This is a genomic window from Caballeronia concitans (assembly GCF_001544615.1).
Taxonomy (GTDB): Bacteria; Pseudomonadota; Gammaproteobacteria; order Burkholderiales; family Burkholderiaceae; genus Caballeronia; species Caballeronia concitans.
On record NZ_FCNV02000009.1, the window covers coordinates 57672 to 169301 of the forward strand.

Sequence of the window (111630 nt, forward strand, 5' to 3'; positions counted from 1 at the left end):
CGCCCTGCCCGATATTCGACGCGATATTCGTGTTGATGATGAGGCTCAGCTGACCCACCGACACCGCGAACGTCGCGGGCACCATCTTCGCGAGCACGCGCTTCACGCCGGGATGCGCGAGCGCGCGGCGGAAGTTGAAGCCCACGTGCGGCATCATGTCGATCTTCTTGAGGCCGGGCAGTTGCACGAGCAATTGCAGCACGCCGCCCGCGATCACCGCGTAAGCGAGCGCGTAGACCGGAATCTTCAGATGCGGCGCGACGAACACCGCCGCGAAGATGAACGCCACGTTCAGCAGCACGGGCGCGAACGCGGGCAGCGAAAACTGTTTGTACGTGTTGAGCACGCCGGACGCGAGCGTGGTCATCGAAATAAAGACGATGTACGGGAACATGATCCGCGTCATCTCGACGGCGAGTGGATACGCCCCGCCGTCGTGCTTCAGCCCCGACGCGACCGCGAACACGACCCAGCTCGCGCCCGCCATGCCGACGAGCGACAGCACGACGAGGCCCCAGGTGAGCACGGTGGACATCGCGTCCACGAGCGCCTTGGTCGGATCGTGGCCCTTGCTATTCTTGAACTCGGCGAGGATCGGCACGAACGCCTGCGCGAACGCGCCTTCCGCGGACAGACGCCGCAGCAGGTTCGGAATACGGAACGCGACATAGAACGCGTCGGTGTAGAGACTGGCGCCGAAGGCTCGGGCGATCAGCGTTTCGCGGATCAGGCCGGTCACGCGCGACAGCAGCGTGAAGCCGCTGACCGTCAGGAGGGCTCGGAATAGATTCATGGGGCGCTTATTATACGGGCGGCGTATGACCCGGCTCCGTTACCCTGGCGTGTGAATCCGCGAGAATGACGGATTGCACCAAATCCGTCGCGACACGGCGACGCCGCCCCGGCGAAACCGCGCGCTTGTCACATCGTGTAGTCGCTTGCTATAATCGCGGGTTTCGACGCTCCGTTTCGGCGAAGTCGCGCCGAACGCACGTACTGGATGGATTGCGCAGCCTGCGCTGCGGGTCGTACAGGTATCGTGGCAGTACCGCTTAAACGTTCCGGGGCAATCGTTCCCCGGATTTCAGATCAAGGCAGCGCGCACCGTTCAACGCTTCCGGCCCCGCCGGGCACCGCGTGAAGGCCGCTCCGACAAGTAACAGCAGAAACAGGACAAGGAACCGTCATGGCAAATACCGCACAAGCTCGCAAGCGCGCCCGTCAGGCCGCCAAAGCCAACTCGCACAACTCGGCGCTGCGCTCGAAGTTCCGCACGGCCATCAAGGCAGTTCGCAAGGCAATCGATGCCGGCGATCAGGCCAAGGCTGCCGAAGTGTTCAAGTCGTCGGTCAAGACGATGGACATCATCGCGGACAAGAAGATCGTCCACAAGAACAAGGCCGCTCGTCACAAGAGCCGCCTGGCTGCAGCCATCAAGGGTCTGCAGGCTCCCGCAGCCCAGTAATTCCGGCTCGCGTCCGGCGCCAAGTCTCGTTCGCGAGGCGTTCGCCGGAACGGCTTCCTGTTTCCGCTGCGCAGTAACGAAAAAGCCCGCTTCTCGCGGGCTTTTTTGCGTCCTGCTCCGATTGCGGATCAGTCTTTCGGCTGGGTTTGCGGCTCGGTTTGGGCTTGGGGTTGGGCTTGCGGCTGTGATTGTGCCTGCGTCTGCGTGCCGTGATGCGGCGGCAGCTCGCACGCCTCGGTCACCAGGAGATCGTTGTCCTTCGCGAAATTCAGCACGAAATCGAACGCCATCGGCTCGATGTCGCGCAGGCGGGCATCAAGGATCACGACCTTGATGTCGTCGATCATCGTGGGGCGCACGTAGATGGAATATTGCAGACGCGCATTCGGCCCCTTCGCCTTCGGACCGTACGCCGACATGACACCGCACAGGCGCTCCGACCAGTCGCTCGGACGAAACTTTCTCCCGCTTTTGGTAATGCCTTGTATGAAGTACTGGGTCGGGGATGATTCAGCCATGTAGCGATACCTTTTGTCGGCCGGTGGCGGCACCGGCGAATGCACACGCTCGACGCGGAATTCACGCCGGCCGGCACGCAACGGCGCCGGGCGATGCTTTGTGAAACGGTCCGGAGAAGACCGCACATGCCCGCGACATAATGGCGGACTCGGCAGCACGGCGGATTCGCATGCGCAAAAGAACGCCGAGCGGACTCTTGCGAGCTTCGCCGACCTAGCGCGTGAAACGGTGCTGAGCGTTACTGAGTGTTGCAGAGTTGTTGAGACAAGCGGCAGCGATTATACCGCAGCCCCCTCTTTTCCGCAGCGCACACGAGCGGACGCCCGCCCGCGCGAGCGTCGGACAGGGCCGCGCGCCGGGCCTCCCGCATGGGCATCGGCCTTTCGGCCAGCCTCGTCAAAGTTCGCAAAATCCTTTATGCTCGAACGCGATACCCACTCCGACGGCGGCGGCGCCCGGTCTGGCGAGGCTCCTCGCGAGTCGCGCAGCCGGTTCGAAGCCGCCGCTTGCGTTTTCATGACCGCCAAGAAAATTCGCCACTATCTTCAGTTCAAGGATTTTTCGCTCGACGATTACGAGTACGTGCTCGAACGCGCCCGAATCCTGAAGCGCAAGTTCAAGAATTACGAGACGTACCATCCGCTGCACGACCGCACGCTCGCGATGATCTTCGAGAAGAACTCGACGCGCACGCGCCTTTCGTTCGAAGCGGGCATCTTCCAGCTCGGCGGCCACGCGGTGTTCATGAGCACGCGCGACACCCAGCTCGGGCGCGGCGAGCCGATCGAGGATGCGGCGCAGGTCATTTCGCGGATGGTGGACATCATCATGATCCGCACCTTCGGGCAGGACATCATCCGGCGTTTTGCCGAGAATTCGCGCGTGCCCGTCATCAACGGACTGACGAACGAATATCACCCGTGCCAGGTGCTCGCGGACATCTTCACCTACTACGAGCATCGCGGGCCGATTCACGGCAAGACCGTCGCGTGGGTCGGCGACGCGAACAACATGCTCTACACGTGGATCGAAGCGGCGCAGATTCTCGGGTTCAAGCTGCGCCTGTCGACGCCGGAAGGCTACAAGCTGGATCGCGCGCTGGTGTCGGCGGATAGCGCGCCGTTCTACGAGGAATTCGACGATCCGAACGAAGCCTGCGCGGGCGCGGATCTCGTGACGACGGACGTGTGGACCAGCATGGGCTTCGAGGCGGAAAACGAGGCGCGGCTGAAGGCTTTCGCGGACTATTGCGTCGACGCCGAAATGATGGCGCGCGCCCATCGGGACGCGCTTTTCATGCACTGCCTGCCGGCGCATCGCGGCGAGGAAGTGAGCGCGGAAGTCATCGACGGGCCGCAGAGCGTGGTCTGGGACGAAGCCGAAAACCGGCTCCACGTGCAGAAGGCGCTCATGGAATATCTGCTGCTCGGCAAGCTGAATCACTGACGCAGCGTCGCGCCCGCGCCGGTCAGAGGCAGACCGGCTCCATTTCCAGCTCCACGCCGAAGCGCGCGCGCACATCGCGCTGGATGGCTTCGGCGAGTTCGAGCACTTGCGCGCCGGTCGCGTCGCCGCGATTCACGAGCACGAGCGCCTGCCGCTCGTGCACCGCTGCCCCGCCGATGCCGCGCCCTTTCCACCCGCAACGGTCGATCAGCCAGCCTGCCGCGAGCTTGACCTGGCCGTCCGCTTGCCGATACGACACGACGCCCGGCTCGCGCGCTTTGAGCGCTTCGAACGCATCGGCGCTGACGACGGGATTCTTGAAGAAGCTGCCCGCGTTGCCCAGCACGGTCCAGTCCGGCAACTTCGCGCGTCGCACCGCGATGACGGCGTCGAAGATCGCTTGCGCGTTATACGCCGATGCGCCTTCCAGCGCGCGGGCCACATCGGCGTAGTCGGCGCGCGGCGTCCACGCTTTCGGCAGCCGGAACACGACCGACGTGATCATGAATCGCCCGCGCCCTGCCCGCTTGAAGAAGCTGTCGCGGTAGCCGAACGCGCACGCGTCGCGGTCGAATTCGGCGCGCGCGCCGGTTGCGAGTTCCACCGCGTGCAGCCGCTCGAAGCGCTCGCCCATCTCGAGGCCGTACGCGCCGATGTTCTGGATCGGCGCCGCGCCGACCGTGCCCGGGATGAGCGCGAGATTTTCGAGGCCCGGCATGCCCTGTGCGAGCGTCCACGCGACGAACGCGTGCCAGTTTTCACCGGCGCCGGCTTCGACGAGCCACGCGTCCTCATCCTCGCCGATCACGCGTTTGCCCATGATGCCGACGATGAGCGCGACGCCGTCGAAATCGCGTGTCAGCACGACATTGCTGCCGCCGCCGAGCACGAGTGTCGGCATGCCGGCGATGCGCGCATTGTCCACGAGCGCGGCGGCGGCTTCGACGCTATCGATGTGCATTGCATGACGCGCGCGCACGTCGAAGCCGAACGTGTTGTGCGGCCGCAGGGAATAGTCCGCGAGTAAGGAGGCGTGGGACATGAAAAACCGCGTGGAAAAGCAGGAGAACGGGCGCGGTCTTGGGGAAAACCAAGGCGCGTCGGTAGAATGACGTCAGGTCCGTGATTATAGCGATTGCGCGAGCCGCTCCCGGGCGCTCGCCTCAAGGAAGGGGAAGACACATGCCATCGTTTGACGTCGTCAGCGAAGCAAACATGATCGAAGTGAAGAACGCCATCGAGCAGTCCAACAAGGAAATCTCGACGCGCTTCGACTTCAAGGGTTCCGATTCACGCGTCGAGCAAAAAGAGCGCGAACTGACGCTCTATGCCGACGACGATTTCAAGCTCGGCCAGGTCAAGGACGTGCTGTTGTCGAAGCTCGCCAAGCGCGGCGTCGACGTGCGGTTCCTCGACTACGGCAAGCAGGAGAAGATCGGCGGCGACAAGCTGAAGCAGGTCGTCACCGTGAAGAAAGGCGTCTCGGGCGATCTCGCGAAGAAGATCGTCAAGATGGTGAAGGACAGCAAGATCAAGGTGCAGGCGAGCATTCAGGGCGACGCCGTGCGCGTGACCGGCGCCAAGCGCGACGATCTGCAGAGCGCCATCGCGATGCTGAAGAAGGACGTGACGGACACGCCGCTCGACTTCAACAACTTCCGCGACTGAGCGTCGCCGCGCGCTGCAAGGAAAAAGCCGTTCCGCATGACTGCGGAACGGCTTTTTTTATTCGACGGCCGCCGGCTTTTTCTTGTCGCCGATCCTGCTTTCCTTGCCGGCGAGCAGCTTGGAAATATTGGCGCGATGCCGCCAGACGAGCAGCGCGCTCATCGCCAGCACGGCAAGCGAAATGCGGCTCGGCCCGAACAGGAACACTTGAAAGAACGGCGCGAACACCGCCGCGACGAGCGCCGCGAGCGACGAATAGCGGAAGAAGAACGCGATGATCAGCCACGTCAGCAACGTCGCGAGCCCGAGCGCCGGATGAATGGCGAGCAGCACGCCTGCCGCCGTCGCCACGCCTTTGCCGCCCTGAAACCGGAAGAATATTGGGTACAGATGCCCCAAAAACACGGCGATGGCCGACAGCGCGATGACCGTCGCCAGCCCGGTTGCGTCCAGCCCGAACCGCGCGCCGAAATGGCCGACGAGCCACACGGGCAGCCAGCCCTTGAACGCATCGCCGACGAGCGTGAGGATCGCCGCGAGCTTGTTGCCGGTGCGCAGCACGTTGGTCGCGCCGGGATTGCCGGAGCCGTAGGAACGCGGATCCGCGAGGCCCATGGCTGAGCTTACGACCACGGCAAACGAAATCGAGCCGATCAGATAGGACGCGACGGCGACGATCAGATAAATCATGGGTTCTCTTTTGTCTTAAAAAACGCGGTGAGCATTCTAATCGACGCTCGCGCACTGCACGGGTTTTGCGTAAAGCAGTTCGGTGAGCACTGCCGGATCAAGGCTCACGAGATATCCGCGCCGCCCGCCGTTCAGGTAGATGGTGCCGAGTTCGAGGATGCTCGATTCAACATACACGGGCATGGCCTTTTTCGTGCCGAAAGGCGACGTGCCGCCGACCAGATAACCCGAATGCCGGTTCGCCACTTCGGGCTTGCACGGCTCGATGCGCTTCGCACCGGTCTGTCGCGCGAGATTCTTCGTGGACACGGTGCGGTCGCCGTGCATCAGGACGATCAGCGGCTTCGCGTGCTCGTCTTCCATGACGAGCGTCTTGACGACGCAATGCTCGTCCACGCCTAGCTGCCGCGCGGATTCTTCAGTGCCGCCGTGTTCGACGTAATCGTAAGGATGCTCGCCGAACGTCACCTGGTGGCGGCGAAGGAACTGCGTCGCGGGCGTTTCGGATACGTGTTTCGATTTGGACATGAACGCATTGTAGCGGCGCGCCATGCGGCTCACCATTGGCCGTTCGGCCTAGTGTACGAATGGGGCGCGCGCGGCGTACGATCGTTCGCCTGGAGGGAATTGCCATGAACGAACGTCCGTACGCGCCCCATAGTGCCATTTCATTCTGCGATCCTGAATGGCCTAACCGTATGAACGTTCAGTGCTGCACATCATCTCTCTCAAGGCAATACTTTCCGCAGGCTTTCGTCGCGCATGCATCGAATCGGCGCAAACGTGCGGTAACCCACCTTCGCCCCGAATTAGATCAGCGAACATGCGCGAGGCCGTTCGGGCCGCGCGCCATGCGCCCCTGCTGACGAGAAGCGCCCTGTCGACTCAACGTCTGGAGATTGTCATGGTCAACGAACCAGTCTTGCGCCGCGGTGTTCGCTGGATGCTGCTCGTCGTGGTGTACTACGTCGTCGCGGCGGCATCCTATAACGGCTATTTCACGAAATGGCAGTTCCGCGATGAGACGCCGCGATGGGCGTTGCCCGGCATGCTCGAAGGCACCATCGAGCGTCCGTTCGTTTATAGGCAGTTGCTTCCGGCCATCGCGAACAGCGTCGAACACGCAATGCCTGCGAAGCTCAAAGAGCGCGTGAACAGGGTGCTGCTCGACGACAACCGCACGCATCATCCGATCACCTGGTTTTATCCGAGCGCCGTGGACGCGCGCAATCCGCAGTACACGCTGCGCTATTACATGGTCTTCGGCATGTCGTTCGCGTCCCTGTTTCTCGCGATGTTCGCGATGCGCGCCGTCTGCATGACCTTCCAGGTGAATCGCACCGCAAGCACGCTCGCTCCCATGGCGCTCGCCGCCATTTTTCCGTTGATTCTCACCGACGGCGCCTACTTCTACGACTTTCCCGAGCTGTTATTCATGAATCTCGCGGTGTGGCTCGCGGCAAGAGGCCGCGTGCTGTGGCTCATTGCGCTCACGGCCGTCGCCACGTTTAACAAGGAATCGTTTCTCTTTTTCACGCTAACGCTCTTTCCGTTTCTCTACCTGCGTTATTCGCTCGGCAAGGCGCTGGCCTTGCAGGCGGTCACGCTCGCCATTGCCGGCGGGATCAACCTCATCGTCAAGATGAAATACGCGGGCAATAGCGGCGGAATCGTCGCGTTCAACCTGTATGAGAACCTCAATTTCCTGATTCATCCGCTGAGCTATCTGCGCTTCGAATACAACTACGGCGTGATCATGGCGAAGGGATTCAACATCATCACGATCGCGATCGCCGCCATTCTTTTGCGCTCGGGCTGGAGCAAGCTGCCCGTTGCGCTGCGGCGTCATGTGCTGATTGCGCTCGCCATCAACGTGCCGCTTTTCATGGCCTTCGGCTTTCACGACGAATTGCGCAACCTGAGCATGCTGATCGTCGGCGTCCTGATGATCTTCTGCGTGAACATTGCGCTCGTGCTCGAGCAGGCAAGCGTGCGTGCAGTCGCGGATACACCGAGCGGCAGCGCCATCGACGATAGAACGCCATCGTCGCGCCTGAGCGATCACGGCGCGATCGCGCGTTCCGCGCATCATCGCGCGCGCTTGGCCGATTCCCCGCATCGCAGTTGCAGACAGCGAGGCGCGGGAATATCGTCGGGCTGGAAGTAATTTCGCTACATCCGCGCGTGCGTCACCGAAGTGCTCTAGCGCACAGAGCGGGCAAATGACGGCTCGCTATTCTGTACGCAAACGATTCACGAGCCGCACCCCAATCGACAGACGAATGACAACGACGAGGAAGCTATGTCCGAAGCAAGCGTTCCGCTCTGTGTCGATCTCGATGGCACGCTGACCGCCACCGATCTGCTCGTCGAATCGCTTCTTGTGCTCGTCAAGAAGAATCCGCTTTATGCGCTGCTGTGCATCGTCTGGCTGATGCGCGGCAAGGCGCATCTCAAGGCGCAAATCGCGCGGCGCGTGGCTATCGACGTTTCCGTGCTGCCGTACAACGCGCGCTTCGTCGCGTATCTGCACGAGCAGCGTTCGTGCGGACGCGATCTGTACCTGTGCACCGCGTCGAATCAACAGTTCGCCGAACAAATCGCGAAGCACTTCGGCATCTTCAAGGGCGTGCTCGCGAGCGATGAAGCGCACAACCTCAAGGGCCGTCACAAGGCCGGCGCGCTGACGAAAGAGTTCGGCGCGCATGGCTTCGATTACTGCGGCAACGCGCTCGCCGATGTCCCCGTGTGGGAGCAGGCCCGGCAGGCTATCGTCGTGGGCGACCGGCATATCGCGACGGCGGCGGAACGGGTCAACAAGACCATCGTCTTCTTCGAAGAGAAGCGTTCGCTCGTCCTGCTGACGCTGAAAGAGATGCGCGTCTATCAGTGGGTGAAGAACCTGCTGATCTTCGTGCCGCTGCTCGCGTCGCACCGCTTCACCGATCCGTCGATGCTGCTCGCCGAAACCATCGCGTTCTTCTCATTCTGCTTCTGCGCGTCGGCGGTGTATCTGCTCAACGACATGCTCGATCTCGATTCCGACCGCCGTCACGAGAAGAAGCGCAACCGGCCGTTCGCGTCGGGGCAACTGCCGCTCACGTTCGGGATGGCGCTGACGGTAACGCTGCTCGTCGCATCGGCGACGCTCGCGGCGCGGCTCGAACCGAACTTCCAGCTCGTGCTCGGCGGCTATTTCATCGCGACGCTCGCGTATTCGTTCAAGCTCAAGCGCATGATGCTCATCGACGTCTTCACGCTCGCCGCGCTCTATACGTCGCGCATCATCGCGGGCGGCGTGGCGGCGGACATCGTGCTGACCGACTGGCTCATCATGTTCTCGGTGCTCATCTTCCTGAGCCTGGCGATGGTCAAGCGTTACACCGAACTCGACGCCCTCCTTCGCGACGGCAAGGTGTCCGCCGCCGGACGCGGCTACGTCACGCAGGACCTGGGCATTCTTCGTTCGTTCGGCACGGCGTCGGGCTATGCGGCCGTCGTCGTGCTCGCGCTCTATGTGAACTCGGCGGACGTGCGCCTTTTGTATCGGCATCCGCAAGCGCTGTGGGTGCTCTTCGGGCTTCTGTTGTACTGGGTCAGCCGCGTGTGGATGCTCGCGTTTCGCGGCGAAATGCACGACGACCCGGTCGTCTATGCCATCAAGAACCGCCTGAGCCTCTTCGTCATCTGCCTGTGTGTGGCGACGGTGGTCGTCGCGATCTGACCTTCATTCTCGATGCCCTATATCACGCTTCTTTTGAGCGGCACGTGCAGCGCGCTCGCGAGTATCCTGCTGCGTCTCGCGGGCACGCTTCCGGCCGGGAGCGGCGCCTTGCTGTTCGGCATGGAGGCGCGTCCGCTGATCTACCGGCTCGGCGCGATCGGCGCGTACGGCGCGGGCTTCGTGCTGTATGCGCTCGCGTTGAAGCGCGTGGAATTGAGCGTCGCGTATCCGCTGATGGTCGCGGTGACGATTCTCGAAATCATGCTGGTCGGCGTCGTGCTCGGCGAAGCGATGTCGCTGCGCACGCTCGCCGGCGCGACGCTCCTGATCGCAAGCGTGCTGCTGCTCTACGCGCCCGCTGCGACCACCGCGTGAGCCGGCCGCATCGCCAATTCATCCGCGCGGATGATGCTCGCGATGCAGCTTTTGCAGCCGCTCGCGCGCGACGTGCGTGTAGATCTGCGTCGTCGAGATGTCGGAGTGGCCGAGCAGCAATTGCACGACGCGCAAGTCCGCGCCGTGATTGAGCAAATGCGTCGCGAACGCGTGACGGAGCGTATGCGGCGACAGCGGCGCATGCACGCCGCCGTTCAGCGCATGACGCTTGATGATGTTCCAGAACTGCTGGCGCGTCATGCCTTCGCCGCGCGCGGTGACGAAAAGCGCATCGGCGGCGCGCGGGCCGAGCAGCGCGGGCCGTGATTCGCGCAGATATCGCGCGATCCATCCGTGCGCCTCTTCGCCAAACGGCACGAGGCGCTCTTTCGAGCCCTTGCCCATCACGCGAACGATGCCTTCGTTCAAACCCAGCTCGACGGTCTTCAGCGTGACAAGCTCCGTCACGCGCAAGCCGCTTGCGTACATCAGTTCGAGCATCGTGCGATCACGCAGGCCGAGCGGCGTCTCGATGTCTGGCGCGCCAAGCAGCGCTTCGACTTGCGCTTCGTTGAGCGTCGACGGAAAACGCGGCGGCTGCTTGGCCGAACGCAGCTTCAAAGTGGGATCGGCGGATGCGCGATGCTCGCGCAGCGCCCACGCGTAATAGCGGCGAAACACCGAGAGCCGCCGATTCGCGGAGGTCGCCTTGTCGCCGCGGCGCGCGGCCATGTAGCCGTTCATGTCGGCTTCGCTGGCGGTGTCGATGGACGCGCCGCGCGTCTTCGCGAGCCATTCGGCGAAGAGCCGCAAGTCGCGCCGATACGCATCGAGCGAGTTCCTGGCGAGCCCGTGTTCGAGCCACAACGCGTCGCAGAAGAGATCGATCGCGTCGCTGCTCGCGACGAGTTCGGGCGTCTGCGGTTCTTCAGTGATTGCGCTCGTCATCCGATGGATACACCTTCATGCGCCAGCAGCCAGCGCTTCACGTCACGAAAAAAGCCGTCGCCGGGATGATGCGCGAATCCGCCGATCCCGCTCGACGCCACGACCCGGTGGCACGGTATCACGATCGGCAGCGGATTGGAGCCGCACGCCTGCCCGACCGCGCGCGGCACGCTGCCGATCTCGCGCGCAAGCTGACCGTAGGTCCACACCTGCCCCGCCGCGATGCCGCCGATGCCGCGCCACACGCGCTGCTGAAACGCGGTGCCGCCGATGCCGAGCGGCAGATCGAAGCGCATCGACGGCGCGTCGAAATAGCGGCGGATTTGCGCGGCGGCTTCCTGCGCGAGCGGCCTCAGCGGATCGACGGTCGCCGTGTCGTGCGGAAGATAGACGATCTCGCGCACGAAGCGGTCGTCGGCGCGGATGCCGACCCGGCCGAACGGCGCGTCGATGACCGCATCGAATGAGACATCATTCATGCTCGCTTCCTTGCGAAAGTGCCCAGCGCACATGCTCGCGCACGAGTTCCGAAGCATCGTCCGCGCGCGCTCGCAGCGCATGAGCGATCGCCTCGCGTTCGCGCGCATCGAGCGAGACGTCGCGCAACGCGTTGCCCATCGCCACGGCGATATTGCGCAGCCATCGCTCATGGCCGATGCGCCGGATCGCGCTGCCCTGCATGCGCGTGTCGAATTCCTCGGCGGTCCACGCAAAAAGTTCGACAAGCGTCGCGCGATCCAGCCCGTGACGCACATCGAAATCCGCGACCGGCGCGGCCTGCGCGAACTTGTTCCACGGACACACGAGCTGGCAGTCGTCGCATCCGTACACGCGATTGCCGATGAGCGGCCGCATTTCTTCCGGAATGCTGCCGTGCAGTTCGATGGTCAGATACGAGATGCAGCGCCGCGCGTCCACGCGATACGGCCGGACGATCGCGCCCGTCGGACATGCGCCGATGCAACGCGTGCACTGGCCGCAATGCGCTCCGTCGTGCTCGGGCGCGGGATCGACGGGCAGCGGAAGATCGACGTAAATCTCGCCGAGAAAGAAGAGCGAACCGGCGTCGCGATCCAGCAGCAGCGTGTGCTTGCCGCGCCAGCCGTTGCCCGCCTTCTGGGCGAGCGCCACTTCGAGGACCGGCGCGGAATCCGTGAACGCGCGATGCCCGAACGGCCCGATTTCCTTCTCGATACGTTCGGCCAGTTGTTGCAGCCGGTTGCGCATGACCTTGTGATAATCGCGGCCGCGCGCGTAAATCGAGACTTGCGCTTGCGCCGGCTGCCCGAGCCGCTTCCATTCGACCGCGCGCCAGTCGTTCTTCTGACCGTCCGCTGTCGCGACGCTTTCATCGCCCGAATGCGCGAGCGTCGCGGCGGGGAGATAGGCCATGCGCGCCGTGATGACCCGTCGCGTTCCGGCCACAAGCTCGGCCGGCCTCGCGCGTTTCATCCCATGTTTGGCCATATAATCCATTTCGCCGTGATAGCCTGCTTCAAGCCAACTGTTGAGGCCTTCCTCGGCATCCGTCAGGTCGATATCGCTGATTCCGACCGCACCGAATCCCAGCTCGCGCCCCCACGCCTTGATGCGCTGCGCGAGTTCCGCCAGCGCGGCCTCGTCGTTTTCCAAATGATGCAAGGCGCGCAACTCGACGGCGGCGTCGCTCGACGCGGTCGTGACTTCATCGGAGTGTTCCGGCAATCGGTTCATCACGACATTTTACGAGCAATGCCCGAAAGCCCCGCACCATCGACATTCGATTCACCCGCCGCGCTTCTCGAACGCCGCTTCGAATTGCGCGACGAAGCCGCGACGCTCGCGTTCGGTGAGCGCTTCGCGCGCGCCATCGGCGAGACGCGGGCGCAGGCATCGGCTGAACCATTCCACGGCTTGCAAGTCCAGTTGATCGGCGACCTGGGCGCGGGCAAGACCACCCTCGTGCGCGCGACGCTGCGTGCGCTCGGTCATGCGGGCCGCGTCAAAAGCCCGACTTACACGCTCGTCGAGCCGTACTCGCTTCATACTGAAAGCGGCCCGCTCGACGTATATCACTTCGATCTCTATCGCTTCGCCGATCCGGCCGAATGGGCCGATGCCGGTTTTCGCGAGTATTTCGACCGGGGCGCGTTGTGTCTCGTCGAATGGCCGCAGCAAGCGGGCGGCTTGCTCGGCGTGCCGGACCTCGTTTTCGCGCTGACGCTGCCGGATGACGGCATCGCGGGAAACGAAACAACGCAAACGAACGAAGAAGAAGGCCGCGTGCTGACCGCGCGGGCGTTTAGCGAAACAGGAAAGACATGTCTCGAAAGATGCTGATCAAGCCGTTCCATTCGATCGAATCGAGCGCGAGCGCGCCGCACAACTGGCGCAGGCGCCAGGTGTTGCGCGCGGGCGCATCGACGCTCGTGCTCGCGCTCGTCGCGCCGAAGCTCGCGCACGCGAGTTCCGTGCTCGGCGTGCGCGTGTGGCCCGCGCGCGATTACACGCGCGTGACCATCGAATCGGACCAGCCGCTCACCAACAGCAACCAGTTGCTTCAGGGGCCGGACAGGCTCGTCGTCGATCTCAACGGCATCGATCTCGATCAGGCGTTGCGCGAGCTCGTCTCGAAGATCACGCCGAACGATCCGCAGATTCAGGCCGTGCGCGTCGGGCAATATCAGCCGCATGTCGTGCGGATGGTGTTCGACCTCAAGGGTTCGGTGAAGCCGCAGGTGTTCACGCTCGGGCCGATCGGCAGCTACAAGTACCGGCTCGTGTTCGACCTGTATCCGGCCGTCGCGCCCGATCCGCTGATGGAGCTGCTCGCGCAGACCGAGCGCAAGCAGGAGGCGTTCGACCGCGCGAATCCGAATCCGTCCGCGCCGCCGCCCGCGACGCTTTCCGGGCCGGCCACCACGCAGAAGCCGCTCGCGCAGGATTCCACGGACGACTTTTTCCAGAAGTACGCGCAGGGCGATCTCTCGAACGACACGCCTGCGCCTTCCGTTCCGAAGCCGGCGATACCGGTGCCGACGCCCGCGCCGAAGCCGCGCGTCGTGCCGCCCGTTATCGCCAAAAAGAACGACGACGACAATGACCAGTTCGCGTTCTCCACGCCGAAGCAAGATCGTTCGGGCACGACGCGCCTCCTGACCGTCGCGATCGATCCGGGTCACGGCGGCGAAGACCCTGGCGCGATCGGCGGCAGCGGCACGTATGAAAAGCACGTCGCGCTCGATATCGCGAAGAAGCTGCGCGCGAAGATCGACGCCCAGCCGAACATGCGCGCGATGATGACCCGCGACGCCGACTTCTTCGTGCCGCTCAACGTGCGCGTGCAGAAGGCGCAGCGCGTCTCGGCGGACCTTTTCGTGTCGATTCACGCGGATGCGTTCACCTCGCCCGACGCGCGCGGTTCCTCCGTCTTCGCGTTGTCGGAGCACGGCGCGTCGAGCGCGGCGGCGCGCTGGATGGCGGCCAAGGAGAATTCGTCGGATCAGGTCGGCGGCATCAACGTGAAGTCGCAGGACGCGAGCGTGAACCGCGCGCTCTTCGACATGTCGACGACCGCGCAGATTCGCGACTCGATGCGTTACGGCAGCTTCGTGCTGAACGAGATCGGCGGGATCAACAAGCTGCACAAGGGATCGGTCGAGCAGGCGGGCTTCGCCGTGCTGAAAGCGCCGGATATTCCGTCGATCCTCGTGGAAACCGCGTTCATCAGCAATCCGGACGAGGAAGCGCGACTCAACGACGACGCGTATCGCGACAAGATGGCCAACGCGATCATGAAGGGCATCAAGCGGTATTTCGCGGCCAATCCGCCACTCGCGAAGAGCCGCATGACCTGATGCGCTTTCAGCGGAGGCGTGAGCGCGCCTCCGCGAACCTCACCGCGCCGCCGACACGAACCGCTGCGCGATCCGCCCGCCGAACACGTTCACCGCGAGCCCCGCCATGACGAGCGCCGCGCCCGCGACTTCCATCGCGCTCATGCCTTCATCCAGAAACAGCGCCGCCGACGCCAGCCCGATCACCGGCACGAGCAGCGAAAACGGCGCGACATGCCCCGCCGGATAGCGCGCGAGCAGCTTGCCCCACAAGCTATAGCCGACGAGCGTGGCAACGAACGCGAGATAGCACACCGCGAGCACCGACACGAGCGGAATGGCCGCGAGGCTCGACGCGATGCGCGCCGGGCCTTCGAAAATCAGCGAAAGCGCGAGGAACGGCAGCGGCGGAATCAGGCTCGCCCACACGACAAGCGACAGCAGATCCACCTTGCCCATGCGCTTGGTCGCGATATTGCCGAGCGCCCACATCGACGCCGCCCCGAGCGTGAAGAGAAAGCCGGTGAGCGTCATGGCCTGGCCGCCGTGCATGCCGATCAGCGCGAGGCCCGCCGCCGCGATCACGAGACCGAGCACGTTCGCCGCGCGAATGCGCTCGCCCAGGAACATCGCCGCGAAGATGAGCGTGAAGAACGCCTGCGCCTGCAGGACGAGCGACGCAAGGCCCGCCGGCATGCCGACCGCCATGCCGTAGAAGAGCAGCGCGAACTGCCCGAGCGAAATGGTGAGGCCGTAGGCGAAGAGCCATCGCAGCGGAATTTGCGGGCGCTTGACGAAGAAAGCGGGCAAGGCCGCGAGCGCGAAACGCAGCGCGCCGAGCAGCATCGGCGGGACGCCATGCAGTCCCAGCTTGATGACGACGAAGTTCACGCCCCACGCAAAAATGACCACCGTTGCAATCAGCAAATCCTTCGGCGACATCGCCACTCTCCTTTTTCGCGCGCAAGAGGCGCAATCGGACGAGTGTAGCGAAGCGGCATTGCGAAGGATTGTGAAAAACTGCGCTCGACGTGGGATTGGCGGGATCGACTAAAAAGCGAAAAGCGCCCGCACCGCCGAACGGCACGGGCGCTTCACGCGCTCCCGAAGGCGCCGCGCTTACTTGCTCTGGCCGGATTCCGTGCCCGCGTCGTTGCCGGTTTCGGCGGCCGGCGTCTTCTTGGTCGCCGCCGACGACTGCGTGCCGTGCTTGTGCATCTTGTGATGCTTCTTCGTCGTCGTGCCGGACGTGCCCATCGACGCGTCGCCGCCTTGCGTGGTGGCCGCGCCCGTATCGCCGCCCATGGCAGCCGACGAATTCCCCGACGAGGTCTGCGCAAACGCGCCCGTGGCGGCCGTTGCAGTGAAAAGGCCCGCGGTGATGGCGATCAACAGCTTGTTCTTGCTCATTGTTTCCCTCTCCTATCAAGATTGCGCGACCTGCACGCATGCTTCAAAAAGCGCGGCCGGTCACGACCGCACGGAACGTTGGAAGGGTCGGCGCACGCGGAACCGCCGGGCAATGCGCCGCTTCGCGGCCACCGGTAGAATCAACGGTTCAGGTGCGCCATTCCGGCGCCCGCCTTCATCCGGTGAACCGCCATGTCCTCGACGATTCGCGCGCAGTTGAAACCTCACGAACACGATGTCGGCGGCCTCATGGTGAGACGCGTCCTTCCCGCGCTCGCCGCACGCACCGTCGGACCCTTCATCTTCTTCGACCACATCGGACCCGCAACCGTCGTGCCCGGCAAGGGCCTCGACGTGCGGCCGCATCCGCATATCGGCCTCGCCACGGTCACGTATCTCTTCGACGGCGCGATCATGCATCGCGACAGCGTGGGCTCCGTGCAGAAGATCGTTCCCGGCGATGTCAACTGGATGACCGCCGGGCGCGGCATCGTCCATTCGGAGCGCACGCCGGACGAAGAGCGCGCGAGCGGCCAGTCGATGCACGGCATCCAGACGTGGGTCGCGCTGCCGGTCGCGAGCGAGGACGTGGAGCCGTCGTTCGAACATCACGCGGCGGCGACGTTGCCGCAAATCGAGCGCGACGGCGTCACGCTGCGCGTGATCGCGGGCAGCGCGTTCGGCGCGACCGCCCCGACGCGCACTTTTTCGCCGACGCTCTACGTCGCCGCGCACTTCGCGGCCGACAGCGAACTCACGCTCGATGCGGAGCACGAGGAACGCGGCGTGTATCTCGTCGACGGCGACCTGTCGATCGACGGCGAACCCGCCGCGCCGCAGCAAATGTCGCTGCTGAATTCGGGCGCGTCGGTGCGGCTCGCAAGCGCGGGCGGCGCGGTCGTGATGCTGCTCGGCGGCGCGCCGCTCGACGGCACGCGCTTCATCGAATGGAACTTCGTCTCCAGTTCGCGGGACAAGATCGAAGCGGCGAAACAGGCGTGGAGCGAACAGCGCATGGGCCATGTTCCCGGCGAAACCGAGTTCATCCCGCTGCCGCCGCCGCGCCGCGAATCGCGCGCGCCCGAGGCATGAGGCGTGCGAAGCCCATTGACAGGCCCGGGCGTCGTCCCCATCTAAGAATTTCGAGATAGTTCGCCAGCAGAGGAGAGAACGCATGGATACCACCCTTGCCACATTCGAGAACGACGTGATCAACGCGTCGATGCTCGCGCCCGTCCTCGTGGATTTCTGGGCGCCCTGGTGCGGCCCTTGCAAGACGCTCGGCCCGATGCTGGAAAGGCTCGAAGCCGAAGCCGGCGGCAAATGGAAGCTCGTGAAGGTGAACGTCGACGAGAACCCGGAACTCTCGCAGCACTTTCAGGTGCGCAGCATTCCGCACGTGATCGCGTTCGCGGACGGGCATCCGATCGATCAGTTCATTGGCGTGCTGCCCGAAGGCGAGTTGCGCGCGTTTCTCGACAAGCTCGTGCCGGACGGCGCCGATTCCGAGCGCCGCGCCGCGCACAACGCGTGGGCGACGGGAAAGCGCAAGGAGGCGATCGATCGCATCAAGGCCGCGCTCGCGCTCGATCCCGGCTACGACGACGCCCGCCTCGACCTGATCGAATGGCTGCTCGCGGAGCGGCGCATCGACGAGGCGAAGGAAGAGGACAAGCTGCTTTCGCCGAAGACGACGCAGGGCATCGACGCGCGCTACAACGCGCTGAAGACCGAGCTCGACGCCGCCGAAGCCGCAGCCGACCTCCCGCCCGCCGACGCGCTGATCGACGCCGTCAACGCGAATCCCGACGATCTCGAAGCGCGCTTCGCACTCGCGAACCGGCTGATCGCAGGCCGCGACTATGCGGGCGCGCTGGAGCATCTGCTCGCCATTGTCGAACGCGACCGCGCTTTCATGGACGATGTCGGCCGCAAGACGATGCTGTCGGTGTTCGAACTCGCGTCGAATCAGCCCGATCTCGTGTCGCACTGGCGGCGCAGGCTGAGCATGGCGATCAACTGACCGCGTTTTATTACCCGCTGAAACGAGAACGGCCAGCTACGTAAGCTGGCCGTTTGTCCATCCGCATCAAACGACGGTCACGCCGCCCGCTTCGCCAGTTCCCGCAGCACGAACGCCGCCGCCGCGAAGCCGAAGCTCGCGGTCACGCACACGCTCGACCCGAAGCCCGCGCAATTCAACCCGACCGGACCCGCGTAATTCGCGCCCGTTTCCAGATGCTCCGCGCCCTGGCTGATGTCGCACGCGGGCGCGTCGGGATAAATCAGCGGCTCGTCCGAATACACCGCGCTCACCTTGAAACGCGACTTCGGCCCGCGCGGAAAGCCGTGCTGCTTGCGCAACTGGCCGCGCACCTTTGAAAGCAGCGGGTCCTGAATGGTGAGCGCGAGATCGTCGATGCGGATGCGCGTCGGATCGAGCTGCCCGCCCGCGCCGCCCACGGTAATGAGCGCCTGCTTGCGCGCGACGCACCACGCGATCAGCGCGGTCTTGGTGCGCACGCTGTCGATCGCATCGACGATGAAATCGAAGCCGCCGCCGAGCGTCGCATCGAAATTGCCGGGTTCGACGAAGTCCTCTATCTGCCGCACGTCGCACGCCGGATCGATCAGCGCGATGCGTTCGGCCATCGCGGTCACTTTCGCCTTGCCGTAGTTGCCGTCGAGCGCGTGAATCTGCCGGTTCGTGTTGCTTTCGGCGACGTTATCGAGATCGATCAGCGTCAGCTTGCCGACCGCGCTGCGCGCGAGCGCTTCCGCCACCCACGATCCCACGCCGCCGATGCCGATCACCGCGACATGCGCGCGTTCGAACGTGTCGAGCGCGCTCGCGCCGTACAAGCGTGCGATGCCGCCGAAGCGCCGCTCGCGGTCGGCCAGGTCTTCAGCGGATAGCGTGTCAGTGGCGGTGGCGTCGGATGAAGTCATGTAGGTACACGTGAGTGAAGGACGGAAAGTACGCCCAGCAAGGCTTACAGGCGGCTGTCGCGCACAAAAAGTTCGCAGTCCGTTCATGCAAAATGCGGCCGAATTGCGTATTCTGCCTTATCGATACCGAAGACGTGATAGCCGCACCCGATGTCATTGGAGAAATATGTCTCAGATATCCGAAGCTTTGACGATGATCATTGCAAGCTTGGCGTAATCGGGGCAAGAACGTTTCACCTTGGCTATACTGACGCGACTGTAGCGTTTGCATAAAAATGACGACCCTAGCAGACCTCCGTAAAGACTATTCTCGCGGCGCGCTCGACGCCGCTCACGTCGATTCCAATCCGGTGAGCCAGTTCCAGACCTGGTTCGCCCAGGCCCTCGACGCCAAACTGCCCGAACCCAACGCCATGACGCTCGCCACGGTCGATGCACGAGGCCGCCCGTCCGCGCGCATCGTGCTGATCAAGGGCGTCGACGATCGCGGCTTCGTTTTTTTCACCAATTACGATAGCCGCAAGGGCCGCGAAATCGCCGAGAACCCTGCTGCCAGTCTGCTGTTTCATTGGATCGAACTCGAGCGTCAGGTGCGCATCGAGGGCACGGTCGTGAAAACGAGCGACGCGGAGAGCGATGCCTACTACGCGTCGCGTCCGCTCGGCTCGCGCATCGGCGCATGGGCGTCGGATCAGAGCCAGCCGATCGACAGCCGCGAAACGCTCGAAGCGCGCGAACGCGAAATGATCGCGCTTTATGGCGACGCGCCGCCGCGCCCGCCGCACTGGGGCGGCTACCGCCTCGTGCCCGACACCATCGAATTCTGGCAGGGACGGCCGTCGCGGCTGCACGATCGCATCGTCTATACGCGCGACAGCGCGAACGGCCCGTGGCGCATCACGCGGCTCGCACCGTGACGCAGGCGCACCGGCAGGCGGACTGAAGAAGACCGCCCGGCACACGGCAGGACGCGGCACGGCAACGAACATGAAGGCGCGAGCCTTCACCTTGGATTTTCTTAGCGCGGAGAAACAAGCATGTTCTGGGAGAAGAAGCTGACGCAATGGGTGGAGGAAGTGCGGGAGAGGGCCAACCTGCCCGCGCGCCTCGTGCTGTGGGACGGACAGCAGCACGATTTCGGCCGCTTCGCCGCGCCTCAGGTGACGCTGCACGTGAAGAGCGCAACCGCGCTGCCGTATTTGCTCGAACCGAGTCTCGACAATCTCGGCGAAGCGTATGTGAAGGGCAAGATCGATATCGAGGGCAAGCTCTCGGACATCATCGACATCGGCTATTCGCTTGCCAAGAGCACCGTCACGAACGCCGGCAAGCTCGCCCGCGTGCGACGCTACTTCACGCACTCGAAGACGTCGGACAGGAAAGCCATTCAGTACCACTACGATGTGTCGAACGAGTTCTATCAGCTCTGGCTCGACAAGAACATGGTGTACTCCTGCGCGTATTTCGAGAACGGCGACGAAGACCTCGCCACCGCGCAGATCAAGAAGATCGATCACATTCTCACCAAGATTCAGGTGCAGCCGGGGCACCGTCTGCTCGATATCGGCTGCGGCTGGGGCGCGCTCGTCATTCGCGCGGCGCAGAAGTTCGGCGCGCAATGCGTGGGCGTCACGCTCTCGGAAAACCAGTTCAAGCTCGCGACGCAGCGCGTGAAAGACGCCGGTCTCGAAGGCCAGATCGAGATCCGGCTGCAGGATTATCGCGACGTGCCGGGCCAGTTCGACCGCATCACGAGCGTCGGCATGTTCGAGCACGTCGGGCGCAAGAATCTGCCCGGTTATTTCGCGAAGATGCACGATCTGCTCGTCGATGACGGCGTCGCGATGAATCACGGCATCACGTCGTCGGATGCCGACAGCGGCGAGACGTCGCTCGGCGGCGGCGAGTTCATCGACAAGTACGTGTTCCCGGACGGCGAGCTGCCGCATATCAGCCTCGCGCTCGAAAGCATGCAGCGCGGCGGACTGGAGGCCGTGGACGTCGAAAGCCTGCGCCGCCATTACGCGCACACGCTCGACCTCTGGGCGGACAACTTCGAGGCGCACGCGGAAGAAGCGAAGAAGCTCGTCGATGACGAAAAATTCCGCATCTGGCGCGTGTATCTGGCGGGCTGCGCGTATGCGTTCGAAAACGACGACGTGTCGATCTATCAGGTCGTCTGCCGCAAGGCAGGACGCAGCGCGAAGACGCTGCCGTGGTCGCGGCGTTATATCTACGAGAAGCCGCTCTGAACCAGCCGCAAACGCTGATCGACACCGGCGCGGACGACGACGAACAGTTCGACCTGTTCGGGTCCGCCGCGCCGGATTCCGTGGCGCAACCGGCCAAGCCGGGCAAGTCGGGTAAGTCGGCCAAGTCGATCAAGCCGCGCGCCGTCCTGCCCGCGCCGATGCAGCCGGAATTGGAAGCGATCGCGCATCGCCTGCCGGCGCGCGTTCATCTCGGCACATCGACATGGTCGTTTCCGGGCTGGCGCGGCGTCGTCTACGGCGACGATTATTCGAACACCAAACTTTCCCGCGACGGCCTCGCCGCCTACGCCGCGCATCCGCTATTGAAGAGCGTGTCGATCGACCGCTCGTTCTACGCGCCGCTGTCGCTCGCGGAGTATGCGCGATACGCATCGCAGGTGCCGGCGCATTTTCGCTTCATCGTGAAAGCGCCCGCTTCCGTCACCGATGCCTTCATTCGCGGCGAACGCGGCGCGCCCGCTTCCGAGAACCCCGCGTTCCTGAACGCGCAAATTGCCATCGACGAATTCGTGACGCCGTGCATCGGCGGACTGGGCGAGAAGGCGGGCGCGCCCGTATTCCAGATTCCGCCGCTGCCGGACGCGATGATCGTCGAACCGTCGCGCTTCATCGACCGTCTCGCGGCATTTCTAGGCGCGTTGCCGCCGCTCGAAGGCGACGCGTGCTACGCCGTCGAACTGCGCGACGCGGTGATGCTGACGCCGCGTTTCATCCGAACGCTCCGCGACGCGAACGTGCGGTACTGCGTCGGCGTGCACGCGCGCATGCCGGACGTGCGTCGGCAGGCAAAGGCGCTGGCGCTGCTGGACGAAGACAGGTTGGGACCGCTCGTCGTGCGCTGGAGTTTGCACAGCGGCTTTCGCTACGAGCAGGCGAAGGCGAAGTACGAGCCGTTCGACAGAATCGTCGATGAAGATCTCGATACGCGCAAAGCGTTGGCCGAACTGGCCGCGCAATACGCGATCGCGGGCCAGCCGGTGGTGATCGCGGCGAACAACAAGGCGGAAGGCTCCGCGCCGCTGACGTGCTTCGAGCTGGCGCGCGGCATCGCAACGGAGTGCGAGCGCGCGCAGTCGAACTCGGAGAATTAACGCAGCATCACGCCTTCAGCCGATGCGCGAACTTCTTGCGGAACTTCGCCACCTTCGGCCCGACGATCGCCGCGCAATAACCCTGGTTCGGATGCTGCGCGAAGAAGTTCTGGTGATACGCCTCGGCGGGATAGTAGTCGTCGGCGAGCGGCGTGACCTCCGTCACGATCTTGCCGCCGTAAATGTCCTCGCGTTGAAGTTCGTCGATCACTTCGAGCGCAACCTGGCGCTGCTCGTCCGAATGCGTGAACACCGCCGAGCGATACTGCGTGCCGACATCGTTGCCCTGCCGATTGATCTGCGTCGGATCGTGCGTCGCGAAGAAAATCTCGAGAATCTCGCGATAGCCGATGACAGCCGGATCGAATACGACCTTCACCACTTCCGCGTGGCCGGTGTCGCCCTCGCAAACCTGCTCGTACGACGGATTCACCACCTGGCCGCCCGCATAGCCCGATTCCACCGACTCCACGCCTTCCACCGCCAGAAACACGGCTTCGGTGCACCAGAAACAACCACCGCCGAGCGTCGCGGTTTCGAGTCTCTTCTGTGCGTTTTGCTGGGTCATGCCTGCTCCTCGTCACGTTCGTGCGGCCACGCCGCGGACCCTCCATGTGGTTGCGCGACGCCGCTTCTTCAATCAGACGAGCTTACCGGCTTTTACAAAGCGGCGTTGGCCACACTGCCGGTACTGGCTTATGGCGGCTTCCGATGGCCGATTCCGCTAGAATCGACACAAATCTACAGCTTTTTATGTTTTCAGAAAAAATCGTTCCGACTCAGGCGCGACGCGCGGCCGGCTCGGCGGCACACGACACACTCGACCGTTCACTCGCCCGCACAGTTGCCAAATGACACGCGCCAAAACTCCGAATTTCGACCCGACCGCTTTCCGCGCCGCGCTCGGCCAGTTTGCGACCGGCGTGACCGTCATCACCACGCGCACCGATTCCGGCCAGTTGATCGGCATCACCGCGAGTTCGTTCAATTCCGTTTCGCTCGATCCGCCGCTCGTGCTGTGGAGTCTTTCCACGCGCTCGGCGTCGATGCCCGTTTTCCGCTCGAATAGCCATTACGTCGTGAACGTGCTGGCGGCTTCTCAGATCGATCTGTGCCGGCGCTTCGCCACGGTCAAGGGCGACCGCTTCGCGGGCGTGTCGCACGCGGCGGGCGATACCGGCATGCCCGTGCTCGACGGCGCGCTCGCCTGGTTCGAATGCCACAATCGCAGCCGCTACGACGAAGGCGATCACGTGATCTTCGTCGGCGAAGTGGAACGCTGCGGCGTGCGCGAGAACGCGTCCGAAGTCGCGCCGCTCGTGTTTCAGGCGGGCGGATTCCACACGATCGGACCGCTCGAATAAGGCCTCGTCCGGCCGCAGCCTCAGGCGTGCGGCGCGCCGCGCGACGGCTGATCGATCAACGCGACGGGCACGCCCGCGTCGTCCTTCATGGTCTGCAACACGATGTTCGAGCGAATGTCGATCACGCCCGGCGCCTTGTAGAGCTTCGTCAGGATGAAATCGGAGTAGTGCTTGAGGTTGTGCGCGAGCACGCGCAGCACGTAGTGCGTGTCGCCGGTCACGACGAACGCGCCGACCACTTCCGGCCATTCGCGCACCGCCGCCGCGAACTTCTCGTGCCAGTTTTCCTGATCGTTGCGCATGGAGACGTGGACGAACGCCTCCAGTTCGATGCCCAGCCGCTCCCGATCCAGGCACGCGCGATAACTCGCGATCACGCCTTCTTCTTCGAGCAGGCGCATTCGGCGCAGGCACGCCGACGGCGAAAGCGAAATGCGCTCCGCCAGGTCCAGGTTGCTGATCCGTCCATCTTCCTGCAATACCGCCAGAATTCGGCAATCCGTTGCATCGAGCGTGAATCCGGTCACTTTTTAGCCTCCTAGCCCGTTTCATCGAATTATGTTCTAGTCAGAACGTTTTTGGGTGGTTATTTCGCAAGCACCTTTCGGAATTGGACGGCTATGATTTGACGCATATCCACACTCTCTGCTAGGCCGCGCCATGACGCTTCTCGACATTTCCGCGCCCGTCGCCGCAGGCACGCCGGTCTGGCCGGGCGACACGCCTGTGAACATCGAGCGCGTCTGGCGGATCGAAACGGGTTCGCCCGTGAACGTCGCGCGCGTCACGCTTTCGCCGCACACCGGCACGCACGCCGATGCCCCGCTTCACTACGACGCCGACGGCGCCGCCATCGGCGCGGTCGATCTGGACACGTACATCGGCGCGTGCCGGGTCGTGCACTGCATCGGCGCGAAGCCGCTCGTCACGCCGGACATGCTCGCCGCGCATCTGCACGACGCCCCGCCCCGCATTCTCCTGCGCACCTATGGCCGCGCGCCGCTCGACGCGTGGGACAGCGCATTCTGCGCGGTTGCGCCCGAAACCATCGATTTGCTCGCGGACAAAGGCGTGAGGCTCGTCGGCATCGACACGCCTTCGCTCGATCCGCAGGAATCGAAAACGATGGACGCGCATCGCCGCATCCGCGCGCATCGCATGGCGATTCTCGAAGGCCTCGTGCTCGATGCCGTCGCGCCCGGCGACTACGAGCTGATCGCGCTGCCGCTCAAATTCGCGACGCTCGATGCAAGCCCCGTGCGCGCCGCCCTTCGCCCGCTCTGCTAACTATCCGCCACAACATGGACTTTTCGATGAAACATCGTGACGATGCCGCCGCGCTCGACCGCGACGATCCGCTCGGCGCATTGCGCGCCCAGTTCGCGCTCTCCGACGGCGTGATCTATCTCGACGGCAATTCGCTCGGCGTGCCGCCCAAGGCCGCGGCCGCGCGCGCGGCCGGCGTGATCGGCGGCGAATGGGGCGAAGGGCTGATCCGAAGCTGGAACACGGCGGGCTGGTTCGCCATGCCGAAGCGCCTCGGCAACAAGCTCGCGCCGCTGATCGGCGCGGGCGAGGACGAAGTCGTCGTCACGGACACGATCTCCGCGAACCTGTTCAAGGTCCTCTCGGCGGCGCTGAAGCTCGCGAACGAACGCGACTCGAAGCGCCGCGTGATCGTCTCCGAACGTTCGAATTTCCCGAGCGATCTCTACATCGCGCAGGGTTTGATCGAGCAACTGGATCGCGGTTATGAACTGCGTCTCGTCGATGACGCCGCCGAGCTGCCCGCCGCCATCGACGAACACACCGCCATCGCGATGATCACGCACGTGAACTATCGCACCGGTTACATGCACGACATGGCCGCGCTCACCGAAATGGTTCATCGCGCGGGCGCGCTCGCCGTCTGGGACCTCGCGCATTCGGCGGGCGCGGTGCCGGTCGATCTGAACGGCGTCGGCGCGGACTACGCGGTCGGCTGCACGTACAAGTATCTGAACGGCGGCCCCGGTTCGCCCGGCTTCGTGTGGGTGCCGAAGCGCCATCAGAACGCGTTCTCGCAGCCGCTTTCCGGATGGTGGGGCCACAAAAAACCGTTCGAGATGGACCCGGTTTATCGGCCGGACGCGGGCATCGCGCGCTTTCTGTGCGGCACGCAGCCGATCGTTTCGATGGCGCTCGTCGAATGCGGACTCGAAGTCTTCCTGCAAACGGACATGCAGGCGTTGCGGCGCAAGTCGCTCGCGCTCGCCGATCTGTTCATCGCGCTCGTGGAAGCCCGGTGCGCCGATTTTCCGCTCACGCTCGCGACGCCTCGCGATCACGCGCAACGCGGCTCGCAAGTGAGCTTCCTTCATCCGTACGGCTATGAAGTGATGCAGGCGCTGATCGCGCGCGGCGTGATCGGCGATTATCGCGAGCCGCGCATTCTGCGCTTCGGCTTCACGCCGCTCTACACGCGTTTCGTCGATGTGTGGGACGCCGTCGAAATCCTGCGCGACGTGCTCGCGACCGAAAGCTGGCGCGCGCCGGAATTCGCCGAACGCGCATCGGTGACCTGAGGACTGCGATCATGAGCGAAACGCAAGGTTGTCCGTTCGGCCATGGCGCGGCATCGGAAAAAGAAGGCTGGCACGACGCCAAGCTCGACTTCTCCGATTCGATGAGCTACGGCGATTATCTCGGCCTCGATTCGATCCTGAACGCGCAGCATCCGCTGTCGCCGGATCACAACGAGATGTTGTTCATCGTGCAGCATCAGACGAGCGAGCTGTGGATGAAGCTCGCGCTCTACGAACTGCGCGCGGCGCTGGATTCCGTTCATCGCGATGAACTGCCGCCCGCGTTCAAGATGCTCGCGCGCGTCTCGCGGATCTTCGAGCAACTCGTGCAAGCGTGGAACGTGCTCGCGACCATGACGCCGTCCGAATACACCGCGATGCGGCCGTATCTGGGCGCGTCGTCGGGGTTTCAGTCGCATCAGTATCGGCAGATCGAGTTTTTGCTCGGCAACAAGAACGTGCAGATGTTGAAGCCGCACGCGCACAGGCCGGAGATTCTCGGGCAGGTGCGCGAGACGCTCGAGGCGCCTTCGTTCTACGACGAAGTCATTCGCCTGCTCGCGCGGCGCGGTTTCGAAATTGCGCCCGAGCGGCTGAATCGCGACTGGACGCAGCCGACCGCGCACGATGCATCGGTCGAAGCGGCGTGGCTCGCGGTGTATCGCAATCCGTCGGAGCACTGGGAGCTGTACGAGATGGCCGAAGAACTCGTCGATCTCGAAGACGCGTTCCGGCAATGGCGCTTTCGCCACGTCACGACGGTCGAGCGGATCATCGGCTTCAAGCAGGGCACGGGCGGCACGGCGGGCGCGCCGTATTTGCGCAAGATGCTCGATGTCGTGCTGTTTCCGGAGCTATGGCACGTCCGGACCGTGCTTTGACCGCTTATCCGGCGCGGTTCAGCCGAGCCGCGCGGCGAGCGCCTTCAGCTTCGGGCCGATGACTTCGCGAAAATAAGCCTCGTCCATCGACGATGCCGGTCCGCTGCTGCTCAACACGAGCCATCGGCCATTGCGCACGTCGCGAAACGGCGCGGCGATCGCGTTGACGTCGTCGTGCCACTCGCGGAACGAATAGCAGCAGCCGTCACGCGCGTAGTCGCCGATGGCGCGCTTCGCCGCTTCGACACGATGCGCGCCATCCTCGCCCGCCGCTTCCCCCAACTCGTCCAGCAACGCCGCGCGCGCCGCCGGTTCCTGCACCGCAAGGTACGCGCGGCCCATCGAACTGGTGAGCATCGACAGGCGCGATCCAGGCGCGAGGCCGAGCGTCAGCGCCGTTTCACTGCGGATGGTGTCCAGATAGATCATGTCGAGCCCGTCGCGGCATCCGAGCGATACCGCCGCCCCGATTTCCCGCGCCAGCGCGCGCATGTGCGGACGTGCCAGTTCGAGCGAATCCGCGCCCGCGAGCAGCGCAAAGCCGAGCGACAGCACGCCGGTGTCGAGCGCGTACTTGCCGGCGGCGTCGTCGAAGCGCAAATAGCCGAGCGTCGCGAGCGTGTAAGCCAGGCGGTTGACCGTCGCTTTCGGCAAGCCGGTGCGTTCGACGAAATCGCGGTTGCCGAGCAAGGTTTCGCCGGGCCGAAATGCGCGCAATATGTCCAGACCGCGCGCCAGTGCGACGACGAATCTGCGCTCGTCGATGTCATCGGCTGCGACACGGCGCGTCGATTTAGAAGCGGACTTGCGATTGTTGGCGGAATCCATCGAATGCTAAACTCGGAGTTCGTTTTGCAGAACATTGTTTCGCATAGCGGAACTCGCGTCAAGCGCCGCGTCTTGGCGCGTCAACACTACACACCGGAGAACGCACATGGCCGACGCCGCCCGTTTCAACTGGGAAGACCCGCTGCTCTTGGATCAACAACTGAACGAAGACGAACGCATGGTGCGGGACGCCGCACGCGCCTACGCGCAGGACAAGCTGCAGCCGCGCGTCATGCAGGCGTTTCGCGAGGAAAGGACCGATCCGGCGATCTTTCGCGAAATGGGCGAACTCGGGCTGCTCGGCCCGACGATTCCCGAGCAATACGGCGGGCCGGGGCTCAATTACGTCAGCTATGGGCTGATCGCGCGGGAAGTGGAGCGCGTGGATTCGGGTTATCGCTCGATGATGTCGGTGCAATCGTCGCTCGTCATGGTGCCGATTTACACGTTCGGCAGCGACGCGCAAAAGGAAAAGTATCTGCCGAAGCTGGCGCGCGGCGAGTGGATCGGCTGCTTCGGGCTGACCGAGCCGAACGCGGGCTCCGACCCGGCCAGCATGACGACGCGCGCGAAGAAAGTGCAGAACGGCTTCTCGCTTTCCGGCACGAAGATGTGGATTTCGAACTCGCCGATCGCGGATGTCTTCGTCGTCTGGGCGAAGCTCGAAGAAGACGGTCGTGACGAGATTCGCGGCTTCATCCTGGAAAAAGGCTGGAAGGGACTGTCCGCGCCCGCGATTCACGGCAAGGTCGGGCTGCGCGCGTCGATCACCGGCGAGGTCGTGATGGACGAGGTCTTCGTCCCCGAAGAAAACATCCTGCCGAACGTGCGCGGACTGAAAGGTCCGTTCACGTGCCTCAATTCGGCGCGCTACGGCATCTCGTGGGGCGCGCTCGGCGCCGCCGAAGCGTGCTGGCACACGGCGCGTCAATACACGCTCGATCGCAAGCAGTTCGGTCGTCCGCTTGCCGCGAATCAATTGATTCAAAAAAAACTCGCCGACATGCAGACGGAAATCACGCTCGGACTGCAAGGCGTGCTGCGCCTCGGCCGGATGAAGGACGAAGGCACGGCGGCCGTCGAAATCACGTCGATCATGAAGCGCAATTCATGCGGCAAGGCGCTGGAGATTGCACGGCTCGCGCGCGACATGCTCGGCGGCAACGGAATCTCGGATGAATTCGGCGTCGCGCGCCATCTCGTGAATCTCGAAGTCGTGAACACCTACGAAGGCACGCACGATATCCACGCGCTCATTCTCGGCCGCGCGCAGACGGGCATTCAGGCGTTCTTCTGAGAACGGTGGCAATCGCTTTGTAACTTTCGATTCGCCGCTGAAACTTTTACGGGACAGATCGCCTCCATTCAGCACGGTGTCGAACTATCGACGAAGGCGGCGCGAAAGCGCCATCGCGCCGCCATAAACGGGGCTGGAACGAAACCTGCGTGACTCGCGCCGCAGTCGAGCCTCCTCGTCAGCGATGGCATCTTTGGTTACGATTCCCCGTAGCCTCACCGATTGGAGCCTTTAATGTCAGAAATCAATAAGGAGCAGTTCATGTCAGACATCAAAAGCGTTCTCGCTGACGCCGAAGACCTTCTGAGACAAGCCGCCGCGGCGACGGGCGAGCGGGCTTCGGAACTGCGCGAAACCGCGATGACGCGCCTCAAGCAAGCCAAGGAAAAGGCCGCCGATGCGCAGGTCGTCGTGATCGAGCGCGGCAAGAAAGCTGCGCGCGCCACCGACGATTACGTGCACGAGCATCCGTGGGCGTCGATCGGTATCGCGGCGGGCATCGGCATGGTCATCGGTCTCCTCATCAATCGCCGGTAAGCGTCTCGCGCGGGCCGCGTTCGATTCGAAGCGCGCTTTTCGAACAATGGCCCGCCGTTTGCTGATGCGGTAACCGAAACGATCCGGACCTTCCGAACGGATCGGCTCAACGAACCGCGAGCGCCCTGCCCGGGCACGCGGCTCGACATTCGCGCCGGCCGGCTGCCTCGTGCACCGGCCGGGACCACCAAGGCCGCACCCAACGCGCTCCCGCACCCAAACCATGACGACAGAACGGCTACCGCGCGAAACGTCCCAAGGACCCTTGCGCCGCATTGTGAGTTCCGCTTTCGCCATCTTCGAGACGCGGCTTGAACTCATCGGCATCGAGCTACAGGAAGAGAAGGAGCGGCTGATCGGCGTGCTGTTCCTCGGCCTCGCGGCGATGATGCTCGCCATGATGGCGCTGATCTCTCTCACGGTGCTGATCGCCATTTTCTTTTGGGACAACTACCGCTGGGAGGCGCTCGGCGGCATTACGTTGCTGTACGCCGTGATCGCGATCATCTGTGGCCTTTCCGCACGCAACAAGCTGCGCAACGCGCCGCATCTGTTCGACGACACGCTCGACCAGTTCCGCAAGGACCGCGACATTTTCGATTGAGATGCGCGGCGCGCTACTCTCCCCGTTCACGCTGAACCACCACTTGCCCGTTCGACCATGAGCCATAACGACGACACCTACAAGGCAGGCAAACGCGAAGTGCAGCAACAGCTTCGCACGCCGCACATGCGCACGCTGCGCAAGGAACTGCTGCTTGCTCGCGCGGATGTCGAGCGCATGGAGTTGCGGCAAGCGACGAACGATCTGCGCGATTCCGTCGCGCATCTGCCGCTCATCGGCATGCTCGTGCCGGGCGTCCGTACCGGGCGGCGCTCGGCACGGCGCGGCGCGGCGGGCGGCGGTATCGGCAATCTGCTCGGCTCGCTGCTTGGCGGCAGCAGCGGCGGTCCGGCTGGCGGCAAGTTCGCTTTCCTCTTCAAGCAATATCCGGTCGTCGGATCGCTCGCTTCGCTCTTGCTCACGCGGCCGGTGCGCAACACGGTGCTGCGCGGCGCGAAGCCGCTGCTCAAATGGGGCGGGCTCGGGCTTGCGGCTTGGGAAGCGTGGCGCATCTACCAGCAGATGAAGGTCACGACCACGGAAACGTCGACCAACGCGGTGGACCCGACGGTTTTCTGAACGCATCATCCCTTTCCTGTCCAGCACGCGGACGACTTCGCCGCATCGAGCAGGGCTGCGCCATCCGCTAGGCGGTTCGAGCGCAGCCCGGTTGCATCGATGACGAACACGCCGCATGCGTCATTCTGCATGACGCCGGTTGCGATTGGCGCCGCTTCGATCGTGTAGCCGCCGTTCGTCGCGGATTCCTGCAACAGCGCCAATCGATAAACCGGCGTGCCGCTCGACGGCGCCTGATCCAGCCCGGCGCCGAGCGCGACGGCATCGGTTCCCGTCTGCGCAAGCCGCGCCGTTTCGACGAATTGCACCGCGCGCATGAGCGCCGCCGTTGCCTCCAGCCGATGCGTCTTCGCCACATGCGCCCGATACGCCGGCAGCGCGAATGTCGCGATGATCGCGGCGACGCCAAGCGCGATCATCAGTTCGAGCAGGCTGAACCCCGCGCGCTTTAGATGCCGATTCATTACTTTCCTCAAAATGGTTTCGCCACCACGCGCCGCCAGTGCTGCGCGATGCCACTGTTTGTCGAGTCGATCCGCACCTGTAGCCAGGCCTCGGTCTGCGGCTGCGCGCCGAAGCCGCGCGCGGTGACCAGATACGAAGCCGCCGACGATTGATCCGCTCGCGCCCACGCTTCGATGAGACATTGCGGCGCGCGCATCGCGTACGGCCACGCGGCAAACGGTGCCATCGCCACCGCCGACGCGCCCTCGAACGACGCCTTCGACCGCCAGCGCGCCGGTTCCTGATTCGCCGATCCCGTCGCGGGCAACGCCGCCGACAGCATTCGGCTGCAGCGGATGAGCGCGCTGTCCGCCGCATGGAACGCCTGGATGCGCTCGCGGGCCGCGACCGTCGTCCGTGCGGCGACGAGCGATGTCTGCAGCCACGCGCTCGCGGTGACGAGTATCATCGCGGCGAGCAGCAACACGATGGGCAACACGGTGCCGCGAGATGTCGAGCGTCGCCTCATGCCGCACCTCCACCGCTTGTCGCCGCCGCATTGCGTATCTCGACGCGACGCCAGAACGCCTGCCGCAGCCGGCCATCGGCGACGACGACGGACGCGCCGTTGCAATCGACGTAACTCGCCCTTGCCTTCGCCAGCACCACGAAGCCGCGCACGAGCACGCACAGGTCGGCGGCGTGAACGTCGGGCCATCGGTCGCGCGGGATCGCGGAGGCATCGACCGCGCTCGACGCGCCCGTCAGCCAATACAGGACGCGAATGCGCTCGATGCCTTCCACCAGCGGCTGCGCCTGCTTGCCGCTGCCTTCGCAGTACAGTTCGGGCTCGGCCGCCGACGTGCCGGCTTTCGCATAGAAGCGATTGATGACGAACGCGGTGGCGACGGCCTGGCCGAGGCAGTCGGTCGGCGCGCCCGTGGACGTGGGCCACGTCGAGACGACATCCGCCGCGTACCGGACCTGCACGCCATCCGACCGGCTCGAGAGCGATTCGCACGTCGCCGACGTCTCCGCGCCGATCACACGGCCTTGCGCGCAGCCGAAGAGCGGCGCGTCGGCGCGCGCGGCTCCGAAGCCCGCCATCTGAACATGTTGCGCGAGCAGTTCGAGCGCGGTGACCGCGCCATCGTGCATACGGGCAACGTCGGCGGCGCGCTCGAAAGCGGCACGTTGCGCGCGATACAGCGAGAGCGCCGCGACCACGATCAACATGCCGAGCGCAAGCGCAATCGTGAGTTCGAGCAGCGTCTGGCCGCGCGCGATGACAGAACGCTTGCTCATCGCGCGAACGCCACCGCGATACACGAAGCGCGCGGCTTCGCCTGCGGCTCCGGACAGGGATCGGCGCGATCGTCCGCGCGCCAGCTCACGGTCGCGACGTGCGTGCCATCGGCGCGATCCTGCACGGCGACATCGGCATCGGGCAGCAGGGTCGCCGCCCTCGCCTGCCATTGCGACACGACCGCGCCGCGATCCGCATCGCTTCGCATACCTTCGACGACGGAATCGGCGATCAGCGCGGCGCGTTCCCGCATCAGCGCTAGACGCTCGCCACGCGCAAGCGCGCTCTGCACGGCGACGAAGCCGAGCGTGGTGATGGCGGTAATCGAAAGCGCGATCATCACTTCGAGTAACGAATCGCCGCATTGGAACGTTCTCATGCCGATGCTCCGCAGCTTCCCGCCGTCATGCGCGGACGCCCGCCCGCCGCGAGCCGGATGCAGCGCCGCGCCGATGCATTCGCGGCGGATTCGGCGCCGCGCGGGGCGAGATCGAAGCTGCGAAAGCCGCCGATTACTTGCCCCGCAGGCGGCGTGAACGAGAGATCCGTGGCGGCGCCCGCAATGGCAATCGACGTTATCGCCGGTTCCACGCGCAAAAGCGCGGGGACGCCGTCGCGATCGACGAATAAGGCCCAGCCGCAAGACCAGTCCGTGATGCCGCTCTCGCAGCTTTTTCCCGATGCAAGGCAATGCCGCGCGGCATCGATGCGGCATAGCGTCACACGCGCGCCGCGTCGCAATGCTTCGGCGCGGGCAAGTGAGAGCGTGGAAAAAAGCGAGCGCGCGCGGGCATCGACCTGATCGCGCGTCTGCCATGCGAAGAACGAGGGCGTCGCGAAGGTCGCGATGATCGCCATGACGGCGAGCACCACGCAAAGTTCGACGAGCGTAAAGCCCGTGAAGGACGTGCGATTCATCTGCATTCCTTATCGATTCGAATTGAACGAACGCCGAATCTATCGGGAAACAACGCGCGCCGCCATTAGCCGAACGGCCTAGTGTTCGAGCGGCGTCGCCCTCGGCACACTACGCGAGGGAAACGGAAAAGGCCTGGCGGAGGAAGGATGAAACGAGAATCAGCGCTTACGGGAAGCGGATTTCTTGGGCGCGGCGCGGCGGAATTCGTCGAGCACGTCTTCGAATTCGGAGACGTCTTCGAAGCGCTTGTAGACGGACGCAAACCGCACGTAGGCGATGGTATCGAGCTGGCGCAATTCGTTCATCACGAGTTCGCCGAGCCGTTCGCTTTGTACTTCGCGCTCGCCGCTGCCAAGCAATTGATATTCGATGCGCGCGACAGCGGCATCGATGGCGTCGGCCGCGACGGGCCGCTTGCGCAACGCCAGCTTCATGCTCGCGACGATCTTGCGGCGGTCGAACTCGGTGCGGCTGCCGTCTTTCTTGACGACCGAAGGCAGCGCCAGTTCGACGCGCTCATACGTGGTGAAACGCTTGTCGCACGCCGGACAGCGACGCCGCCGCCGAATGGCCGCGCCATCCTCCGACACGCGAGAATCCACGACCTGAGTGTCTTCGTGTCGGCAGAATGGGCAGCGCATTGGCGTGTGTCTCGCGAATCAGCGGTAGACCGGGAAGCGCTTGGTCAGCTCGGCCACTTGCCCGCGCACGCGTTCGAGGTTCGCCTGATCTTCCGGATTGTCGAGCACATCCGCGATGAGATTGCCGACGATCTCCGCTTCCTTCACGCCGAAACCGCGCGTGGTCATCGCGGGCGAGCCGAGACGCACGCCGCTCGTGACGAACGGCTTTTCCGGATCGTTAGGAATCGCGTTCTTGTTGACCGTGATGTGCGCGGCGCCGAGCGCGGCTTCCGCAGCCTTGCCGGTGATGTTCTTCGCGCGCAGATCGACGAGCATCACGTGGCTTTCCGTGCGACCCGACACGATGCGCAGGCCGCGCTTCACCAGCGTTTCGGCGAGCACGCGCGCGTTGTCGATCACGCCTTGCTGATACGTCTTGAATTCCGGCGCGAGCGCTTCCTTGAACGCGACGGCCTTCGCGGCGATCACGTGCATGAGCGGGCCGCCCTGAATGCCGGGGAAGATCGCGGAGTTGATCTGCTTCTCGAACTCCGCCTTCATCAGGATGACGCCGCCGCGCGGGCCGCGCAGGCTCTTGTGCGTGGTCGTCGTGACGAAATCCGCGTGCGGCACCGGGTTCGGATAGAGGCCGGCGGCGACGAGACCCGCGTAGTGCGCCATGTCGACCATGAAGTAAGCGCCGACGGCCTTCGCGATCTTCGACAGACGTTCGAAGTCGATACGCAGCGCGAACGCCGACGCGCCCGCCACGATCAGCTTCGGCTTGTGTTCCTTGGCGAGCGCTTCGGTCTTTTCATAGTCGATGTCTTCGGCTTCGTTGAGGCCATAGCTCACCACGTTGAACCACTTGCCCGACATGTTGACGGGCGAGCCGTGCGTCAAGTGACCGCCTTCGGCGAGGCTCATGCCCATGATGGTGTCGCCCGGCTTCAGCACGGCGAAGAACACACCCTGGTTAGCCTGCGAGCCGGAGTTCGGCTGCACGTTCGCGGCTTCCGCGCCGAAAAGGTGCTTCACGCGGTCGATGGCGAGCTGCTCGACGATATCCACGTATTCGCAGCCGCCGTAATAGCGCTTACCGGGATAGCCTTCGGCGTATTTGTTCGTGAGTTGGGAACCCTGCGCGGCCATGACGGCGGGCGAGGTGTAGTTTTCCGAGGCGATCAGTTCGATGTGATCTTCCTGACGGCGGTTTTCCTGCTCGATCGCCTTGAGCAATTCGGGATCGACTTTGGCAAGGGTACTTTCGGCTCTGTCGAACATACGTTTTCCGTGAAATCAGAACAGGTTGACCGGGACGCGCGGGCGCATGAAGGGCTGGACACCGATGAAGTCCAGACGCGACGGATGAGGGAAGACTCCGGTTTCGCGGAACGGACAGCCACCGGCAACGCAGCGACGGCGCGCGGATCTCAGCTGCCCAGGCGAACGGCAAAACGACGCTCCGCGCTTCCTAGTGGGTCGTTCCACCTTGAATCCGAAGATCCTATCGCCAGTCACGCGGGGTTTGAGCGTTGTAGTTTAATGGGCGGCAGGGCTTTAGGCAACCGGCCCCAGGGCCAATGGGCATGCGGCTCGGGCGGGCCGCGGTCGCGCTCAAAAGCACGACCGTTCGCACGCACGGTTACTTGCCGCGCCGCATCAACCGAAGTACTCTTTGCGCCGTTGCCGGACACGCGCCCGCGCGCGGTCCGGTTCCGTCTATCGCTCCTATCGAACCGGAGTTCGACCATGATCGTCTTCGTCACCGGCGCATCCGCCGGCTTCGGCGCTGCCATCGCGCGCACTTTCGTCAAGGGCGGCCATCGCGTGATCGCGGCGGCGCGTCGCAAAGAGCGGCTCGTCGAGCTGTCTAAAGAACTCGGCGACGCGCTGCTGCCCATCGAGCTCGATGTACGCGACGGCAACGCCATCAAGAATGCAGTCGCCTCGCTGCCCGAAGCGTTCGCGCACATCGACGTGCTGGTGAACAACGCGGGCCTCGCCCTGGGCCTCGAACCCGCACAACGCGCGAACCTCGACGATTGGCAGAACATGATCGACACGAACTGCGCGGGCCTCGTCGCGGTCACGCACGCAATCCTGCCGGGTATGGTCGAGCGCAATCGCGGTCACGTCTTCAATCTGGGCTCGGTGGCGGCGACGTATCCGTATCCCGGCGGCAACGTGTACGGCGCGACGAAGGCGTTCGTGCGCCAGTTCAGCCTGAATCTGCGCGCCGACCTCGCGGGCACGGCGCTGCGCGTCACGGACATCGAGCCGGGACTTTGCGGCGGCACCGAGTTTTCGAATGTGCGCTTCAAGGGCGACGACGATAAAGCAGCGTCGGTCTATAAAGACGTGCAGCCGCTCACGGCCGAAGACATCGCCGACGCCATTTACTGGATCGCCACGCGCCCCGCTCACGTCAATATCAACGCAATCGAACTGATGCCGATCGCGCAGACGTTCGGACCGTTGCAAATTCACCGCGGCTAAAGCACCAAGTCTCAGAGGATTTGGCGAGCGCGCAGCGTGTTCCGGTAAAATGCCGCCGATGAATATTTGTCAAAAAGCAAGCCATAGCGGGCCGGTCGGCCCGGGCGCGAGCGGGACGGCGCAAAGGTGAGCGATCCATTGGTTTTCGAATGGCCGATTCGCGTGTATTACGAGGACACCGACGCCGGTGGCATCGTTTTTTACGCGAATTACCTGAAGTTCTTCGAGCGGGCGCGCACCGAATGGCTGCGCGCATGCGGCATCGACCAGCAGCGTCTCGCGGAATCGGACGGCATCGTGTTCGTCGTGAAAAGGACGTCGGTCGATTATTCGGCGCCCGCGCGTCTCGACGACGTCATCCGTATCGCGAGCCGTATCGAGCGGCTCGGTCGCGCATCGGTGGACTTTCATCAGGAAGCGTGGCGTGACGGCGTGCTGCTCGCGACCGGCGATATTCGTGTCGCTTCGGTGAATCGCGCGTCGATGCGGCCTGCCGGCATTCCCGAACCCGTGCTCGACGGATTAAAGCGCGGTCCTCATATGGCGAGCATCGCGATTGCTGAACAGCCCTCCTTGCCCGAATGCGGATCCAGCCGTGGTTAGCGAAGTAATGACAATCGAAAAAGAGCCGGCCGTCGCGCGGCTTTCGTTTTATTCACATCTGACTCACGAAAGCGTAACGCGCTCCTGACCGAATGCCTTTTCCGGGACGCAACAGCAGACCTTTATGAACAATACACAAGACTTGTCGATCGTTTCTCTCGTCGTACACGCGAGCGTCCTCGCTCAAGCCGTGATGGCGTTGTTGCTGCTTTTATCGCTTCTTTCGTGGACTTTCATTTTCCGCAAGTGGTTTGCCATTCGCCGCGCGCGTGCGCAGACGGAGCGTTTCGAACGCGATTTCTGGTCCGGCGGCGACCTGCAGGCGCTGTATCAGAGCGCGGCGAACAATCGCCACACCATCGGCGCGCTGGAGCGTATCTTTGAATCCGGCATGCGCGAATTCCTGAAGGGCAAGGAACGCCGCATCACCGATCCGAGCGCGATTCTCGACGGCTCCCGCCGCGCCATGCGCGCCGCCTTTCAGCGCGAAATGGACGTGCTCGAAGCCAATCTGGCGTTTCTCGCTTCGGTCGGCTCAGTGAGTCCGTATATCGGTCTCTTCGGCACGGTGTGGGGCATCATGAACTCGTTCCGCGGTCTGGCCAACGTGCAGCAGGCGACGCTTGCGAACGTCGCGCCGGGCATCGCCGAGGCGCTCGTCGCCACCGCGATCGGCCTGTTCGCCGCGATTCCCGCCGTCGTCGCGTACAACCGTTACGCCCACGACATCGATCGCCTGGCGATCCGCTTCGAGACCTTCATCGAAGAGTTCTCGAACATCTTGCAGCGTCAGGCGCACTAAGAGGAGCTCGCGATGGCAGGCCCGATTCGTTCCAGCATGCGCGGCAGCTCGCGTCGCGCGATGGCCGACATCAACGTCGTGCCGTACATCGACGTGATGCTCGTGCTGCTCGTCATTTTCATGGTGACGGCGCCGCTCGTTTCACCGTCGATCATTAATCTGCCGACCGTCGGCAACGCGCAGCCGCAGGAACAGCAGCCGCCGCTCGTCATCAACATCAAGGCCGACGGCAGCATGAACGTGCGCTACAAGGAAGAAGGCGGCGCGACGCAAGAACAGAAGATGACGATGGCCGACCTCAATAGCTTCGTGCTCAACCGGCAGGAGTTGCATCCGGATCAGCCCGTTGTGATCGCGGCGGACAAGACGGTGAAATACGAAGCCGTCATGAACGTGATGTCCGATATGAAGGCGCGCGGCGTGAAGCGCGTCGGATTGCTCGTCAAATCGCAATGATCGATCGTCGCACCAGTCCGCCCCAGCAGGCACGTCCACGCTCCGCGCGGCCCGCTCGCCCGCCGCGCGAACGCGGCACGGGCAAGGCGTTCGCGCTCGCGGCGGTCATGCATCTGCTGCTCGGCTGGCTGCTTTATCACGGCATCAACTGGCAGAACAACACGCCGGCAGGCGCGGAAGCCGAAATCTGGACCGACATTCCGGACATGTCCACGCCGACGCCGCGCCCCGCTCCTCCGCCGCCCGCGCCGGTGAAGGTGCAGCCCGCGCCGCCGCCCGCGAAGGACGAAGAGGCGGACATCGCCTTGCAGGAAAAGAAGCGCAAGCAACAGGAAGCCGCCGCGCGCGAAGCGCAGCTCGCCGAGCAGCGCCGCCAGCAGGAAGCGCGCGACGAAGCCGAAGCGAAGCGTCAGCAGCAACTGGCCGCGCAAGCCGCCGCCGCTGCCGCCGCGCAAAAGGCAATGCAGGACAAACAGAAGCAGATCGAAAAGCAGCGTCAGGCCGATTTGCAGAAGCAACAGCAGCAGCAGAAGGCGCAGCAAGAGAAGGAACGCCAGGAACAGCAGGCCGAAGCCCAGAAGGCCGAGCAGCTCAAGGAACAGAAGGAAGCCAAGGAAGCGAAGGCCAAGGCCGACGCTCAAGCCAAGGCGAAGGCCGATGCCGACGCGAAAGCCAAGGCAGCGGCCAAAGCGAAGGCCGACGCCGAAGCCAAGGCGAAGGTCGATCAGGAACGCAAGGCTCGGCTCGCGCAGTTGCAAGGACAGTTGGGCGGCGGCACCGCGTCGAGCGGCGAAGGGTTGGCGAAGAGCGGCACCGGACGCGGCGCGGGCGGCAACGCCACGTCACCGGGTTATGCGGAGAAGGTGCAGCGGCGCGTGCGGCCGAATATCGTGTGGGCCGGCGAAACCGCGGGGCTGGAAACGGTCGTTTCGGTGCGCTGCTCGCCCTCGGGCACGCTGCTGTCGGCGAGCATCAGCCGGTCGAGCGGCAATGAACAATGGGATCAGGCGGCGCTGCGCGCAGTGCAGCGTTCGGACCCGATGCCGGTCGACACCGACGGCAAGGCGCCCGATCACTTCACCATCACGCTGCGCCCGGCGGGAGGCTGATCGCCCGGCTGCGCAAGGCGTGGCCGGTGGGAACGAATCGTGCAATCGGGGGTCTTTCTGCATTCCCCGGACACTTGAAAACGCTTTTTTCGGAACCTAAACAGCATGAGTTTGATGACGAAGCTTGGCCTGAAAACGCTGGTCGCATCCTGCCTGATCGCAGCCGGCACCGCCGCACACGCCCAGTTGAACGTGCTCGTCACCGGCGTCGGTTCGACGCAGTTTCCGATCGCGACGGCCAATTTCGCCAACGAGGCGAGTTCGCCGCAGCAAGTCAGCGCGATCATTCGTCAGGATTTGCAGAGAAGCGGCAAGTTCACGAACATCGACGCGGGCGGCACGCCGGTGTCCGAAACGGACTCGGTCGATCTCGGCGCATGGAAAGCCAAGGGCGCGGACGCATTCGTGTCCGGCAGCGTCACGCGGCTGTCGAACGGACAGTACGAAGTGCGCTTCCGTCTCTATGACACGGTGAAGCAGCAGAGCCTGGGCGGACTGTCGCTCGTCAGCGCGGAAAGTGGCTTGCGCATGAGCGCGCACAAGATCGCGGACTACATCTACGCCAAGCTGCTCGGCGGCCGAGGCGTGTTCGCCACGCGTCTGTCGTACGTCATCCAGACGGGCGGGCGTTATCAATTGCAGATCTCGGATTCGGACGGCCAGGACGCGAAGATCGCCCTCTCCAGCCCGGAACCGATCATCTCGCCCGCGTGGTCGCCGGACGGCACGAAGGTCGCGTACGTGTCGTTTGAACGCAAGAAGCCGGTCGTCTATATCCATGACCTGCCGACGGGACGCCGCGTGATCGTATCGAATCAGAAGGGCAACAACAGTGCGCCGGCGTGGTCGCCTGACGGGCGCAAGCTCGCGGTCGCCCTGTCGCGCACCGGCAATACGCAGATTTTCGAAGTCAACGCGGACGGCTCCGGCCTGCGCCGTCTGACACAAGGCAGTTCCATCGATACCGAGCCGTCCTACTCGCCCGATGGCAACTCCATCTATTTCACGAGCGATCGCGGCGGCCAACCGCAGATCTACAAGATGCCGGCGGCGGGGGAAAGCGCCGGCGCGGCCCAGCGGGTCACGTTTGCGGGGAGCTACAACACGAGCCCGCGCGTGAGTCCGGACGGCAAGCAACTCGCGTACATTTCGCGCACTGGCGGCGGCTTCAAGCTGTATCTGCAGGACCTCGCGTCCGGCACGGCAACGGGGCTGACCGACACGACGCATGACGAATCGCCGAGCTTCGCGGCGAATGGTCAGTACATCCTCTACGCCACCCAAGTGAACGGACGTGGCGTGTTGGCAGCCGTGTCGACCGATGGTCGCACGCGGCAAGTCTTGTCAGTTCAGGGCGGTGCGGTGCGCGAGCCGTCCTGGGGTCCGTTCATGCAATAAATCCAGCAACAACGTTTCACATACAACGTTCAGCTACAACACAAGGAGAGGTACCATGATGTCGAAACTTCGTATCGGCCTGGCAGTTGCGATGGTCGGCGCATTGGCAGCGTGTCACTCGGGCGTGAAGCTCGACGAAGGCGCGAACAAGGGTGCGGGCACGGCGCAGCCGAACCCGCGTGACGTTCAAACGGTCAATGTCGACCCGCTGAACGATCCGAACAGCCCGCTCGCCAAGCGCAGCATCTATTTCGACTTCGACAGCTATGCCGTGAAGGACGACTATCAGCCGCTGCTGCAGCAACACTCGTCGTATCTGAAGAGCCATCCGGAGCGTCACGTCCTGATTCAAGGCAACACCGACGAACGCGGCACGAGCGAGTACAACCTCGCGCTGGGCCAGAAGCGTGCGGAAGCCGTGCGTCGCGCCATGTCGCTGATGGGCGTTGCGGATTCGCAGATGGAAGCCGTGAGCCTTGGCAAGGAAAAGCCGACGGCGACGGGTCACGACGAGTCGTCGTACGCGCAGAACCGTCGCGCGGATCTCGTGTACCAGCAGTAAGTCGTAACACTCTCAGTCACGTAACCAGTCACGGGTGAGTCGCCCTATGTTGTATCGCTTTCCCTTGCTGCGGGTGGCCGCAGCCGCGTGTTTCGCCGTTTCGGCGATGTCGGGCGCGCCCGCGCACGCCGGTGTCTTCGACGACAACGAAGCGCGCAAGGCCGTGCTCGATCTGCGCACGAAAACGGATGGCCTCGCCAGCCAGTTGTCGGCAGCGCAGCGCACGATCCTCGATCAGTCGAACCGTATCGACCAGTTGAATCAGCAGGTCGCCACGCTTCGCGGTCAGAACGAGGATCTGGCGAATCAGGTCACGACGCTGCAGAAGCAGCAGAAGGACTATTACGCCGATCTCGATGCGCGCCTGAAGAAGTTCGAGCCGCAGCAGCAGACCGTCGACGGCGTGACCGGTTCGGTCGAGCCCGGCGAGACGGAAGCGTTCAACGCAGCATCGACTCAATTCCGTAACGGTGACTACAAGAACGCCGCGGCGTCGTTCAAGGCGTTCGTATCGAAGTATCCGCAGAGCCCGTATCAGCCGACCGCGCAGTATTGGCTCGGCAATGCGTTGTATGCGCAGCGCGACTACAAGGGATCGACCGCGATCTGGCAGAACCTGGTGAAGACGTATCCGACGCATCCGCGAGCACCCGAAGCGTTGCTGGCAATCGCGAACAACCAGATCGAGCAAGGTCAGAAAGCGGCTGCGAAGCAGACGCTCCAACAGATCATCTCGCAGTATTCGGGCACCGAAGTCGCGCAATCCGCGCAGAGCAAGATGTCGCAAGTGAAGTAAGCGGAGCTTCGGCTTTCGCGCCTCTCGATGAGGACGCCCGCGGGCGTGCATGCCGCGGGCGTTTCTCTTATCGATAACAGGCCAGATCGGTTGACAGCATCAGAAAACGCCGATTATAATTTTGCCTCTTTCGGGTCGTTAGCTCAGCTGGTAGAGCAGCGGACTTTTAATCCGTTGGTCGCAGGTTCGAATCCCGCACGGCCTACCAAAGAATCAAGCAGATAGCCCAGTCATTGCGACTGGGCTTTTTGTTTTTGCGGCGTCATTTGCGCTTGCATCTCACGCGCAGCATAGTCCTCCGCACCATCCCCGCCCACTCGCATCAAGACACAATCTGTCCCGATCGTTCCTATAATCGAGTCATTGCTTTCCAGCCAGATCGCCATGACCTCGAGCCTCGACGAAGCCATTCTCCGCGTGCTGCCGACCGAACGCGACGCCGTCGCCTGGCTGTCGACGCCCGAAGTGCGTCGGCGGCTCGAGGAACGTGGGCATCGCGTCGGCTATACGAAGAAAGTGCAGCGCCACCTCACCGCGCTCGAAGCCGAATCGCGCGTGCTTTCCACCATCAACGGCCGCGAACTGCTCTGGCAGCGCAAGCCGTGGCTGCATGGTTTGCAGGAAGGCGTCGGGTTGATGAGCGCGTCCGAGGCCGTCGCGTTCCATATTCTTCAGCGCTTCGCCGGCAACAAGCTGCCGACTGCCGTAACCAAGGACATCGACCCGCTCTTTCAGGCGGCCGAAGCGCGGCTGTCGCAGGAGAAGGCGGATAGCCGGATTTATCGCGCGTGGGCGGACAAGATCGATTCCGTCGATGGCGCCTTCACGCTGATTCGCCCGAAGCTGCGTCCGGAAATCTTCAACGCGGTCGCCACCGCGACGTTCTTCGAGCGCGAACTGCTCGTGCAATACCGGCCCGCGTACAAGAGCGAGGCAAGCGGCGATCAAAAGACCCGGCGTCTCTGGCCGCTCGCGCTCGTGGAATCGGCGGGCGTCATGTACATGGTCGCGCAGGACCCGGGCCGCGCGCCGCGCGCCGAGAAAGGCGAGTCCGAAGCGGCGCGCGCGCTGTATCGGCTGGACCGGATTCGTTCGGTGACGGAATCCGGCGAGCCGTTCACGTATCCCGAAGACTTCAAGCTGCGAAAGTACATCGAGACGCAGCAGGCGTTCGACTTCCTGCCCGAGCCGGCCGTGCGCCTCGAGCTGGCTTTCGAAGGAAATGCGGGCAATCAGCTGCGCGAATCGCCGATGTCGAAGGATCAGCACATCGACACGCTGCCCGATGGCCGCATGAAAGTGACCGGCACCGTCACGCCCAGTCTCAAGCTGCGCTGGTGGCTGCGCGCGCTGGGGCCGGGCGTCGAGATTCTCGCGCCGCAATCATTGCGCGATGAATTCGCCGACGATTATCTGAAGCTCGCCAAGCGCTACGCCGCGCATCGGGAAGCCCACGCATGACAGACGAAACCAACCTTCGACAAGCCGCCGAATGGCTGCGCGACGCCGACGGCCTGCTCGTCACCGCGGGCGCGGGCATGGGCGTCGATTCGGGCCTGCCGGACTTTCGCGGGCCCGAAGGTTTCTGGCGCGCGTATCCGGCGTTGCGGCATCACGGCTTCTCGTTCGAAGAGATGGCGAATCCCGGAGGCTTCACGCGGCATCCGCGCCTCGCGTGGGGCTTCTACGGGCATCGGCTGGCGCTGTATCGCGCAACGGAGCCGCACGAAGGTTTCCGCGTGCTCCAGCGCTGGGCCGCGCGCATGGCGCACGGCGCGTTCGTCTTCACGAGCAATGTGGATGGCCAATTCCAGCGCGCAGGCTTCGCGCCCGAACGCGTCGCGGAGTGCCACGGCTCGATTCACGCGATGCAATGCATCGACGGATGCACGAACGATATCTGGCCCGCCGACGATTTCGCGCCGGTCATCGACGAAAGCCGCTGCGAACTCGTCAACGCGTGGCCGGTGTGTCCGCATTGCGGGCGCATCGCGCGGCCGAACATCCTCATGTTCGGCGACTGGAACTGGATCGACACGCATGCCGCGCGTCAGGAAGGCAGACTCGCCGCGTGGCTCGATGGCGTCGAGCGGCTCGTGGTCGTCGAAATGGGCGCGGGCCGCGCGCTGCCGACCGTCCGGCGCTTCAGCGAACGCCACGGCCCGCGCGTGATCCGCATCAATCCGCGCGAGCATGACATTGCGCCGGGCGTGGGCGTCGGCATCGCGGGCGGCGCGATGGCGACGCTTCTGCGCCTCGATCAGCTCATGTAGCGCACGTTGACGTGCGGCCCGAACACTTCGCGCACCATGCCGACGAGGTGATCGTGGTGGCTCAGGAAAATCACCTGCGTGCGCTTCGCCAGATGCGCGAGCACGCGCAGGCCGGCGCGGGCGCGGGCGTCGTCGAAATTGATGAAGAGATCGTCCGCGACGAACGGCAGCGCGGACGCCTTTTCTCCGTGCTCTTCGAGCGCCGCGAGCCGCAGCGCGAGAAACAACTGGTCGCGCGTGCCCTCGCTCATGCCGCCGATCTCGACGTGCTCGCCGCTGGCCGCGCGCACGGCGGCCAGCGCCATCGGCTGGCGATCGTAATCGACGACGAGCCGCGCGAACGCGCCTAGCGTCAGCTCGGAGAAGATCGCGCTCGCCCGCGAGAGCATCGGACCTTGCCGACGCTCGCGGTATCGGTCGATCGCCCACTTCAAGAGCGTCGATGCCGTCTCGACCTTGACGAAGCGCTCGGCGGCATCGGCCATGACGGACAGCGCTTCCTGGCGCTTCGCCTCGGCGCGCGCGGCGTTGGCTTCGCCGGAAATGGCGTCGAGTTCGCGGCGCGCGGCGGCGAGTTCGGCGGCGAGCGCCGTCGATGCGTTCACCGACTCCGTCAACGCCCCGCCGATCAGCGAAAGCTCGGCCTCCACGCTCGCGATGTCCGCGCCCGCCACGTCCGCGATGAGCGCGTCGAGCGTCAGCCCGTCGCCGCCCTTGATGAACGCGTCGCGCGCGTCGTTGACGGCGGCGGTCAACTCGCGCTTGCGCTGCGCCTTCGCGATGCGCGCCGCGAGCAGGTCTGGCGTGTCGACGCCCGCGAGATCGTAGAGCGGCCGCAAGCTCGCGCGCGCTTCCTCGAAGGCCGTTTTTGCAGCGCTCACCTGTTCGTTCGCGGTCGCCAGTTCCTTCCGGATGCGCTCCGCTTCCGCACGCGCCGCACACGCGCTTTCGAGCCGCGTCGACAATTCGAGCGAAATCCCGTTCGCTCCGAGCGTGACGAGTTCGCTGTCGATCTGACCCGCGAGCCGCGCGGCATTCGACGCCAACGCCGCGAGCGACGCGCGCATCACGTCGATCTGACCGGTGCGAATGGCGTCCACATGCGCAAGCTGCTCGCCGATTCTCTTCACGATGGCGATGGCCGTTTCCGCCGCCGACTGCGAATCCGCCGCGACCGCGACGCCCGCCTTCGCGACCGCCGCCGACCACTCGCCCTGCCAGCGCGCGAAGGCTTCGTTCGCCGCTTTCGCCGCGCTTTGGCGCGCGACGCTCTCGGCGCGCGCCGTATCGAGTTCCCCGCTGATGTGACGACGCGTGAGCGCCGCCGCATCGATCGCGCCGATGTGGGCTTCCGCGATGTCGCACAGCGTGTCGAGACGCGCGAGCGCATCGGCGGCGACGCCCGCGTCCGCGAGATGGCGCGCGAGGGCGTCGCGGTGCGCGGCGGCATCGGCGGATTCGCGGGCGAGCTCGGCGGCGTGCTTCGCAAGCGTCTGCGATGCCGACAGCGCTTCACCGCGACGCGCGAGCCACGACGGCACATCGTCGAGCACCATGTCCGCTATTTGCGATTGCGCGGCCAGCGTGCGCCACGTCTCGTCGAATTGCTGCAACGCCGAAGCCGCTTCGCGCTCGGCCTGCTCGCGGCGCGCGACGGTCTGCTCGTCCGCCGACACGCGGCGCTTCAACGCGGCAAGCTGCGTCGATTGGCCGACCGAGCCGAGCTGACGGTCAGCGAGCGCATCCGCCGCGTGCATCGCGGTTTCGAATTCCGGCGCGGCGGACGAAAGCGGCGCATCGCCCGATTTCATTGCGCGCCAGGCGGCATCGCGCGTGTCGCGAGCCTCGCGCACTTCGTCGCCGGTCACGACCTGATGCGTCTGCACGAAGTCGCCGAGTTCGGTTTGCGTGTCGTGAAGCGCGTCCTGCGCTTCCTTCACGCGATCTTCGGCCAGCGCGAGCCGCGACGCCAGCGCCTGCCGCTCGTCGCGCAACGATGCGATGCGCTCGGCTGTCGGCAGCGTCATCGCCTGAAGTTCGGCGAGCGGGCGCGTCCATTTCCCCAGCGATGCGAGGCCCGCCTGCAGTGCGTGCTCCGCGTCACGGCGCGCGTCGTCGAGGCGGCGTTGCGTCGCATCGGTATCGCGATACTTCTGCGCGGCGCGCACGGCGGCTCGCAAACCGGGCGCGACATCGGCATGCGCGATCGCAGCGAGACGCGCTTCCAGCGCCGCGATTTCCGCGACGCCCTCCTCCACCGCCTGCTCCGCATGACGCGCCGCGAGTTCGAGTTCGCCGCGCTCGAGCATCAGGCTCGACACCGTCTGCAACGCGAGTGGCCCCGGTAGCGCGCGGCGCGCGCCCGCTTCGTCCTGCGGCCAGCCGAGTTGCGCGCAATCCTGCGCGATCTGCCGCAGACGCGCAGCGACTTCCTGTTCCAGCCGCGCGATTTCGTCCGCGTGATTCGCGCACCGATGCCGCGTCGCTTCGAGCGCGCGAATGTCGGCTTCGACGGCGAGCAGCGCCTGATCGATGCGTATCTCGCCCAGATCCTTCTGCAATTGATCGACGGCGTTCGCGTGCAGATCGAGCGCGGTCTGCGCGGACGCGAGCCGCGTCAGCGCGCTTTGCAGCGTGGCCTCGGCGTTGGCGGGGAGATCGGCGGTATCGCCGAGTTCGCTCAGTTCCGCCGCCTTGTCGCGCCACACGTTCAGATACGGCGCGACGCGTCGAATGCGTTCGAGCCGCGCGCGCTTCGCTTCGAGTTCCGCGCGACGCGCTTCCTGTTCGCGACTGCGCTCCTGCACGTCCTCGACCGCGCCGTGCGCACGACGCCACTGCGCGGTCCGCACGCTCGCGGTCTTGAGTTCGGCGGTCGCTTCGTCGTATTGCTTCAGGCCGATGTAGTACGCGCGCTCGCCCGACTTGCGCTTCGCCCAAAGGCTGTCGGCTTCGTCGGCGAGACGCTGGCGCACTTCGCCCAAGCTCGCGATGCCCGCCGCCGATTGAAACAGCACCTGCCCGACATCGCTCGATGCATCCAGAATGCTCTGGCCGCCGCGAATCAGCGCCGTGTGATCGAGGCAATACATCTGCTCGAAGAAGCTCTTGTCGGCGGCGCCGAGAAAAGGCGCGAGCGCGTCGGCAGTCAGCGCGTCGCCATTGGACGTGACGAGCGGCGACTTGCGGCTCTTCGTGCGATGAAACGCAATGCCCGCGCCATCCTTTTGCAGCTTCGCGCCGAGCCGCAGGTCGCTTTGCGCGTGCCGGAACGCCAGCGACGAACTATGCGGCATGCCGAAGAGCAGTTCGGAGATGGCCGTCTTGATCGTGGATTTACCCGCTTCGTTCGGGCCGACGACAAAATGAAAATCGTGCTCCGCCGACGGAAAGTCGACGGTGTGATCCGTGAATTTTCCGTAGCGAATGAGATCGAGTTGACTGATGCGCATGCGTCACTCCGCGTCCGCGAGTTGCGCGATGAGGCCGGAGCGCACTTCGCTCACGAGCTTCGCGAGGTCGCCGTCGCGCACGTATTCGAGTTCGGGCACGGACTTCTGCAATTCGGCCGGCGCCTGCGAGGCCAGCGTGATGAGCCGCTCTTTCAGCATGGCGATGAATTCGGGATCGGATTCGGCTTCGATCAGAAGGCCGTGGAGATCGGCGAGCGCATCGGCGGCGCCGTCTTCATTCGATGCCGGCAATGCGCGCGCGATCGGCTGCGTCGTCACTTTCACCTTTTCGAGCCACAGGCTCTCGTGGCTGATCGCCGCGATCTGCGCGAGCACTTCGGCGCGCAACTGCGTGGCGTTGGCGAAAAGTTCGCCGTGCGCTTTCGTCGCGCCGGTGACGGTCACGCGCACCGCATGCGGCACCGGCCGCTCGGCGCGTTCGATCAGCGCTTCGAGCGCACGGCCGGCCGCGCGCGCGACTTCATCGAGCGTGGCGAGACCGGACGCATCGACGATGACGGATTCCCAGCGCAACACGTCGATAAAAAGCCGCTCGACGCTCAACTTGTCCGCCTCCGACACGTTGACGATCACCGCGCCGCGCCTGCCCGTCTCGCGGATGTTGCGCCCTTGCAGATTGCCCGGAAACACGATCGTCGAGGCTTCGTCCCACATCGCGAATTCATGCACATGCCCGAGCGCCCAGTACTGATACTCCCGCGCGTGCAGCTCGGCGACGGTGCACGGCGCGTAGTTCGCATGCGCCGACGAGCCTTCCAGCGCCGTGTGCAGCACGCCGATATTGAAATAGCCATCGACGGGCGACGGATACGCGGCGGCCAGATTCGCCGTCACCGCCTTGTCCTTGAAGCTGTGGCCGTGCAGCGCGACCTTCAGCGCGTCGATGCGATACGTCTGCGGCTTTTTCGTCGAAAACGTGTGGACGTTGTCCGGCAACTGGAGCTGGCTGGTCATTTCGCTTTCGGCGTCGTGATTGCCGTGGAGCACGTACACCGGAATGCCCGCGCGGCGCAGCTTGCCCATCTCCTTGCAGAAGAAGATGCCGGTGTTGTGATCGCGCCAGGTGCCGTCGTACAGATCGCCTGCGATGACCATGAAATCGACTTGCTCGTCGATGGCAACCGCGACGAGCTTCGAGAACGCCTCGCGCGTGGCGTTGCGCAGCATGTCGGCGGGCGCGTCGGCGTAGGCGGACAGGCCGTGCAGCGGGCTGTCGAGATGAATGTCGGCCGCATGGATGAAGCGCATCGCGTTGTCTTCCCCTTGAGTATTGGTGTCGCGCGGTGTCGCGCCGGCCGAATGCGGACGACGATCGTCGCACATGAACGGGACACTTCGCGTCTCGTTCAACGCGTGAAAAGCGGCACGCGCAAGAGACGCGAAATGTCCCGACGCGCACGCACAATCATCGACGTCAACACGAAAGCGAGGTCTACCGATGACCAGTCCCTACACCACGCATAACGTCGATGCCGCCATCGTCCATCTGGAACGCGTCTTGTCCGCCGAAGGCGCGAATTCGCTGTTCGGCCAGACGTACTGGCGCACGCGCGTGCAGCAGGTCAGCGCGACACGCGGCCTGCAACGCGATCAGCGCGTGCGGCTCGACCGGCTGATGTCCCGGCTCGCCGATGCTTCCCGCGCCGGACGGCCGCGATGAGCGCGTCTATGCACGCTCCACGGCCTGCGCAAGCGCAACGAACTCCGCGACCGGCACTTCTTCGGCGCGGCGCGCGAGATCGAAGCCGAGCGCGTCGAAGTCGATCTTGTCGCGATACGCGGACAGATTGTTGCGCAGCACCTTGCGGCGCTGGGCGAACGCGGCCTTGACGACGTCGCTCAGCACCGCGTCGTTCACCGCCGGCAGTTCGTGCGGCGCGAACGGAATCATCCGCACGATCGCGGAATTCACCTTCGGCGGCGGGTTGAACGACTCGGGCGGCACGTCGATCAGCTTGTCCATCACGTAGCGGTATTGCAGCATCACCGACAAGCGCCCGTAGTCCTTGCTCGCCGGCTCCGCGATCATGCGTTCGACCACTTCGTCCTGAAGCATGAAGTGCTGGTCGATGACCTTCGGCGCGAACGCCGTCAGATGGAACAGGAGCGGGCTCGAAATGTTGTACGGCAGATTGCCGACGATGCGCAGCGTCGGTTTATCGCCGTCCAGCGCGAGCGAGCCGAAGTCGAAGTCGAGCGCATCGGCGGAATGCACGACGAGCTTGTCGCCGAAACGCTTCTCCAGTCGGCCGATCAGATCGCGGTCGAGTTCCACCGCATGCAGCGGCGATTCGGGCGTGGACACGCGTTCGATCAGCGGCTCGGTCAGCGCCGCGAGCCCCGGCCCGATTTCGACCATGCGCTCGCCGCGTTTCGGCGCGATGGCGTCGACGATGGAATCGATGACGCCCTGATCGACGAGAAAGTTCTGGCCGAAGCGCTTGCGCGCGAGGTGGCCCTGATGTTTGGTGGACATACGTGTTTCGGTAGATGCGGTCGCCCGCGTGACGTTAGGCGTGACGCTGAAGCTGGCGCTTGTGACGCGCCATGGTGACGGCGGCGTCGATCGCGGCGATCATGCTGCCCGCGTCCGCGCGGCCCGTGCCCGCGAGATCGAGCGCCGTGCCGTGATCCACCGACGTGCGGATGATCGGCAGGCCGAGCGTCACGTTGATGCCTTCGCCGAACGTCGCATATTTGAGCACCGGCAAGCCCTGATCGTGGAACATGGCGAGCACGCAATCGGCGTCTTTCAGATAGCGCGGCTGGAACAGCGTGTCGGCGGGATACGGACCGGGCGCGTCGATGCCGAGCGCGCGGGCGCGTTCCAGCGCGGGCGCGATGACGTCGATTTCCTCGCGGCCCAGATAGCCGTTCTCGCCCGCATGCGGATTGAGCCCCGTCACGAGAATGCGCGGCGCGGCGAGGCCGAAATGCGCGCGCAAGTCGTGATGGATGATGCGAAGCGTCTGAACGAGCCCGTCGATGGTGAGCGCGGCGGACACGTCCTTGAGCGGCAGATGCGTGGTCGCGAGCGCGACGCGCAACGGGCGCTCGCCGGTGCCCGCGAGCATCATCACGACGCGCGGCGTGTGCGTGCGCTCGGCCAGATATTCGGTGTGACCGGTGAAAGGCACGCCGGCGTCGTTGATCGTGCTCTTTTGCAGCGGCGCGGTGACGATGGCGTCGAAGCGGCCCGCAACCGCGCCGTCGATGGCCGCGTCCAGCAAGCCGAGCACGTAGCGCCCGTTGGCGGCGTTCAGCTTGCCGGCTTCGGCGGGCGCCGCGAGTGCGTGATGTTCGATGTCGACCGGCTCAGCGTTCGCCGGCCAGCCCGCGCCCGCGCCCGCTCGCGCTTCGAGCAACGCGCGGTCGCCGAGCACGGTGAAGCGCACCGCCGGCCAGCGCGATTGCGCTTCGCGCAACGCCACCGCCGTCAGTTCCGGACCGACGCCCGCCGGTTCGCCCGTCGTGATGGCGACGGTGACGGCTTCGGGCTGGTCGGAATGCGCGGCGGTGCTCATGCGGCTTACTGCTGCGCCTCTTGCGCAGCGATGCCCTTGTACTGCACGTAGGCGGTGTCGCGAAGTTCGCGCAGCCAGTCGGAGTACGCTTGCTCGGCCTTGCGCTGGCCGATCGCCTGACGCGCGATGTCGAGCTGCTGCGTAGCCGACCCTTCGGCCTCGCGGCGGCCGAGCACCTGAATAAGGTGATAGCCGTATTCGCTGCGCACCGGATCGCTGACGGCGCCGTCCTGCAGATTGTTCATCGCACGTTCGAACTCGGGCACGGTTTCGCCGGGGCTGATCCAGCCGAGATCGCCGCCCTGCGACGCCGAGCCGTCCTGCGAATAGGTGCGCGCGAAGTTCGCGAAGTCGCCGCCCGACGCCACTTGCTGCTTGATGTCGAGCAGTTTCTGGCGCGCGGTTGCTTCCGACATGCCATCCGACACGCGCAGCAGGATGTGGCGCACGTGCGTCTGCACGAGCTTCGGCGCATCGGCAGCGGTGCCCTGGCTCGCGCGGCGCTCGACGAGCTTCAGGATCTCGAAGCCGCCGTCGGTGCGCAGGAGCGTCGGCACGACCTGACCCGGACGCAGCGTCGATACCGCCGAAACGATGCCCGACGGCAGTGTGCCCGGCGCGCGGAAACCGAGGTCGCCGCCCTTGCTGGCGTCGGTATCCTGCGAATTCTGCTTGGCGAGCTTCGCGAAGTCGTCGCCCGCCTGCGCCTGTTTCAGCACGGCGTCGGCCTTGGCCTGCACGGCCGCGACGTCCGACTCCGGCGCGTCCGAAGCCAGCTTGAACATGATGTGCTGAAGGTGCAGATCGCTTGCGTTGCGCGCGCCCGGCCCGCGCTGGCTGGCGATGTAGTTCGCGACTTCGCCGTCCGACACGGTGATCTTGCTGTCGACTTCCTTCTCGCGCAGCTTGGAAAGCGTGAGTTCGGTGCGCGCGTCGCGCATGAAGGTGGACCAGGGCACGCCCTGCGCCTCGATGCGCGAGCGGTAGACGTCGAGCGTCATCTGGTTCTGCTTGGCGAGGCGTTCGAGCGTGCGGTTGACGGTGGCGTCGTCGACCACGATGCCGTCTTCCTTCGCGCGCTGCAACTGGATGCGCTCGAGCACCATCTGGTCGAGCACCTGCTGGCGCAGCTGATCGGCGGGCGGAACCGGCGCTTTCTGCTGCTGCAGCCGCTGCGCGATGAGATTCGAGCGCTCTTCCAGTTCGCGCTGCGTGATGACGCCGTCGTTGACCACCGCGACGACGGAATCCGCGACCTGCACATTGCGATTCGACAATGCCTGCGCACCGGCCGGCGAACTCACCATCAGCGCCGCGGTGAGCGCGGCGGCGGCCATTGCCGTCGATCGAAACAATTTCATGTTTGCCACAGATACTCCATCAAATCCACACTTGACCCTTTGTGCGCTGCGCGTATGCCCGAGCGGCGATCCGGGTGCTGTCAGAGAATGCCTGCGTCGGCCTCATTCGTAATTGCTGAAGCGCGCGAGCGGCGGAGCCGACGGCGGCGGCGGCTGGTAGCCCTGGACGCTGGCCCTGAACGCGCTCACGAGACCGTTGTCGACCTTCGACAAGCCCTTGAACGTGATCTGCGCGAGCACGCGCGTGCCGGACGAAGGCTGACCGCTCGTGTTCACGCCGTTCGCATAACGCTGCGCGCCGAAGCCGAACGCCCAGCAGTCGGCATCGTACTGGAAGCCCACGAGGCCGTCGACGAGACGGTGGCTGGCGAGATCATAATTGACGCGCGCGACGGCATAGAGGCGATTCGTCAGCGGCCATTCGCCAGACACCAGAAGCTGGTTGATCGGCTCGTTCACCAGCGTGGTCTGGTTCGAGCGCGTGTACCGGTAGCCGACGTTGATGACCTTGCGCTCGGCCGGACTGTACGCGAAGCCGATGCTCGAACGCACGAGCTGGTTATTGTCGACATTATATTGGAACGCCGTTTCCGAGGCGAAACCCGCGCCCAGCTTGATCGCCGCGCCCGCGATCAGGTCCGAGTGCTTCGCCTCATTGATCGGCTGATCCTGCGAAATCGTGACGCGCTGGCTCGTGAAATAGTACTGCTGCGCGATCACGAAGCGCGCGCGCTCGTCGCCCGTCGCCGGGTTGATGAAGCGCGTCGTGAGGCCGGCGGTCAGGCGGTTCGCATCCGCGATCCGGTCGTTGCCGACGAATGTGTTCGGCGTGTAGATCTCGGCTAAGCCGAAGTCGGCTTCGGCGGTATCGAAGATCGGCGCGAAGTTCTGATTGCGGTACGGCGTGTAGACGTAATAGAGCCGCGGCTCCAGCGTCTGGATGTAGTCCTGCCCGAAAAGCCGCACCGAGCGGTCGAACACGAGGCCCGTGTCGAGGCTGAGCGTCGGGATCGATTCGGTGAAGTTCTTCGGCTGGCCGGCGGGCGTGAGCGGCTGCCCGGCGATCGGCCCGGTCGCGATATGGCTCAGGTCATACGACGCGAAGTGCCATTGCACCTTCGGCGTGAAGAAGTAGCCCGGCGCGTTGATCCCGTAGCTCAGGTACGGGTTGAAGTACATGCGCTGACCGTCGGTCGCGCCTTCCTGCGTGATCGTGAAGCGCGTGAAATCGGCTTCCGCGCCGTAATCGAAACCGCCGACGTTGTACTTGTTGTACTGCACGTTCAACTGCGGCTCGCGCGCGTACGGCGGAATGGACGGCTGCAGCGTCTGCCAGCGCTGTTCGCGGCCGAGCACGGACCACGGACCGTTGTTGTACGTGAGCCCGGCTTCCTGCTGATACAGCAGCTGCGTGCCGTTCAGGAACTGGTTCGACGCGTTGCCGAGATCTTCCGGATACTGATCGTCCGAAACCTTGTTGTAATTGACGTAACCGCCGAACCCGCCGCCGAAATTCTGCCGATGCTGCCAGAAGATCGCATAGCGGTTCGTATGCGTCTCGCTGTCGTTCGGCAGATAGTCGACGGTGAGCGAACCGGAATACGTCGGCGAGAGATAGCGATAGTTCGCCTCGCCCAGCACGCCCCGGCGCGACATGAAGCGCGGCGTGAGGGTCAGGTCGCGGTTCGGCGCGATGTTGAAGTAGTACGGGACCGTTGCTTCGAAGCCGGTCGTCGAGCTGACCGAGAACGTCGGCGGCAAGAGGCCGCTGCGTCGATCGCCCGTCAGCGGGAACGACAGCCACGGGCTCGCGAACACGGGCACGCCCTGGAAGAACAGCACGCCGTTATGCGCGACGCCCTCTTCCGAGCCGGTATCGAAATCGAACGCCGTTCCCTTGATGTACCACGACGGGTCCGTCTCGCACTGGCACGCCGTGTAGGTGCCGTGATCGACGCGCGCCCGCTCGTTGTCGATGATGTCGATGCGTTCCGCGCTGCCCGAGCCGCCCGTCACGTTGAAGTGGTACTTCGGGTTCGTCATGAACCCTTCGTTCGAACTCACCTTCAGATGCGCTTCCGGCCCGACGAACGACACGCCGTTGTTGATCAGCCTGACATTGCCGAACGCATCGGCCATGTCCGTATCCTGATCGTAATGAAGCGCGTCGCCCTTGATGACCGTGACCGTGCGCCGGATTTCGGCCGAGCCCTTCGCGGCCATGTCTTCGTCGGACGTGCCGGTGGCTTTGTCGCCGAGCAGGAAGGTCGTGGGCTGCTGGCCGTTCTTCAGCGGACGTTCGAGCAGTTGCGGCGCGAGCCGCAGGCTGCCGGGGCCGTCGAGCGGCTGCGCGTCAGCCGCGGCGCCCGCGAGTTGAGCGTGCGCGAGAGCGGGCATCAAGCCCGGTACGGAAAGCAAAGCGGCGACGAGCCGCCGCCTGCGTGGCTGAGCATCGCCTTTGATCTTCGATACGGGAAACTGTCGTGGCGGCATGTATGGGTGGCGGTTCGATCCCGTTCGCGTCACGCGCTCCATGCCGCCGAGTGAGCGGCCGCAATTCGCCCGCGTCGATGCCATGGCCGAACTCGACGCTCGGTTGCCATGCAGGGACGACACTCGATGGAACGTTGACGCGGCACGGTCGTCGGCGCCTGGCGCCAGGCGCGAACAGATCGCTCAAGGATCGCTTAAAAAAGTCGTGGGGTATTATATGGCAAGATGTTTTGCCTCTCGAATTTATGACGCACATTCCCTCCGACGCCCGCCTCGATCAACTCCGTTCCTGGCTTCAAACCTTTGCCGACCGTTACCGGCTCGATCTCGCGACACTCGCGCCCGCCTCCGCCGACGCGAGTTTCCGCCGCTATTTCCGGCTCGCGAGCGAATCGGAGCATGGCGGCACGCTGATCGCCGTCGATGCCCCACCGCCCGAAAAATGCCGCGAGTTCGTTCAGGTCGCCGGTCTGCTCGAAGCGGCCAACGTGCATGTGCCGAAGATTCTCGAAGCGGATTTCGACGCCGGTTTCATGCTCGTCACCGATCTCGGCACGACCACCTACATTTCCGTGCTCGACGAGAAGAACGCGCGAGCGCTGATGCGCGCGGCCATCGAGACGCTGATCCGCTTTCAGCAGACCGCGCGCGAAGGCGTGTTGCCGCCGTTCGACGAAGCGTTCCTGCGCCGCGAGATGGAGTTGATGCCCGAGTGGTTCATCGGCCGCCATCTGGGCCGCGAAGTGACCGCCGACGAACGCAAGACGCTCGACGAAACCTTCACGCTGCTCACGCAAAGCGCGCTCGCGCAGCCGCAGACCTTCATGCTGCGCGACTTCATGCCGCGCAATCTGATGGTCTCCGAGCCGAATCCCGGCGTGCTGGATTTCCAGGACGCGGTGTACGGGCCGATCACCTACGACATGGCCTCGCTCATGCGCGATGCGTTCATCAGCTGGGACGAAGAGTTTCAGCTCGACTGCATCGCGTGGTACTGGGAACGCGCGAAGAAGGCCGGGCTGCCCGTCGATCTGGATTTCGGCGAGTTTTATCGCCAGCTCGAATGGATGGGCCTGCAGCGGCATATCAAGGTGCTCGGGCTGTTCGCGCGCATCCATTATCGCGACGGCAAGCCGCGTTACCTCGCGGATCTGCCGCGTTTCATCGGCTATGCGCGCAAGGTCGCGGAACGCTATGCGCCGCTGTGGCCGTTCGCGCGCCTGCTCGATTCGCTCGAAGGCCGCGCGATCGAAACCGGTTACACCTTCTGAATTCACGATGACGCACGCTTTGAAGACGGCGATGATCTTCGCCGCCGGCCGCGGCGAACGCATGCGCCCGCTCACCGATACCTGTCCGAAGCCGCTGCTCGAAGCAGGCGGCAAGCCGCTCATCGTCTGGCAGATCGAGCGGCTTGCGGCGGCGGGCGTGCGGACCATCGTCATCAATCACGCATGGCTCGGCGCGCAGATCGAAGCCGCGCTCGGCGACGGATCGCGCTGGGGCGTCGATCTGCGCTTCTCGCCGGAAACCGAAGCGCTGGAAACGGCGGGCGGGATCGCGCAGGCGCTCGACCTGCTCGGATCGGGCGTGTTCATCGCGGTGAGCGGCGACGTGTTCTGCGACTTCGACTTCGCCAGCTTGCGGCATCGCGCCGAAACGCTCGCCGCGCAAAACGCGCCCGGCATGCATCTCGTCATGGTGCCGAATCCGCCGTTTCACGCGAAAGGCGACTTCGCGCTGATCGACGGCAAGCTCGCGCTCGACGGCGCGCCGCGCTACACGTTCGGCAACATCGGCCTGTACGACACGCGCATGTTCCGCGATCTCGCGCCCGGCACGCGGCGGGCGCTGACGCCGTACTATCGCGAGACCATCGAAGACGGACGCGCGAGCGGCGAGCTTTACGAAGGCCGATGGGAAAACGTCGGCATGCCGGCGCAACTCCACGCGCTCGATCTGGAACTGCGCCAGCGCTGACGCGTGCGCGGCCCGGATTGGGACGCATCCGATGGTAAAATGCGCGGTTCTCCCGTCTTTTCCTCCCAGCCGCAAGCGGCGCCGACACGTCACCATGTCCGATACCCGTCCCGATACCCTCTTCGCGCTCACCGCGCTTTCGCCACTCGACGGCCGTTACGCCGCCAAGACCGAAGCCCTGCGTGACTGGCTTTCCGAAGCCGCTTTCATGCGCCATCGCGTGACGGTCGAGATTCACTGGCTGATCGCGTTGTCGCGCGCCGGTTTCGCCGAAGTCCCGCGCTTCTCGGAGGCATCCGAGCAATTCCTGCTAAGCCTGGCCGAGCGCTTCACCGCGCACGACGCCGCGCGCATCAAGGACATCGAGCGCGTCACGAATCACGACGTGAAGGCGGTCGAATACTGGCTCAAGGAATCGGTCAAGGGCCAGCCGGAACTGGAGCGCGCGAGCGAGTTCATCCACTTCGCGTGCACGTCCGAGGACATCAACAACACGTCGCACGGGCTGATGCTCGCGGGCGCGCGCGAACACGTCATGCTGCCGGCGCTGCGTTCGGTGCACGAGCGCCTCGTCAAGCTGGCGCACGCGCACGCCGAACAGCCGATGCTCTCGCGCACGCACGGCCAGCCCGCCAGCCCGACGACGCTCGGCAAGGAAATCGCGAATGTCGCGGCGCGTCTGTCGCGCGCGATCGAGCGCATCGAGAAGATCGAATTGCTCGGCAAGATGAACGGCGCGGTCGGCAACTTCAACGCGCATCTGTCGGCGTATCCGGAATTTGACTGGGAAGCGTTCTCGAAGGATGTCGTCGAAAACCGCCTCAAGCTGACGTTCAATCCGTACACCATCCAGATCGAGCCGCACGATTACATGGCCGAACTGTTCGATGCCGTCGCGCGCGCGAACACCATCCTGCTCGACCTCGACCGCGACGTGTGGGGCTACATTTCGCTCGGCTACTTCAAGCAGCGCACGAAGGCGGGCGAGATCGGTTCGTCGACGATGCCGCACAAGGTCAATCCGATCGACTTCGAGAATTCGGAAGGCAACCTCGGCCTCGCGAACGCGACGCTGCGCCATCTCGCCGACAAGCTGCCGATTTCCCGCTGGCAGCGCGACCTGACGGATTCGACGGTGCTGCGCAATATCGGCGTGGCGTTCGGCTATTCGCTGCTCGCCTACGACGCGCTCATTCGCGGCCTCGACAAGCTCGAAGTGAACGCGGCGCGCCTGAACGAAGATCTCGACAATTGCTGGGAAGTGCTCGCGGAGCCGGTTCAGACGGTGATGCGCCGTTATGGCATCGAGAATCCGTACGAGCAATTGAAGGAACTGACGCGCGGCAAGGGCATCACGCGCGACGCGCTGCAGACGTTCATCAACGGCCTCGCGATTCCGGCCGACGCGAAGCAACTGCTGCTCGACATGACGCCGGCCACGTATATCGGCAAGGCGGTGGAGCTGGCGAAGCGCATCGGCTGAACGCGGTTTGTGCGTCGCATGAAGAAAAGCCCCGAATTTCGGGGCTTTTTCTTTTATCGCGTCTTCAGCTTCTCGATCACGTTATCGACGATCTGCTCCGGCGTCAGCTCGATGCTCTCCGTGATCGCCTCGTCTTCGCCCGGTTCTTCGAGCGTGTCGAGCTGGCTCTGCAGCAGCGACGGATCGAAGAAATGGCCGGTGCGATGCCCGAGGCGTTCGCGCAGCACGTCCATCGAGCCTTTGAGATAGACGAAGCACACGTCCTTGTCGCCGTCGCGCAGCACGTCGCGGTACGAGCGCTTCAGCGACGAACACGTGAACACGGCCGTTTCGCCCGCGCGCTGCTTTTCCTCGATGGCCGCGCGGATGGTTTTGAGCCACGGCCAGCGGTCCTCGTCCGTCAACGGAATGCCGTGATGCATCTTTTCCTTGTTGGCGGCACTGTGGAACGCGTCGCCGTCGGTGAACGGACAGTGCAGCCGCTCGGCCAGCAATTCGCCGATCAGCGATTTGCCCGCGCCCGATACGCCCATTGCGATCAGAATCATCGAAGTCTCCTTACAGAACCGCTGCGAGCACGAAGGTCAGGCCGAGGCCCATCAGCGAAATGATCGTTTCGAGCAATGACCACGTCTTGAACGTCTGACCGACGGTCATCCCGAAGTACTCCTTGATCAGCCAGAAGCCGCCGTCGTTCACGTGCGAGAAAATCAGCGAACCCGAACCGGTCGCGAGCACGAGCAATTCCGGCTTGATGTTGCCGCCGGCCGCGGCCGCGATCGGCGCGACGATACCGCAAGCGGTGGTCATCGCCACCGTGGCGGAACCGGTCGCAAGACGGATCAGCGCCGCGACGAACCAGCCGAGCAGCAGCGGCGACAGGCTCGCCTGCGTCGCGGTCGCGACGATCTGCTGCGAAATGCCGCTGTCGCGCAGCACCTGGCCGAAGCCGCCGCCCGCGCCGACGATCAGCGTGATCCCCGCGATCGGCGCAAGACACTCGCCGCAGAACTTCTGAATCTGATCGCGATTGAAGCCCTGCTTCGCGCCGAACGTCCAGAAACTGACGAGCACGGCGATCAACAGCGCCATATCCGATTGACCGATGAAACGCAGCAGATCGTTCGGCAGCGTCTTCGGCGCGAAGACGAGATCGGCCCAGCTTCCGATGAGCATCAGAATGACCGGCAGCAGGATGGTGAACAGCGTGATGCCGAAGCCCGGCAGTTCACGGTTCTTTTGCGTATCGCCATGCTTTTGCACGAACTGCTCGGCGAGCGCGTTGGCGTCCGGCAGCTTGATGTACTTGTGGATCATCAGCGCGAAAAGCGGTCCGGCGACGATTGCCGTCGGAACGCCGACGATCAACCCGTACGCGATCGTCTTGCCGATATCCGCGTGATACGCCTGCACCGCGAGCAGCGCGGCCGGGTGCGGCGGAATCAGGCCGTGCACGACGGACAGGCCGGCGACCATCGGCAGGCCGATCAGCAAGAGCGATTTGCCCGTGCGGCGCGCGACGTTGAAGGCAATGGGAATCAGCAGCACGAAGCCGACTTCGAAGAACACCGGCAAGCCGACGATGATCGCGACGATCATCATCGCCCAATGAATGTTCTTCTCGCCGAACAGATTGATCAGCGTATTGGCGATGCGCTCGGCACCGCCGGATTCGGCCATCATCTTGCCGAGCATCGTGCCCAAACCGACGACGACGGCAATGTGACCGAGCGTGTTGCCGTTGCCGGTTTCGAATGCCTTGACGATCTTGTCCATCGGCATGCCGACCGCGAGGCCGAGCAGGACAGACACGATCATCAGGACGAGGAACGGATAAACCTTGTAACGCGCGATCATCAGGATCAGAACTGCGATCGCGATCACCGCGTAGAGCAGCAGCATGCTCCCGTGGACGGCCGGCATGACGCCTCCTTGATTTTGTTGAGGTTATTTGCGCTATGCGTGCGTTTGCCGTCGCTGCCTGCTTAAAAGCGCAATGTCCGGCAAGCGCGCACACGGCGCGGAGAAATCGGAATTTTACTGGTAAGCCGCAGTTGGGTGTCTGCAGGCTGCCTCTAAGGAGACTAGGGACTTACTCGGGCGCGTTCGAGAAGACGAAAAAACCGCGCGCAGAAAAGGAAAAGCCGGCGTTCGATGAACACCGGCTTCAATTCATTGCTGGCCTGAAGAAGGACGCTGCGCTTACGACGCGCACCTGAACGTGATCTCTCGCGGATTGCGATTTTGATCGCCTGGCGCGCCGTCGATCGCTTGCGCCGACACCACCTGACGTTCTTTGCAAACCTGAGCGGCGGCCGCCAAGCAGGACTTCTGCGATTCGAAGAGGCCCGAGCACGTCACGCGGTACGCATCCGGCTGGCCGGCGATACTCACCTTGCGGGATGTGTACGTCACGCCGGTATCGGTCGAGCACGCAGCGAGCAAAAGCACGAACGCGCCGACGGCACTGATTGATTTGAACATCACGAATTCCTGTTGCAACAAAAAACGGACCGGGCGATCGCGGACATCTGCGACCGCCCGGTCCGTGAGCGTGAGCGTCAGCTCAGCTCCCCCTGGTCAGCTCAGCCCACCCTGCTTACCAGCGATACGACGCGTTCGCGCCATACACCGTGCCGTTGCGGCTCGTGCCCGCTCCGGCCTTCAGCACCAGGTTCTGCGTCACGCGCAGGTTCACCGCGACCGCAGCGGCCGCATAGCCCTGATACGAGGCGCCGCCCACACCGACCGACATCGTCTTGTCCTGATCGATGTTCGGGACCATCGCCATGGCCGTCGCCGCCGCGATACCAGAGTAGGCATTGCGCGCGACACCGTTGACTGCGCCTTGCATCGCACCGACTTGCTGATCCGTGTAGCTGTTGGCCGACGATACCGCGTCGTTCAACTGGTTCACGTTGACCATGTCGGTGTCCTGCGTACCGGCCGCGACGTTGGTGATCTGACGTTCGCTGCCGGCCGCGCCCACGGAGACCGTCTGCGCACGATCCGACACCGAGCCTGCGCCCAGCGCGACGGAGTTGTCGGCGTCTGGCCGTCGAGGTGGATGTCGACAACGAGCTGATACCGGTGGACAGCGAACTCGCGCCCGTGGACAGCGAGCTGATGCCGGTCGAGGTCGAAGTCGACAGCGAGCTCACGCCGGTGGACACCGTGGGCCAGCGCTTCAGCTCCCAGGGCAACTGATCGGTGATCGGCACCGACGTCGTATTGACGAGCACCGTGCTCGCCACGTTTGGACACCGATTCAGTGCTTCGGCAAGAAAAACCGCGTTTTGCTTGATGCCATTATTCCAGAGCGTTTCGGCGGCATGATGCAGGCCGATGGTGATCCCTACACGCAGCTTCTTCATCGCCCCGCACTCCGTTGTTCCGTTTGAGTCAATTCATTCATGTTGGTCATGTCCTCGCGCAGACGGCCTCGAGCGCTTCGGTATAAACGCGGACGTTGTCCTCGTTCTCAGGATCGAGTTTTCGGATGAGCGCATTCGCCTTCGCGCGATAGCTGTCGAGATTCGCGTCGTGCGTCTCGAAGGCACGGCGCAGCGCGCGCCCGCCCTCTTCGCAATCGAAATCGTGATAGCGATATCCGCAGTCGCCAATCAAATGCGAATTGTGTATCAGCGGATATCCGCCATGAAGCGCTTCGTAGTACACATAATTCTGCGCGTTCTCCCACTGGTGACTGACAACCGCATCCACCGAAGCCGGAACGATTTGCGCAAACGGATAACGTCCCTCGAAGAAGCCCATGCCGTGCTTGACGATATCCAGACTTTGCGCGAAGCCCACGAACGCCGGATGCTCTTTCAGCTTGTTGGTGTTATAAGCCCACATGCGTTCGATCATGTCCGGATTCTCGCGATGCGCCATTTCGCAGCAAAGCATCGGGATATAACTGGTCTTGACCATGCAGACATTCGGCTCGAACAGGCCGATACGCCAGCGCCGGCGGCCCGGCTGATAGCCGAACTTCTGCCCTTCGGGCAGTTTCGCGGCTTCGCGCTCGAGCACGACGGGGCTCCACAAATGCGGCATCAGCTTGACGGGCGCGCGAAACAGCGTCTCGAAGTACGGTTTGCAACTGCTTTCGTATTCGGGCAGCGTCCAGACTTCATCGTAGGGCGCACCTGAAATCAACAACGCGTGTTGCAAATTGAAAACCATACGTTCGATGTCGATCACATAATCGTTACCCACGCGCATCGTGATTATCTTGCCGCCGCGCTCGCGGAACTTCACCGCCCATTCGCGGCCGAGCTGCGCGCTCATTTCGATCATCACATCGAGTCTCGACATGGCGGTTTCCATGTCGATCAACGGAACGGGCGAATCCGACAGAAAGCGCTTCGCGTCCTCGGGGCCGCCATCGCCGCCGCCCGTCACGAGGTACGTCGACTTCACGCGCGGTGAACGCAGCAGCAGCATCACGAGGTAAAGGCAGTTCTGAAAAATGCCGTTTTCCCAAAGCGATTGCTCGCCCTTTCGGATAAAGATCGAGACGCCGACATTGAGCCGCTCGGGCATGCGGGATTGAGTGTGCTTGTTCATACGCGGAGCTTCGCCTCGTTGTGCTTGAACAGGTTCAGCAACCGGTCGGCGAATGCGTCGAGGTTGGCCTGATTGAAAGGATTAACCGCGTCGATGACCCGCTGCGCCCGCGCGCGATAATCCGCCAGGGATGAATCGTGCTCACGCGCCGCCACCAGCAATTGACGTCCGCCTTCTTGCGCGTCGAAACCCGGATAGTAGTAACCGGCGTCGCGCATCCACGGCGAGTTATGAATCAACGGATAACCGCCATACAAAACGTCGAGATACAAATAGTTTTGGTCGTTTCCCCATTGATGCGAAACGACGGCATCGGAGAACTGTGCCATGAAACCGGCAATATCGTTGCGCCCGTGAAATATCGCCTTGCCCGCTTTCACGATATCGAGCGAATTCGCCAGGTGATTCAGCGTCGGGTGATCCTTCATGTGCAGCGTGTTGAGCGCATGCATTGCAGACACACTGCATTGATCGGCGCGATATGCCTCTTCGCAAATCAGCATCGGAATGCTGGAGGTTTTGACGACGGAGATATTCGGCTCGAAAATAGCCACGCGAAAACCCTGCGGCTTTTGTTCCGGCGCCATCGATGCATCGCTTCGCGGCTGATAGCCGTATTGCAAGCCATGCTCGTTCACTTCAGCGATGCGTTGTTCGAGAAACTGCGGATGCCAGATAAACGGAATCAGATGCACGTCGCAACGGTGAAGGCTGCGCATCAACGGAACGGAAAGACGGTCTTTCGGCATCAGCCAGATTTCGTCGTAACGATCCGGCCGCATGACATGCACCGGTTTCTCGAATATCGGCGCCTCGATAAGCCCGACATAAGGCTGGCCGCAGCAGTAATAGACCACTTTCTTGCCGCGGGCGCGCATGAGGTCGAGCCATTGCGTATCCAGCGCGCCGCCCATTTCGAACACGACGTCCACCGCGTCGGCGGCATCTTTCGTGCGCATGATGCGCAGGCCCTTGGCGTTCATATCGACTTGCGGCGGCAGGACGTGCTGGTCACCGACGTCGATAAGCGAAATCGATTCGACGAAAGGCAGCTTTTGCAACGCCTCAGCGAAAAAAATCACATTCTGGCCGAGTCCGTTCTGCCAGATGTTCTGCCCTTCATGGGTAACGATTGAGATCCCGATTCGAATAGTCACCGGATTGATTTCCCGAATTAACTGAATTGCGCCTCACGACAACAAATGCACGCGCGCTTTCAGTTGACGCTCCCGACCGAGCGTGTGCGCGATGCAAGAGGTGAATCCCGATGCGCTCTCGCGCTGCGGCTGCGTGCGTCATGAGACGGTACGCAATTAAATATATAGAAGAACGATGAAAATTCCCAGCAAACGGGGATTTAATGAGACTGGTCTTATCGCTCAGTTGAATCGGATAATTCTTATTCGACTATCCAATTCAGCGTTTTCTTATTTTATTTCTTAACGCGATTCCGGCTCGAATGATGCCGTTCTAGAATTACGGGGAAAAGCGGGGATGCTGGACCGCGCGAGAACCGCGCGGCCCGATGGAAAAAGCGCGCGGTGAGGACCGCGCGCCGGTGGTGCTTACTTGAGCTGCGCCAGTTCGCTTGCAGCGCGTGCGAGCCGCGTGACTTCTTCCCAGTTCTGCGCGGTCAGCGCGGCCTTCGGCGTCAACCACGAACCGCCGACGCACACCACGTTCGGCTGCGCCAGAAAATTCGATGCCGTCTCGGCCGTGATGCCGCCGGTCGGACAGAACTTGAGGTTCGGAAACGGACCGTAGAAAGCCTGAAGCATCGGAATGCCGCCCGCCTGTTGCGCCGGGAAGAACTTGACGATCTCATAGCCGAGTTCTAGCGCGTTGATGATGTCGCTCGGCGTCATCACGCCCGGCAACAGCGGAAGTCCGGCGTCCTGCGCGGCCTTGTGCATGTCCTTCGTGAGACCCGGCGACACGCCGAACTGGGCGCCCGCCTTCTTCGCCTGCTCGCAGTGCTCGGGCTTCGTGATGGTGCCGACGCCCACCACGATGTCTTCCGCAAGCTGACTCGCCCGCTCTATGGCCGCGATCCCGGCCGCCGTGCGCAGCGTGATTTCCAGCACCTTCACGCCGCCGGCGTGCAGCGCGCGCGATACGTGTTCGCCCTGCTCCACCGAATCGAAAGCCAGGACCGGGATCACCGGTCCGAGACGCACGATTTCGCTTACTGTTTTCATTTGATGCGACTCCTGTTTTTTGTGCGGCGACTTCGCGTCGGTCCGCGGGTTCGTGTCAGGTTCGACCGCTCGTGTCCGTCTCGGCTTCACGCCGATGCATGCGCGTGCGAGGCATCGCGTGCGGCGTGGCGATCGTGGGCTGCCGCCGCGCCGATCATCGCACCGAACACGGACGCGCCCTGTTCCGCCGGCAATGCCGCGCTACGGAACACGCCGAACAGTTCGCGCCCGAAGCCCGCTTCGTTGTCCGCCTGATTCGCCGGCGCTTGCACTTCGCGGGACGCCCATTCCTTCGCGTCGATGTCGATATCGAGCACGCCCGCCGGCGCGTCGATCACGAGCATGTCGCCCGTGCGCACCTTGCCGAGCGGCCCTTGCAGCAGCGCTTCGGGCGAAACGTGAATGACCGCCGGCACCTTGCCGGACGCGCCGGACATGCGGCCATCGGTCACGAGCGCGACGTGAAAGCCCTGATCCTGCAACACGCCGAGAAGCGGCGTCAACCGATGCAGCTCCGGCATCCCGTTCGCGCGCGCGCCCTGAAAGCGCACGACCGCGACGAAATCGCGCTTCAGCTCGCCCTTGTCGAACGCTTCCTGCACTTCTTCCTGCGAATTGAACACGATGGCCGGCGCCTTCACCACGCGATGCTCCGGCGCGACCGCCGAAATCTTGATGACGCCGCGCCCGAGCTTGCCCTGCATCAGACGCAGGCCGCCGTCCGGCTGGAACGGCTCGCGAATGCCGCGCAGCACCTTCGTGTCGTGACTTTCGGCGGCGCCGTCGACCCACTGCAGCTTGCCGTCGATGAGCTTCGGCTCCTTCGTGTAGTGCGACAGCCCGCGACCGGCGACCGTCTGCACGTCCTCGTGCAGCAAGCCGCCTTCCAGCAGATTGCGCACGAGGAACGCGACGCCGCCCGCCGCGTGAAAATGGTTCACGTCGGCCTTGCCGTTCGGATAGATCTTCGCGAGCAGCGGCACGACTTGCGACAGCTCGTCGAAATCGTTCCAGTCGATGACGATGCCCGCCGCGCGCGCGATCGCCACCAGATGCAGCGTGTGATTGGTCGATCCGCCCGTCGCGAGCAGCGCGACGATGCCGTTCACGATCGCCTTTTCATCGACGATATGGCCGATCGGCGTGTAATTGCCGCGCTCGACGGTGATGTCGAGCACGCGGCGCGCGGCTTCGGCGGTGAGCGCATCGCGCAGCGGCGTGTGCGGATGCACGAAGGCCGCGCTCGGTAGATGCAGGCCCATCACTTCCATCAGCATTTGATTGCTGTTCGCGGTGCCGTAGAACGTGCAGGTGCCGTGGCCGTGATATGCGGCGGCTTCGGCTTCGAGCAGCGCGCCGCGATCGCACTTGCCCGTCGCGAATTCCTGGCGGACCTTGGCTTTTTCGTCGTTGGTGAGGCCGCTCGTCATCGGGCCGGCCGGGACGAAGATGGTCGGCAGATGCCCGAATTGCAGCGCGCCGATGGCGAGTCCCGGCACGATCTTGTCGCAGACGCCGAGACACAATGCCGCGTCGAACATGTTGTGCGTGAGCGCGACGGCCGTGCTCATCGCGATGACCTCGCGCGAGAACAGCGACAGCTCCATGCCCGCGTTGCCCTGCGTGATGCCGTCGCACATGGCCGGCACGCCGCCCGCGAATTGCGCGACGCCGCCGTGTTCGCGCGCCGCCTGCTTGATGATGTCCGGGAAGCTCTTGTACGGTGCGTGCGCCGAAAGCATTTCGTTATACGACGACACAATGCCGATGTTCGGCTCGCGCACCGCCTTGATCGCGAACTTCTCCTGGCCTTCGAGACCGGCGAAGCCATGCGCGAGGTTCGCGCACGAAAGCGCGCCGCGGGCCGGGAATTTGTCGTGCGCGGCATCGATGCGCGCCAGATAAGCCGCGCGCGTCGGCTTGCTGCGTTCGATCACGCGGTCGGTGACCTTCTTCAAATGCGAATGCGGGGAAACCATCGAAGCTCCTTCGTCTCACTCCGGCGCGCCTGCCGTCGTTTGGGGTTGGACATCGTGAGGAACGGCGGCTGCGTCGTTATCGTGTCGTTGGCCGTTTCGCGCATATTAGTAGAAAAACTACACGATTTCAACGACGCATCTCGCGTATATTGTTAAGCATGCGCCTACCTTGATGTCTTGCGGCACGCGCGTTTCAGGGAAATCCCTTAGAAACATCAAAGTCTGCTTGTAGTATTTGTACAAGTCCGTTCATCGGCTATAGTCCCAGCAATTTCCAGCATAGGCGAGTTTTCCGATGTTGCTGTCCCAAGTCGAAGCCATGCGCGAGCAATTGCGCCCATCCGAGCGCAAGCTGGCCGATTACGTGCTCGAAGCGCCGCGCGAAGTGCTCGACCTGTCGATGACCGATTTCGCCGCGCGAGCCGGCGTCAGCCAGCCGACCATCGCGCGGTTCTGTCAGGCGCTCGGTTTCTCAGGTTTCCGCGAATTCAAGATCCGCCTGGCGCAAAGTGTCGCAGCGGACGTGCCCACCGTTTATCGCGACGTGCGCAGCGACGAGCCCGCCGCCGGCGTCGCGGCGAAGGTGCTCGACCGGACCATCGGCGCGCTGATCGCCGTGCGCAACAGCCTGTCGTCGGACAGCGTGGCGGCGGCGATCGCGATTCTTTCAGATGCGCGCCGCATCGAGTTCTACGGCGCGGGCGGCTCGGGCATCGCCGCGCTCGACATGCAGCACAAGTTCTTCCGGCTCGGCGTGCCGTCCGTGGCGTACGCCGATCCGCACACCTACACGACCTCGGCGGCGTTGCTGCGCGAAGGCGATGTCGTCGTCGCCATATCGAACACGGGCCGCACGAAGGACATTCTCGACGCGTGCAAGTCGGCGCTGAACGGCGGTGCGAAGGTCATCGCGATCACGCACGGCAACTCGCCGCTCGCGCGCATGGCGACGGTCGGGCTTTTTGCAAACGTCGATGAAGACACGGACATTTTTTCGCCGATGACGTCGCGGGTCTCGCATCTCGCGATCGGCGACATTCTGGCGGTGGGACTGGCGCTGGCGCGCGGGCCGGAGCTGGCGGAAAAGCTGGCGGAAGCGAAGGACGTGTTGGAAGCGCGCCGCGTGGGAACGTGAGCGGCGCGCGGTGCGCACCGGCTCACGCGGAGAACGTCAGAACGGTTTGATGACGACGAGCAGCGTCGCGCCGAGCAAGCCGAGCACCGGAAGCTCGTTGAACATGCGATACCACTTGTCCGAGCGCGTGTTTTCGCCGCGCTGGAACGTGCGCAAGAGGCGCCCGCAATACGCGTGATAAATGATGAGCAGCACGACGATGCCGAGCTTCGCGTGCAGCCAGCCCTGCCCGCGCCCGATGCCGACGACGAGCCACAGCCACAGCCCGCACGCGAGCGCCGGCACGGCGATGAACGTCATGAAGCGAAAGAGCTTGCGCGCCATCAGCAAGAGACGTTGGATGGCGGCGGCGTCCTTTTCCATCGCCAGATTGACGAAAATGCGCGGCAGATAGAACAGCCCCGCAAACCACGACGCGATCAGCACGATATGCAGCGATTTGATCCAGAGCATCGCGCGCCTTATTGACGCACTTCGCCGTGGCCGAGCACGACATATTTCAGCGATGTCAGCCCTTCCAGCCCGACCGGCCCGCGCGCGTGCAGCTTGTCGTTGGAAATGCCGATTTCCGCGCCGAGACCGAATTCGAAGCCGTCGGCGAAGCGCGTCGATGCGTTGACCATGACGCTCGCGGAATCGACTTCGCGCAGGAAGCGCATCGCGCGGTCGTGATCTTCGGTGACGATCGCGTCCGTGTGATGCGACCCGTACGCATTGATGTGCTCGATCGCCTCGTGCATGTCGCCGACGATCTTCACCGCGAGCACCGGCGCGAGATATTCGGTGCTCCAGTCGGCTTCGGTGGCGTCCACGAGCGAGCCGATGTTCGCCGCTTCCAGCACCGCGCGCGCTTCGGCGTCCACGCGCAATTCCACGTCCTTCGCCCGGAACGCGTGAGCGAGCACCGGCAGCGCGTCGTTGGCGATGCCGCGCGCGACGAGCAGCGTTTCCATCGTGTTGCACGTGCCGTAGCGATGCGTCTTCGAGTTGTCGCAGATCGCCGCCGCTTTCGCGAGATCCGCGCGGTCGTCAACGTACACGTGGCAGATGCCGTCGAGATGCTTGATCATCGGCACGCGCGATTCTTCCATCAGCCGCGCGATCAGGCTCTTGCCGCCGCGCGGCACGATCACGTCGACGAATTCGGTCATGGTGATGAGCTTGCCGACCGCCGCGCGATCCGCCGTCTCGACCACCTGCACCGCGTCCTGCGGCAAGCCGGCGGCCGTCAACCCTTCACCGATCAGCTTCGCGAGCGCCGTGTTGCATTCGAGCGCTTCCGATCCGCCGCGCAGAATGGTCGCGTTGCCGGACTTGAGACAGAGCGCGGCGGCGTCGATGGTCACGTTGGGCCGCGATTCGTAGATGATGCCGATCACGCCGAGCGGCACGCGCATCTGCCCGACCTGAATGCCCGTCGGCCGGTACTTCAGCCCGCTGATCTCGCCGATCGGATCGGCGAGCGATGCCACTTGCCGCAAGCCTTCCACCATCGTGTTCAGCGCCTTGTCCGAGAGCGTGAGACGGTCGATGAACGCCGCGTCGTGCCCCTTCTCGCGCGCGCGTGCGAGGTCGCGCCCGTTCGCGGCCTTCAGCGTGTCGCGCTCGCGCTCGATTGCATTCGCCACCGCGACGAGCGCCGCGTTCTTGGCCGCCGTCGACGCCCGCGCCATGGCGCGCGACGCCACACGGGCGCGTCGGCCGAGGTCGGTCATGTATTGGTCGATGTTCATCTGGGTCATTCCGTCTGCCGGTTCCGCGCTGGTCGGCGCGGCGTCGCTGAAGCGTGGCGTCAGCGCGATGAAGAAGCGCGCCCGGGCGCAAAGGCCGGACGCTGAAACAATCATTCTAAGCCGTGACGCGCTTCAGCGACGCGGTCGCGCAGGCGCGGCGGCCGCTTTCGACGCCGGCTTGCCTTGCGCCACGGCCATCGCCAGTTCGAACATGCCGGCCCACGGATCGGGCGGCGGTTCGCTGCCGCGTGTGCCCGCGCTGCCCGACAGCCCCTTGACTTGCCGATCCAGCCGCGCCGCCAGCGACAGCGCCTTTTCGAGCGCCTCTTCCGTCACGCGCGAAAGCGCCGGGCCGATGAGCCGTTCGCGCGGCCCCCACACGCGGTTCTCGCGCAAAAGCGTGGCGAGCGGCTTGCCGGACGCGACGCCGCGCTTGATGCGCAACAGCGTCCGCACTTCGTCGACGAGCGCCCACAGGACCAGCACCGCCGCCTCGCCTTCGCCCTTGAGGCCGTCGAGCATGCGCGACAAGCGCCCGACATCGCCGGTCAGCATCGCCTCGTTGAGCTTGAACACGTCGTAGCGCGCGACGTTCAGCACGGCGTCGTGGATTTGCTCGAAACTCAGCACGCCCGCCGGATACAGCAGCCCGAGCTTCTGAATTTCCTGATGCGCCGCGAGCAGGTTTCCTTCCACTCGTTCCGCGATGAACACCAGCGCGCGCCGCCCTTCCTCGCCCGGCTCGACGCGTTGCCCTTGCAGCGATAACCGCTGATTGACCCACATCGGCAATTGCGCGCGCTCGACCGGATCGATCTTCAGCGCGACGCCCGGCCCGGTGAGCGCGGTGAACCACGCGGATTTCTGCGTCGCCGAATCGAGGCGCGGCAGCGTGACGAGCGTGACGACGTCGGGGTTGTCGGCGGCGGCGAGCGTCTTCAAAGCTTCCGCCCCTTCCTTGCCCGGCTTGCCTGTGGGAATGCGCAACTCTATGAGCTGACGGTCGCCGAACAGCGACATCGACTGCGTCGCACCGATGAGCGCGCTCCAGTCGAAGCCGCGCTCCACGGTGAACACCGTGCGGTCGGTGAAACCGACCGCGCGTGCCGTCGCCCGGATGCGGTCGCACGCTTCCTGCGCGAGCAGATGCTCGTCGCCATACACGACGTACAGCCCTTTCAGGCCTTTGGCGAGGTGCGCTTCGAGCGCATCGAGCTTCAGTTGCATGATGACGGATGGACCTTGACCGCTAGCCGCCCGCGATCAGAGCGGCGGCGTGGGCAGCGGCGCACGCGGCGCGATGCCCGGCGCCTGCTCGCCCGGCGACGGATGCAGCGAGCGCACGACCGCGAGCCGGCGCGTCAACTGATCCACGGCGTCGAGACGCATGTCGTTGTAGAGGAGCGTCGCTTCCTGCGACTTCCCGAGCGTGTACTGGTTGCTGTACGTCATCGCGCGGTTCAGCGCGATCACGCTTTGCGGGATCAGCACCGTTCCGTCCGCGCCGATCAGCGAATAGGCGAGGCTGTACGTCAGCTCGTATTCCTGCACGACGCCCTGCGAATTCAGGCTCAGCGTGCTCAGACCCTGCCCTTCGGAAAGAATGAGCGTGGCGTCCGGCTTTTCCCATGCCTTGACGATGACCGTGTCGCTGCCGCCCTGCACCATGCGCTCGAGGCGCGCGACCATCTGCGGCACGCCGCCCGAGACCGCGAGCCGCTTGAACGCGTAGTCCTGCTGGCCGCGCAACTGGAAGCCGCATGCGGACAGCGCGACCGCGCCGCCGAGAAGCGCCAGAAAGGAACGCCTGCGCATGCCGGCTCGCGGCGTCGTGGTTTCGCTACGTTTCTTCACGGCTTGTCCGGTCACACTCACTCCCTTGGCCTCTGCCATCAAACGACGACGTTCACGAGACGCCCCGGCACCACGACGATCTTCTTCGGCGCGCGGCCTTCCGCGAACTTCTCGAACATCTCGTGCGCGATTGCCGCCTTCTCGATGTCCTCGCGCGATGCATCCTTCGGCACCGTCAGCGCGCCGCGCACCTTGCCGTTCACCTGAAGCACGAGTTCGATTTCGGATTGTTCGAGCGCGGCTTCATCGACCTTCGGCCAGGGCGCGTCGAGCAACGGTCCGAATTCGCCCTCGTAGCCGAGTTCCGACCACAACTGGAAGGTGACGTGCGGCACCACCGGATACAGCACGCGCAGCAGCACGCCGAAGGTTTCGTTCAGCACGCCTTCGCCCGCGTTCTTCGCGCCTTCGATCGCGTTCAGCATCTTCATCGCGGCGGACACGACCGTGTTGTACTGCAGGCGGCCGTAGTCGAAATCCGCTTGCTTGAGCACGGTGTAGATTTCGCGGCGCAGCGCCTTGTCGGCGTCGTTGAGCTTCGATGCATCGAGCTTGCCGTGCTGACGCAGCGCTTGTGCGTTGTCGTGGCCGAAGTGCCAGACGCGGCGCAGGAAGCGGCTCGCGCCTTCGACGCCCGCGCCCGACCATTCGAGCGACTGCTCCGGCGGCGCCGCGAACATCACGAAGAGACGCGCGGTGTCCGCACCGTACTGATCGATCAGCGTCTGCGGATCGACGCCATTGTTCTTCGACTTCGACATCTTCTCGACGCCGCCGAGCACGACCGGCTGGCCGTCCGCGTTGAGCGTCGCGCCGATCGGGCGGCCCTTGTCGTCGTGCGATACGGTCACGTCGAGCGGGTTGTACCAGGTCTTCTTGCCGCTCGCGTCTTCGCGATAGAACGTCTCGTTGAGCACCATGCCCTGCGTGAGCAGGTTCTTCGCCGGCTCGCCGAACTTGACGAGGCCCATGTCGCGCATGACCTTGGTCCAGAACCGCGAGTACAACAGGTGAAGAATGGCGTGCTCGATACCGCCGATGTACTGGTCCATCGGCATCCAGTAATCGGTGCGCTCGTCGACCATCGTCTGCGCGTCCGGCGCGGTGTAGCGCGAGAAGTACCAGGACGAATCGACGAAGGTGTCCATCGTGTCGGTTTCGCGCTTCGCCGCCGCGCCGCACTTCGGGCACGTGCAGTTCAGGAATGCTTCGGACTTCGCGAGCGGATTGCCCGTGCCGTCCGGCACGAGGTCTTCCGGCAGCACGACGGGCAGGTCCTTTTCGGGCACCGGCACGTCGCCGCAGCTCGGGCAATGGATGATGGGAATCGGCGTGCCCCAGTAGCGCTGGCGCGAAATGCCCCAGTCGCGCAGACGCCACGTGACTTGCTTGTCGCCGAAGCCCTTTTCCTTCAGGTCGGCGGCGATCGCGTCGATGGCTTCGTCGGTGGTCATGCCATCGTACTTGCCGCTGTTGATGAGACGGCCCGCGCTCTTGTCGCCGTACCACTCTTCCCACGCGTCGGTCGAATACGTCTTGCCTTCGACTGCGATGACCTGCCTGATCGGCAAACCGTATTTCTTCGCGAACGCGAAGTCGCGCTCGTCGTGCGCCGGCACGCCCATCACCGCGCCTTCGCCGTAGGACATCAGCACGTAATTGCCGATCCACACTTCGACTTGCGCGCCCGTCAGCGGATGCGTGATGAAGAAGCCGGTCGGCATGCCCTTCTTTTCCATCGTGGCGACATCCGCTTCCGCGACGCCGCCGCGCTTGCATTCTTCGATGAACGCCTGAAGGTCCGCGTTGTCTCGCGCGAGACGCGTGGCGAGCGGATGTTCCGCCGCGATCGCCGCGAACGTGACGCCCATGATGGTGTCGGCGCGCGTGGTGAAGACGCGCAAGAGCTTCGATTCGCCGTCGATCTCATACGGGAAGCCGAAGTTCACGCCGAAGCTCTTGCCGATCCAGTTCTGCTGCATGATCTTCACGCGCTCGGGCCAGCCGAGGCCTTCCAGATCGTCGAGAAGTTGATCCGCGTAATCGGTGATGCGCAGGTAATACATCGGGATCTCGCGCTTTTCCACGAGCGCGCCGGAGCGCCAGCCGCGCCCGTCGATGACTTGCTCGTTCGCGAGCACGGTCTGGTCGACCGGGTCCCAGTTCACCGTGCCGGTCTTCTTGTACGCGATGCCCTTTTCCAGCATCTTGAGGAACAGCCACTGGTTCCACTTGTAGTACTCGGGCGAGCACGTGGCGACTTCACGCGACCAGTCGATGGCGAGGCCCATCGACTGCATCTGCTTCTTCATGTACGCGATGTTGTCGTAGGTCCACTTCGCGGGCGGCACGCCGTTCGCCATCGCGGCGTTCTCGGCGGGCATGCCGAACGCGTCCCAGCCCATCGGCATCAGCGTGTTGTGGCCGTTCATGCGCAGATAACGGTACATCACGTCGTTGATGGTGTAGTTGCGCACGTGACCCATGTGCAGCTTGCCCGACGGATACGGCAGCATCGAGACGCAATAGAACTTGGGTTTAGTCGACGTCTCGGTCGTCCGGTAGACGTCGTTCGCGCGCCAGTTGCTCTGCGCGGCGGATTCGACGTCGGCGGGTACGTATTTATCGTGCATGGTGTGGTGTCTGGCTTGGAGCAAATGCTGGGAACGGACCTCGGAACCTACACGGCTGCGCACGCACTCACGCGTGGCCTTCGCTTTCAACTTCGGTCTCTCGTCGGGAATGCGACCTGCCCGAACATGCAGGCGCACCGGACGGGCAAAGGGCGATTATACCGTTGTGTCCGTCCGTGCTGGCGCGCGGGACTTCGGGCAATTTCCCGTGGCGAGCGCGCGTTTTCACGGAAATTAACGTATCGGACGAGCGATGGATACTCGGCCGTTCGGCATAGTCATTTCGCGCGTTGCGGCGGTGCACCTGGCGCGACCGGCTGCGTGACGAACCCGATTTTCTCGATGCCCGCCTGCTGCGCCGCGCCCATCACCTGCGCGACGACCTCGTAGCGTGTTCCGCTCGACGCCCGCAAATGCAGTTCCGGCTTCTCCGCCGCCTTCGCAGCCGCCGAGAAGCGCGTGCGCATATCGTCGGCGGTGACGGGCGTGTCGTTCCAGTAGAGCTTGCCGGCGTCGTCGATGGAAAGTGTGATGGTCTGCGGCGTCTCGCGCGCGGCCTGCGACGAAACCTTCGGCAAGTCGAGCCGGATCGCGTGCGTGAATAGCGGCGCGGTGATGATGAAGATGACGAGCAGCACGAGCATGACGTCGATGAGCGGCGTCATGTTGATGTCGGCCATCGGCTGGCCGTTGGGTTTGTTGTCGAGTCCGCCGAAGGCCATTGCGCGTATTACTTCGCGTCCCCGCACACGAACGCATGCAGATCATGCGCGAAGCCGTCCAGCTCCTCGCTGATCTGCCGCACGTAGCGGCCGAGCACGTTGTACGCGAGCACGGCAGGAATCGCGACGACGAGCCCGAACGCCGTCATGATGAGCGCCTCGCCGACGGGACCCGCGACATTTTCGATCATCGCCTGCCCGCTCGCCGCGATGCTCCCGAGCGCGTGATAGATGCCCCACACGGTGCCGAGCAAGCCGACGAACGGCGCCGTCGCGCCCACCGACGCAAGCAGAACCTGTCCGAATTCCAGCCGCCGCTGCGAGCGCAGCAACGCCTGACGCAGCGCACGCAACACGCGCTCGCTGCGCTCCACGCGTGCGAGCAGCGCGCCCGGCACTTCCGCCTCCGCCGCGTGCCACGCCGCTTCGGCGAGCGGCAGAAACACACGCTCGCGATCCGCGCGCTGCAACGCGCCGACGCCGTCCTTGAGACTCGCCGCCTGCCAGAATCGCTGCAACGCGCGCGGACCCTGCCACTTGGCGCGCACGATCACCCACGTCTTGACGAGCAAAAAGCACCAGCTCGCCAGCGACATCGCGAGCAGCACGCCCGCGACCGCATGCGTGACGGCATCGCCGCTTTGCAGATAGTGGATTACGCCCGTCGCCGCCATCGTTGGAAAAATGGGGATTAGCGCAGACCGAGCACGTCTTGCATGTCGAAGAAGCCGGTCTTGTGCCCTTCGAGGAAGCGCACCGCCCGCAGCGCGCCCTGCGCATAGGACAGGCGGCTCGCCGACTTGTGCGTGATCTCGACGCGCTCGCCGATGCCCGCGAACAGCACCGTGTGATCGCCGACGATATCGCCGCCGCGAATCGCCGAGAAACCGATGGTCGACGGGTCGCGCTCGCCGGTCACGCCTTCGCGCGCATAAACGGCGCAGTCCTTGAGATCGCGCCCGAGCGCGTTCGCGACGACTTCGCCCATCGCGAGCGCGGTGCCGGACGGCGCATCCACCTTATGCCGATGATGCGCCTCGATAATCTCGATGTCGTAGCCCTGCGCGAAGTGCTTCGCCGCGTATTCGAGCAGCTTGAGCGTCACGTTCACGCCCACGCTCATGTTCGGCGCGAACACCACGCCGATCTTCTCGCCGGCCTGCCTGAGCTGCGCCTTCTGCTCTTCCGAGAAACCGGTCGTGCCGATGACCATCTTCACGTTGTGACGCAGCGCCGCTTCCAGATGCGTCAGCGTGCCTTCGGGGCGCGTGAAGTCGATCAGGTAATCGGCATCGGCGAAAACGCGTTCGATGTCATCGGTGAGTTTCACGCCCGTGGTCTTGCCGAGAAACGCGCCCGCGTCCTGCCCGAGCTGTTCGACGCCCGGACGGTCGAGCGCGCCGACGAGTTGCGCGTCGGGATCGTTGAGAACGGTTTCGATCAGCATCCGGCCCATGCGGCCCGACGCCCCGGCAATGGCGATCTTCATGACTGTCTCGTGTTGACCGCGCGGCTCGCGCGCGGCTTGAGTGATGTGACGCCGCAGCGCCAACGCAATGCGAAATCCGGCCGGGAAGCGCGCCACTGCGCGCGCGCCCGCCGGACTGCCCGCGTTACTGCGGCATGGTGAACTGCGCTTGCCCGCCCGCCGTGGCAGGCGCGGGCGACGTGCTCGCCGGACCCACTGCGCTGCTGTCCGGAATGTTGATCGTCTGCGGCTTGCGTTGCAGCTGGATCTGCGAATTGCCGCCCTGCGGGCCTGCGCCCGGCGCCGCGCCCGCGGTTTGCGGCACGTTCGCGCGCACCGACGACTGCGTGCGGCCCGTGGGCATTTCGACTTGCGCGGTCGCGCGATTCGCGGCCTGCGCGGCCTGCTGATTCGCATCGCCGGCAAAAGCGGCCGCCGTGTTCGGCTGCGTGGACGGCTCACCGGCAGGCGCCGTCACCGCCGCTCCCGATGCCGCCACGCCCGACGCCGCCGCGACCGCTGCCGGCGCTGCGACAGGCTTCGCGACCTTCACGCCCTTGTCGCCGTCGATTTCGGCGAGCAGTTCGAGATTCGACGGCAAGTTCTCGCCGCCCGACCAGCTCACCACGCGATCGCTCGCGAAGTTCACGACGAAGTCACGCTGCTGCACGACCGAGGTCGAACCGCGCTTGAAATAAAACACGTAGTCCCAGCGGTCCGCGTGGAACATGTCGGTGAGAAGCGGTGTGCCGAGCAGCGTCCGGACCTGTTCGCGCGACATGCCGACCTGCATCTGGCTTGCTGCTTCCTGCGAAACGAAGTTGCCCTGCACGACCGTGATGCGATACGGCGTGATGCTTTGCGCGATCTTCTGCGTGACGCTGTCGTACGTCGAGCAACCCGCCAGCAACGCGGCGAGGGTTGCTGCGATGATGGTTCCCCGCATGCGACGGCTCTCCCTGCAATTCGATAAAAATTTTGAGAACATTTCACCTTTCGCGCACAGCGCCAGAAGGCCGTGCTCTTCCTTCAGTTCTTCATCCGGTAACGCTCAGATGTCAGGATTCAGAAAAACGCATTACTATGAGAACCTTGAATTGTACTCTAGGGATGCCTAGCCATGACCAATCCCGCCGATCTCAAAAATATCGGGCTTAAGGCGACCCTGCCCCGCCTCAAGATTCTGGAGATCTTCCAGCACAGTCCGGTGCGGCATCTGACGGCCGAAGACGTGTATCGCAATCTGCTGAGCGAAGAGCTCGACATCGGGCTCGCGACGGTTTATCGCGTGCTCACGCAGTTCGAGCAAGCCGGCCTCTTGTCCCGAAGCAATTTCGAATCGGGCAAGGCGGTCTTCGAGCTGAACGAAGGTTCGCATCACGATCACCTCGTGTGCATCGACTGCGGTCGTGTCGAAGAATTTTTCGATGCGGAAATCGAGCGCCGCCAGCAATCGATCGCGAAAGAGCGCGGCTTCAAGCTGCACGAGCATGCGCTCGCGCTGTACGGCGCGTGCACGAAGGAAAACTGCCCGCACCGCAAGCATTGAGCGGTTCGCGCCCCATGCGGCGCGCGATGCGAGAACCGCCGTCCATCGGCTTCGATGGACGGCGGTTTCGTTTCGTCCGTACACAGAGGAATTCGCGGTTGCGGACATTCCATCGATAGAACGGCACTTCTCGCGACGGCCGATGTCATAGCGACGGTCCCCAGCTCTCGATAGCCGCCCAAGGCTTCGATCGGCTTTCGGCGGACCTGCAAATAGCCGAACGTAATAGGAGTCACGTCGATGGACGTCCAACAACTCGTATCAGACTTCCTGTCCTCGTCGCACGGGGCGCAGGCCACGCAAGCGCTCACCGATCAGGGATTCAGCCCCGAAGATAGTCAGCAAATGCTCAGCACAGCTGCGGAAACGGCGCACGCGCACGCTGAAGAACAAGGCCAGGGCCTCTTGGGCGATCATCCCGGCAAGAGCTTTTTCGCGGCATTTGCTGCGGGTCTCGTGCGCGGCGACGGCTTCTTCAAGTCGCTCGGAGAAGGCGGCGAAGGCGTGCTGACCGGGCGCATCGCCGAATCGATCGGTGCACGCATGGGCCTCGACCCGGGCACGGCATCGACGGTTGCGGCGGCGGCCACGCCATACGTCATATCGTTCCTGCGCGAGAAGTTCGCCTAAACGCGAAGCAAAAAACAAAGCCGCTCCGAGGAGCGGCTTTGTCGTTCAGACGGCGAAAAAACCAGCTATTTCGCCTTGCTTCGCCTTACTTTGCATTGGCCAGCGCGACCGCCGTATCCAGCATGCGGTTCGAGAAGCCCCACTCGTTGTCGTACCAGCTCGACACCTTCACGAGACGGCCCGAGACCTTCGTGAGCGTCGAATCGAACGTCGACGAAGCCGGGTTGTGGTTGAAGTCGACCGACACCAGCGGCGCGTCGTTGTAGCCGAGGATGCCCTTCAGCTCCCCTTCCGCCGCTTCCTTCATGATCTTGTTGACTTCTTCCACCGTCGTGTCGCGCGCGGCGATGAACGACAGATCCACCACCGACACGTTGATGGTCGGCACGCGGATCGCGTAGCCGTCCAGCTTGCCGTTCAACTCCGGCAGCACGAGGCCGACCGCCGATGCCGCGCCCGTCTTCGTCGGGATCTGGCTATGCGTGGCCGAGCGCGCGCGGCGCAGGTCTTCGTGATACACGTCGGTCAGGACCTGATCGTTCGTGTACGCGTGGATGGTGGTCATCAGGCCGTTCACGAGGCCAATCTTGTCGTTCAGCGGCTTGACGAGCGGCGCGAGGCAGTTCGTCGTGCACGACGCGTTCGAGATGACCGTGTCCGATGCCTTCAGCACGTTGTGGTTCACGCCGTACACGATGGTCGCGTCCACGTCCTTGCCGCCCGGCGCGGAGATGATGACCTTCTTCGCGCCGCCCTTGATGTGCGCGCTCGCCTTTTCCTTCGTCGTGAAGAAGCCGGTGCACTCCATCACCACGTCCACGTTCAGCTCGCCCCACGGCAGTTCGGCCGGGTTGCGGTTCGCCAGCACGCGGATTTTGTCGCCGTTGACGACGAGGTAATCGCCATCCACCGACACTTCGCCCGGGAACTTGCCGTGCGCGGTGTCGTATTGCGTGAGGTGCGCGTTGGTCTTGGCATCGCCGAGATCGTTGATGGCGACGATCTCGATGTCATGCTTCTTGCCGTTTTCATACAAGGCGCGCAGCGTGTTGCGGCCGATCCGGCCGTAGCCGTTGATTGCAACGCGAATCGTCATGGTCTATCTCCTTGGCTTAAAAAACCTTTCGCTGACGCAGCGTCACGCGGCGGCCAGAACGGCCTTCGCCGTCGCGACGACATTCTCCACCGTGAAGCCGAAATGCTTGAAGAGCGCACCGGCCGGCGCGGATTCGCCGAACGTGTCGATGCCCACCACGCCGCCTTCCAGGCCCACGTACTTGCGCCAGAAATCCGTCACGCCCGCCTCGATCGCGACGCGCGCGACGCCCTTCGGCAGCACGCGCTCGCGATACTCGGCGTCCTGCTTGTCGAACACGTTGGTGCAGGGCATCGACACGACGCGCGCGCCGATGCCTTCCTTCGCCAGCGCCTCGACCGCCTGCATCGCAAGCTGCACTTCCGAGCCGGTTGCGATGAGGATGATCTTGCGCGCCGGGATGTCGTCGTTCCAGTCGTGCAGCACGTAGCCGCCCTTCGCGATGTTCGCGATCTGGATATCGTTGCGCGACGAGAACTGCAGGTTCTGGCGGCTGAAGATCAGCGTCGACGGGCCTTCGTGCTCGATCGCGTGCGTCCAGGCCACCGCCGTTTCGACGGTATCGGCCGGGCGCCACGTCTGCAGTTGCGGAATCAGGCGCAGGCTCGACACGTGTTCGACCGACTGGTGCGTCGGGCCGTCTTCGCCCAGGCCGATGGAATCGTGCGTGAACACGAAGATCGACCGCGACTTCATCAGCGCGGCGACGCGCAGCGCGTTGCGGCTGTAGTCCGAGAAGGTCAGGAACGTGCCGCCGAACGGACGGAAGCCGCCATGCAGCGCGATGCCGTTGATCGCTGCGCTCATGCCGAATTCGCGCACGCCGTAATTGATGTGATTGCCCCACTGGATGCCCGCGTGGCCCGCGTTCGCGTTTTCCGCGTCGCCGGCGGCGCGCACGGCTTTGGACGCCTTCCAGTTGGTCAGATTCGAACCCGTCAGGTCAGCCGATCCGCCGAGCAATTCCGGCAGCGCGGCAGCGAGACCTTCGATGGCGTTCTGCGATGCCTTGCGCGTCGCGATGGTTTCGGCGCGCTGGTTCGCGTCCTCGATGATCTTGGCGGCGCTCTGCTTCCAGTCCGCGGGCAGTTCGCCCTTCATGCGGCGCGCGAATTCGTCGGCTTGCTGCGCGTACTTCGCGCGATACGCGTCGAACGCCTTGTTCCACTCGCTTTCGGCGCGCTGGCCCTGTTCCTTGCCGTCCCACGCCGCATAGACTTCCTGCGGAATGAGGAACGGCTCGTAGCTCCAGCCGATCGCCGCGCGCGTCGCCGCGATCTCGTCGCCGCCGAGCGGAGCGCCGTGCGCGTCGTGACCGCCCGCCTTCGTCGGCGCGCCCTTGCCGATGACCGTGCGACAGCAGATCAGCGTCGGCTTGTCGGACTTCTTGGCCTGCGCGATGGCGGCATCGACGGCATCGACGTTGTGGCCATCGACGCCGCGGATCACGTTCCAGCCATAGGCTTCGAAGCGCTTCGGGGTGTCGTCGTGGAACCAGTGCTCCACGTGGCCGTCGATGGAAATGCCGTTGTCGTCGTACAGCGCGATCAGCTTGTTCAGCTTCAGCGTGCCCGCGAGCGAGCAGGCTTCGTGCGAGATGCCTTCCATCAGGCAACCGTCGCCCAGGAAGACGTAGGTGTAATGGTCGACGATCTTCGCGTCGGCCTTGTTGAACTCGGCGGCAAGCAGCGCTTCGGCGAGCGCCATGCCCACCGCGTTGCCGACGCCCTGCCCGAGCGGGCCGGTGGTCGTCTCGACGCCCGGCGTGATGCCCACTTCGGGATGGCCCGGCGTCTTCGAATGCAGCTGGCGGAAGTTCTTCAGCTCGCTCATCGGCAGGTCATAGCCGGTGAGGTGCAAGAGCGCGTACAGCAGCATGGAGCCGTGACCGTTCGACAGCACGAAACGATCGCGATCGAACCAGTGCGGGTTCGCCGGGTTGTGCTTCAGATGGCGCGACCACAGCGCGACGCCAATTTCAGCCATGCCCATCGGCATGCCGGGGTGACCGGAGTTGGCTTGTTGAACGGCGTCCATGGCGAGCGCGCGGATTGCGTTGGCCATGAGGGCGGTCGGGCTGGAAGTCGGGATCGTCATGTCGGGTGTCGGCGGCTACGAGAGCTTTGTGGCAGGTGCTGAAATGATCCACGGTGCTTCTTGCCGCATGCCTTCAGCCGATGCTTTCGCACCGGACGCCGGCCCTGCGGCGAACCACGAGTACACCATGTTTTCAGGACCGGAACGACGAGAAACGACGAGGATCGGGAGTCGGTCATTCTAGCAGACCGGTCCGATCGACAGGCGTGCGGCAGCGCTCGGAACGCCGCGCTTCGGTCAGTTCGATGCGGGCATGCGGCGTGCAGCGAGCGCGCCCGGCGGGAGCGCGAGCGCGCCGGTTTCGCGCGTCGTGGCAAAATGCCCGTCAATTGACTGTGCAACGAAGCTCGAAGGAGTGCTTTCGATGACCGATCCCCGCCCCGCCGATGTCCCCTGGTTGACGCCCTATCTCACCGTGCGCGACGCGCGCGTGAGCATCGCGTTTTACGAGAAGGCGCTCGGCTTCGCGGTGCGCGACAGCGTCAACGACGACGGCACGATCATCCACGTCGAGATGACGTATCGCGGGCAGTTGATCGTGATGTTCGCGCCCGAAGGCGCGTACGGATCGCAGGCGCGCACGCCGAAGAGCGCGGGCCAGATGGCGCCGCAGTCCTTTTACCTTTATGTCGACGACGTCGACGCCACGTACGCCCAGGCGCTCGCCGTCGGCGCGAAGCCGCTGATCGAGCCGCAGGACCAGTTCTGGGGCGACCGTTTCGCGCAGATCGAAGACCCGGACGGGTATCGCTGGGCGCTGGCGCGGCATCTGCGCTGACCGTTTTCTCACGCTTTCATGCCACGTTTCTACGTCGAAGGCCCGCTCGCGGCGGGCCACACCCTTTCCCTTCCCGATGATGTCGTGCGCCACGTCCAGGTGCTGCGCCTTTCGACCGGCGACGCGATCACGCTCTTCGACGGCACGGGCGGCGAGTATCACGGCGAACTCGTCGATATCGCCAAGCGCACCGCGCTCGTTCGCATCGATACGCATAGCGGCCGCGAGGCCGAGCCTCCGTATCGCGTGACGCTCGCGCAGGGCGTCGCGGGCGGCGACAAGATGGACTGGCTCATCGAGAAGACGGTCGAACTGGGCGTCGCGGGCATCGCGCCGCTGACGGCCGAGCGCGGCGTCGTGCGGCTCGCGGGCGAGCGCGCGCTGCGTCGTCAGGCGCACTGGCAGGCGCTCGTGCGCGCGGCGTGCGAGCAGTGCGGACGCAATCGCGTGCCGGAAGTCGCGCCGCCGCGCGATCTGTCGGCGTGGCTCGCGGACTTGCCGGCTGCATCGGATGGAGATTTGCGCCTTTTGCTGTCGCCGCGCGCCGAAGTAACGTTCGATGCGCTGCCCGTCGAGCCGCCGCGCGGCCACGTGACGCTCGTGATCGGACCGGAAGCCGGTTTTTCGCCGAAAGAAGAGCGCGATATCGTCGATGCCGGGTTTTCCTCGCTCGGCCTCGGACCGCGCGTGCTGCGCACGGAAACGGCGGGTATCGCGGTGCTGGCAGCGCTGGCGGCGCGCTGGGGCGGCTGGTGACGCGCGGCTAACTCATTGCCGCAGAAACGAAAACAGCCCGGCGAGCGTGCTCGCCGGGCTGTTTTCGTTCGAATGCTAGCGCGTCAGACGAACGAATAAAAAACGCGGAATGCCACGCGCCGCTCGGCCCAGAATTCGGCGGCATCGCGGAACACGTCGAGCAGCGTCTCGCGCCCTTCCTTGTCGAACTTCTGCGCGATCGGCAGTTGTTCCAGCACGATTACGAAGCCCGGCTGCGATCCCGCCTTGTGCACGAGGTCGGTCAGGCAGTCGTACAGCGCGTCGTAGTTCTTGCCGAAGTGCTTGGGAAACAGGAACGACAGCGCGATGGTCTCCAGCACTTCCTGTTTGCTTTGCGCCTGGCCGAGATACGCATACAGAAAATGCTGGCCGAGGCGATTGGCTTCGTCGGCGAGTTCCTGCACGCGGAAGGCGCGTATCGACTGCACGATGTTCGGCCGCACCGTCGCGAAAAGAGACTCCGATTCCTCCTGCGGATGGGCCTCCGCCTCCGGATTCGGGGGCGGATTCGGCTCGTCATCGGGTCTGTTGTCGTGTTCTATCATGCGTAGCCGCAATACTCGCTGGAACAGGTTGCCATCGCCGGTGGCGAAAAGATCACCCGCGACGCCGTTGTCGTGCGCGTAGATGTTGTCGCTCATGCCGTTAATCCCTATTTATCCCGCAATGCGTTTAAAACTGGCGTAGTGGTCGTCCGAGTAGTAGCAATCGTCTGTCTGCCGCTTCGGGCCACCGCATACGATCCGGCGCGCACCGCGATCCCGCGCGCGCGGCGTGGGGACTGTGTATTCGTGGTAGTAGCCGCGTGGATGCCGCGGCAGCAAACGCTCGCGATTGCCGAATACGACGCCGTCCTTCTCGAAGGGAAACGGGCCGCCCGCTTCGATCAGCCGCAATGTCTCGACCGCTTGCCTGGGCAGTTGCGCGACGCTGATCGTCCCGGGGTCCTTGCCGCGCGCCTGACTGGGAGCAGGCTGTTCGGCGCCCGAAGGAGCGACTGCCGCATCCGGCCCTGCCGACGCCTTCCCTGTCTGATTAGACTGCTGGGCGGCCGTTTGCGTTTCCGACACGCCGCTCCGAGATTCGTCTTTGCCGCAACCGCCCAGAACAAGGCTGAAAGCGACGATGCAGGCGAACGCCGATGCGCGCTTCACGAAAAGATTGCCCCCGCGTTGAAACCGATTTCGACGACCATGAAAGATGTAAGGGTATCGCTAATGACTGGACGAAGCAACGTTCCGCGGGATTTCGGAAATTTTTTCTCAACTCCGCCCGGCGCACCACCTTCCGTCCGAGCAAAAGCGGTCGTTTTTAGCCTAAATCTGAGAGACTTTTCAACCGTACAAGCTAGAATTTATCGCCGTAGGGATTGAAACCTCTGGACGAGTTGCCTCACTTGTCGCCAGTTTCGCGCGGTGCGCTTCACCGTGATGCTCTGCACTTTGGGGAGGGGCGATCCCCTTGCCTCTGCCCCAAGGCGTGCCCGCACCGCGGCACGCTTTTTTTTTGCGCCAAAACAAAACGCGGCAGGTTCGACCCTGCCGCGTTGAGCGTGTTACCGCGCGTTGCCGCGCTGAACAGCGAGTGCTTTAGCGCGCGGCCGTCGTATCCGCCACCAGCAGCGCGGTCATGTTGACGATCCGCCGCACGGTGGCCGAAGCCGTCAGCACGTGCACCGGCTTCGCTGCGCCGAGCAGAATCGGGCCGATGGCGATACCGCTTCCCGCCGCCGTCTTCAGCAGGTTGTACGAGATGTTCGCCGCGTCGATATTCGGCAGGATCAGCAGGTTCGCATCGCCTTCGAGCGTCGATTCGGGCAGCACTTCCTTGCGCAAACGCGCATCCAGCGCGACGTCGCCGTGCATCTCGCCGTCCACGTCGAGATCGGGCGCGCGCTCCTTCAGGATGGCGAGCACGTCGCGCATCTTCTGCGCGGTCGGCGCGTTGCTCGTGCCGAAGTTCGAATGCGACAGCAGCGCGATCTTCGGCACGATGCCGAAGCGCTTCACTTCTTCCGCCGCGAGAATCGTGATTTCGGCGAGCTGCTCGGGCGTCGGATCGACGTTCACGTGCGTATCGACGATGAAAATCTGGCGGCCCGGCAACACGAGCGCGTTCATCGCCGCGTAGACATTGCAGCCGTCCTTCTTGCCAATCACCTGATCGATGAAATGCAGATGCCGGTGCGTGGTGCTCACCGTGCCGCAGATCATGCCGTCCGCTTCGCCCTTCTTGACGAGCATGGAGCCGATCAGCGTCGTGCGGCGGCGCATTTCGAGCTTCGCCATCTGCTGGCTGATGCCCTTGCGCGCCATCATCTGGTAATAGGTTTGCCAGAAGTCGCGGTAGCGTTCGTCGTGGTCCGTATCGACGACGGTGAAGTCCACGCCCGGCGTCAGGCGCAGGCCGAACTTCGTGATGCGCTGCTCGATGACCGCCGGACGGCCGATGAGAATCGGCTTGGCGATCTTTTCATCGACGGCGATCTGCACCGCGCGCAGCACGCGCTCTTCCTCGCCTTCCGCGAACACGATGCGCTTCTTCTCCGGCTCGACGCTGCGCGCGAGCTGGAACACGGGCTTCATCGTCGTGCCGCTGTGATAGACGAACTGCTGCAAGTGCTGCTCGTAGGCGTCCATGTCCTCGATGGGACGCGTCGCCACGCCGGATTCCATCGCGGCCTTCGCCACGGCCGGCGCGATCTTCACGATGAGACGCGGATCGAACGGCTTCGGAATCAGATATTCCGGACCGAACGACAGATCCTGAATGCCATAAGCCGTCGCGACAATATCGCTTTGCTCCTGACGCGCCAGTTCCGCGATCGCGTTCACGGCCGCGATTTCCATTTCCTTCGTGATCGTGGTCGCGCCTGCATCGAGCGCGCCGCGGAAGATGAACGGGAAGCACAGGACGTTGTTGACCTGATTCGGGTAATCCGTGCGGCCCGTGGCGAGCACCGCATCCGGACGCACTTCCAGCGCGAGTTCCGGCAGGATTTCGGGCGTCGGATTGGCGAGCGCGAGAATGAGCGGCTTTGCGGCCATGCCCTTCACCATCTCCTGCTTCAGCACGCCGCCCGCCGAGAGGCCGAGGAACACGTCCGCGCCTTCGATGACTTCGGCGAGCGTGCGCGCGCTGGTTTCGCGGGCGAAGCGCTCCTTGTCCGGGTCCATCAGTTCGACGCGGCCCTTGTAGACCACGCCGGCCAGGTCCGTCACGTAGATGTTCTCGAGCTTCATGCCGAGATCGACGAGCAGATCGAGACATGCGAGCGCCGCAGCGCCCGCGCCGGACGCGACGAGCTTCACTTCGCCGATGTTCTTGCCGACCACCTTCAGCCCGTTCGTGACCGCCGCCGCCACGACGATGGCCGTGCCGTGCTGGTCGTCGTGGAAAACGGGAATCTTCATGCGCTTGCGCGCTTCACGCTCGACGATGAAGCAGTCCGGCGCCTTGATGTCTTCCAGATTGATGCCGCCGAAAGTCGGCTCGAGCGCGGCGATCACGTCGACGAGCTTGTGCGGATCGGTTTCGTTCAGCTCGATATCGAACACGTCGATGCCCGCGAACTTCTTGAACAGCACCGCCTTGCCTTCCATGACCGGCTTCGACGCGAGCGGCCCGATATTGCCGAGCCCGAGCACCGCCGTGCCGTTCGTCACGACGCCGACCAGATTGCTGCGCGCCGTGAAGCGCGCCGCGTTCAGCGGGTCCGCGACGATTTCTTCGCACGCGAACGCCACGCCCGGCGAATAGGCGAGCGCGAGATCGCGCTGGTTGATCATCTGCTTGGTCGGAGCGATCGCGACCTTTCCGGGTGTCGGAAACTCGTGATAATCGAGCGCGGCTTCGCGCAACTTCGTATTGGCGGGAGTCGTCATAAGGCGGGCAAAAAGTGCGGGAATTAGAATAGAGATTCGAACGCATTGTAGCGCCAAACCCTTACGGTTTCGGGATCACAGTCCGTGCATTTCGGCTACAAGTGTCATGACCGTAGAACGTCTGATCGCCTAGCGGGGCAAGGCTCGCAGCGCATCGCCTTGTTTTTTCGAGACAAACGCAGCGGGTTTGGCTTATCCGGATTCGCGCTTCGTCCGTCATGTCGTTTTCTTCTTGCAGCGCACAAAATCATTCATTGCCGACGATGCCCTCCGAGTTCTCACTGATCGATCGATTCTTCGCACGCCGCGCGAAAGCGCCCGCGCCACGTCATGACGAAGCGCCGCTCGGCATCGGCGACGACTGCGCGCTGATCGCCCCGCCTGCGGGCCATCAGCTCGCAATTTCGACGGACATGCTCGTGGAAGGCCGCCACTTCTTTGCCGATGTCGATCCGCACGCGCTCGGCCACAAGGCGCTTGCCGTCAACCTGTCCGATCTCGCCGCGATGGGCGCGAAGCCGCACGCGTTCACGCTCGCGCTCGCGTTGCCGCGCGCCGACGAAGCGTGGCTCGAAGCCTTCAGCGACGGCATGTTCGCGCTGGCCGAACGCCACGACTGCGCGCTCATCGGCGGCGATACGACCGGCGGGCCGCTCAACATCTGCATCACCGTGTTCGGCGACGTGCCGAACGGCGCCGCGCTGCGCCGTGACGCCGCGCGGCCCGGCGACGACATCTACGTGTCCGGCGTGCTCGGCGATGCACGCGCCGCTCTTGGCGCGATGCGCGGCGAATGGCCGGCGCCGGCCGATGCGGCGCCGGCATGGCGGCGTGCGCTCGAACGCCCGGAACCGCGCGTCGCGCTCGGCATGGCGCTCTGCGGCGTCGCGCACGCGGCGCTCGATATTTCCGACGGCCTCGCCGGCGACCTCATGCACATCCTCGAACGTTCGTACATGCGCGCAACCGTCGATGCGGACGCCGTGCCCTGCTCGGCCGCCGTGCGCGCGCTGCCCGACGCCGCGCGCCGCCGATGCACGCTCGCGGGCGGCGACGACTACGAGCTTTGCTTCACCGCGCCGCCATCGGCGCGCGAATCGCTTGTTCAAATTGCGATGCGGTTGAACGTGCCGCTGACCCGCATCGGTAAAATCGAGACTTCCGGTTCGCCGGACATTGCCTGGCGCGACGGCGCGGGCGCACCGCTTTCCCTGACGTTGCAAGGCTTCGACCACTTTCATGCAGACTGACCCGACCGTAGCGAGCGCGCCCGAGCGCCCGCGCCCCGCGCCGCGCAAGGCGACCGCGCGCTTCATGCTCAACCATCCGGTGCATATTCTTTCGTTCGGCTTCGGCAGCGGGCTTTCGCCCATCGCGCCGGGCACCGCCGGAACGCTGTTCGCGTGGGCGTCGTTCGTCGCGTTCAACCGGCATCTGACGGTCGCGGAATGGGGCGCGCTGATCGTCGTGGGCTTCATCGCGGGATGCGGCTTCTGCAGCTTCACGGCGAAGAAGATGAACGTGGCGGACCCGTCGGCGGTGGTGTGGGACGAAATCATCGCGTTCTGGCTCGTGCTGCTGTTCGTCACGCCCGCGACCTTCACCGGACAGTTGTGGGCGTTCATCGTGTTCCGCTTCTTCGACATGGTGAAGCCGCCGCCCATCCGCTATTTCGACCGCCGTTTGAAAGGCGGCTTCGGCATCATGTTCGATGACCTCGTCGCCGCGTTTTTCACGCTGCTCGTCATTGCGCTGTGGCGCATGACGGTCTGACGTTTTTCGATTCCCCTTGTCTGCGAGACACGCCATGGCAACCGATACCGTCGTTCACCAACTCGCGATCCGCGCCGGCAACAAGCTGCGCGACGAACGGCTGATGCTCGCCACCGCCGAATCGTGCACGGGCGGCATGGTCGCGGCCGCGATCACGGACATCTCGGGCAGCAGCGCATGGTTCGAGCGCGGTTTCGTCACGTATTCGAATCTCGCGAAAACGGAGATGATCGGCGTGCCCGCCGCGATGATCGAGCAACACGGCGCGGTGAGCGAACCCGTCGCGAAAGCGATGGCCGAGGGCGCGCTGCGCAACAGCCGCGCGCAGGTGTCCGTGTCGATCACGGGCGTCGCGGGTCCGGCGGGCGGCAGCGAGGCGAAGCCCGTCGGCACCGTGTGCTTCGCGTGGAGCAACCGGCTGCACACGGCGGTCGAAACGCAGCATTTCAAGGGCGATCGCGAGCAGGTCCGCACGCAGGCGGCGGCGCACGCGCTGAGAGGACTGCTGGAATTTCTGGACCGTCGCGAACGGTAAAGCGCTGAACGAAGTGAGCTTATGAGCAAGACCCAACGCGAATCGGCCGATTGGCCCGCATGCAGTGAAGATCAGGTGGCCCAATGGATGGGCCGCTCCACATTCGACAAGGCGCTCGGTTATATCGGCGCCGTTTCCCAAATCCGCGTATTCGACGGCATCCTGTGCGCCAACGTGAAGGGCACGCAGACGCTGCCCTATTCCGTCGAGATCGTGTTCCGCAACGGCAAGCCGCACGGCTCCTGCTCGTGCCCCGTCGGATACGGCTGCAAGCACGTGGCCGCGACGCTGCTCGCGGCCATCGGGCTTCGGGAACAGGCATCGAAAAAAGGCGTGCGCCCGGAAGTCGAGACTTGGCTCTCGGGCTTTCGCGCGAAGGCGGAAGAGGCGCAACGCGCGCAACTTTCGCAGGACACGGGGCGCAAGCCCGCGAGCGGCGCGGTTCATCGCGTGCTGTATGTGCTCGCGCCCGTGCCGTTCGAAGAGCAGGCTTTCGAAGTCTCGATGCTGAAGGCGCGGCTCGGCGTGGATGGCGCCATTCGCGCGACCGAAAGCTGGCAGCCGAACTATCAGGCGTGGCAGAACCCGCCGAAGTTTCTGACGCCGGAAGACGACGCCATTCTCCGCGCGCTGAGAAACGAATCCAGTTATTCCGATGGTCGTTACGCCGTGCTCGGCGCGAAAGGCGCGCAAGTCTGGAGGATGATGCTCGGGACCGGCCGGCTTTTCTTCGAAGAGGACAGCCACGCGCCGCAGCTCACCGCGCCCTTGCGCGAAGGCGCGCGCCGCGTGGCCGCGATCGAATGGATGCCGCTCGACGGCGACATGATCCGTCCGCTGCTCGCCATCGATCCCGACGCCGATGTCCTCTTGCGCACCGAACCGCTGTGGTACGTCGATGCGCTCGCGAACGAAACCGGCGCCATCGACGCGCCGATCCCCGACACGCTGCTCGCCGATTACCTCGACATGCCGCCGCTGACGATGCGCGAAAGCGCCGTCGTGCGGGCATCGCTGAGCGAATTCGCGCCTACGCTTCCCGCGCCGCCGGCGAGCGTCAAGTCGGGGCTGCGCACCGTCGATGTCGCGCCGGTGCCGGTGCTCACGCTGGACACGGTCGCGCTGGAGCCGCCGCGCAAGCTTAACGCGCCGGCCATCGAACTCGACTTGGCGTCGCTCGGATTCGATTACGAGGGCATCGTCGTTCCGGCAAACAGTCCGGACGTGCTCGTGCCGATGCCCGGCGGCGAGCTGGTCGAAATCACGCGTCACGCGGACATCGAGCAAAGCTGCATTCGCCGCCTGACCGACGCCGGCCTGCAATCCATCTCCACCGCGCCCGCGAGCCGCGAGGAAATGCGTTACGCGGGCGGCTTCATCATGCACGGGCGCGATGCGTGGCAGCCGTTCATCGACACGCTGGTTCCCGCGTTGCGCGAAGCGGGCTGGCGCGTGGTGATCGCGCGCAATTCGCGGTTCGACGCGATCGAAGTCGAAGCCATCGAGGGCGTCGCGCACGCGAGCGATGCCGGCTGGTTCGACCTCGAACTCGGCATCACGGTGGAGAAGCGGCCCGTTCGCCTCGAACCGCTGCTGGCGGACCTGCTTCAGCGCGATTCGCGCTGGCTGAACGGCGGCGTGGACGTCATCGACGATGCCGAGCCGATTCCCTTCCGCACCGACGAAGGCCGGCGCTTCCGGCTGCGCGCGGCGCGGCTCAAGCCGCTCGTGCGCACGCTGATCGACCTGTTCGACGCCCGCACGCTCGACGAAGGCGCGCCCTTGCGCCTGCCCACGCTCGAAGCCGGCCGCCTGACGGAACACGACGAAACGCTGCGCTGGCAGTTCCACGGCGACACCTCCGTGCTCGAACTCGCTCGACGCCTGCGCGGCGTCAGCGGTCCTCGCCGGATCGAGCCGCCGAAGGCTTTGAACGCGCAACTGCGCGACTATCAGCTCGACGGCCTGGACTGGATGCAATTCCTGCGCGAACACGGCCTCGCCGGCATCCTCGCCGACGACATGGGCCTCGGCAAGACGGTGCAGACGCTCGCGCACATCCTCACGGAAAAGGAAGCGGGGCGGCTGGATCGTCCGGCGCTGATCGTCGTGCCGACCACGCTCGTCAACAACTGGCAGGACGAAGCGCGGCGATTCGCGCCGTCACTGAAGCTGCTGAATCTGCACGGGCGCGAGCGGCAGCAGCGCTTTGCGTCGATCGCGGAGCACGATCTCATCATCACCACGTATCCGCTGCTGTGGCGCGATCACGAAGCGCTCGCGCTCAACGACTATCACCTTCTGATTCTCGACGAAGCGCAATACGTGAAGAACGCGTCGAGCAAGGCGGCGGCGATCATTCGCACGATCGGCGCGCGTCACCGGCTGTGTCTCACCGGCACGCCGCTGGAAAATCATCTCGGCGAGTTGTGGTCGCAGTTCGACTTCCTGCTGCCGGGCTTTCTCGGCACGCAGAAAGACTTTACTAGCCGCTGGCGCAAGCCCATCGAGAAACAGAACGATCGGACGCGCCGCGACCTGCTCGCGCGCCGCGTGCGGCCGTTCATGCTGCGCCGCCGGAAAGACGATGTCGCGACCGAGCTTCCCGCGAAGACGACCATCGTGCGCACGGTGGATCTCGAAGGCGCGCAGCGCGATCTGTACGAAACCGTGCGATCGGCGATGCATGAGAAAGTCCGCGACGCCATCGCGAAACAGGGCTTCGCGCGCAGCCACATCCTGATGCTCGACGCGCTCCTGAAGCTGCGGCAAGTCTGTTGCGATCCGTCGCTCGTGAAGCTCGCGGGCGCGAAGCTGGTGAAGCAATCCGCGAAGCTCGAGATGCTGATGGAGATGCTGCCCGCGCTCATCGAAGAAGGCCGGCGCGTGCTCGTGTTCTCGCAGTTCACCGGCATGCTCGCGATCATCGCGGCGGCGCTCGACGACGCGGGCATCGCCTATGTCACGCTGACGGGCGATACGGCCGACCGCGCCGCGCCCGTGCGCGCGTTCCAGTCGGGCGAAGCGCCGATCTTCCTGATCAGCCTGAAGGCGGGCGGCGTCGGCCTGAATCTCACCGCCGCCGATACCGTCATTCACTACGATCCGTGGTGGAATCCCGCCGCCGAGAATCAGGCGACGGACCGCGCGCATCGCATCGGGCAGGAAAAGCCGGTGTTCGTCTACAAGCTGGTGGCGACCGGCAGCATCGAAGAGAAGATTCTGGAGATGCAGGAGAAGAAAGCGGCGCTCGCGGCGGGCATTCTGTCCGAGGACGCGGGCGCGGTGGCCCGGTTCTCGGAAGAGGACATCGCCGCGCTTTTCACGCCGATGCCCGACGCGTAAGCGTGTTCACCGATACGCGTTGATCGTGTCGCGCGTCTTCTGCGCGGCGGCGGCTGCGGCGGCCGCGTAGTCGTCGCCCTTGCCGGCGTAGATGATGGCGCGCGACGAGTTGATGAGCATGCCCGCGCCGTTCGCGGTGCGGCCGGCGCGCACGGTGGCTTCGACATCGCCGCCTTGCGCGCCGATGCCCGGAATCAGGAGCGGCATGTCGCCGACGATGCCGCGCACCGCTTCGATTTCCTTCGGAAAGGTCGCTCCGACGACGAGCCCGAGTTGGCCCTTGTCGTTCCACTTCTCGGCCGCAAGCTGCGCGACGACCTGATACAGCGGCTTGCCATCGGCGGTGTTCAGGAATTGCAGGTCCGAGCCGCCCGCGTTCGACGTGCGGCACAGCACGATCACGCCCTTGCCGTCATGCGCGAGATACGGCTCGATCGAATCGAAGCCCATGTACGGATTCACCGTCACCGCGTCCGCGCGATAGCGTTCGAACGCCTCGCGCGCGTACTGCTCGGCGGTGCTGCCGATATCGCCGCGCTTCGCATCGAGAATGACGGGAATGCCGGCGTGTTTATCGTGAATATGCGCGATCAGCGCTTCGAGCTGGTCTTCCGCGCGATGCGCCGCGAAGTACGCGATCTGCGGCTTGAACGACGACGCGTACGGCGCGGTGGCGTCGACGATGGTCTTGCAGAATTCGAAGATCGCGTCGGCGCGGCCGTTGAGCGCGCCCGGAAACTTCGACGGCTCGGGATCGAGGCCGACGCACAGGAGCGATTGAGTCCGCGACCACGCGGCGTTGAGCGATTGAATGAAGGACATGGGAAGAGTCGATGAACGTCGATGCCACGCATTTTAGCTTGCGCGCGATCAACGTCCCTTCGCCGCTCCGCCGAATTCAGCGCGCCAGCGCCGCGCGGGTCCGCGCCTTCGACCCCGCCCGCGTGCGCGGCCTGCCCCGCCGCGCCGCTTGTCCGGTGCGCTCGACGGTGAAGCGAAACTCACGCGCGAGCCGCTCGCCGGGTGCAAGCACGGTCATGCCGTTCGCCTCGCCGCCGCCGGGAAGATTCACCGCGTTGATCGGATGATCGACCGGCTCGAAGCAGAAAAAGTCCTCGCCGGGCGGCGCGTAGAGCACGTAGTAATCGGTGTCGGCGGCGATCGTGAGCGAGAGGCGGCGCTTCGGCCACAACACGCTCGTGCGTCCGCTCCAGCCGGTGAACGCGTTGTTCACCATCTCCGACGGCATCGGATACGCCACGCCGAACTGCCACGCGGGCGGCGCGGGAACGTGACGCACCGGCAGCCAGTCGTCGCCACACAGCCACAAGCCGCCCGCCGCGGCGGACAGTTCGGTATCGGCTTCGCGCATGAGAAACGGATGCAGCCCGAGGCCGAAGGGCAGCGCTTCGTCGCCGGTATTGCGTATGTCGAGCGCGACGGTGAGCGTCGCTTCTTCGAGCGTGTAGGTCTGCGTCGCGCGGAACGAATACGGCTTGCCGTCGCGGCGATCGAGCGTGAGCCGCACGTGCGCCGCGTCCTCTTCCTCGACATCCCACGCGCCGAGCCAGCCGTCGCCGTGCAGCGGCAACGGTTCGTCGGGGCGATTGCGCGGCACGTCGATCGCGCGTCCGGAGAACTCGAACTGCCCGTTGCCGATGCGGTTCGAATACGGCAGCAGCGGATAACACGCGAGTTCGTTCGGATCGGTGCCCGGGCCGGGATCGGCGCACGGCCGGAAAATCGGCACGAGGCCGCCTTCGTGACGCCAGTCGAAGCGCGTGATGCCGCCGCCGAGCGCCGGCGCGACGTCGAGCCGCAAATGCGCGTTCGCCAGCGTGATGCAACCTTCGACGCCCGCGCCGCCAATCGCGACGACCGCCGTGCTCGGGCCGGGCCGTATCGGCGGTTCGGCGGCGGCGGCGAGACGCGAGCGGCGTGCGTTCGCCTGCGCGGAGGATGTCGTCGATGCGGGTTTCAGCCTTTGCTCCGTGCGCGCAACAGTCATGACTCGTGCTCCATCGAGAGGCGACCGACCCGGCGTTGCCGGGGCCAGAGCGGGCGGCGCGTCATCGTGCGCGCCGCCTCGTTTTGTGCGTTCAAGCCTTGCCCGCGAAGACCGGCTCCGCGATCCCGCGCGCACCCGGCTGCGCGGTGAAGACGCCGCCCGCGTGGGCGTCGGTTTTGAGCGCGTCGTCGCTAAGGCCGCCGCGCGCGGTCGTGATGAAAAGCGTATCGAGCGATGCCCCACCGAACGCCACGCAACTCGGCTGCGCGCTCGGCACCGCGATGCGCGCCGTCTCGCGGCCATCGGCGGCGTAACGCACGACGCGCCGCCCGGCCCACTGCGCGTTCCACAGACCGCCATCGGCATCGACGGTGGAGCCGTCCGGAAAGCCGGTGTCGTCCGAAAGCTCGGCGAACACGCGCTGATTGTGAAAGCTCGGGTAATCGCACGCGCGAATCTGGCGCGTGGGCGTATCGCAGTAATACATCGTCGCGCCGTCCGGGCTGAACGCCGTGCTGTTGTTGATCGCGAAGTTGCCGAGCGGCAGGCGTTCCAGGGACAAATCCAGGTTCAGCCGATAAAACCCGCCGATCGGCTGCGCGTCGTCCACATCATGCTTGGTGCCGAACACGAAACGCCCTTCGCGGTCGCAGCGGCCGTCGTTGAGGCGCGTCGGCAGATCGGCTTCGACTTCGACGATCGTCTCGATCCTGCCGGACGCGATCTCGAAGAACGCGAGCCGCGACGCGAGACCGAGCAGCAGCACGCCGGGATCGGCGCACATCGCGAAGCACCCGAGGCGCTCGGGCATCTCGAACGATTCGGTCGCGCTGTCGCCGCTCTTGCGCGGATCGTGCCGAAACAGGCGCTTGCCTTCGATATCCGTCCACCAGAAGCGCCCGCCCGCCGCGCACCACGTCGCGCCTTCGCCGAGCGTGCATTTGCTGTCGATCAGAAGCTGCGCGTCGCGTGCGTTCATCAAACCCATCCTCCGTCGATGATCATGTCCTGCGCCGTCATCATGCTGCTGTCGTCGGAGGCGAGAAAAAGCGCCGCGCGCGCGAGATGCGACGGCAGCAGTTCGCCGTCGATGCACTGGTTCTGCTTCACCGCGATCTTGCCGGCTTCGTCGAACCAGAGGCGCTTCTGCTTTTCCGTCATCACCCAGCCCGGCACGAGCGTGTTCACGCGGATGCCGTACTGGCCGAGATCGCGCGCGAGGCCGCGCGTCATGCCCTGCACCGCCGATTTCGCCGAAAGATACACGGGAATGCGGCTGTTCTTGATCATCCAGCTCACCGAGCCGAGATTGATGATGGAGCCGCCGCCGAGCTGCTTCATGTCGTCGATGACCGCCTGCGCCGCGAAGAACTGATGCCGCAGATTCACGGCGATGCACGCATCGTAGTACTCGGGCGTCACTTCCTCGATCGTATGGCGCTTGTCGTTGGCCGCGTTGTTGACGAGCACGCCGATCGGTCCGAGCGCGCTGCGCACATCGGCGATGCCCTGACGCAATGCATCGATGTCGGTGAGATCGACGCGCAGGAACATCGGGCGCGAGCGGTCCGTGCCCAGATCCGCGCCCAGGCGGTCGGCGAGCGCTTCGCCCGCGTCGGTATCGATATCGAAGAACGCGACCTTCGCGCCCTGATCGAAGAAATGCTCGACGAAGGCCGCGCCGATGCCGGTCGCGCCGCCGGTGATGAGCACCGTCTTGCCGGCGAGGCTCGGAAAGCGCGCGAGTTTGCTGTCGATTGCGTTGTCGTTCATGAGTTAGTCCCGCGATCCGCGATTCTTCAACTGGTCGAGCAACACGGCGGCGAGCAGGATCGCGCCGCGCACGAGGTACTGGTAGAACGCGTCGATGTTGAGCAGGTTCATCACGTTCTCGACGGTCCCCATGATGAGCACGCCGATCACCACGCCCGAAATCGTCGCGCGCCCGCCGAGCAGCGACACGCCGCCCAGCACGCATGCCGAAATCACGTTCAGTTCGAAGCCTTGCGCCGCGTTCGGCTGTCCGGACGTGATCCGCGATGCAAGGATAACCCCGGCGAGCGCCGTCACCGCGCCCTGAATCAGGAAAATCCACACGCGCGTGCGTTCGACGTTGATGCCCGCGAGCCGCGACGCCTCGGGATTGCCGCCGATGGCGAGCGTATTGCGGCCGTACACGGTCTGGTTGAGCAACACGCCGAACACGATGAAACACGCGAGCGTGACCCAGATCGGCAGCGAAATGCCGAGCACGGTGAGGCCGCCGAGTTCGATGAACGTATCCGACGACACGCCCACTGCCTGCCCGTGCGACACGATGAAGCCGAGTCCGCGCACGATTTCCATGGTCGCGAGCGTGGTGATCAGCGCGTTGATGCGCAGATACGCGATCACCGCGCCGTTCACGAAGCCGATCACCGAGCCTGCCGCCACCGCCGCGATGATCGCGATGAACGTGTTGTTGGTCGCGTTCAGCACCATCGCGCAGAGCACGCCCGCGAACGCGATCGTCGATCCGACGGACAGGTCGAAGTCGCGCGAGGCGAGGCAGAACATCATCGTGCAGGCGACCATGCCGATCTGCGAGATCGAGAGCGCGAGGCCCAGCATGTTCTCGATGGAGAAGAAGTGGTCGACGCTCAGCGACATCGTGACGAACATCACGATGAAGATGACGATCAGGCTGTACTCGGTGATCTGCTGCCACCACTTCTGCTTGTCGTTCTTCTGCGGGATCAGCGCGTTCGCGACCGTTTCGCTCGCCTGTCCCACGATGTTTTCTCTTGCTTCCATGATTCGCTCCTCTTTTCTTTACGCGGCCTGGGCGACCGTCTCCGCCTGCGGCAGTGCGAGACTCAGCACCGATTGTTCGCTCGCCTGCCCGCGCGGCAATTCGCCCGCGATGCGCCCCTGCCGCATCACGACGATCCGGTCGGACACGCCGAGCACTTCCGGCAACTCCGACGAAATCATCACGATGGCGCAGCCGCGCTCGGCCAGCTGATAGATCACGTTGTAGATTTCGTGCTTCGCGCCGACATCGATCCCGCGCGTCGGTTCATCGAGGATCACGACTTTCAGGTCCGGCTCCGCGAGCCAGCGCGACAGAATCGCCTTCTGCTGATTGCCGCCCGACAGAAAGCGGATGCGCTGCCGGCGGCTCGGCGTCTTGATCTTCAGCAGCTGAATGAAGCGGTCCGCCGTCTGCGCTTCCTTCTTGCGGTCGAGAAACAGCCCCGCGCGCAGGTAATGACGGCGGCACGAGATGTTGATGTTCTCCGCGACCGTCGCCATCGCGACGATGCCCTCTTCCTTGCGATCCTCCGGACACAGCACGATGCCGTGACGGATCGCCTCGCCCGTGCTGCGCACCTTGATCGGCTGGCCGTCGAGCTGGATGGTGCCGTCCTTCTTCTTGTCCGCGCCGTACACGAGGTGCATCAGTTCGCTGCGGCCCGCGCCGACAAGCCCGAAGAAGCCGACGATCTCGCCGCGCCGCACTCCGAAGTTCGCGGGCGCGGAAAGCGCATCGCCTTGCAGATTCTTCACCGCGAAGCGCACGTCGCCGAGCGGCCGCGCGCGATAGTTATAGATGTCGCTGATCTCGCGCCCGACCATCTCCTGCACGAGCGTGTCGCGCGGCACCTCGGCAAGCCGCGTATGCGACGCGATCTTGCGGCCGTCGCGGAAAATCGTGCACGCGTCGCACAGTTCGTAAATCTCGTCCATGCGATGCGAGATGTAGATCAGCGCACGCTTGTCCGCCTTCAGATCGCGCACGAGCTTGAACAGCACTTCCGTCTCGCGATGCGACAGCGACGAAGTCGGTTCGTCGAGCGCAATCACGCGCGCGTTACGCAGCAGCGCCTTGCAGATTTCGACCATCTGCCGCTGCGCGATGGAGAGCTTGCGCAGCTTCGCGTTCGGATCCAGATCGACGCCCATCGCCGCTAGCCGCTCGCGCACGTGCTTTTTTGCCGCGCTCTTGTTCACCCAGCCGAGCCGGTTCGGCAACGCGCCGAGCAGCAGGTTTTCGGACACGGTCAAGTCCGGCACGTACTGCAATTCCTGGTGAATCACGGCGACGCCCGACGCAATGGACGCCGCCGCGCTGCCGAAATGCACTTCCTTTTCGTCGATGAGCACGCACCCCGAATCGGGCTGATACTCGCCGCCGAGAATCTTGAGCAAGGTCGATTTACCCGCGCCGTTCTCGCCCATCAAGCCGTGAACTTCGCCGGCATTGACGTCGAACGACACGCCGTCGAGCGCGCGCACGCCTGGAAACACCTTGCCGATATTGTCGAAACGCAGCGTCGCTGACATATCGCCTCCTATTCTCAAGCGGACCGCACGCGCGGCCCGCTTCTCGCACGAAAGACTTAGTTCGACGCCAGGCCCATCTGCTGACGCACCGACGCCACGTTGTCACGCGTGGCGAGCATGCCGGTCGTGAGCGTGAGCATCGGCGGGGTCTTGCCGTCCTTGATCCACGCGTACATCAGTTCCGACGTTTCCTCGCCATGACGCTTCGGGCTGATGATGACGGTGCCGAAGAAGCCCGTCGGCTGCGGCTTCTTGAACTCGTTCAACGCCGAGTCCGATCCGCCGATGCCGATGCCGATCATGTTGTCCGCCTTGAAGCCCCGGCCTTCCGCTGCGCGCACCGCGCCGAGCACGCCTTCGTCGTTGAGCGCGTAAGCGACCCAGTGCTTGAACTGCGGGTTCTTCGTGAGCGCGATATTCGCGGCGTTGAACGCGTTCTCGGTATCGGTCTTCGCTTGCGGCGCGGCGATGATGTTCGCCTTCGGGAAGCCGGCGGCGACGAGCGCATCGGTGGCGCCCGTCGTGCGGTCGTGCGCGGTCGGCAATTGCTCGTAAGTCACGTCGATGGCGCCGACATCCTTCATGTCCCAGCCGCGCTTCTTGATCTCGGCGGCGATGCCGTCGCCCACTTGCTTGCCGATGTTGTAGGCCGAGATGCCCATGTGCGGCACGGACTCGATCGGCTTGCCGGAACCGTCGACGAGGCGGTCATCGACGGTCATCATCTTCAGCTTGTCGGCCTTCGCCTTCGCGACGATGCCCGGCCCGAGCTTCACGTCCGGCGTGCAGATGATGAAGCCCTGCGCCTTTTGCGCGGCGAGGTTGTCGATCGCGCTCATGACCTTCTCGCCCGACGGCGCGCCGATCTTGACCAGCGTGAAACCCTTTTGCTTCGCGGCCATTTCGGCGAACTTCCATTCGTCCTGGAACCACGGCTCTTCCGGCTGCTTCACGAGGAAGCCGATCTTGACGTCGTCGGCCGCCTGCGCGACGGGCGCGGCGATCATCGTGGCGCTCGTGGCCGTGGCGGCGGCGATCAGCGTGAGGAACAGTCTGCGTTTCATTTTTTGTCTCCCGAGTTTTCCCGTTGTCTTAAAAAAAGCCCGCGTGATGGGGCCGGTGGTGAAGCTGTGTGTCCCGCCGTGCCGCGCCGTTGCGCCCCGCGCGGCATGTTCTAGTCGTGATACAGCGCCGAGCGCCCGCCATCCACGGTGATGCAGCTCGCATTGATGAACGGCGCTTCGTCCGATGCGAGGAACACCGCCGTCATCGCGACTTCGTGCGGCTGGCCGATGCGCTTCATCGGCTGAAGATCGAGCGTAGCCTGGCGCGCGGCCTTCGGATCGGCTTGCGAATTCCACCAGTCGAGCGTCAATTGCGTTTCGATGTAACCCGGCGCGATGGCATTCACGCGCACGTTGTTCGGCGCGTATTCGATGCCGAGCGCGCGCGTGAGGCCGATCACGCCGTGCTTCGCCACCGGATACGGAAAGCAGCCGGGGATGATCTTGAACGCGTGCGTCGACGCGATATTCACGATGCTTCCCTTCCCGCGCGCGACCATGCCCGGCAACGCGGCGCGGCAGCCGTTCCAGACGCCGTCGAGATCGACGGCGAAGCAGCGCCGCCAGTCGTCGTCGGTCATGGTGAGCGGATCGCAGAACACGTTGATGCCGGCGTTGTTCACGAACACATCGAGCGGGCCGAACGCGCTTTCCGTCTGCGCGACCGCTTCCTTCACCGACGCGCTCTGCGTCACGTCCGTGCGCACCGCGAGCACGTTCTTCGCGCCCGTTTCCTGCGTGATGCGCAGAGCCGTCGCCTGCGCCGTTTCGATGTCCAGCTCCGCCAGCGCCACCGATGCGCCTTCGCGCGCGAACGCCAGCGCGATCGCCGCGCCGATGCCGCGCCCCGCGCCCGTGACGATGGCGACCTTGCCGGCGAGGCGATTCATCGCTTCTCACCTTTGGCGATGGCCAGGCCGCCGACGAACGCCTTCGCGTGCAACGCCGTCGTCTTCACGCTCTGGCCCGGCTTATACAGCGCGGAGCCGAGGCCGAAGCCGTTCGCGCCCGCCGTCAAAAACGGACCCATGTTGTCCGGCGAGATGCCGCCGACCGGCACGAGCGGCACGTCCTTCGCGATCACCGCGCGCCACGCCTTCACGACCGTCGGCCCGAGCTGCTCGGCGGGGAACATCTTCAGCACGTCCGCGCCGTTCTTCAGCGCGAGGAAACCTTCGTTCGGCGTCGCGACGCCCGGCGCGCACGCAAGCCCGTGCGACTTGGCCGCACGCACGACATCGCCGTCGCTGTGCGGCATCACGATCAGTTCGCCGCCGGCGGCCTTCACGTCATCGACATAGCTCGGATGCAGCACCGTTCCCGCGCCGACGATCGCATCGGCGGGCAGCGCCTGTCGGATCGCCGCGATGCTGTCGAACGGCTGCGGTGAATTGAGCGGCACCTCGACGATGCGAAAGCCTGCTTCGTAGAGCGCGCGGCCGTGCTCGGCGGCGTCGGCGGGCGTGACGCCGCGCAGGATCGCGATGAGCGGGCACGCGGCGAACGCCTTCGCGAGACCGGCGTGCATCTGATACGGCGCGGGCAGATTGATGGGTGGCTGCATCGTGTTGCTCCTGTTTCGCGTGCTGCTCAGGCCGTGCGCGCGGGCGCCGTCACGAGCCCGGCTTGCACGGCGATTCGATAAAGGCCCTGTTCCGTGGCGTGCGCGACGGTGCGGGCGTCCTGACAGCCGAAGCGCGCGAGCGCGGCGCGGTAGCGGTCGCAGAGCGCATCGTTGCCGATCAGACGCAGCGTCCGCCCCGCCAGCGACGATTGATCGCGCGCGAGGACTTCGGACAAGCCGCGCAGTTCGTGGCCGATCAAGAGCCCCGACAAATAATCCGGCTGCTGCCCCGGCGTGAGCTGTCCGGTGAGGCCGAGCGTGCGCGTGCTGAAGATGGTCGCGAGCACGCCGGGATGACCGGCATCGCGCGCGGTATCGACGCCACGCTCGAACGCCGACGCATCCGATGCCGCTTCGGACTGCATCGTGCGCCCGAGGATCGTGTGATCGCGCAGCGCGCTGAACACTTCGCCCGTCATGAACGTGTAGAAACGCTCGATGCGCCCTTCGCGCACGAACGCCCACTTCGCGTGCGTGCCCGGCAGGCCGATCAGCGCGCCGCCTTCCGCGTTCAGCGATGCATCGCTCGCCAGCGCGCCGAAAATCTGCGTTTCCTCGCCGCGCATCACGTTCGGCAAGATGCCGCGTTCGAGCACGCCCGGCACGATGCGCACCGTCACGCCGCGCGCCGTCTTTATTTCGACGATGCCCGCCACGAGCGCGTTCGCATCGGCGGGCGTTTCGACGTAAGGCGCTTCCGCCCAGCCCTGCGCGCTGCCGACCATGCCGGCGGCCAGCACCGGCAATGGCGGATGCGCATCGAGCCACGCGCCGCAGGTTTCCTCGAACGCCTCTTCGAAGCCGCCCGCAGGCAGCTTCATGATTCCCGCCGACGATCCGCGCGTGTCGAGCGCGACGCCATCCGCGCCGAGCAGATACGCGCGCAGCGAAGTCGTTCCCCAGTCCAGCGCGACGAGCGCCGGTGCGGCCGTGGGCGCGGTCATCGCTTGATCCTGCGGTTGCTTTGCGGCGCACGCCAGCCGAGTTCGGAGGAGATCGCGCGCGCTTCGCGCTGCACGACCGGAATCAGTTCTTCCATGCGCTCTTCCGGCATATAGGGAATGGTGCTCGCCACCGACAGCGCCGCGACGATCGCGCCCGACGCATCGCGCACGGGCGCGGCCACGCAGCGGATCGACGCTTCGTTTTCTTCGAGGTCGAACGTGTAGCCGCCTTGCGAATAGCGCGTCATGCGCTGCACGAAGGTGCCCACATCCGGCCGATTCTCCGGCTTGAAACTCGTGCGGGCGAGCGCGCGATGCGACGCTTCCAGCAGCTTCTTCCACGCGTTCGTTTCGAGGTCGAGCATCATCGCCTTGCCGATGCCCGTCGACGCCAGCGGCATCCGGTGCCCGACGCGCGAGCGCATCTCCAGCCCGCGCGTGCCGGGAATCTTGTCGATGTAGAGCACGTCGTCGCCGTCGCGCACGCCGAGGTGAATCGTGTCGTGCGTATGCTGCGCAAGCGACTGCAAATACGGACGCGCGACCGTGGTGAGCGGCATCTGTTCGAGCGCGATCGTGCCGAGTTCGATCAGCTTCGGCCCGAGCAGATAGCCGCCCTGCACTTGGCGCAGATAGCGCGCCTGCACGAGCGAACTGACGAGCCGATGCGTCGTGCTGCGCGTCGTGCCGAGCGCGGCGCTGAACGAGCGCAAATCGCGCGCGCCGTTCGCGGCGGCTTCGAGAATCGCGAGTCCGCGCAGAAGCGTCTGCGTGCCGGCCTGCTGCGGCGTGATATCGACGAGCGCGCTCGGCAGCGCGATGGCGTCGGGATCGCGGCCGAGAGGCTGGCCGTGGGCGGGAGCTTTCGTGCGCGCGTCGCTGGCGCTGGCGCTGGTGGAGTCGTCGGTCATGTCGCGTCGCCCTCGCAGGTCACGCAGCGTGCGCAAGCTCGGGCGCTTGCAAGAGATGGCGCGCGTCCGCGCGCAGAACAGATGAATCGTGCAACGCAACCCGCGAGCGCGGGCAAGCGATCGAATGCATGACGTGTCTCCGAATTTGTTCTTATGGGCGCGTGTCTGTGGCGCACGCGCTCGGGCTTCGTGGCGCATCCATCGATAGCCTGCACGGATTGTAGGTCCGCCTATCTCGATAATTCAATATGTGACCGACTCGCTCACATAATGGGAATGAAGCTGACAGATGAAAGCCAGCCAAAAACGAAAAAGCCCTGATTAATCAGGGCTTTAATATGTTTAGCGACGCCAACTAAATATCATTCGGGCAATTCCGCCGCGCCCATTCGCCGCGCGATCACGCGCGAGCGCGCCGAGAGATACGCGGAATTGCGATGGTCGTCGAAATACTTCGGGCGCGGCAGCATGACGGCCAGACGCGCGCTTTGACCCGCCGTCAGTTTCGCCGCCGAAGTCTTGTAGTAATACCGCGCCGCCGCTTCCGCGCCATAGACGCCGTTGCCCCACTCGACCGAATTCAGATAGATCTCGAAGATGCGCTGCTTGTCCATCCAGAATTCGAGCATCCACGTGATGACCAGCTCCTGCGCCTTGCGGACATAGCTCTTTTCCCGCGACAGAAACAGGTTGCGCGCGAGCTGCTGCGAAATGGTCGATCCGCCCGCGACGATTTTCCCGCGCGCCTTGTTCTTCTCCCACGCTTGCAGAATCGCGTCCGTTTCGTAGCCGTTGTTGTTGACGAAGTTCGCATCCTCCGACGCGATGATCGCCCGCTTCAGATTCCGCGATATCTGGTCGTAAGGCACCCACGCGCGTTGCAGCGCGGTGCCGGGGCGCGTCTTCGCGAGCGTCCACGCGTCGGCGCGCATGAAGGCGGTCGAGCCGGGATCGAGCTTCGTCCAGATGCCGATCTGCACGAAGAAATAGAGTTGCGTCGCGATGACCGCGATGACGAACACCGATACCGCGTAACCGATCCATCGCGCCGGACCGAGCCGGACGCCCGGCCGCGTCTGCCGCGCGCGCGGCGGCGACGTGCGGCTCGGAGCGGGCGCGGTCGTCATCAGGCTTTCGCGGCGAGCGTCTGGCGCAATTCGCGCAGCACCGCGCCGCCGTCCGGGCGCACGCCGCGCCAGATGAAGAACGATTCGGCCGCCTGCTCGACGAGCATGCCGAGACCGTCGGCGGCGCGCGCGCCCAAGCGTTCGGCGTGCTCCATGAAAACCGTCGGCTTCGGGCCGTACATCATGTCGTAGGCGAGCGTGCCGGGGCCGAACGCGGCGTCGTCGCATTCGGGGAGCGCGGCGTCGAGACTGCCGGCCGTCGCGTTGATGACGACGTCGTAGCGCACTTTTTCCGCGCTCTCCGCGCCGCCGCCCGTAAAGCGCACGCCGCTTTCCTTTGCGCGCGCCGCGAACTGTTCGACGAGTTCATGCGCCTTCGCCGCCGTGCGATTGACGATGGTGAGCGCCGCCGGCTGCCGGTCGAAAATCGGCAACACGACGCCGCGCGCCGCGCCGCCCGCGCCGAGCAGCAGAATCCGCGCGCCTTTCAGGCTCACGCCGAGATTCGCTTCGATGTCCCGCACGAGGCCGACGCCATCGGTGTTGTCGCCGCGCACGCCGTCATCGCCGAAAGAAAGCGTGTTCACCGCGCCCGCCGCCGCCGCGCGCGGCGACAGGGAATCCGCGAAGGCGTGGGCGTCGAGCTTGAACGGCACGGTCACGTTCATGCCGCGCCCGCCCGACGCGATGAAGGTTTTCACCGCCGCCTCGAAGCCGCCGAGCGGTCCGAGAATGCGGCCATATTCGACCGGCTCGCCCGTCTGCTCGGCGAAGCGCGCGTGAATCCACGGCGACTTGCTGTGCTCGACCGGATTGCCGATCACCGCGTACTGGTCTTTCATGCCGTCGGTTCCTCCGCGTTGCCGGGCGTTTCCGGTTGAGGCTGCTCCGCCGAAGCCTCCGCCTGCGCTTCGGCTTCGCTTTGCGCGCTGAGATCGTCGGCTTCGATGATCTCCTCTTCCGCTTCGTCTTCTTCGGCGGGCGCGCTCGCGGACGGCGCGTCGATCACGTTCAGCAGACGGCACGACGCCTCGACGGTCAGCTCGTCGATCGACACCACTTCGAGCATCACGCGCGTGCCGCGCGCATGCACGCCGAGACCCGGCACGTGCAGGATCAGCGGAATCTCTTCGAGACGCACGAGATCGTCCTTCACCACCGACGCCGGCACGTGCCGCTTGTTCTCCTGCTTGAGCCAGCGCAGGCACCAGAAATACTCCATCCGGCGCTGATGATCGGCGTACGCGGTATAGGTATCGTCGAAACCCTGCACGACGGCGAACAGGTCCGCGTCCTTCGGCTTGAACGGCGCGGCGAGCTTCGCGGTCACGCCGTGCTGCACGCACGCGAGCAGTTGCCACTGATTGACGAGATCGACGTAGCGGCGCAGCGGCGACGTGCTCCACGCATATTGCGCGACGCCGAGACCTTCGTGCGGCGCGGGCGTCGTCTGCATGCGCGTGCGCTTGGGGCCGGGACCGCCGAAACCGCGCTGCGAGCGATAGATGCCCGGCACGCCGTGATCGTTGAGGAACGCGCCCCACGACGAGTTCGCGAGAATCGCCAGTTCGGCGACGATCAGATCGAGCGGCGAACCACGGCGGCGCGGCGTGATGGTGATGTGCTCGCCATCGACATAAAAGTTGAAGTCGTTGTTGCGCTGCACTTCGCGCTTGAGGCCGAACGTCGCGCGCGCCTGCTGACGCTTTTCGAAAAGCGCCTGCGCCAGCGGCCACAGCACGGCGATGTCTTCCTTGTGCGGATAATCGCCCGTGCCGGCGGCGAGGCTTTCCTCGGTGACGTGTTCGTCCAGATGGTTGTGCCGCAGATTGCTCTTCACGAAGACGCGTTCGGCGCGCGTTTCCGTCGCGACGATGTCCTGCGTCTCCCGATTCACGATGATGTAAAGCGACAGCGCCGGACGCAGACCGCCTTCGCCGAGCGTGAAGACCTCGACGACGTTGTCGGGCAGCATCGTGATCTTGTCGCCGGGCATGTAGACCGTGGACAGACGGCTGCGCGCGATCGAATCGATGGTGTCGCCCCGCGCGATGCCGAGCGCCGGCGCCGCGATGTGGATGCCCACGCGCACGCGGCCATCGGCGAGATGTTCGACGGAGAAGGCGTCGTCGATTTCCGTCGTGGTGACGTCGTCGATGGAAAACGCCTGAACGTTCGCTTCGGGCAAATCATCCGGCAACGGCGACGGTTCCACCGCCGGAAAGCCGATGCCGTGCGGGAAGAACTCCGACAGGAAGCGCGCTTCGTGCAGCGCCCGCGCCGACGCGATGCCGCCGCATTCGAGCATCAGCCGCGCCTGCGAAATGCCGCGTGCGGCGGCGGCGGCTTCGAGCGCCTTGTACTCGATCGAATTCTTGTCCGGCTTCGTCAACAGGCCGATGGCCTTGCCCTTGAGCGCCTCGGGCAGCTTGCCGGCCTTCAGTTCCTCTTCGTAGCCCGCCTGCACGAGCGCCTGCTGACGCTTGCGCTCCAGCGACGCGAGCGCCATCTGCAACTGCTCCTGCGGCGCGCGCTGATACTGCCCGCGACCCTTGCGGCGGAAATAGACCGGCGAGCCGTGCATGCGCAAGACGAGCGCCGCGCGTTCGGCCGGGCCGAACTTGTCGCCGAAATAATCCGCGCCGAGCGCGGCGAACGGAAACTCCTCGTCGGGCGCGCATTCCCACAGAAAATCGAGATCGATTTCCTGCGCGATGGCGTCGGCTTCCTGCATCAGATCCGCGGCGGCGGGCTTTTCGAATTCGATCAGCACGTCCTTCGCGCGCACCTTGGCGCGGCGTCCGCCCGGCAACTCGACCTGGAACGCGTCGCCCTGTTTCGACAAGACCGAGCCGGCCTTGAAACTACCCGATTCCTCGAAGAAAACGTTCACTCAATACTCTCGTAAGACGGTGGACCGGCTCGCGACACGCGCGCCGGCGTATGAATGGATGTCACGCGGCCGCGGGCGCGAGCGCCGCGCGCGGCGTTTGATCGCAGAACGCGAGCACGTCGGCGAGATGGTCCGCGAAGTCGCTGATCGCGTGATTGCTGCCTTCAATCAATGTCGTGCGCACGCCGGGATAGTGGGCGAGCATCGCGCGATAGTCGAGCACTTCGTCGCCGGTCGCGGCAATCAGGAAATAGCGCTCGGGGCGCGTGACGGCATCGACGTGAAGGGCGCGCAGTTCATCGAGATGGCGCGGCAACACGGTGATGCTGCCGCCGCCGTGCCACAACGGCTGATCGCCGAGATACGCGCTGAGATCGACATCGGGCATCACGGCGGGATTGAGCAGCACTGCGCGCCAGCCGTGCTTTTCCGCGAGCCACGTTGCGTAATAGCCGCCGAGCGAACTGCCGACGACGGTGACATCGTCCGGATTCGCCGCGCCGCCGATGGTTTCCGCCAGCGCGATGGCGTCGCGCGGCGAGACCGGCAACACCGGGCACTGCCATTCGCTCAGCCGGCCGAGTTCCGCGAGGCGCGCGCGCATCATGCGCGCCTTGAACGATTGGGGAGACGAGCGAAAGCCGTGCAGGTAGAGAATCACGCGGGGCCTCTTGCGGTTGTCCCCGGGGTGGGACGCGCCGACAGCGCGTCGAGCAATTTCTGATGCACGCCGCCGAAACCGCCGTTGCTCATCACGAGCACGTGGTCGCCGGGGCGCGCGGCGGCTGTGACCGCTTTGACCAGCGGTTCGATGTCGTTGAACGCCTGCGCCTTGTCTCCGAGCGGCGAAAGCGCTTCGGCCAGATCCCAGCCGAGCTTGTCGCGGCCTTCGCGCGCGCCGTAGCCGAACACGAGATCCGCGCCGGCGAGGCTCGCGGGCAGTTGCGCTTTCATCGTGCCGAGCTTCATGGTGTTCGAACGCGGCTCCAGCACGGCGAGCACGCGCGCGTGACCCGAATTGCCGATGCGCGTGCGCAATCCCGCCACCGTCGTTTCGATGGCGGTCGGATGATGCGCGAAGTCGTCGTAGACGGTGACGCCATCGACGCTGCCCTTCACTTCCATGCGCCGCTTGACGTTGCGAAAGCTCGCGAGCGACTTCACCGCCTGCGACGCCGGCACGCCGACGGAACGCGCCGCCGCGATCGCCGCGAGCGCATTCATGCGATTGTGCTCGCCCTGAACCTGCCATTCGACGACGCCTTGCCGTTCGCCTTCCCAATACACGGCGAACTGCTCGTCGACGGCCTCGCCGTCGCGCGCGGGCAGCGCCTGCCATCCGCCTTCGACGCCGAATCGTTCGACGCCCGACCAGCATCCGCGCGACAGCACGCGTTCGAGCGCGTCCTCGCGGCCGTTCGTGACGATGCGCCCCACGCCTGGCACCGTGCGCACGAGATGATGGAATTGCGTTTCGATGGCGGCGAGATCGGGGAAGATATCAGCGTGATCGAATTCCAGATTGTTCAGCACCGCCGTGCGCGGCCGGTAGTGGACGAACTTCGAGCGCTTGTCGAAGAACGCGGTGTCGTACTCGTCGGCTTCGATGACGAAGAAGCTCGAATCCGTCAAACGCGCGGAGATGCCGAAGTTGAGCGGCACGCCGCCGATCAGGAAGCCGGGATTCATGCCCGCGTCTTCGAGCAGCCACGCGAGCATGGAGCTCGTCGTGGTCTTGCCGTGCGTGCCGGCGACGGCGAGCACCCACTTGCCCGCCAGCACGTGCTCGCCGAGCCATTGCGGACCGGACGTGTACGGCAGGCCGCGATCGAGAATGGCTTCCATCAGCGGATTGCCGCGCGACACCACATTGCCGACGACGAACAGATCCGGCTCGAGCGACAACTGCTCGACGCCATACCCTTCGATCAGTTCGATGCCCTGCGCTTCGAGCTGCGTGCTCATCGGCGGATAGACGCCCGCGTCGCAGCCGGTGACCTTGTGGCCCGCTTCCCGAGCCAGGACGGCGAGACCGCCCATGAAGGTGCCGCAGATGCCGAGGATGTGGATGTGCATAAACCGTGTCGCGCCGCGCGGGCGATGAAGTGCGGAAAAGAGAGACGGGCGCTCGGCGACGAAATTCGTGCAGGAACGCGCCTGGAGGCGCATATTGTAACCGAGCGCGCCGGCCGCCTTGCAGCGCGCCTGCAGGCCGCAAAGGCCGCCGCGCGTTATCTAGTATGATTCCCCAATGGTTCGCAAATCACACATCGATCCGCAGCGCGTGCGCGAGGAAATCGCGATCGCGGCAGCGAGAATGATCGCCGAAGACGGCCTCGACTACTCCACCGCGAAGCGCAAGGCGGCGCGGCAAGTCGTCGGCGAGGCGAAGATCGGCGGCGAGTTTTTGCCCGACAACGATCAAATCGAAGAGGAAATCCGCGAGTATCAGGCGATTTTCCAGAGCGACAGCCAGCCCGCCGTCCTGCGCCGCATGCGCGAGGCCGCGCTCGACTGGATGGAGCGGCTCAAGCCCTTCGATCCGTATCTGACCGGCGCGGTGCTCAACGGCACGGCAGGCGAGCATTCGGACATCCATCTGCAATGTTTCTGCGACAACCCGAAGGAAGTCGCCATTTACCTGCTGAACGCCAACGTTCAATACGACGTCTCCGAGACGCGGCACTTCGCGGGCCGCGGCTATGTCGAGACGCTGAGCTTTCTGATCCGCGAGCGCGGCGAGGAACCGATCGGCGTGCATATCGCGCTGTACGGCACCGACGATCTGCGCGGCGCCGTGCGTGCCGACGGACGCGGACGGCTCGCGCGTGCGAACGCGGCGGC

Annotated in this window: 111 protein-coding genes, 1 tRNA gene, 1 pseudogene and 1 riboswitch (2 of these 114 running past the window's edge); of the genes and pseudogenes, 46 read left to right on the forward strand and 67 right to left on the reverse strand. The window is 64.5% G+C overall.

All coding sequences use genetic code 11. The features are described from left to right. Positions 1 to 793, reverse strand: the 5' portion of a protein-coding gene (gene murJ, locus AWB72_RS19495; protein WP_040051111.1) for a murein biosynthesis integral membrane protein MurJ. 758 nt of this gene lie to the left of the window's left edge; 793 of the gene's 1551 nt are visible here — the first part of the coding sequence; its start codon is at positions 791 to 793; its stop codon lies beyond the left edge, outside the window. Between the two features lie 393 nt (positions 794 to 1186). Between murJ and rpsT the strand changes: the two genes are divergently transcribed. After that, complete coding sequence (gene rpsT, locus AWB72_RS19500) at positions 1187 to 1465, forward strand: 30S ribosomal protein S20 (protein ID WP_040051112.1); 279 nt, start codon at positions 1187 to 1189, stop codon at positions 1463 to 1465. A gap of 128 nt (positions 1466 to 1593) precedes the next feature. On the opposite strand, the gene AWB72_RS19505 is transcribed toward rpsT, so the two are convergent. Continuing rightward, entirely contained in the window at positions 1594 to 1983 is a 390-nt protein-coding gene (locus AWB72_RS19505; RefSeq protein WP_087128518.1) for a DUF3579 domain-containing protein, read from the reverse strand. Between the two features lie 517 nt (positions 1984 to 2500). On the opposite strand from AWB72_RS19505, the gene argF reads away from it, so the two are divergent. After that, a complete protein-coding gene (gene argF / locus AWB72_RS19510) occupies positions 2501 to 3430 on the forward strand; it encodes an ornithine carbamoyltransferase (RefSeq protein WP_087128519.1) in 930 nt (309 codons plus the stop codon). A gap of 22 nt (positions 3431 to 3452) precedes the next feature. Here the strand turns inward: argF and murB are convergent, their stop codons facing one another. Beyond that, entirely contained in the window at positions 3453 to 4472 is a 1020-nt protein-coding gene (gene murB / locus AWB72_RS19515) for a UDP-N-acetylmuramate dehydrogenase (RefSeq protein ID WP_087128520.1), read from the reverse strand. A 140-nt stretch (positions 4473 to 4612) separates the two neighbouring features. Here murB and AWB72_RS19520 point away from each other — a divergent pair, with 140 nt between their 5' ends. Further along, positions 4613 to 5098 (forward strand): YajQ family cyclic di-GMP-binding protein, encoded by a 486-nt coding sequence (locus AWB72_RS19520; protein ID WP_040051115.1) that lies wholly within the window; start codon positions 4613 to 4615, stop codon positions 5096 to 5098. A 57-nt stretch (positions 5099 to 5155) separates the two neighbouring features. Here AWB72_RS19520 and plsY read toward each other — a convergent pair whose 3' ends face one another. After that, positions 5156 to 5788 carry a glycerol-3-phosphate 1-O-acyltransferase PlsY gene (plsY, locus tag AWB72_RS19525; protein ID WP_087128521.1) on the reverse strand — a complete coding sequence of 211 codons (633 nt, stop codon included), beginning with the start codon at positions 5786 to 5788 and terminating at the stop codon, positions 5156 to 5158. A gap of 36 nt (positions 5789 to 5824) precedes the next feature. Further along, on the reverse strand, positions 5825 to 6316 hold the full coding sequence (gene ybaK / locus AWB72_RS19530) for a Cys-tRNA(Pro) deacylase (protein WP_087128638.1): 492 nt from the start codon (positions 6314 to 6316) through the stop codon (positions 5825 to 5827). Between the two features lie 376 nt (positions 6317 to 6692). On the opposite strand from ybaK, the gene AWB72_RS19535 reads away from it, so the two are divergent. The 3 genes from AWB72_RS19535 to AWB72_RS19545 all read left to right on the forward strand — a co-directional run bounded on the left by AWB72_RS19535 (position 6693) and on the right by AWB72_RS19545 (position 9887). Beyond that, positions 6693 to 7955 carry a hypothetical protein gene (locus tag AWB72_RS19535; protein WP_143754651.1) on the forward strand — a complete coding sequence of 421 codons (1263 nt, stop codon included), beginning with the start codon at positions 6693 to 6695 and terminating at the stop codon, positions 7953 to 7955. 135 nt (positions 7956 to 8090) lie between these two features. Then, positions 8091 to 9512 carry a UbiA family prenyltransferase gene (locus AWB72_RS19540; protein ID WP_087128524.1) on the forward strand — a complete coding sequence of 474 codons (1422 nt, stop codon included), beginning with the start codon at positions 8091 to 8093 and terminating at the stop codon, positions 9510 to 9512. Between the two features lie 12 nt (positions 9513 to 9524). After that, positions 9525 to 9887 carry an SMR family transporter gene (locus AWB72_RS19545; protein WP_087128525.1) on the forward strand — a complete coding sequence of 121 codons (363 nt, stop codon included), beginning with the start codon at positions 9525 to 9527 and terminating at the stop codon, positions 9885 to 9887. An 18-nt stretch (positions 9888 to 9905) separates the two neighbouring features. On the opposite strand, the gene xerD is transcribed toward AWB72_RS19545, so the two are convergent. Genes xerD through queG form a run of 3 tightly spaced genes read right to left on the reverse strand, consistent with a single transcriptional unit; the run spans position 9906 to position 12548 of the window. Next, positions 9906 to 10835, reverse strand: coding sequence for a site-specific tyrosine recombinase XerD (xerD, locus tag AWB72_RS19550; protein WP_087128527.1), 930 nt, complete (start codon positions 10833 to 10835; stop codon positions 9906 to 9908). Next, on the reverse strand, positions 10832 to 11314 hold the full coding sequence (locus AWB72_RS19555) for a methylated-DNA--[protein]-cysteine S-methyltransferase (protein ID WP_087128528.1): 483 nt from the start codon (positions 11312 to 11314) through the stop codon (positions 10832 to 10834). Before AWB72_RS19555 ends, xerD begins: the two co-directional genes overlap by 4 nt. Then, complete coding sequence (gene queG, locus AWB72_RS19560) at positions 11307 to 12548, reverse strand: tRNA epoxyqueuosine(34) reductase QueG (RefSeq protein WP_096030989.1); 1242 nt, start codon at positions 12546 to 12548, stop codon at positions 11307 to 11309. Before queG ends, AWB72_RS19555 begins: the two co-directional genes overlap by 8 nt. Positions 12549 to 12566: 18 nt before the next feature. On the opposite strand from queG, the gene tsaE reads away from it, so the two are divergent. Then, on the forward strand, positions 12567 to 13154 hold the full coding sequence (gene tsaE / locus AWB72_RS19565; protein WP_040051123.1) for a tRNA (adenosine(37)-N6)-threonylcarbamoyltransferase complex ATPase subunit type 1 TsaE: 588 nt from the start codon (positions 12567 to 12569) through the stop codon (positions 13152 to 13154). Continuing rightward, positions 13136 to 14671, forward strand: a complete 1536-nt coding sequence (locus tag AWB72_RS19570; RefSeq protein ID WP_087128530.1) for an N-acetylmuramoyl-L-alanine amidase — start codon at positions 13136 to 13138, stop codon at positions 14669 to 14671. The genes tsaE and AWB72_RS19570 overlap by 19 nt, the downstream gene beginning before the upstream one ends. Before the next feature lie 39 nt (positions 14672 to 14710). Here the strand turns inward: AWB72_RS19570 and AWB72_RS19575 are convergent, their stop codons facing one another. Together AWB72_RS19575 and AWB72_RS19580 are read right to left on the reverse strand one after the other, a co-directional pair. Beyond that, complete coding sequence (locus AWB72_RS19575; RefSeq protein WP_087128532.1) at positions 14711 to 15592, reverse strand: EamA family transporter; 882 nt, start codon at positions 15590 to 15592, stop codon at positions 14711 to 14713. 177 nt (positions 15593 to 15769) lie between these two features. Next, a complete protein-coding gene (locus tag AWB72_RS19580) occupies positions 15770 to 16060 on the reverse strand; it encodes a hypothetical protein (protein WP_040051126.1) in 291 nt (96 codons plus the stop codon). 192 nt (positions 16061 to 16252) lie between these two features. Between AWB72_RS19580 and AWB72_RS19585 the strand changes: the two genes are divergently transcribed. Next, complete coding sequence (locus AWB72_RS19585; RefSeq protein WP_087128533.1) at positions 16253 to 17152, forward strand: pirin family protein; 900 nt, start codon at positions 16253 to 16255, stop codon at positions 17150 to 17152. An 82-nt stretch (positions 17153 to 17234) separates the two neighbouring features. After that, entirely contained in the window at positions 17235 to 18083 is an 849-nt protein-coding gene (trxA, locus tag AWB72_RS19590; protein WP_087128535.1) for a thioredoxin, read from the forward strand. 77 nt (positions 18084 to 18160) lie between these two features. Here the strand turns inward: trxA and AWB72_RS19595 are convergent, their stop codons facing one another. Continuing rightward, positions 18161 to 19009 (reverse strand): tRNA threonylcarbamoyladenosine dehydratase, encoded by an 849-nt coding sequence (locus AWB72_RS19595; protein ID WP_087128536.1) that lies wholly within the window; start codon positions 19007 to 19009, stop codon positions 18161 to 18163. Positions 19010 to 19284: 275 nt separating this feature from the next. Between AWB72_RS19595 and pdxH the strand changes: the two genes are divergently transcribed. From pdxH to AWB72_RS19610, 3 genes are all read left to right on the forward strand, one after another. After that, positions 19285 to 19926, forward strand: coding sequence for a pyridoxamine 5'-phosphate oxidase (gene pdxH, locus AWB72_RS19600; RefSeq protein WP_087128538.1), 642 nt, complete (start codon positions 19285 to 19287; stop codon positions 19924 to 19926). 120 nt (positions 19927 to 20046) lie between these two features. Next, on the forward strand, positions 20047 to 21261 hold the full coding sequence (locus AWB72_RS19605; RefSeq protein WP_087128539.1) for a class I SAM-dependent methyltransferase: 1215 nt from the start codon (positions 20047 to 20049) through the stop codon (positions 21259 to 21261). Between the two features lie 14 nt (positions 21262 to 21275). Continuing rightward, positions 21276 to 22373 carry a DUF72 domain-containing protein gene (locus tag AWB72_RS19610; protein ID WP_087128640.1) on the forward strand — a complete coding sequence of 366 codons (1098 nt, stop codon included), beginning with the start codon at positions 21276 to 21278 and terminating at the stop codon, positions 22371 to 22373. Between the two features lie 7 nt (positions 22374 to 22380). On the opposite strand, the gene msrA is transcribed toward AWB72_RS19610, so the two are convergent. Continuing rightward, positions 22381 to 22941, reverse strand: coding sequence for a peptide-methionine (S)-S-oxide reductase MsrA (gene msrA, locus AWB72_RS19615; protein WP_087128541.1), 561 nt, complete (start codon positions 22939 to 22941; stop codon positions 22381 to 22383). A 283-nt stretch (positions 22942 to 23224) separates the two neighbouring features. On the opposite strand from msrA, the gene AWB72_RS19620 reads away from it, so the two are divergent. Beyond that, positions 23225 to 23737, forward strand: a complete 513-nt coding sequence (locus tag AWB72_RS19620) for a flavin reductase family protein (RefSeq protein ID WP_040051132.1) — start codon at positions 23225 to 23227, stop codon at positions 23735 to 23737. A 20-nt stretch (positions 23738 to 23757) separates the two neighbouring features. On the opposite strand, the gene AWB72_RS19625 is transcribed toward AWB72_RS19620, so the two are convergent. Next, positions 23758 to 24264 (reverse strand): Lrp/AsnC family transcriptional regulator, encoded by a 507-nt coding sequence (locus AWB72_RS19625; protein ID WP_087128542.1) that lies wholly within the window; start codon positions 24262 to 24264, stop codon positions 23758 to 23760. Positions 24265 to 24397: 133 nt separating this feature from the next. Here AWB72_RS19625 and kynB point away from each other — a divergent pair, with 133 nt between their 5' ends. Genes kynB through kynA form a run of 3 tightly spaced genes read left to right on the forward strand, consistent with a single transcriptional unit; the run spans position 24398 to position 27182 of the window. Then, positions 24398 to 25024, forward strand: a complete 627-nt coding sequence (gene kynB, locus AWB72_RS19630; RefSeq protein WP_087128544.1) for an arylformamidase — start codon at positions 24398 to 24400, stop codon at positions 25022 to 25024. Positions 25025 to 25050: 26 nt separating this feature from the next. Next, complete coding sequence (gene kynU, locus AWB72_RS19635) at positions 25051 to 26301, forward strand: kynureninase (protein ID WP_087128642.1); 1251 nt, start codon at positions 25051 to 25053, stop codon at positions 26299 to 26301. 11 nt (positions 26302 to 26312) lie between these two features. Further along, a complete protein-coding gene (gene kynA, locus AWB72_RS19640) occupies positions 26313 to 27182 on the forward strand; it encodes a tryptophan 2,3-dioxygenase (protein WP_087128545.1) in 870 nt (289 codons plus the stop codon). Between the two features lie 18 nt (positions 27183 to 27200). Here kynA and AWB72_RS19645 read toward each other — a convergent pair whose 3' ends face one another. Next, positions 27201 to 28010: an IclR family transcriptional regulator gene (locus tag AWB72_RS19645; RefSeq protein ID WP_087128547.1), complete on the reverse strand. Its 810-nt coding sequence runs from the start codon at positions 28008 to 28010 to the stop codon at positions 27201 to 27203. Between the two features lie 106 nt (positions 28011 to 28116). Here AWB72_RS19645 and AWB72_RS19650 point away from each other — a divergent pair, with 106 nt between their 5' ends. The 4 genes from AWB72_RS19650 (at position 28117) to AWB72_RS19665 (ending at position 31027) form a co-directional block, all read left to right on the forward strand. Beyond that, positions 28117 to 29307: an acyl-CoA dehydrogenase gene (locus tag AWB72_RS19650; protein WP_087128548.1), complete on the forward strand. Its 1191-nt coding sequence runs from the start codon at positions 28117 to 28119 to the stop codon at positions 29305 to 29307. A 234-nt stretch (positions 29308 to 29541) separates the two neighbouring features. Then, positions 29542 to 29844 carry an ElaB/YgaM/YqjD family protein gene (locus AWB72_RS19655; RefSeq protein WP_087128550.1) on the forward strand — a complete coding sequence of 101 codons (303 nt, stop codon included), beginning with the start codon at positions 29542 to 29544 and terminating at the stop codon, positions 29842 to 29844. 223 nt (positions 29845 to 30067) lie between these two features. Then, positions 30068 to 30448 carry a phage holin family protein gene (locus AWB72_RS19660; protein WP_040051138.1) on the forward strand — a complete coding sequence of 127 codons (381 nt, stop codon included), beginning with the start codon at positions 30068 to 30070 and terminating at the stop codon, positions 30446 to 30448. 57 nt (positions 30449 to 30505) lie between these two features. Beyond that, entirely contained in the window at positions 30506 to 31027 is a 522-nt protein-coding gene (locus AWB72_RS19665) for a DUF3318 domain-containing protein (RefSeq protein ID WP_040051139.1), read from the forward strand. Between the two features lie 5 nt (positions 31028 to 31032). Here AWB72_RS19665 and AWB72_RS19670 read toward each other — a convergent pair whose 3' ends face one another. The 7 genes from AWB72_RS19670 to glyA form a co-directional block, all read right to left on the reverse strand. Beyond that, on the reverse strand, positions 31033 to 31491 hold the full coding sequence (locus AWB72_RS19670; RefSeq protein ID WP_087128551.1) for a type IV pilin protein: 459 nt from the start codon (positions 31489 to 31491) through the stop codon (positions 31033 to 31035). A gap of 8 nt (positions 31492 to 31499) precedes the next feature. Further along, the gene (locus AWB72_RS19675; protein ID WP_087128553.1) at positions 31500 to 32000 is read right to left on the reverse strand and encodes a pilus assembly PilX family protein; all 501 of its coding nucleotides are present in this window, start codon (positions 31998 to 32000) and stop codon (positions 31500 to 31502) included. Then, positions 31997 to 32776 carry a PilW family protein gene (locus AWB72_RS19680; protein WP_087128554.1) on the reverse strand — a complete coding sequence of 260 codons (780 nt, stop codon included), beginning with the start codon at positions 32774 to 32776 and terminating at the stop codon, positions 31997 to 31999. Before AWB72_RS19680 ends, AWB72_RS19675 begins: the two co-directional genes overlap by 4 nt. After that, positions 32773 to 33156, reverse strand: coding sequence for a type IV pilus modification PilV family protein (locus AWB72_RS19685; RefSeq protein ID WP_087128556.1), 384 nt, complete (start codon positions 33154 to 33156; stop codon positions 32773 to 32775). Before AWB72_RS19685 ends, AWB72_RS19680 begins: the two co-directional genes overlap by 4 nt. Further along, on the reverse strand, positions 33153 to 33701 hold the full coding sequence (locus AWB72_RS19690; protein ID WP_087128558.1) for a GspH/FimT family pseudopilin: 549 nt from the start codon (positions 33699 to 33701) through the stop codon (positions 33153 to 33155). Before AWB72_RS19690 ends, AWB72_RS19685 begins: the two co-directional genes overlap by 4 nt. Positions 33702 to 33854: 153 nt before the next feature. Further along, positions 33855 to 34337: a transcriptional regulator NrdR gene (gene nrdR / locus AWB72_RS19695; RefSeq protein WP_035967852.1), complete on the reverse strand. Its 483-nt coding sequence runs from the start codon at positions 34335 to 34337 to the stop codon at positions 33855 to 33857. 18 nt (positions 34338 to 34355) lie between these two features. Further along, positions 34356 to 35603, reverse strand: coding sequence for a serine hydroxymethyltransferase (gene glyA, locus AWB72_RS19700; RefSeq protein WP_087128559.1), 1248 nt, complete (start codon positions 35601 to 35603; stop codon positions 34356 to 34358). Between the two features lie 148 nt (positions 35604 to 35751). Further along, a riboswitch (ZMP/ZTP riboswitch) is annotated at positions 35752 to 35850 on the reverse strand. A gap of 221 nt (positions 35851 to 36071) precedes the next feature. Here glyA and AWB72_RS19710 point away from each other — a divergent pair. The 9 genes from AWB72_RS19710 (at position 36072) to AWB72_RS19750 (ending at position 42752) form a co-directional block, all read left to right on the forward strand. Further along, complete coding sequence (locus AWB72_RS19710) at positions 36072 to 36818, forward strand: SDR family NAD(P)-dependent oxidoreductase (RefSeq protein ID WP_087128561.1); 747 nt, start codon at positions 36072 to 36074, stop codon at positions 36816 to 36818. Between the two features lie 126 nt (positions 36819 to 36944). After that, positions 36945 to 37421 (forward strand): tol-pal system-associated acyl-CoA thioesterase, encoded by a 477-nt coding sequence (ybgC, locus tag AWB72_RS19715; protein WP_087128562.1) that lies wholly within the window; start codon positions 36945 to 36947, stop codon positions 37419 to 37421. A gap of 124 nt (positions 37422 to 37545) precedes the next feature. Continuing rightward, entirely contained in the window at positions 37546 to 38223 is a 678-nt protein-coding gene (tolQ, locus tag AWB72_RS19720; protein ID WP_040051147.1) for a protein TolQ, read from the forward strand. A gap of 12 nt (positions 38224 to 38235) precedes the next feature. Beyond that, positions 38236 to 38679, forward strand: a complete 444-nt coding sequence (tolR, locus tag AWB72_RS19725) for a protein TolR (RefSeq protein WP_040051148.1) — start codon at positions 38236 to 38238, stop codon at positions 38677 to 38679. Beyond that, positions 38676 to 39788, forward strand: a complete 1113-nt coding sequence (tolA, locus tag AWB72_RS19730) for a cell envelope integrity protein TolA (RefSeq protein WP_087128564.1) — start codon at positions 38676 to 38678, stop codon at positions 39786 to 39788. The genes tolR and tolA overlap by 4 nt, the downstream gene beginning before the upstream one ends. Positions 39789 to 39893: 105 nt before the next feature. Further along, on the forward strand, positions 39894 to 41186 hold the full coding sequence (gene tolB, locus AWB72_RS19735) for a Tol-Pal system beta propeller repeat protein TolB (RefSeq protein ID WP_040051150.1): 1293 nt from the start codon (positions 39894 to 39896) through the stop codon (positions 41184 to 41186). A 55-nt stretch (positions 41187 to 41241) separates the two neighbouring features. After that, a complete protein-coding gene (pal, locus tag AWB72_RS19740; RefSeq protein WP_040051151.1) occupies positions 41242 to 41748 on the forward strand; it encodes a peptidoglycan-associated lipoprotein Pal in 507 nt (168 codons plus the stop codon). Positions 41749 to 41794: 46 nt separating this feature from the next. Beyond that, positions 41795 to 42544 carry a tol-pal system protein YbgF gene (gene ybgF / locus AWB72_RS19745; RefSeq protein ID WP_087128565.1) on the forward strand — a complete coding sequence of 250 codons (750 nt, stop codon included), beginning with the start codon at positions 41795 to 41797 and terminating at the stop codon, positions 42542 to 42544. Positions 42545 to 42676: 132 nt separating this feature from the next. Then, positions 42677 to 42752 (forward strand) — tRNA-Lys (locus tag AWB72_RS19750). A gap of 22 nt (positions 42753 to 42774) precedes the next feature. Here AWB72_RS19750 and AWB72_RS28950 read toward each other — a convergent pair. Further along, positions 42775 to 42930: a hypothetical protein gene (locus AWB72_RS28950; protein WP_159459388.1), complete on the reverse strand. Its 156-nt coding sequence runs from the start codon at positions 42928 to 42930 to the stop codon at positions 42775 to 42777. Between AWB72_RS28950 and AWB72_RS19755 the strand changes: the two genes are divergently transcribed. Both AWB72_RS19755 and AWB72_RS19760 read left to right on the forward strand, forming a co-directional pair. After that, on the forward strand, positions 42929 to 44005 hold the full coding sequence (locus AWB72_RS19755) for a helix-turn-helix transcriptional regulator (protein ID WP_087128567.1): 1077 nt from the start codon (positions 42929 to 42931) through the stop codon (positions 44003 to 44005). The genes AWB72_RS28950 and AWB72_RS19755 overlap by 2 nt on opposite strands. Continuing rightward, a complete protein-coding gene (locus AWB72_RS19760; protein ID WP_087128568.1) occupies positions 44002 to 44817 on the forward strand; it encodes an SIR2 family NAD-dependent protein deacylase in 816 nt (271 codons plus the stop codon). Before AWB72_RS19755 ends, AWB72_RS19760 begins: the two co-directional genes overlap by 4 nt. On the opposite strand, the gene AWB72_RS19765 is transcribed toward AWB72_RS19760, so the two are convergent. After that, a complete protein-coding gene (locus AWB72_RS19765) occupies positions 44805 to 48269 on the reverse strand; it encodes an ATP-binding protein (RefSeq protein WP_087128570.1) in 3465 nt (1154 codons plus the stop codon). The genes AWB72_RS19760 and AWB72_RS19765 overlap by 13 nt on opposite strands. Before the next feature lie 3 nt (positions 48270 to 48272). Then, entirely contained in the window at positions 48273 to 49538 is a 1266-nt protein-coding gene (locus tag AWB72_RS19770) for a metallophosphoesterase family protein (RefSeq protein WP_087128644.1), read from the reverse strand. Positions 49539 to 49728: 190 nt separating this feature from the next. Here AWB72_RS19770 and AWB72_RS19775 point away from each other — a divergent pair, with 190 nt between their 5' ends. Next, positions 49729 to 49950, forward strand: coding sequence for a hypothetical protein (locus tag AWB72_RS19775; protein ID WP_087128571.1), 222 nt, complete (start codon positions 49729 to 49731; stop codon positions 49948 to 49950). Between the two features lie 6 nt (positions 49951 to 49956). Here the strand turns inward: AWB72_RS19775 and rsmA are convergent, their stop codons facing one another. The 4 genes from rsmA to AWB72_RS19795 all read right to left on the reverse strand — a co-directional run bounded on the left by rsmA (position 49957) and on the right by AWB72_RS19795 (position 55668). Continuing rightward, positions 49957 to 50766, reverse strand: coding sequence for a 16S rRNA (adenine(1518)-N(6)/adenine(1519)-N(6))-dimethyltransferase RsmA (gene rsmA / locus AWB72_RS19780; RefSeq protein WP_087128572.1), 810 nt, complete (start codon positions 50764 to 50766; stop codon positions 49957 to 49959). Positions 50767 to 50800: 34 nt separating this feature from the next. Further along, the gene (pdxA, locus tag AWB72_RS19785) at positions 50801 to 51814 is read right to left on the reverse strand and encodes a 4-hydroxythreonine-4-phosphate dehydrogenase PdxA (RefSeq protein ID WP_087128574.1); all 1014 of its coding nucleotides are present in this window, start codon (positions 51812 to 51814) and stop codon (positions 50801 to 50803) included. 5 nt (positions 51815 to 51819) lie between these two features. Beyond that, a complete protein-coding gene (locus tag AWB72_RS19790) occupies positions 51820 to 53175 on the reverse strand; it encodes a peptidylprolyl isomerase (RefSeq protein ID WP_087128576.1) in 1356 nt (451 codons plus the stop codon). 102 nt (positions 53176 to 53277) lie between these two features. After that, positions 53278 to 55668 (reverse strand): LPS-assembly protein LptD, encoded by a 2391-nt coding sequence (locus AWB72_RS19795; RefSeq protein ID WP_087128645.1) that lies wholly within the window; start codon positions 55666 to 55668, stop codon positions 53278 to 53280. A gap of 245 nt (positions 55669 to 55913) precedes the next feature. Here AWB72_RS19795 and AWB72_RS19800 point away from each other — a divergent pair, with 245 nt between their 5' ends. The 3 genes from AWB72_RS19800 (at position 55914) to purB (ending at position 59131) form a co-directional block, all read left to right on the forward strand. Then, positions 55914 to 56939 carry an aminoglycoside phosphotransferase family protein gene (locus tag AWB72_RS19800; protein WP_087128577.1) on the forward strand — a complete coding sequence of 342 codons (1026 nt, stop codon included), beginning with the start codon at positions 55914 to 55916 and terminating at the stop codon, positions 56937 to 56939. A gap of 7 nt (positions 56940 to 56946) precedes the next feature. Further along, positions 56947 to 57648, forward strand: coding sequence for an N-acetylmuramate alpha-1-phosphate uridylyltransferase MurU (gene murU / locus AWB72_RS19805; protein ID WP_087128579.1), 702 nt, complete (start codon positions 56947 to 56949; stop codon positions 57646 to 57648). A 94-nt stretch (positions 57649 to 57742) separates the two neighbouring features. Then, positions 57743 to 59131, forward strand: coding sequence for an adenylosuccinate lyase (gene purB, locus AWB72_RS19810; RefSeq protein WP_167550970.1), 1389 nt, complete (start codon positions 57743 to 57745; stop codon positions 59129 to 59131). A gap of 53 nt (positions 59132 to 59184) precedes the next feature. On the opposite strand, the gene AWB72_RS19815 is transcribed toward purB, so the two are convergent. The 9 genes and pseudogenes from AWB72_RS19815 to edd form a co-directional block, all read right to left on the reverse strand. Next, positions 59185 to 59679, reverse strand: a complete 495-nt coding sequence (locus AWB72_RS19815) for a gluconokinase (RefSeq protein ID WP_040051163.1) — start codon at positions 59677 to 59679, stop codon at positions 59185 to 59187. Positions 59680 to 59689: 10 nt separating this feature from the next. Next, on the reverse strand, positions 59690 to 61054 hold the full coding sequence (locus tag AWB72_RS19820; protein ID WP_087128582.1) for a GntP family permease: 1365 nt from the start codon (positions 61052 to 61054) through the stop codon (positions 59690 to 59692). A gap of 279 nt (positions 61055 to 61333) precedes the next feature. Further along, positions 61334 to 61615 carry a hypothetical protein gene (locus AWB72_RS19825; protein WP_143754652.1) on the reverse strand — a complete coding sequence of 94 codons (282 nt, stop codon included), beginning with the start codon at positions 61613 to 61615 and terminating at the stop codon, positions 61334 to 61336. Positions 61616 to 61730: 115 nt separating this feature from the next. Next, on the reverse strand, positions 61731 to 62147 hold the full coding sequence (locus AWB72_RS19830) for a YadA-like family protein (protein ID WP_087128585.1): 417 nt from the start codon (positions 62145 to 62147) through the stop codon (positions 61731 to 61733). 151 nt (positions 62148 to 62298) lie between these two features. Further along, positions 62299 to 62505 (reverse strand): annotated as a pseudogene (locus AWB72_RS19835) (DUF2827 family protein); the annotation flags it as partial. Between the two features lie 46 nt (positions 62506 to 62551). Next, positions 62552 to 63703: a DUF2827 domain-containing protein gene (locus tag AWB72_RS19840; RefSeq protein ID WP_087128586.1), complete on the reverse strand. Its 1152-nt coding sequence runs from the start codon at positions 63701 to 63703 to the stop codon at positions 62552 to 62554. Further along, complete coding sequence (locus tag AWB72_RS19845; protein ID WP_342065950.1) at positions 63700 to 64860, reverse strand: DUF2827 domain-containing protein; 1161 nt, start codon at positions 64858 to 64860, stop codon at positions 63700 to 63702. The genes AWB72_RS19840 and AWB72_RS19845 overlap by 4 nt, the downstream gene beginning before the upstream one ends. Positions 64861 to 65268: 408 nt before the next feature. Continuing rightward, positions 65269 to 65901 (reverse strand): bifunctional 4-hydroxy-2-oxoglutarate aldolase/2-dehydro-3-deoxy-phosphogluconate aldolase, encoded by a 633-nt coding sequence (gene eda / locus AWB72_RS19850; RefSeq protein WP_040051168.1) that lies wholly within the window; start codon positions 65899 to 65901, stop codon positions 65269 to 65271. A gap of 86 nt (positions 65902 to 65987) precedes the next feature. Continuing rightward, positions 65988 to 67880: a phosphogluconate dehydratase gene (edd, locus tag AWB72_RS19855; protein ID WP_087128588.1), complete on the reverse strand. Its 1893-nt coding sequence runs from the start codon at positions 67878 to 67880 to the stop codon at positions 65988 to 65990. Between the two features lie 295 nt (positions 67881 to 68175). On the opposite strand from edd, the gene AWB72_RS19860 reads away from it, so the two are divergent. Then, positions 68176 to 69015 (forward strand): MurR/RpiR family transcriptional regulator, encoded by an 840-nt coding sequence (locus tag AWB72_RS19860; RefSeq protein WP_087128589.1) that lies wholly within the window; start codon positions 68176 to 68178, stop codon positions 69013 to 69015. Positions 69016 to 69051: 36 nt separating this feature from the next. On the opposite strand, the gene AWB72_RS19865 is transcribed toward AWB72_RS19860, so the two are convergent. The 9 genes from AWB72_RS19865 to AWB72_RS19905 form a co-directional block, all read right to left on the reverse strand. After that, entirely contained in the window at positions 69052 to 69468 is a 417-nt protein-coding gene (locus AWB72_RS19865) for a CopD family protein (RefSeq protein ID WP_087128591.1), read from the reverse strand. Positions 69469 to 69476: 8 nt separating this feature from the next. Next, complete coding sequence (locus AWB72_RS19870; RefSeq protein ID WP_087128649.1) at positions 69477 to 70748, reverse strand: glutamate-5-semialdehyde dehydrogenase; 1272 nt, start codon at positions 70746 to 70748, stop codon at positions 69477 to 69479. A gap of 132 nt (positions 70749 to 70880) precedes the next feature. Continuing rightward, entirely contained in the window at positions 70881 to 71975 is a 1095-nt protein-coding gene (gene holA, locus AWB72_RS19875) for a DNA polymerase III subunit delta (protein ID WP_087128592.1), read from the reverse strand. A gap of 36 nt (positions 71976 to 72011) precedes the next feature. Next, positions 72012 to 72563 (reverse strand): LPS-assembly lipoprotein LptE, encoded by a 552-nt coding sequence (locus AWB72_RS19880; RefSeq protein ID WP_167550971.1) that lies wholly within the window; start codon positions 72561 to 72563, stop codon positions 72012 to 72014. A 77-nt stretch (positions 72564 to 72640) separates the two neighbouring features. Further along, positions 72641 to 75235 carry a leucine--tRNA ligase gene (gene leuS, locus AWB72_RS19885; protein ID WP_087128595.1) on the reverse strand — a complete coding sequence of 865 codons (2595 nt, stop codon included), beginning with the start codon at positions 75233 to 75235 and terminating at the stop codon, positions 72641 to 72643. 278 nt (positions 75236 to 75513) lie between these two features. Beyond that, a complete protein-coding gene (locus AWB72_RS19890) occupies positions 75514 to 75957 on the reverse strand; it encodes an ExbD/TolR family protein (protein WP_087128597.1) in 444 nt (147 codons plus the stop codon). Between the two features lie 8 nt (positions 75958 to 75965). After that, positions 75966 to 76631: a MotA/TolQ/ExbB proton channel family protein gene (locus tag AWB72_RS19895; RefSeq protein WP_040051175.1), complete on the reverse strand. Its 666-nt coding sequence runs from the start codon at positions 76629 to 76631 to the stop codon at positions 75966 to 75968. Between the two features lie 17 nt (positions 76632 to 76648). Continuing rightward, positions 76649 to 77446 carry a 4-hydroxy-tetrahydrodipicolinate reductase gene (dapB, locus tag AWB72_RS19900; protein ID WP_087128651.1) on the reverse strand — a complete coding sequence of 266 codons (798 nt, stop codon included), beginning with the start codon at positions 77444 to 77446 and terminating at the stop codon, positions 76649 to 76651. Between the two features lie 124 nt (positions 77447 to 77570). Beyond that, positions 77571 to 78371: an outer membrane protein assembly factor BamE gene (locus tag AWB72_RS19905; protein ID WP_040051176.1), complete on the reverse strand. Its 801-nt coding sequence runs from the start codon at positions 78369 to 78371 to the stop codon at positions 77571 to 77573. Between the two features lie 174 nt (positions 78372 to 78545). Here AWB72_RS19905 and fur point away from each other — a divergent pair, with 174 nt between their 5' ends. Next, positions 78546 to 78974: a ferric iron uptake transcriptional regulator gene (gene fur, locus AWB72_RS19910; protein ID WP_040051177.1), complete on the forward strand. Its 429-nt coding sequence runs from the start codon at positions 78546 to 78548 to the stop codon at positions 78972 to 78974. Between the two features lie 240 nt (positions 78975 to 79214). After that, positions 79215 to 79604, forward strand: coding sequence for a hypothetical protein (locus AWB72_RS19915; RefSeq protein WP_087128598.1), 390 nt, complete (start codon positions 79215 to 79217; stop codon positions 79602 to 79604). Between the two features lie 85 nt (positions 79605 to 79689). On the opposite strand, the gene gap is transcribed toward AWB72_RS19915, so the two are convergent. Continuing rightward, positions 79690 to 80700: a type I glyceraldehyde-3-phosphate dehydrogenase gene (gene gap / locus AWB72_RS19920; protein WP_040051179.1), complete on the reverse strand. Its 1011-nt coding sequence runs from the start codon at positions 80698 to 80700 to the stop codon at positions 79690 to 79692. A 42-nt stretch (positions 80701 to 80742) separates the two neighbouring features. Next, complete coding sequence (gene tkt, locus AWB72_RS19925) at positions 80743 to 82797, reverse strand: transketolase (RefSeq protein WP_087128600.1); 2055 nt, start codon at positions 82795 to 82797, stop codon at positions 80743 to 80745. Positions 82798 to 83161: 364 nt separating this feature from the next. Between tkt and AWB72_RS19930 the strand changes: the two genes are divergently transcribed. Then, entirely contained in the window at positions 83162 to 83575 is a 414-nt protein-coding gene (locus tag AWB72_RS19930; RefSeq protein WP_087128653.1) for a VOC family protein, read from the forward strand. A gap of 18 nt (positions 83576 to 83593) precedes the next feature. Continuing rightward, entirely contained in the window at positions 83594 to 84331 is a 738-nt protein-coding gene (locus tag AWB72_RS19935; RefSeq protein WP_087128601.1) for a 16S rRNA (uracil(1498)-N(3))-methyltransferase, read from the forward strand. A gap of 83 nt (positions 84332 to 84414) precedes the next feature. Here the strand turns inward: AWB72_RS19935 and AWB72_RS19940 are convergent, their stop codons facing one another. The 3 genes from AWB72_RS19940 to AWB72_RS19950 all read right to left on the reverse strand — a co-directional run bounded on the left by AWB72_RS19940 (position 84415) and on the right by AWB72_RS19950 (position 88236). Then, positions 84415 to 84993 (reverse strand): barstar family protein, encoded by a 579-nt coding sequence (locus AWB72_RS19940; RefSeq protein ID WP_087128603.1) that lies wholly within the window; start codon positions 84991 to 84993, stop codon positions 84415 to 84417. A 15-nt stretch (positions 84994 to 85008) separates the two neighbouring features. Then, positions 85009 to 85506 carry a ribonuclease gene (locus tag AWB72_RS19945; protein WP_040051183.1) on the reverse strand — a complete coding sequence of 166 codons (498 nt, stop codon included), beginning with the start codon at positions 85504 to 85506 and terminating at the stop codon, positions 85009 to 85011. 435 nt (positions 85507 to 85941) lie between these two features. Continuing rightward, entirely contained in the window at positions 85942 to 88236 is a 2295-nt protein-coding gene (locus AWB72_RS19950; RefSeq protein ID WP_087128604.1) for an NADP-dependent malic enzyme, read from the reverse strand. A 263-nt stretch (positions 88237 to 88499) separates the two neighbouring features. On the opposite strand from AWB72_RS19950, the gene thiL reads away from it, so the two are divergent. Genes thiL through AWB72_RS19970 form a run of 4 tightly spaced genes read left to right on the forward strand, consistent with a single transcriptional unit; the run spans position 88500 to position 93889 of the window. Then, positions 88500 to 89486 carry a thiamine-phosphate kinase gene (thiL, locus tag AWB72_RS19955; protein ID WP_040051185.1) on the forward strand — a complete coding sequence of 329 codons (987 nt, stop codon included), beginning with the start codon at positions 88500 to 88502 and terminating at the stop codon, positions 89484 to 89486. After that, complete coding sequence (locus tag AWB72_RS19960; protein ID WP_208863161.1) at positions 89476 to 90009, forward strand: phosphatidylglycerophosphatase A family protein; 534 nt, start codon at positions 89476 to 89478, stop codon at positions 90007 to 90009. Before thiL ends, AWB72_RS19960 begins: the two co-directional genes overlap by 11 nt. A 34-nt stretch (positions 90010 to 90043) precedes the next feature. Next, positions 90044 to 90544: a CinA family protein gene (locus tag AWB72_RS19965; protein ID WP_040051186.1), complete on the forward strand. Its 501-nt coding sequence runs from the start codon at positions 90044 to 90046 to the stop codon at positions 90542 to 90544. Between the two features lie 21 nt (positions 90545 to 90565). After that, a complete protein-coding gene (locus AWB72_RS19970; protein ID WP_087128606.1) occupies positions 90566 to 93889 on the forward strand; it encodes a DEAD/DEAH box helicase in 3324 nt (1107 codons plus the stop codon). Between the two features lie 6 nt (positions 93890 to 93895). Here AWB72_RS19970 and pyrF read toward each other — a convergent pair whose 3' ends face one another. The 16 genes from pyrF to mpl all read right to left on the reverse strand — a co-directional run bounded on the left by pyrF (position 93896) and on the right by mpl (position 110862). Continuing rightward, the gene (pyrF, locus tag AWB72_RS19975; RefSeq protein WP_087128607.1) at positions 93896 to 94711 is read right to left on the reverse strand and encodes an orotidine-5'-phosphate decarboxylase; all 816 of its coding nucleotides are present in this window, start codon (positions 94709 to 94711) and stop codon (positions 93896 to 93898) included. Between the two features lie 76 nt (positions 94712 to 94787). Then, the gene (locus AWB72_RS19980) at positions 94788 to 95897 is read right to left on the reverse strand and encodes an aldose 1-epimerase (RefSeq protein WP_087128609.1); all 1110 of its coding nucleotides are present in this window, start codon (positions 95895 to 95897) and stop codon (positions 94788 to 94790) included. 91 nt (positions 95898 to 95988) lie between these two features. Continuing rightward, positions 95989 to 96885 carry an SMP-30/gluconolactonase/LRE family protein gene (locus AWB72_RS19985; RefSeq protein WP_087128610.1) on the reverse strand — a complete coding sequence of 299 codons (897 nt, stop codon included), beginning with the start codon at positions 96883 to 96885 and terminating at the stop codon, positions 95989 to 95991. Continuing rightward, positions 96876 to 97670 carry an SDR family NAD(P)-dependent oxidoreductase gene (locus AWB72_RS19990; protein WP_040051191.1) on the reverse strand — a complete coding sequence of 265 codons (795 nt, stop codon included), beginning with the start codon at positions 97668 to 97670 and terminating at the stop codon, positions 96876 to 96878. Before AWB72_RS19990 ends, AWB72_RS19985 begins: the two co-directional genes overlap by 10 nt. 3 nt (positions 97671 to 97673) lie before the next feature. Beyond that, positions 97674 to 98690, reverse strand: coding sequence for an L-arabinose ABC transporter permease AraH (gene araH, locus AWB72_RS19995; RefSeq protein WP_040051192.1), 1017 nt, complete (start codon positions 98688 to 98690; stop codon positions 97674 to 97676). Positions 98691 to 98708: 18 nt separating this feature from the next. Next, positions 98709 to 100223, reverse strand: coding sequence for an L-arabinose ABC transporter ATP-binding protein AraG (gene araG / locus AWB72_RS20000; protein WP_087128612.1), 1515 nt, complete (start codon positions 100221 to 100223; stop codon positions 98709 to 98711). Between the two features lie 56 nt (positions 100224 to 100279). After that, a complete protein-coding gene (locus AWB72_RS20005; protein WP_087128613.1) occupies positions 100280 to 101287 on the reverse strand; it encodes an arabinose ABC transporter substrate-binding protein in 1008 nt (335 codons plus the stop codon). Between the two features lie 110 nt (positions 101288 to 101397). After that, a complete protein-coding gene (locus tag AWB72_RS20010; protein ID WP_087128615.1) occupies positions 101398 to 102177 on the reverse strand; it encodes an SDR family oxidoreductase in 780 nt (259 codons plus the stop codon). Further along, positions 102174 to 102851, reverse strand: a complete 678-nt coding sequence (locus AWB72_RS20015; RefSeq protein ID WP_087128616.1) for a 2-dehydro-3-deoxy-6-phosphogalactonate aldolase — start codon at positions 102849 to 102851, stop codon at positions 102174 to 102176. Before AWB72_RS20015 ends, AWB72_RS20010 begins: the two co-directional genes overlap by 4 nt. A gap of 26 nt (positions 102852 to 102877) precedes the next feature. Further along, positions 102878 to 103855 carry a 2-dehydro-3-deoxygalactonokinase gene (locus tag AWB72_RS20020; RefSeq protein ID WP_087128618.1) on the reverse strand — a complete coding sequence of 326 codons (978 nt, stop codon included), beginning with the start codon at positions 103853 to 103855 and terminating at the stop codon, positions 102878 to 102880. Next, positions 103852 to 104766, reverse strand: a complete 915-nt coding sequence (locus AWB72_RS20025; protein ID WP_244285691.1) for an IclR family transcriptional regulator — start codon at positions 104764 to 104766, stop codon at positions 103852 to 103854. Before AWB72_RS20025 ends, AWB72_RS20020 begins: the two co-directional genes overlap by 4 nt. A 362-nt stretch (positions 104767 to 105128) precedes the next feature. Beyond that, complete coding sequence (gene mtgA / locus AWB72_RS20030) at positions 105129 to 105893, reverse strand: monofunctional biosynthetic peptidoglycan transglycosylase (protein WP_040051198.1); 765 nt, start codon at positions 105891 to 105893, stop codon at positions 105129 to 105131. After that, complete coding sequence (aroE, locus tag AWB72_RS20035; protein WP_087128619.1) at positions 105893 to 106735, reverse strand: shikimate dehydrogenase; 843 nt, start codon at positions 106733 to 106735, stop codon at positions 105893 to 105895. Before aroE ends, mtgA begins: the two co-directional genes overlap by 1 nt. Further along, a complete protein-coding gene (locus AWB72_RS20040; protein WP_040051200.1) occupies positions 106732 to 108786 on the reverse strand; it encodes a ribonuclease catalytic domain-containing protein in 2055 nt (684 codons plus the stop codon). Before AWB72_RS20040 ends, aroE begins: the two co-directional genes overlap by 4 nt. A 61-nt stretch (positions 108787 to 108847) precedes the next feature. Then, positions 108848 to 109447, reverse strand: a complete 600-nt coding sequence (locus AWB72_RS20045) for a YqiA/YcfP family alpha/beta fold hydrolase (RefSeq protein ID WP_087128621.1) — start codon at positions 109445 to 109447, stop codon at positions 108848 to 108850. Continuing rightward, on the reverse strand, positions 109444 to 110862 hold the full coding sequence (gene mpl, locus AWB72_RS20050; RefSeq protein ID WP_087128622.1) for a UDP-N-acetylmuramate:L-alanyl-gamma-D-glutamyl-meso-diaminopimelate ligase: 1419 nt from the start codon (positions 110860 to 110862) through the stop codon (positions 109444 to 109446). The genes AWB72_RS20045 and mpl overlap by 4 nt, the downstream gene beginning before the upstream one ends. A gap of 175 nt (positions 110863 to 111037) precedes the next feature. Between mpl and AWB72_RS20055 the strand changes: the two genes are divergently transcribed. Next, positions 111038 to 111630, forward strand: partial view of a hypothetical protein gene (locus AWB72_RS20055; protein ID WP_040051203.1) — the 5' portion only. It continues 64 nt past the right edge of the window; 593 of the gene's 657 nt are visible here — the first part of the coding sequence; it begins with the start codon at positions 111038 to 111040; its stop codon lies beyond the right edge, outside the window.

What these genes read in the sequence shown, in the direction of transcription:
- rpsT (WP_040051112.1), top strand. Translation starts at nt 1,187, where the DNA reads ATGGCAAATACCGCACAAGCTCGCAAGCGCGCCCGTCAGGCCGCCAAA.
- AWB72_RS19505 (WP_087128518.1), bottom strand. Translation starts at nt 1,983, where the DNA reads ATGGCTGAATCATCCCCGACCCAGTACTTCATACAAGGCATTACCAAA.
- argF (WP_087128519.1), top strand. Translation starts at nt 2,501, where the DNA reads ATGACCGCCAAGAAAATTCGCCACTATCTTCAGTTCAAGGATTTTTCG.
- murB (WP_087128520.1), bottom strand. Translation starts at nt 4,472, where the DNA reads ATGTCCCACGCCTCCTTACTCGCGGACTATTCCCTGCGGCCGCACAAC.
- AWB72_RS19520 (WP_040051115.1), top strand. Translation starts at nt 4,613, where the DNA reads ATGCCATCGTTTGACGTCGTCAGCGAAGCAAACATGATCGAAGTGAAG.
- plsY (WP_087128521.1), bottom strand. Translation starts at nt 5,788, where the DNA reads ATGATTTATCTGATCGTCGCCGTCGCGTCCTATCTGATCGGCTCGATT.
- ybaK (WP_087128638.1), bottom strand. Translation starts at nt 6,316, where the DNA reads ATGTCCAAATCGAAACACGTATCCGAAACGCCCGCGACGCAGTTCCTT.
- AWB72_RS19535 (WP_143754651.1), top strand. Translation starts at nt 6,693, where the DNA reads ATGGTCAACGAACCAGTCTTGCGCCGCGGTGTTCGCTGGATGCTGCTC.
- AWB72_RS19540 (WP_087128524.1), top strand. Translation starts at nt 8,091, where the DNA reads ATGTCCGAAGCAAGCGTTCCGCTCTGTGTCGATCTCGATGGCACGCTG.
- AWB72_RS19545 (WP_087128525.1), top strand. Translation starts at nt 9,525, where the DNA reads ATGCCCTATATCACGCTTCTTTTGAGCGGCACGTGCAGCGCGCTCGCG.
- xerD (WP_087128527.1), bottom strand. Translation starts at nt 10,835, where the DNA reads ATGACGAGCGCAATCACTGAAGAACCGCAGACGCCCGAACTCGTCGCG.
- AWB72_RS19555 (WP_087128528.1), bottom strand. Translation starts at nt 11,314, where the DNA reads ATGAATGATGTCTCATTCGATGCGGTCATCGACGCGCCGTTCGGCCGG.
- queG (WP_096030989.1), bottom strand. Translation starts at nt 12,548, where the DNA reads ATGAACCGATTGCCGGAACACTCCGATGAAGTCACGACCGCGTCGAGC.
- tsaE (WP_040051123.1), top strand. Translation starts at nt 12,567, where the DNA reads ATGCCCGAAAGCCCCGCACCATCGACATTCGATTCACCCGCCGCGCTT.
- AWB72_RS19570 (WP_087128530.1), top strand. Translation starts at nt 13,136, where the DNA reads ATGTCTCGAAAGATGCTGATCAAGCCGTTCCATTCGATCGAATCGAGC.
- AWB72_RS19575 (WP_087128532.1), bottom strand. Translation starts at nt 15,592, where the DNA reads ATGTCGCCGAAGGATTTGCTGATTGCAACGGTGGTCATTTTTGCGTGG.
- AWB72_RS19580 (WP_040051126.1), bottom strand. Translation starts at nt 16,060, where the DNA reads ATGAGCAAGAACAAGCTGTTGATCGCCATCACCGCGGGCCTTTTCACT.
- AWB72_RS19585 (WP_087128533.1), top strand. Translation starts at nt 16,253, where the DNA reads ATGTCCTCGACGATTCGCGCGCAGTTGAAACCTCACGAACACGATGTC.
- trxA (WP_087128535.1), top strand. Translation starts at nt 17,235, where the DNA reads ATGGATACCACCCTTGCCACATTCGAGAACGACGTGATCAACGCGTCG.
- AWB72_RS19595 (WP_087128536.1), bottom strand. Translation starts at nt 19,009, where the DNA reads ATGACTTCATCCGACGCCACCGCCACTGACACGCTATCCGCTGAAGAC.
- pdxH (WP_087128538.1), top strand. Translation starts at nt 19,285, where the DNA reads ATGACGACCCTAGCAGACCTCCGTAAAGACTATTCTCGCGGCGCGCTC.
- AWB72_RS19605 (WP_087128539.1), top strand. Translation starts at nt 20,047, where the DNA reads ATGTTCTGGGAGAAGAAGCTGACGCAATGGGTGGAGGAAGTGCGGGAG.
- msrA (WP_087128541.1), bottom strand. Translation starts at nt 22,941, where the DNA reads ATGACCCAGCAAAACGCACAGAAGAGACTCGAAACCGCGACGCTCGGC.
- AWB72_RS19620 (WP_040051132.1), top strand. Translation starts at nt 23,225, where the DNA reads ATGACACGCGCCAAAACTCCGAATTTCGACCCGACCGCTTTCCGCGCC.
- kynB (WP_087128544.1), top strand. Translation starts at nt 24,398, where the DNA reads ATGACGCTTCTCGACATTTCCGCGCCCGTCGCCGCAGGCACGCCGGTC.
- kynU (WP_087128642.1), top strand. Translation starts at nt 25,051, where the DNA reads ATGAAACATCGTGACGATGCCGCCGCGCTCGACCGCGACGATCCGCTC.
- kynA (WP_087128545.1), top strand. Translation starts at nt 26,313, where the DNA reads ATGAGCGAAACGCAAGGTTGTCCGTTCGGCCATGGCGCGGCATCGGAA.
- AWB72_RS19645 (WP_087128547.1), bottom strand. Translation starts at nt 28,010, where the DNA reads ATGGATTCCGCCAACAATCGCAAGTCCGCTTCTAAATCGACGCGCCGT.
- AWB72_RS19650 (WP_087128548.1), top strand. Translation starts at nt 28,117, where the DNA reads ATGGCCGACGCCGCCCGTTTCAACTGGGAAGACCCGCTGCTCTTGGAT.
- AWB72_RS19655 (WP_087128550.1), top strand. Translation starts at nt 29,542, where the DNA reads ATGTCAGAAATCAATAAGGAGCAGTTCATGTCAGACATCAAAAGCGTT.
- AWB72_RS19660 (WP_040051138.1), top strand. Translation starts at nt 30,068, where the DNA reads ATGACGACAGAACGGCTACCGCGCGAAACGTCCCAAGGACCCTTGCGC.
- AWB72_RS19665 (WP_040051139.1), top strand. Translation starts at nt 30,506, where the DNA reads ATGAGCCATAACGACGACACCTACAAGGCAGGCAAACGCGAAGTGCAG.
- AWB72_RS19670 (WP_087128551.1), bottom strand. Translation starts at nt 31,491, where the DNA reads ATGAATCGGCATCTAAAGCGCGCGGGGTTCAGCCTGCTCGAACTGATG.
- AWB72_RS19675 (WP_087128553.1), bottom strand. Translation starts at nt 32,000, where the DNA reads ATGAGGCGACGCTCGACATCTCGCGGCACCGTGTTGCCCATCGTGTTG.
- AWB72_RS19680 (WP_087128554.1), bottom strand. Translation starts at nt 32,776, where the DNA reads ATGAGCAAGCGTTCTGTCATCGCGCGCGGCCAGACGCTGCTCGAACTC.
- AWB72_RS19685 (WP_087128556.1), bottom strand. Translation starts at nt 33,156, where the DNA reads ATGAGAACGTTCCAATGCGGCGATTCGTTACTCGAAGTGATGATCGCG.
- AWB72_RS19690 (WP_087128558.1), bottom strand. Translation starts at nt 33,701, where the DNA reads ATGCAGATGAATCGCACGTCCTTCACGGGCTTTACGCTCGTCGAACTT.
- nrdR (WP_035967852.1), bottom strand. Translation starts at nt 34,337, where the DNA reads ATGCGCTGCCCATTCTGCCGACACGAAGACACTCAGGTCGTGGATTCT.
- glyA (WP_087128559.1), bottom strand. Translation starts at nt 35,603, where the DNA reads ATGTTCGACAGAGCCGAAAGTACCCTTGCCAAAGTCGATCCCGAATTG.
- AWB72_RS19710 (WP_087128561.1), top strand. Translation starts at nt 36,072, where the DNA reads ATGATCGTCTTCGTCACCGGCGCATCCGCCGGCTTCGGCGCTGCCATC.
- tolQ (WP_040051147.1), top strand. Translation starts at nt 37,546, where the DNA reads ATGAACAATACACAAGACTTGTCGATCGTTTCTCTCGTCGTACACGCG.
- tolR (WP_040051148.1), top strand. Translation starts at nt 38,236, where the DNA reads ATGGCAGGCCCGATTCGTTCCAGCATGCGCGGCAGCTCGCGTCGCGCG.
- tolA (WP_087128564.1), top strand. Translation starts at nt 38,676, where the DNA reads ATGATCGATCGTCGCACCAGTCCGCCCCAGCAGGCACGTCCACGCTCC.
- tolB (WP_040051150.1), top strand. Translation starts at nt 39,894, where the DNA reads ATGAGTTTGATGACGAAGCTTGGCCTGAAAACGCTGGTCGCATCCTGC.
- pal (WP_040051151.1), top strand. Translation starts at nt 41,242, where the DNA reads ATGATGTCGAAACTTCGTATCGGCCTGGCAGTTGCGATGGTCGGCGCA.
- ybgF (WP_087128565.1), top strand. Translation starts at nt 41,795, where the DNA reads ATGTTGTATCGCTTTCCCTTGCTGCGGGTGGCCGCAGCCGCGTGTTTC.
- AWB72_RS19755 (WP_087128567.1), top strand. Translation starts at nt 42,929, where the DNA reads ATGACCTCGAGCCTCGACGAAGCCATTCTCCGCGTGCTGCCGACCGAA.
- AWB72_RS28950 (WP_159459388.1), bottom strand. Translation starts at nt 42,930, where the DNA reads ATGGCGATCTGGCTGGAAAGCAATGACTCGATTATAGGAACGATCGGG.
- AWB72_RS19760 (WP_087128568.1), top strand. Translation starts at nt 44,002, where the DNA reads ATGACAGACGAAACCAACCTTCGACAAGCCGCCGAATGGCTGCGCGAC.
- AWB72_RS19765 (WP_087128570.1), bottom strand. Translation starts at nt 48,269, where the DNA reads ATGCGCATCAGTCAACTCGATCTCATTCGCTACGGAAAATTCACGGAT.
- AWB72_RS19770 (WP_087128644.1), bottom strand. Translation starts at nt 49,538, where the DNA reads ATGCGCTTCATCCATGCGGCCGACATTCATCTCGACAGCCCGCTGCAC.
- AWB72_RS19775 (WP_087128571.1), top strand. Translation starts at nt 49,729, where the DNA reads ATGACCAGTCCCTACACCACGCATAACGTCGATGCCGCCATCGTCCAT.
- rsmA (WP_087128572.1), bottom strand. Translation starts at nt 50,766, where the DNA reads ATGTCCACCAAACATCAGGGCCACCTCGCGCGCAAGCGCTTCGGCCAG.
- pdxA (WP_087128574.1), bottom strand. Translation starts at nt 51,814, where the DNA reads ATGAGCACCGCCGCGCATTCCGACCAGCCCGAAGCCGTCACCGTCGCC.
- AWB72_RS19790 (WP_087128576.1), bottom strand. Translation starts at nt 53,175, where the DNA reads ATGAAATTGTTTCGATCGACGGCAATGGCCGCCGCCGCGCTCACCGCG.
- AWB72_RS19795 (WP_087128645.1), bottom strand. Translation starts at nt 55,668, where the DNA reads ATGCCGCCACGACAGTTTCCCGTATCGAAGATCAAAGGCGATGCTCAG.
- AWB72_RS19800 (WP_087128577.1), top strand. Translation starts at nt 55,914, where the DNA reads ATGACGCACATTCCCTCCGACGCCCGCCTCGATCAACTCCGTTCCTGG.
- murU (WP_087128579.1), top strand. Translation starts at nt 56,947, where the DNA reads ATGACGCACGCTTTGAAGACGGCGATGATCTTCGCCGCCGGCCGCGGC.
- purB (WP_167550970.1), top strand. Translation starts at nt 57,743, where the DNA reads ATGTCCGATACCCGTCCCGATACCCTCTTCGCGCTCACCGCGCTTTCG.
- AWB72_RS19815 (WP_040051163.1), bottom strand. Translation starts at nt 59,679, where the DNA reads ATGATTCTGATCGCAATGGGCGTATCGGGCGCGGGCAAATCGCTGATC.
- AWB72_RS19820 (WP_087128582.1), bottom strand. Translation starts at nt 61,054, where the DNA reads ATGCCGGCCGTCCACGGGAGCATGCTGCTGCTCTACGCGGTGATCGCG.
- AWB72_RS19825 (WP_143754652.1), bottom strand. Translation starts at nt 61,615, where the DNA reads ATGTTCAAATCAATCAGTGCCGTCGGCGCGTTCGTGCTTTTGCTCGCT.
- AWB72_RS19840 (WP_087128586.1), bottom strand. Translation starts at nt 63,703, where the DNA reads ATGAACAAGCACACTCAATCCCGCATGCCCGAGCGGCTCAATGTCGGC.
- eda (WP_040051168.1), bottom strand. Translation starts at nt 65,901, where the DNA reads ATGAAAACAGTAAGCGAAATCGTGCGTCTCGGACCGGTGATCCCGGTC.
- edd (WP_087128588.1), bottom strand. Translation starts at nt 67,880, where the DNA reads ATGGTTTCCCCGCATTCGCATTTGAAGAAGGTCACCGACCGCGTGATC.
- AWB72_RS19860 (WP_087128589.1), top strand. Translation starts at nt 68,176, where the DNA reads ATGTTGCTGTCCCAAGTCGAAGCCATGCGCGAGCAATTGCGCCCATCC.
- AWB72_RS19865 (WP_087128591.1), bottom strand. Translation starts at nt 69,468, where the DNA reads ATGCTCTGGATCAAATCGCTGCATATCGTGCTGATCGCGTCGTGGTTT.
- AWB72_RS19870 (WP_087128649.1), bottom strand. Translation starts at nt 70,748, where the DNA reads ATGAACATCGACCAATACATGACCGACCTCGGCCGACGCGCCCGTGTG.
- holA (WP_087128592.1), bottom strand. Translation starts at nt 71,975, where the DNA reads ATGCAACTGAAGCTCGATGCGCTCGAAGCGCACCTCGCCAAAGGCCTG.
- AWB72_RS19880 (WP_167550971.1), bottom strand. Translation starts at nt 72,563, where the DNA reads ATGCGCAGGCGTTCCTTTCTGGCGCTTCTCGGCGGCGCGGTCGCGCTG.
- leuS (WP_087128595.1), bottom strand. Translation starts at nt 75,235, where the DNA reads ATGCACGATAAATACGTACCCGCCGACGTCGAATCCGCCGCGCAGAGC.
- AWB72_RS19890 (WP_087128597.1), bottom strand. Translation starts at nt 75,957, where the DNA reads ATGGCCTTCGGCGGACTCGACAACAAACCCAACGGCCAGCCGATGGCC.
- AWB72_RS19895 (WP_040051175.1), bottom strand. Translation starts at nt 76,631, where the DNA reads ATGGCGGCGACGGGCGTAATCCACTATCTGCAAAGCGGCGATGCCGTC.
- dapB (WP_087128651.1), bottom strand. Translation starts at nt 77,446, where the DNA reads ATGAAGATCGCCATTGCCGGGGCGTCGGGCCGCATGGGCCGGATGCTG.
- AWB72_RS19905 (WP_040051176.1), bottom strand. Translation starts at nt 78,371, where the DNA reads ATGCGGGGAACCATCATCGCAGCAACCCTCGCCGCGTTGCTGGCGGGT.
- fur (WP_040051177.1), top strand. Translation starts at nt 78,546, where the DNA reads ATGACCAATCCCGCCGATCTCAAAAATATCGGGCTTAAGGCGACCCTG.
- AWB72_RS19915 (WP_087128598.1), top strand. Translation starts at nt 79,215, where the DNA reads ATGGACGTCCAACAACTCGTATCAGACTTCCTGTCCTCGTCGCACGGG.
- gap (WP_040051179.1), bottom strand. Translation starts at nt 80,700, where the DNA reads ATGACGATTCGCGTTGCAATCAACGGCTACGGCCGGATCGGCCGCAAC.
- tkt (WP_087128600.1), bottom strand. Translation starts at nt 82,797, where the DNA reads ATGACGATCCCGACTTCCAGCCCGACCGCCCTCATGGCCAACGCAATC.
- AWB72_RS19930 (WP_087128653.1), top strand. Translation starts at nt 83,162, where the DNA reads ATGACCGATCCCCGCCCCGCCGATGTCCCCTGGTTGACGCCCTATCTC.
- AWB72_RS19935 (WP_087128601.1), top strand. Translation starts at nt 83,594, where the DNA reads ATGCCACGTTTCTACGTCGAAGGCCCGCTCGCGGCGGGCCACACCCTT.
- AWB72_RS19940 (WP_087128603.1), bottom strand. Translation starts at nt 84,993, where the DNA reads ATGAGCGACAACATCTACGCGCACGACAACGGCGTCGCGGGTGATCTT.
- AWB72_RS19950 (WP_087128604.1), bottom strand. Translation starts at nt 88,236, where the DNA reads ATGACGACTCCCGCCAATACGAAGTTGCGCGAAGCCGCGCTCGATTAT.
- thiL (WP_040051185.1), top strand. Translation starts at nt 88,500, where the DNA reads ATGCCCTCCGAGTTCTCACTGATCGATCGATTCTTCGCACGCCGCGCG.
- AWB72_RS19960 (WP_208863161.1), top strand. Translation starts at nt 89,476, where the DNA reads ATGCAGACTGACCCGACCGTAGCGAGCGCGCCCGAGCGCCCGCGCCCC.
- AWB72_RS19965 (WP_040051186.1), top strand. Translation starts at nt 90,044, where the DNA reads ATGGCAACCGATACCGTCGTTCACCAACTCGCGATCCGCGCCGGCAAC.
- AWB72_RS19970 (WP_087128606.1), top strand. Translation starts at nt 90,566, where the DNA reads ATGAGCAAGACCCAACGCGAATCGGCCGATTGGCCCGCATGCAGTGAA.
- pyrF (WP_087128607.1), bottom strand. Translation starts at nt 94,711, where the DNA reads ATGTCCTTCATTCAATCGCTCAACGCCGCGTGGTCGCGGACTCAATCG.
- AWB72_RS19980 (WP_087128609.1), bottom strand. Translation starts at nt 95,897, where the DNA reads ATGACTGTTGCGCGCACGGAGCAAAGGCTGAAACCCGCATCGACGACA.
- AWB72_RS19985 (WP_087128610.1), bottom strand. Translation starts at nt 96,885, where the DNA reads ATGGGTTTGATGAACGCACGCGACGCGCAGCTTCTGATCGACAGCAAA.
- AWB72_RS19990 (WP_040051191.1), bottom strand. Translation starts at nt 97,670, where the DNA reads ATGAACGACAACGCAATCGACAGCAAACTCGCGCGCTTTCCGAGCCTC.
- araH (WP_040051192.1), bottom strand. Translation starts at nt 98,690, where the DNA reads ATGGAAGCAAGAGAAAACATCGTGGGACAGGCGAGCGAAACGGTCGCG.
- araG (WP_087128612.1), bottom strand. Translation starts at nt 100,223, where the DNA reads ATGTCAGCGACGCTGCGTTTCGACAATATCGGCAAGGTGTTTCCAGGC.
- AWB72_RS20005 (WP_087128613.1), bottom strand. Translation starts at nt 101,287, where the DNA reads ATGAAACGCAGACTGTTCCTCACGCTGATCGCCGCCGCCACGGCCACG.
- AWB72_RS20010 (WP_087128615.1), bottom strand. Translation starts at nt 102,177, where the DNA reads ATGAATCGCCTCGCCGGCAAGGTCGCCATCGTCACGGGCGCGGGGCGC.
- AWB72_RS20015 (WP_087128616.1), bottom strand. Translation starts at nt 102,851, where the DNA reads ATGCAGCCACCCATCAATCTGCCCGCGCCGTATCAGATGCACGCCGGT.
- AWB72_RS20020 (WP_087128618.1), bottom strand. Translation starts at nt 103,855, where the DNA reads ATGACCGCGCCCACGGCCGCACCGGCGCTCGTCGCGCTGGACTGGGGA.
- AWB72_RS20025 (WP_244285691.1), bottom strand. Translation starts at nt 104,766, where the DNA reads ATGACCGACGACTCCACCAGCGCCAGCGCCAGCGACGCGCGCACGAAA.
- mtgA (WP_040051198.1), bottom strand. Translation starts at nt 105,893, where the DNA reads ATGACGACCGCGCCCGCTCCGAGCCGCACGTCGCCGCCGCGCGCGCGG.
- aroE (WP_087128619.1), bottom strand. Translation starts at nt 106,735, where the DNA reads ATGAAAGACCAGTACGCGGTGATCGGCAATCCGGTCGAGCACAGCAAG.
- mpl (WP_087128622.1), bottom strand. Translation starts at nt 110,862, where the DNA reads ATGCACATCCACATCCTCGGCATCTGCGGCACCTTCATGGGCGGTCTC.